Source organism: Bifidobacterium sp. LH_424, from assembly GCF_056356895.1.
Window position 1 is genome coordinate 1 of record NZ_JBKEVC010000010.1, and the last position, 106699, is coordinate 106699.

Genomic DNA, 106699 nt, shown 5'->3' on the forward strand with positions numbered 1-106699 from the left:
ATAAGTATTCCCAGGGAACCACGGTTCCTGAGACCCCCCATGAAGAACACGTGGTCGATAGGCCGGACGTGGAAGCCCCGCGAGGGGTGGAGCCGACCGGTACTAACGGGGAAGCGCGACACACTCAATCCCAACCCATGGTTGGGACGGCATCAACCTCTTCTGCGAATGCACGCGACACGGAGCAACCGTGACGTCACAACCCAAACGATCAACATGAAGCGTCCACCATCCGGTCCCCAAGCCACCAGCATCCAGGGAGGAACATCCCTGATAAGAGAAGATTTGCGGCGGTCATAGCCCAGGAGAGACGCCCGGTCCCATTCCGAACCCGGAAGCTAAGACCTGGCACGGCGATGGTACTGCACCCGAGAGAGTGTGGGAGAGTAGCACGCCGCCGCATCACACGATAAGGAAGGCCCTTGGTCGAGCAACAGCTCCCAAGGGCCCCCGCATATCTACAGACACGCGCCATCACCCCCTCAGCCCGCCCCCGGCGGACAGCTCCCCCTCACAAGGGGAGCCAAGGGAGGAACCACAACAACAGACACTGGACCCCCTCAGCCCGCTTTGCGGACAGCTCCCCCTCCAAGGGGGAGCCAAGCGACACAGGCGGGCGGAGGGAATGCATCACACCCGCCGGGGCTCGGGAACCGAACCTAGCGATCCAGGCGGAAGCCTTGGGCGGCGGCCTTGGGGAGGAGCGATTTGCCGCTCACGTCCTGCGTGCCGACCTTGGCGATCTGGTCGCTGAACGTGTCCACCGGGCGGTCCGTGTTGCGCAGGTCGTAGTATTCGTGCACCGTCGCATCGAAATCGTCGATACCGGACAGCACGGCGGCATCGGAACCAGCCGCCGAGTCATCGGCCGGATACGTGTTCTCGAAGAACTGCATCGCACGCGGCATGCGCGGCTTCAGCGCCGGTTCCTGATCCGGCTTGCCGATTGCGATCGCCAGCACCGGATACGTGTATTCCGGCAGATGGCACACGTCGATCAGTCCGGGGATATCGTTGAGCACGGAACCCAGAATCACGCAGCCGAGGCCCAGCGAGTACGCGGCGGTCTCCATCGCGTGCAGAGCGAGCACGGCGTCGTTCTGCGCCTGCGTGAAGCGGTAGCTGGAATCGAGCGTCCACGCGTCGCTGTGCGTGTCGACGCCTTTGCGCTCGGCGATCAGCGCGTTGCGATGCTCGTCGATGACGAACAGATAGAGCAGCGGCGCCTGCGCGATATACGGCTGATGTCCGAATTCGGCGAACTTCGCCTTGATCGCCGGATCGGAGATGCGGATCGCCGACCAGTCGTTGAGATACTGGCTGGAAGCGGCGTGCTGTGCGACCGTTTCCAGCGTGATACGGGTGTCGTCGTCGATCGCCTCGTCCTTGAAGGCGCGGATCGAGCGGCGGTTCAACAGGGTTTCGATAGTGCTGTTAGTAACCATGGTTCCTATTGTCATTCCACCGCTGGCCAAGTACAAGTACATGACGCCGTCAGTGCGTCAGCGTGCCCCCTCAGTCGGCCTGCGGCCGCCAGCTCCCCCTGAAGGGGGCGCGCTCTCCCCCACCCGGCTCCGCCGGGAGCCCCCTCGACAGAGGGGGCCCAAAACGACGACGCCCACTGTGGAGGAGTGCAAGACAGAGGAGTGCCGTCAGTGACGATGCAGCCGGTCGACGATCGCTTCGGAGCCGCGGTTCGAGATGTGGGAGACGAATGCGCCGAACGCGGCGGACAGTGCGGTGAACAGCAGCTGCATGAGGAATCCCTGCGGCGCGTCGGCGGCGAGGCCGCGGCGCACGTTGCGACGGGAGACGCCGCGATTCCAGATGATTTGGAACAGTTTGCCGCCGACGAGTCCCGCGACGGACGGCAACGCCCACTTCACGATTTTGTCGCCCAGGGAATCGGGATCGTTCAATCGGTGTTCGCGCATCGCATCGACCTTCTCATCGATGCGATGGAACGTGTCGATCATCCGATCGGTCGACGACGGCGCCGCATGCGCTCCGATACGCTTCTCTTCGCTCATATCACCCAGTCTAACGGTTCCGTCAGCCGCCCATCAATCGAACAACCCACGGCGATTCAGTGGAGTCGGGAGCGTTCACGGGCTACAGTGGGAGGCATGAACAATCATCAATCGGACGGCACTGTGGCCGTCGACGCGTCCCTCGGCGGCACCGGATACCTTGTTCTTCTGCGCCACGGGCAGACCGCGTGGAGCCAATCGGGGCAGCACACCGGACGTACCGACATCCCGCTGACCGAGGTCGGCAGGCAGCAGGCCGTGGACGCCGGCAAGCGTCTCGAGGCCGCGTTCCCCGGCGGATTCGACGAAGGCTGCGTATTCTCGAGCCCGCTCGTGCGTGCGCATGAGACCGCCGTGCTGGCTGGTTTCGAGCATCCCGGCACGCTGGACGGCATCGCCGAGTGGGATTACGGAAGCGCGGAAGGCCGCACGCGTCAGCAGATCAGCGAACTGGCCGGATTCCAGTGGGACGTGTGGCGTGACGGTCCGCGATCGTTGCCGGAGTCGATGCAGGGCGACTGGACGGAGACGCTGCCGGACGGGCGGCAGGTGCCGGTGCACGAGGGCCCGGGCGAGACCGTGGAGGAGGCGGCCGCGCGTGCGCGTGGTGCCATCGAAGCGGTGTTGCCGCTGCTCGAGTCGGGGCATAACGTGCTGTTCGTCGCGCACGCGCACATCCTGCGCATCCTCACGTCGCAGTGGCTGGGCGTCGAACCGCGGTTCGCGCGCCTGCTGCGGCTGGACACGGCGCACTACTGCGTGCTCAGCAAGTACAAGGGCGACAACGTCATCGAACGCTGGAACTGCTAGCGCTGTGTAGCGTCCCGTAGTCCCCTCAGTCCGCTTTGCGGACAGCTCCCCCTAAAAGGGGGAGCTGAAGGGGAAGGCGTCAGCACCGTCCCGTACTGGAACGGACCACGAGTTGGGCGGGCAATGTGCGGAACGGGTCGTCGGGCTTCCGTCCGTGGATGAGGTCGAGGGTCATGCGGGCGGCGATGTGCGCGGTTTCGACCGGATCCTGGCGAATCGTCGTCAATCCGATGTCGTCGGCGTAGAAGCTGTCGTCGTAGCCGATGACGGACACGTCGCCGGGAACGGCGAACCCGTTGCGTTCCAGCTGGAAGATGAGCGGCAGCGCGATGCCGTCCTCCTGGCAGGCGATGGCGGTGGGCATCGTCGGCAGGCTCATCAGTTGCGTGACCACGCTGCCGATCTCGTAATGGCCGTCGTCGTCGACCTGACACTCGATGGCGCGCGGTTCGACGCCTTCCTTGCGGCAGTAGTCCATGAACATGTCGAAGCGGCCGCGCACGGAGAAGCTCAGCGAGACGTCGCGGTTCGTCGTGATGTACGCGATGTCGCGGTGTCCGAGCGTGAGCAGGTGGCGTGCGGCGAGCGTCGCGCCCTGTGCGTCGTCGATGGTGACGGACGCGGCGAATCCGTGCTGTTCGGAGTCGGCGGAGTTGATGCCGATGATCGGCACGTCGATCGACGTGAGTTGCGCGGTCTCGGCGGCGTCGATGTCGAACGAGACGACGATGACCGCGTCGGCGTTGCGGCGCACCGGCAGCATTTCGAAGAACTCGCGCCGCTCCTCGATGCTGGAGATCTGGAAGATCGAGATGTCGTAGCCTTCCGCGTGGAGCACGTCGTTGAGGCCTTCGATCACGGAGGCGGTGAACCACATGCGGATGTGGCCGCTCATCAGCACGGCGATGCGCAGCGATCGGCCGGATTTCAGCGCGGCGGCGGAACGCGACAGGGAGAAGTTGAGTTCGTCGGCGAACTTGAGCACGCGTGCGCGCGTCTTCGCCGACACCAGGTCGGGCCGGGTGAACGATCGCGACACCGTCGAGATGGAGACGCCCGCCGCCTTGGCGACATCCTGGATGCTGCTGTTCATGCGAACCACCTTGTTAACGGAAACAATCGAAACGTATCCAGATTACACGCTGCACGGCATGTCACCCCGGCATATCGGCGCTCGCGCGTGGCATCTTCACGTGGCGTCTTCACCGGATTTTCCGCGCCGCCGGCGACCGCGCAGGCACCGCCGGTTGTGTTGCCGAGCCGCCGAGGCCGCCGTGCACTTTTCTGCAAACCGTCGTCCCGCGCGTGAGGCGTCTTCTATCGTCGATGGTGTACAGGTCATCGAAGACCTGCCATAGCGAAAGGAGCCTCCCATGATTCGCTCGACAAGGATGTGGGCTGTCAGATTGGTCGCGCTGTTCGCGGCCTGCACGTTCGCGCTCGGCGTCCTTCCGGCGTGCGCACAGGCCGAGGAGCCCGTCATCGAACCGGGGTACGTCATGATCGGCGGAATCGAGGTGGCGAAGGGGTTCGGCATCACCACCGAGGCGGAACTTGACGCCCTTGCCATGTCCTCGGTGCCGAAAACCTATACGATCGATCCCGAGACAGGGGAGGACGTGCGTCTGGATCTGGGCTTTGACGGCCCTGAAGGGCGTGTCAGCCCCGAGCAGGCGAAGGCGGTGATGGACGGGACCAAGACCCTCGACGAGGTGCTGGAGGAGTCCGAGGTCTCCCGCAATGCCGATGCCGCGGCCCCGGCTTCCGGCACGGCAGCTCCAGCCGTCCTGGATCGGAGCGGCGGCATCGCCACGTCGTTCAGCACCGCCGGCGCGTATTACGGCTCTCATCACGGTTCCCATTACGACGGTTACTGGCCGCAATCGAAGCGCTTCTATACAGGTGGCTGGTGGGCCAGCGTCGATTTCACCTACAAGGGAGCCCACAACAATACGCGCGTGAGAAGCCCTCATACGGGACTCGAATTTGGTTCAGGCGATCTTGTGGAGGTGACGGGCGTATACATGAGTTGATTTGGAGAATCGAGTGACGGGCCGAGTGACGGAGGCGAGGATGTCCGATCAGTATCAGGAGCAGAACGACCGGCGGCAGCAGAATCTGCGGTTGGGAGTACGCGTGGTGAGCGTGACGATGGCCCTCGCTCTGGGAATCGTCGCCGTGTGGATGACCGTATATCCCCCGAACGCGGCGCACGAATACGACGTCATTGCCGGAGTGAGGGTGTCGCGCGCGTTGCGGGTCAGGACGTTGCCCGAACTGCGGCAGCGTCTCTACCAACCGTACGTGGAGGAGACGGGAGCGGACCCCGCCGAGGGATGCGCCTCCTACGGGTGCCTCTATTCCGTCGACCCGTTGAGCCCGCAGGATGCGTTCCGCTATGGGGCCACACGTTGCCGGCCGTACTATCAATGGGCGTGCGCGACGGATCGGTACCATCAGGTGACGAGCGGTGCCGTCAGCTAGCAACCGTCAGCCGACAACCGTCAGCTAGCAACCGTCAGCCGACAACCGTCAGCTGACAACCGTCAGCCGACAGCCGTCCGCTAGCGGGTGCCCGCTATCCGATAGGGGACTCGCGCGTGCATCGTCCATGCGTCGCCGTCCGTGACAGTCAGCGCGCCATCCGCCTGCTCGATCAGCGTACGGTACCGGGCGAGCCCGGAACGCAGCCCTTCCGCGGACGGCCCGGAATGCTTGGGATGGTCGCAGAGCTCGATCGTGCAATCGGTCGGGGCGAACGCGATGAACATCGTATAGCCCTGCCGCGGGTCCGAGTGTTTGGCGATGTTGCCGAACAGTTCGCGCAGGAAATCGGCGATGAAGGCGCGCGCCGAGGCGGGCGGGAGTTTCGTGTCCCCGATGACGATGACTTCGCCGGAATGCCCGATCCGTTCCAGCTGCAGCCGTTGCCGTTCGATGGTTTCGGACAGTCCGCCGGCTGCCGGCGATGGCACTGGTGGTGCCGCCATCGCCGGTACCGCCGCCGGTGGTTTCGGCGTCTCCGGCGCGTGCGTGCGTCCGTCCAATGTGGCGATGGTCCGGCGCGTATGCCGCAGCGCGTCGATCGCGAGATTCCGTATGATCCTGTACCGTTCGGCGGATTCGTCGGTGGGGCCGTCCGTGGGTTCGCCCGCGTCGGCCAGCTGCCCGTCGATGAGCATGACGATGTCGTTGAGATCGTTCGTGACGTGGTCGTGCAGTTCGCGCGCGAGCCGCATGCCGCGCGCGAGTTCGTCGCGTCGACGGCGTTCCGCGACGGCACGGACGATGGCGTGCCCGCAATATCCGATGACGGCCGACACGGCGACGCAGGCCCCCAACGTGTAGGCGCTGCCGTACCCCATGATGCCGTATGGTTCGAGCCTTCCGTAGATGATCATCAGCGAGGAGAACGCGATGCCGCCCGCGCACCCGGATATCGGATCGAGGAACGTGAGCGAGGCGGTCGCGACGAACGCGAGAAGAAACACGGTGAGCGGCACGGGGAACGCCGTCACCGTCATGACGGCGACGATCGCCATGACGGCGTACCCGCCGTACCGCGGTCTGACGACGTTCCACGCGGAGGCCGCCGCCAACGCGCACAGCAGCGCGACGTTGCGCGGGAACCCGTATGGTCCCCACCCGGCGTCGGCCCCGCCGAATCCGCCGAACACGGCGAACACGTAGTGGGCGGTCTCTCCGGTCGCCGCGAGCCCCGCCGCCAGCGCCATCGCCGACAGCAGGGGATGGGGGCCGGCAACGCGCCGGGCCGTCCGGAAGAACCGGCGCAGAGGCTTTCCGTTGCGGGCCGCGTCGTTCGGTTCCGCATGCGATATCGTCATGGTTCCGTCCCCTCGCCTTGCCGCGATGTCACGCGATGTGGAGCGCACGGCAACGGTCCAGCGCCTCGAGCCACGTGCCGACGCCCAGTTTGCGTTTGATGTTGCGTCGGTGCGACGATACCGTGTTCGCCGTGATGCCCAGGCGCGTGCCGATCTGCCGGGTGGTCATCGCGCCGAGACTCAACGCGACGATGTCGCGTTCGATGGGACTCAGCGGGCGTTGCGTCCCATCCGCGCGCTCGCCGGCGGCGGTCCTGCCGTTCCGTGACGCTTCGCGATGCGTCTGGATCGCTTTGTGGTGCTCCTCGAGGATCCGTTCGATGGTGCCGAGCAGTCGCTGGCCGAACGCGGCCTTGTCCAGCAGCACCGTGATGCCGGCGTGCATGGCCTCGTTGCGATATGCCTCCAGCGCGTAGGAGGTCATGCCGATGATGACGGTGTCGGGCGAGCGTTTGAGGATCTCCGCGGCGACCTGCGGTCCGGTCACGCCGTTCAGGGCCATGTCGATGAGCAGGACGTCGGTCGCCGTTCCGTTCCGACACTCCTGGATCGCGTAGGCGGGCGAGGTGGACGTCCAGATGCTCACGCCGTAGGTGACGCCGCGGCTTTGCGATTCCAGCATCCGTCTGATGCAGTCCAGTGCGAGCGCGTCATTGTCCAATACCCCGATACGCACGGTGGCGGGATGGGCGGCGATGGGCGCGGCGGCCGCATCGGACGCCCGCGCATCATGATCATGGTCGACGGCGCACATGACACCCAGCGTAGTGTCCGGAACGTGGTGAGGGGCGGCTTTGCAGAAAACTGCAAGGCCGCCCCTCACCACATCATCGGAATCGGCGATGAACGTGTCTCGTCGATCGCGTCAGTCGAGGACCCAGACGCTGGCGTCCTGCGGGAGGCGGCCGTCGTCGGTGAGCGTCGTGGAGGCGAGGACGATCTGGCCGGCGGGCAGCGAGACCGGCTCCGCACCGAAGTTGGTGATGGAGGTGAGCGTACGGGCGTCGGTCGCCGGACGACGGTAGGCGATCACGTCGGACCCCATGTCCACCCAGTCGAAGGTGGACGTGTCGCCGGTGGCGGTGAGCAGCTCGGCGCGCAACGTGAGGAGCGTACGGTACAGGGCGAGCATCGACGTCTCGTCATGCTCCTCGGCGTCCGCCGCGAAATCCTTGAACCATGCGGGCTGCGGCAGGTGCGGGGCGGCGGCGGGCGTGCCGTCGGCCTTCTCGCTCGGCGAGAAGCCGAACGACGCCTCGTCGCCGGCCGTCCACGGCAGCGGCACGCGGCAGCCGTCGCGGCCCTTGTCGGTGGCCGCGCGGCGCGTGTTGAACGCGGTCGGGTCCTCGAGCTGGTCCCACGGGATGTCGGCGACCTCGAACAGGCCGAGCTCCTCGCCTTGGTAGACGTAGATGCCGCCGGGCAGGCCGAACTCCATGAGCGCGGCGGCGCGGGCGCGCCTCGTGCCGAGCACGCGGTCCTCGACATACGTGGAGCCGTCGCGCATCAGCCAGTCGTGCGCGAGCTGGTGGTACGGCGCGTTCGGAATCTGCGGCAGGCCGTAGCGGCTGGGGCTGCGCGGCACGTCGTGGTTGTTCATCACCCACGTGGTGGTCGAGCCGTGCGTGGCCGCGGCGGCGCCGAGACCGCCCTCGATGGCGGCGCGGAACTCGTCGGGCAGCCATGCGGCCTTCGCGAAGTCGAAGTTGAAGCACTGGCCGAGTTCGTCGGTGGAGGCGTACAGGTGCTGGTGCTCGGGCACGACCCACGCCTCGGCGACGGCGAAGCGCGGCGGATCGTAGCGGTCGAACACCTCGCGGCGCCACTCGCGGTAGATCTCGTGCACCTCATGGCGGTCCCACAGCGGGCTGGTGAAGTCGTGGCACAGCTGGTTCTGCACGTCGTTCGCGGCCATGTCCGCCAGCGGCTTGGAATCGAGGTCCTTGGCGAGGCCGTGGGCCACGTCGATGCGGAAGCCGTCGGTGCCGTGGTCGGCCCAGAAGCGCAGGGTCTTGATGAATTCGGCGTGGATGTCCGGGTTGTTCCAGTTGACGTCCGGCTGCTGCTTGGCGAACAGGTGGAGGTACCACTGGCCGTCGGGCACGCGCGTCCACGCGGGGCCGCCGAACATGGACTGCCAGTCGTTCGGCGGCAGTTCGCCGTGCTCGCCCCGGCCCTCGCGGAAGATGTAGCGGTCGCGCGCGGGGGAGCCGGGGGCGGCGGCGAGGGCCTCCTGGAAGAAGACGTGCTTGTCGGCGGTGTGGTTCGGGACGATGTCGACCATCACCTTGATGCCGGCCTTGTGGGCGGCGGCGACCATCGCGTCGAAGTCGTCCATCGTGCCGAGCCGCGGGTCGACGTTGCGGTAGTCGATGACGTCGTAGCCGCCGTCGGCGAGGTCGGACGGGTAGAACGGGCTCAGCCAGATCGCGTCCACGCCGAGTTTCTCGAGGTAGTCCATCTTCTCGGTGACGCCGGCGATGTCGCCGAGTCCGTCGCCGTTCACGTCCTTGAAGCTTCGTGGGTAGACCTGGTAGACGACTGCCTGCTTCCACCAGTCCTCATGCATGTTGTTCGCGGTCATGCGGTTCCTTTCCTACTTGACGGCGCGCGGTCGCGACACTGCCGACAACGCGGTTTGCAAACGATTGCATTACCGTATCGTACACCATAATTCATCGTAATTCACCTTCGTTCACGCCGTGTTCGCCTCCTCTCCGCCGAGTCGTGGTCTGGCGGGCATAGATTGCCCGATGACACCGTTGGCAGTACTCATTCGGCAGTACCTACGGAGGAAGAAGAGGAAATCATGGACATCAAGCACATCGCGAGGGCGGCCGTAGCGGCGCTGACCTCGGTCGCGGCGCTCGGCGCGCTCACCGTGCCCGCCGCGTTCGCGCAGGACGGCAAGCAGGTCGCGGATCTCGCGCAGCACGGCGGCGCGCAGCGCATTGCCGCCATCGGCTCCGCCAAGGCCAAGAACGTCATCCTGTTCATCGGCGACGGCATGGGCGACTCCGAGATCACCGCCGCCCGCGACTACCTGCATGGCGCGAACGGTTCGTTCGACGGCCTCGACAAGATCGGCCAGCCGGGCGCGCTCGGCGACACGAACGCCGGAACCGGCCAGTACACCACGTTCTCGCTCGGCTACAGCTCCGACAACGGCAAGTACCCGAAGGCCGGCGGCGTCAACGACAAGCCGGGCGTCATCACCCCGGTCACCGACTCCTCCGCCTCCGGCTCCAGCTGGGCCACCGGCACCAAGACCTACAACAACGCCGTCGACGTCGACATCTACGGCAACCCGCAGCTCAACCTGTTCGAGCTCGCCAAGGCCGCCGGCAAGACCACCGGCAACGTGACCACCGCCGAGATCCAGGACGCCACCCCGGCCGTGCTGGAATCCCACTCCACCGAGCGCTCCTGCTACGGCCCGCAGGGCAAGACCGACGGCAGCAGCAACAACGCCGCCAAGCAGTGCCGCGCCGAACAGCTCAAGGAGAACGGCGGCATCGGCTCCATCTCCGAGCAGCTGCTCGACACCCGCGCCGACGTGACCATCGGCGGCGGCGCCAAGTACTTCCGCCAGACCGCGCAGGCCGGCGAATACCAGGGCAAGACCCTGTGGGATCAGGCCAAGGCCCGCGGCTTCCAGACCGTCGAGAACAACGTCGACGACTTCGCCAAGCTCCAGTACAAGGAGAACCAGCCGATCCTCGCCCTGCTCGGCGACGGCAACCTGCCCACCGAGTTCCAGGCCACCCCGGCCCTCGACCAGAAGGCCACGATCGCCCGTGGCCCGCTCCAGTGCCGGGTGAACGACGGTTGGCTCGGCAACAAGACCGCTGACGGCAACTCCGCCTCCCTCGCCGACATGACCAACAAGGCCCTCGACGTGCTCAAGGCCAACCCGAAGACCAGCGAGAACGGCTTCTTCCTGCAGGTCGAAGGCGCGTCCATCGACAAGCAGGACCACGCCGCCAACGCCTGCGGCCAGATCGGCGAGACCGACGACCTCGACAAGGCCATCTCCGCCGCCATCAGCCAGGTCGACCTGTCCAACACGCTCATCATCGTGACCGCCGACCACGCGCACACCAGCCAGATCGTCAACGAGCCGCCGGCCTACGCGCTGAGCACGATCCTCAAGTCCCCGGTCGACGGCGCCCAGATCGTCATCTCCTACGGCACCGCCACCCAGGCCGATCCCGACGCGTCCGACCCCTCCAAGGGCTACAACGACGGCGGCATGGAGCACACCGGCACCCAGCTGCGCATCGCCGCCTCCGGCCCCGGCGCACAGCGCGTCATCGGCCTGACCGACCAGACCGACAACTTCTACACGATCGCCGGCGCGCTCGGCCTCGCCACCACGACCGAAGACCAGAAGGCCCTGTCCCAGAACGCCAGGGTGGACGTCGTCACCCGTGACGGCAAGTACTACGCCGACCTGACCGGCTTCAACGGCGACGCGGTCGCCGCCTACGAGCTGCGCGACGGCGCCACCAACCAGGTGATCGCCGCCTCCAACAACAGCACCCCGGTCTCCGGCGTGCGCATCGCCCCCGGCCAGACCACCGAGATCCCGCTGAACCTCACCGAAGGCAAGAGCTACCGCCTGACCGTCACCGGCCGCCAGTCCGGTGCCGTGGCCGCCCCCGAGTTCACCGCCCCCGCCGCCGGCGCCGCCAACAAGAGCGACGGCGACAACAGCGGGAACGCGGCCGCCGGCAACGGCGCCCTCATCGCGCAGGGCCAGGCCAAGCTCGACCGCGGTTCCGCCAACGGCTTCGGTCCGCTCGGCAAGACCGGCACCGCGATCGCCGGCGTGATTCTCCTCGCGCTCGTCCTGATCGCCGCCGCCCTCACCGTCAAGTTCGCGAAGGCCCGCCGCTGAAACGGATTGTCGCGACTGATCGGCTGAGTAAGTGAGTGGAGCCTTGGGGTACGTCCCCAAGGCTCCACTTGTTTTGTCGCGTGGAAACCCCCTCAGTCGGCCTACGGCCGCCAGCTCCCCCTGAAGGGGGCGCAGAGAATGGCCATGCGCTCACGCATGTCAGTTCGCCTTGCGCCCCCTTCAGGGGGAGCTGTCCGGCGAAGCCGGACTGAGGGGGTGTCCGCCACGAATCACCGCAGAATCGCGAAGGATTGCGGCGGGAGAGTCAGAGTGCCGCCGGCGATCGTCGGGTTGCCGAGCGCGAGTGCGATCGTGCGCTCGCCGTCATCGCGTGGAGGCACGTCGATCGTGACGGTGCCATGGCCGGGATTCATCGCGATGATCACGTCATCGATGATCACGTCGCCGCCGGAACATCCGCCGGAAACGTCGCGGCGCGCGCCGGCGGCGTCCGCCTCGCCGGCGTCGCGCGCGACGCGGCGGAAGGCGAACGCGCGGCCGCCGTCGCGGCCCGCGACCACCTCGAAACCGGCGTCCGCGCGCAATGCGGGACTCGCGTGACGGAACGCGAGCAGCGTGCGCAGCCAATGCCACAACGATTGCGGATCGGCCTGCGCCGCCGCGACGGTAGGCGCGTCCGGCGCGGGGTCGACGGGCAGATAGAGGTCGGGGGCCGCCGCGGTGACGTCGGGTCCGGAGACGACGGCGCCGGTCGCGGGATTGGGCGTCGCCGCGGAGAAGCCGAGATTCGGGCGGGAGGCGTCCCACTGCATCGGCGTGCGGCTGCCGGTGCGGATGTAGCCGCCCTCGTGCGTCGGCAGCGGGCGGTAGCGCATCGCGATCTCGTCGCCGTAGTAGACGAACGGGCAGCCGGGCATCGTCAGCAGCATGCCGTACGCGACCTTCAGTTCGCGCTCGGTGAGGCGTTGGCCGACGCGGATCGTGTCGTGATTGCAGGTGATGAGGTCGAACAGGCCGCCCGCGCGCTCGCAGTCGGCGAGCTGCGGCAGATACTGGTCGAGGAACGGTTTGATCGCCGCGCCGGAATCCGCGTTGAAATAACTGGCGTCGCCGTCGCGGACCAACGGGGTGTCGGTGTTGCGCAACAGCATGTTGTAGCCGTTCGGCCAGCCGCCCCAGCGCCAATCGAGATAGAAGTCCATGTCGAAGCCCGCCTGCATCGACTCGTAGGGGCGTCCCCACTCGGCGACGAACGCGGCCTCGGGGAATTCGGGGCGGATCTGCGCGAACATGTGCTGCCATGTGCGGATCGTGAACGGTTTGCCGTCGTCGTCGTGCTTGACGAGACTGTCGGACATGTCGACGCGGAAGCCGTCCGCGCCGCGGGAGAGCCAGAAGCGCATCACGTCGAGCATCGCGTCGCAGGTGGCGAGGGCGTCCGGGCCGAGCGCCGGCTTCTGCCACGGCTGCTTCGGGTGCGCGAACCCGTAGTTGAGCGCCGGCTGGCATTTGAAGAAGTTTAGAATGTACGTGCCGTCGCGTTCGGCCTCGCCGCCGACGAACGGCAGGCCGTCGCCGCCCGCGATCCAGCAGTCCGTCCAGATGTAGCGTTCGGACACGTCGTCGGCCGTGCCGGTGCCGTCCGTGACGACGCGGCTGGCCGGGTCGGGGAGGGCGGATGCCCGGAACCAGGCGTGCTCTTCGCTGGTGTGGCCGGGGACGAGGTCGAGCAGGACGTGCATGCCGCGCGCGTGCGCCTCCGCGAAGAGACGTTCGAGGTCCTCGTTCGTGCCGTAGCGCGGGGCGACCTTCGTGTAGTCGCGCACGTCGTAGCCGGCGTCCTTGAACGGCGAATCGTAGCAGGGGTTGATCCACAGCGCGTTGCAGCCGAGGTCGCGGATGTAGTCGAGTTTGGCGATGATGCCCGGGATGTCGCCGATGCCGTCGCCGTTCGTGTCGTTGAACGACTGCGGGTAGACCTCGTAGAAGACCGCGTCGGCGAGCCATGCGGGACGGGTGTGTCGTGTTGTCTCATCCATGAAAACTCCAATGTTCATGCGGTTTCTCGTCATTGACCAACGATTGCAATTCTAGCAGGGAAACGCGAAATGCGAACGTATGCAGAAATGGTGCTACACTGTGAGCCAACGATGTTCCGCAGCGTTGCAAATACAAGGCATCTCAACGCCCCAAAGCGGTGGTGTTAACGTATTCAGCGATAATGTCAATTCGGCATTGCAAACGTGGTCATCGTGAAGTTGGAGAGTCGACTGAACAGGAAAGGAACGATCGAAGATGATCAGTTGGAAGAAGAAGCTTGTCGGACTTGTCGCCGCGACCGCCATGCTGGCGCCGCTCGCCGCATGCGGTTCCGATTCGGGTGATTCCGCGCAGGGCGCCGACGGCGGCGCCGTCACGCTGAGCGTCTGGGCCCCGCAGGAGGACCAGGACGGCAATGACTCGTGGCTGAGCCAGGTCGAGAAGGGCTTCGAAAAGGCACACCCCGAGTACAAGATCACGTGGAAGAACGACGTCGTCTCCGAAGGCGACGCCTCCAAGCAGGTCCAGACCGATCCGTCCGCCGCGGCCGACGTCTACATGTTCGCCTCCGACCAGCTCGGCGCGCTCATCAAGCTGGGTGCGATCGGCGAGCTCGGCACCGACGCCGCCAAGCAGATCAAGAAGCAGGACGGCAGCCTCGAAGTCGATTCCGTCACCGGCTCCGACGGCAAGTACTACGGCGTGCCGTACACCGACAACACGTGGTTCCTGTACTACAACAAGGCGAAGTTCTCCGACGACGACGTCAAGAGCCTCGACACGATGCTCTCCAAGGGCGTCGTCGCCTTCCCGCTGGCCGACTCCTGGTACCTCGGCGGCTTCTACGACGGCCTGACGCTCTTCGGCGAGAAGGGCAACGACGAGAAGGCCGGCATGGTCTTCCCGAAGGATTCAGCCGACATCACCACGTATCTGGTGGACATGGCCGCCAACCCGAACTTCCACAACAGCGCCGACAACTCCGGCCTGTCCGAGATCCAGGCCGGCACCGCCGACGCGTTCTTCTCAGGCTCCTGGTCCGCCGCCGACATCAAGAAGGCCCTCGGCGACGACATGGGCGTCGCCCAGCTGCCGACCTTCACCGTCAACGGTGAGACCAAGCAGATGAAGTCCTTCGCCGCCACCAAGGCCGCCGCCTACAACCCGAACGCCAAGAACCCGAAGGCCGCCGCCCAGTTCGCCGCCTACCTCGGCTCCACCGAGGCGCAGAAGCTGCACTACACGACCCGCGGCATCATCCCGACCGACAAGTCCCTCGCCGCCCTGACCGCCGATGACGCGGTCGCCAAGGCCCAGTCCGACACGATGGCCAACACCGCCATCCTGCAGTCCGGTCTCGCCGGCATGAACGACTGGTGGACCCCGGCCGAGACCTTCGGCAAGGCCATCGTCAACAAGGAGGTCACGGCCGACAACGCCGCGGCCAAGACCGACGCCTGGGTCAAGTCCGTCGGATCCTACGCCAAGTGATTCCCGCGGGGTCGGGTCCTCCCTCCTTCGGGGCCCGGCCCCGTTCCCTCGTCGGCCGGCAGCGGCCGGCGACGATCGTCGAACATCAACCATCGATCGTCGAACATCAACCATCGATCATCGATCCACACGTAACAATTCCACACGTATCAATCATGTTGAGAGGCGGTAGGGTGCAATGACTTCGGCAACCCTTTCCCCGCGCGAGATGAAACGCCGTCGCAGGATGGGCGCGGACTACGTGGCACCGTCGCCGTATTCGGTGCGCAACGCGTTGACCCGCGGCGACGTGTTCACGAAACTGTCCGCCCTGGTCTTCGGGCTGGGTAATCTCGTGCGCAAGCAATTCGTCAAGGGCGTGCTGTTCCTCGCCCTGGAGATCGCGTTCATCGTGTTCATGGCCGTCAGCGGTGCCGGCTACCTGTCGAAGCTGCCCGGCCTGGGTAGCCAGAAGCAGGGCAAGACGCTCGTCGACGGCTTCTGGGTATACACCAAGGGCGACAATTCGGTGGTCATCCTCCTGTACGGCGTGTGCACCGTCGTGCTCATCGCCGCGTTCGCCGTCCTGTGGGCGGTGTCCGTGCGCAGCGCCTACCGGGCCGAATGCGAGGCCCGCGAGCACGGCCATGCGCCGACCTTCCGCGAGGACCTGCACGAGTTGACCGACGGCCGCGCGCACCAGCTGCTCATGTTCCTGCCGACGCTCGGCATCCTCGTGTTCACCGTCCTGCCGCTGATCTTCATGATCTCGATGGCGTTCACCAGCTACGACCACGACCATCTCGTCCTGTTCGACTGGGTGGGCTTCGAGAACTTCGGCAAGGTGTTCTCCAACAGCGGCGGCACCGTCAATGCGGGCCTGTTCGTGTCCGTGCTGATCTGGACGCTCGTGTGGGCGTTCTTCGCCACGTTCCTCAACTTCTTCCTCGGCCTGTTCTTCGCGATGGTCATCAACCGCAGGACCACCCGGTTCAAGGGGTTCTGGCGCGCCTGCTTCTCGATGTCCATCGCCGTGCCGCAGTTCGTCTCGCTGCTCGTGATGCGCACGATGCTCCAGCCGACCGGCGCCGTCAACCGCCTGCTCATGGAATGGGGGTGGATCGACTCCGCGCTGCCGTTCTTCACGAACGCCACGTGGGCGCGCGTCACCGTCATCATCATCAACCTGTGGGTCGGCATCCCGTACACGATCATGCAGATCACCGGCATCCTGCAGAACATCCCCGCCGACCTGTACGAGGCGGCGCGGCTCGACGGCGCGAACTGGTGGCAGATCTTCACGCAGATCACGATGCCGTACATCATCTTCGTGCTCACCCCGTACCTCATCACCACGTTCACCGGCAACGTGAACAACTTCAACGTGATCTACCTGCTGTCCGGCGGCGACCCGACGCCGATCGGCTCGTCCGCAGGCAAGACCGACCTGCTCATCACGTGGCTGTACAAGCTGACCGTCGACAAGGGCGACTACAACCTCGGCGCGGTCATCGGCATCATGACGTTCATCGTCCTCGCGGTGGTGTCGCTCGTCACCTACCGCAATTCGGGTTCCTACAAGAACGAGGAGGCGTTCCGATGAGCAAGCACAGCGACAAGTCCATCGTCACGGACAGTGCGGCCGGCGCCGCCGACGCGGTGAAGGCCGAATCGCACGGCCTCATGCACGATTCGCGCAAGCGCCGCATCCTCGGCGACGTGCTCGCGCACCTGTTCCTCGCCGTTATGGCGGTGATCTGGCTGATCCCGATTGTGTGGGTGTTCGCGGAAAGCTTCAACAAGAACACCGCGCCGTACACGAAGACGTTCTTCCCGACCGAGTTCTCGCTGGACAACTACATCGCGCTGTTCACCGACAAATCGGTGCTCGACTTCCCGAAGATGTTCGCGAACACGTTCATCGTCGCGTGCTTCACGTGCGTGATCTCGATCGCGTTCGTGCTGTCCGTCGCGTACTGCATGAGCCGTCTGCGTTTCCGCACGCGCCGCACGTTCATGAACGTGGTGCTCATCCTCGGCATGTTCCCCGGCATCATGGCCGTCTCCGCGATCTACTTCATCCTCAAGGCGATGGGCCTGACCGGCGGCGGCATGACGATTCTCGCGCTGATTCTCGTGTATTCGGCCGGCACCGGCGCAGGCTTCTACGTGATGAAGGGCTACATGGACACGATCCCCACCTCGCTCGACGAGGCGGCGCTGCTCGACGGCTGCACCCGGTTGCAGGTGTTCACGAAGATCATCATCCCGATCTGCAAGCCGATGATTGTCTACCAGGCCATCATCGGATTCCTCACCCCGTGGCTCGACTTCGTCATGGCGAAGGTGATCTGCCGCACGCAGTCGAACTACACGGTGGCGCTCGGACTGTGGCTCATGCTGCAGAAGGAGTACATCCAGAACTGGTACGCCCGCTTCGCCGCGGCCGCCGTCCTGATCTCCATCCCCATCGCCATCCTCTTCATCGTCATGCAGCGCTTCTACCAGGAGTCCATGGCGGGATCGGTAAAGGGCTGAGGCCACCAAGGAAGCCCAGTGGGCTTCCGACTGGCCTCAGCCTGAGTGAGGCGACAGCCGAACGAAGGCAGGATCGGGCCCGGCCGCAGGCCGGTCCGTTCTTGCGGGGCCGGAGGAGGGCCGTCACTTGCATATCATCGCGGCGCTCGCCGGCCTGTCCGGCGGGCGCCGCGTTCCATGAAAGGAGACTTCGATGGAGAAGCCCGTGCAGATTCCGGCCGTGGCCGCCGGCACACCCGCCGAGCCGGCCCTGCCGTGCCCCGATCTGCCGGTATACGCCGGCGGCGATTTGGGCGCGCGTCCGGACGCCGCAGGCACCACGTTCCGCGTGTGGGCGCCGACCGCGTCCGGCGTGACGCTGCGGTTGTTCCGCTACGGTTCGGACGCCGAGTCCGCCGTCGAGGAGCCCGCGGCGTCCATCGCCGGCGCCGCGGAATCCGCGGGCGACTGCGCCGGCCCGTTCGCCTCGCGCGACCTCGTCCCCGGCGCGGACGGCACGTGGGCGGCGCGCTGCGACGGCGTCGGCCACGGCGTCTACTACGACTATCTCGTCCGATTCCCCGACGGCACGACGCACCGCACCGCCGACCCGTGGGCGCGCGCGGCCGGCGTGAACGGCCGGCGCAGCATGGTCGTCGACCTCGCGCGCACCGACCCGGACGGCTGGGAGGCCGACCGTCGCCCGCACGTCGCCAGCCACGACCTTGTCATCTGGGAGACGCATGTCGGCGACTTCAGCGACGACATGCACAGCGGCGTCCCGTTCGAGCATCGCGGCACGTATCTCGCGTTCACCTACGACGACACGAGCGTCGACGGCGACGGCGAATTCCCCACATGCGTCGCCTACCTGAAGCATCTCGGCGTGACCGCCGTCCAGCTCATGCCGTTCTACGACTACGGTTCCATCGACGAATCCCTCGCGCACGACGATCCGCGCCACGGCTTCAACTGGGGCTATGATCCGCTCAACTACAACGTGCCTGAAGGCTCGTACAGCACCGACCCGTTCCACGGCGAGGTGCGCATCAGGGAGTGCAAGCGCATGATCCAGGCGCTGCACGCCGCCGGCATCAAGGTCATCATGGACGTGGTCTACAACCACATGTTCTCCACGGACAACTGGTTCGAGCGCATGATCCCCGGCTACTGCCTGCGCCGCCGCGCCGACGGCACGTTCGCGGACGGCTCCGCCTGCACGAACGACGTGGCCACCGAGCATCCGATGATGCGCCGCTACATCGTGGATTCGGTGACGTACTGGGCGCGCGAATACCATATCGACGGATTCCGCTTCGACCTGATGGGACTCATCGACGTCGACACGATGAACGCGATCCGCACCGCGCTCGACGAGCTGCCGGGCGGCGCGACGATCCTCATGCACGGCGAGCCGTGGTCGGCGCGCAGGACCGCGCTCGACCCGGCCGCCGGCGTCGTCCTCGCCGACAAACGCGGCCTGCCGTACCTGAGCCCGCGCATCGGCGCGTTCTGCGATACGACGCGCGACGCGGTGCGCGGCCACATCTTCTATCACAAGGAGCCCGGATACCTGTCCGGCGCGGCCGCCGACTACGCGGACGACATCCGCCATGCGGCGGACGCGTGGCGCGGCACGCCGCACGAGACCGCATCCGTCGCGCAGGTCATCCAATACGTCTCCGCGCACGACGACCTCACGTTGTGGGACAAACTGTGCGCCGCGATGCGCCGGCTCCCCACGGAAGCCGACTACGCGGCGGACGACGTTGACTCCGGCGGCCGGTGCGCGGACCTCATGGCCGCGAACCGGCTCGCCGCCGGCATCGTGTTCACCGCCGCCGGCGTGCCGTTCCTGCTGTCCGGCGAGGAGTTCGCGCGCACCAAGCGCGGCGACTCCGACTCCTACCGCAGTCCCGCCGCGCTCAACCGGCTCGACTGGCGTCGCGCCCGTCGCCTCCACGCATTGGTGGCCCATTACGCGGCGCTCATCCGGTTGCGTCGCGGCAACCCCGCGTACTTCGGCGGCGCGCGCACGATCGTGCCGCGCGACGACGAGACGGTGGTGTTCCGCGTCGGCGACGACTGTGTGGCCGTGAACCCGGTGGGGGAGACGCGCCTGCAGTCCACGGTGGCCCTGGAGACGTCCGCCCCGTACGACGAGGTCGCGAAGATCGCGCCCGACGACTGGCGGTGTCTCTATTGCGCCGCCGACGGGTTCGCGTCCGGTCCGGCAGCGGCATACGATTGGACTGTTCCGTCCGATGGCGCGTCCGGTTCCGATGCGTCGCCCGACGACGACGCGGCCGCCCTGCCGCTGCCGTCCGTGGAGGATCGCGCGATGCCGTTGCCCCCGTACAGCATCACCGTGTGGAGGAGGCGTCATGTCTGAGCCCATGCGCGAACGCCGCTATGACACGGTGTTCTTCGACCTGTACGGCACGTTGGTGGACATCCGTACCGACGAGGAGTCGCCGGCCGCGTGGGAGGCGTTGCGCGAGGTGTTGGAGGACCATTCCGGCGTGACGTTCCGTGACGCGGCCGCGCTCAAGGCCCGGTTCGATGCGCTGGCCGCGCCGGTGCTGGCCCGGGCGGCCGGCGTGCGCGGCGGGAACGCCGAACCCGACCTGCTGCCCGTCTATGCGGCGTTGGCGGCGGAGGATACCGTCGTCGACCCTGCCTCCAGGGATCCGCAGGCGGTCGCGATGGCCGACGTGGGCGACCTGGCCAACCTCGGGCCGATGGTGCTGCCTTGGGCCCTTCAGCTGGCGTGGACGTTCCGTCGTGCCAGCACCAGCCTGCTGCGTCTCTACCCGGGCGCCGAGGCCATGCTCACACGGCTGCGCGAGGCGGGCCTCACGGTGGTGCTCGTCAGCAACGCGCAATCGGGCTACACGCGGCCGGAACTGCGCGGGCTGGAACTGGAGTCGCTGTTCGACGGCATCGTCATCTCCAGCGAGGTGGGCGTGCGCAAGCCGTCGCCACGCATCTACCGCATCGCGCTGGATGGGGTCCTGGCCGACCCGGGCCGCACGGTGATGGTCGGCAACGACGAGCGGGCGGACATCCTCGGCGCGAAGGGCGCCGGCATCGACGGTGTCTACCTGCGCACCGCGATCTCCCCGCAGGATGATCCGCGGTCGAGCGCGTACGCCGTCCTCTCCCTGGACGGGCCCGACTACGCCGGTCTCATGAAGTACCTGGGCGTCTGAGCGCCCGTGGAATGTGCCGGCCGGGCGAGAATCCCGAACGCAACGGAGGAACGATGAACGACACCGAAATGGAACGACGGCGCAAGCAGGCCGCGGGCGGCAGACGCCGCAAAGGCCTGTCCGTATTCCGTCTCAAGACGATCGCCGCGGTGTTCATGGCGCTGTCCGTCGCCTCCACCACGCTCGCGCCGCTGCTGTTCGGCGCGCCCACGGCGGACAACATGACCGCTCTGACGGCCGCGGTCGTCTGCGAGGCCGCGTCCTGGTGCGCGGTGCCGATCTACGCGTGGCTGCTGTTCGACGGATGGCGGCACACGCATGACGTGAGGCGGTACGCGTTGCGCCTGTGCGCGGTCGCGGCGCTCGCCGAACCCGCCTACGACCGGTTGACGGCCGGTCGGTGGTTCGACCTGCGCGTGCAGAATCCCGTGTGGGGGCTGCTGGTCGCGCTCATCGTGCTGGTCGTGCTCGACCGTCTCCGCACGCGGTACGTGGGTGCGATGTGGCGGGCCGCGGCCGTGGCGGTGATCGTGGCCGGCGTGCTGTGGGATCTGCTGCTGCACGTCGGGGTGCGGCAGAGGGTCATGCCCGTGGGCGTGCTCACGCTTGCGTTCGTGCTGGTGTTCCGTTTCCTGTCGCCGCGCGAGAACACGATGATGTTCACCGCGGGCCTGCTGGGCGCGGTCATGTGCATCACGCCGGCCGTGGGCGTCGCCATCCTCCACTACCGCAACGGCGAACTCGGATACCGCGATCGCGATGGACATGCGTGGGTGAAGTGGGTGTTCGCCGTGCTGTACCCGCTGATGCTGTGGGCGGGGTGCCTGCTGTAGATGTGTGCCTGCTGGAGGTGCGGACTGGCGGGCGCCCGTGACGGTTCGGTTCAGCCGTGGTATGGGGCGTCGGTGCCGCGTAGGACGAGTTGTGCCTCGACCGTCTCGTGCGGGGCGTCGAGCGTCTTCCCCTGCATGAGGTCGAGCGCCTTTTTCGCCGCCTTGCGCCCCATCGCGTATGGGTCCTGACGCATCGTGGTGAGATTGAGCGTGTCCGCATACGGGCTGTCGTCGAAGCCGACGATCGAATAGTCGCGGGGTGTGCGGTGACCGTAGCGTTCCAGCTTGACCATGAGTGGAATCGCCATCATGTCCATCTGGCAGCAGATCGCGTCCGGGAACTCGTCGAGCGCCAGCAGGGCCGCCAGCGCGGAATCCACGAATTCGGGGCCGCGCGGCACGGTGAGCACCTGCCAGTCGATGTCGTGCCTGCCTTCCGCCTCCTCGCATGCGCGGACGAACCCGCGCGTGCGGGCGTCGATCGAGGCGTCCAGATTCTTCACCGCCTCCGAGCATGGGTAGACGATGCGGTGGTGCCCGAGACCGATGAGATGCTGCGTCGCCTTGCGCATGCCCTCCTCATCGTCGATACCGACCGACGCGTCGAGACCCTCGTCGGAAGGGGTGTTGATGCCGACGATCGGCACGTGGATGCGGCGGAGCTGTTCCACCTCGTGCGGGTCGATGGCGAACGAGGCGACGAACACGGCGTCCACGTTGCGGCGGATCGGCAGGTTGGTGAAGAACTCGCGCCGGTTCTCCGCCGTGTCGATGTGCTGGAACAGGGAGATGTCGTAGCCGGCCGGGTGCATCGCCGATTCGAGTCCGGCGAAGACCTCGGCGTTGAACCAGCTGGTGATCTCCTCGTTCATCAGCAGCGCCACGCGGTTCGTGCGGCCGGATTTGAGCGCGGTGGCGGAACGCGAGATGTTGAAGTCGAGCTGGTCGGCCACCGCGAGCACCTTGGCGCGGGTCTTCGCGGAGACAAGCTCGGGGCGCGTGAACGCGCGCGAAACGGTGGAGATGGACACCCCGGCCGCCTTGGCCACGTCGTGGATATCGGCCTTGCCCATGGTGTCCTCCTCCTCGTGCGTGCGTTGCCGTGTGGCGTTCCATCATACTGCGAACGTTGCCGTCGCCGTCCGTGTTTTCGAACTTGAGTGGGATGCGCTCAAGATTTTGTGGCGAATGTGGGAATAAAACTTGCGGAGTGGAAGTTGAGTGGTGTAGGCTCAAGTTTTGGAACGGCAAAGGGCCGGGCGGTCGGGCCGCACCGATCGCACCCGGAACCTGAGCGAAGAACGTAAGAACGAACACAAGAACAAAGGAGCACACATTATGGCACGTGCAGTTGGTATCGATCTGGGCACCACGAATTCCTGCATCGCCACCCTCGAAGGCGGCGAGCCCACGGTCATCGTCAACGCCGAAGGCGCGCGCACCACGCCGTCCGTGGTCGCGTTCTCCAAGTCCGGCGAGATCCTCGTCGGTGAGGTCGCCAAGCGCCAGGCCGTGACCAACGTCGACCGCACCATCTCCTCCGTCAAGCGTCACATGGGCACCGACTGGACCGTCGAGATCGACGGCAAGAAGTGGACCCCTCAGGAGATCTCCGCGCAGATCCTGATGAAGCTGAAGAGGGACGCCGAGGCCTACCTCGGCGAGCCCGTCACCGACGCCGTCATCACCTGCCCGGCGTACTTCAACGACGCCCAGCGCCAGGCCACCAAGGACGCCGGCAAGATCGCCGGCCTGAACGTCCTGCGCATCATCAACGAGCCGACCGCGGCCGCGCTGGCCTACGGTCTGGAGAAGGGCAAGGAGGACGAACGCATCCTGGTCTTCGACCTCGGCGGCGGCACCTTCGATGTCTCCCTGCTGGAGATCGGCAAGGACGAGGACGGCTTCTCCACCATCCAGGTGCAGGCCACCAACGGCGACAACCACCTCGGCGGCGACGATTGGGATCAGAAGATCATCGACTGGCTCGTCACCGAAGTCAAGAACAAGTACGGCATCGACCTGAGCAAGGACAAGATCGCCCTGCAGCGTCTGAAGGAAGCCGCGGAGCAGGCCAAGAAGGAGCTCTCCTCCTCGACCTCGACCTCCATCTCCATGCAGTACCTGGCCATGACGCCCGACGGCACCCCGGTCCACCTGGACGAGACCCTGACCCGTGCGCACTTCGAGGAAATGACCTCCGACCTGCTCGGCCGCTGCCGCACGCCGTTCAACAACGTGCTGCGCGACGCGAACATCTCCGTCGGCCAGATCGACCACGTGGTGCTCGTCGGTGGTTCCACCCGTATGCCGGCCGTCAAGGAGCTCGTCAAGGAGCTCACCGGCGGCAAGGAAGCGAACCAGTCCGTCAACCCGGATGAGGTCGTCGCCGTCGGCGCCGCCGTGCAGTCCGGCGTCATCAAGGGCGACCGCAAGGACGTCCTGCTCATCGACGTGACCCCGCTCTCCCTCGGCATCGAGACCAAGGGCGGCATCATGACCAAGCTCATCGACCGCAACACCGCCATCCCGACCAAGCGTTCCGAGGTGTTCTCCACCGCCGAGGACAACCAGCCGTCCGTGCTGATCCAGGTCTACCAGGGCGAGCGCGAGTTCGCGCGCGACAACAAGCCGCTGGGCACCTTCGAGCTGACCGGCATCGCGCCGGCTCCGCGTGGCGTCCCGCAGATCGAGGTCACCTTCGACATCGACGCCAACGGCATCGTGCACGTGTCCGCCAAGGACAAGGGCACCGGCAAGGAGCAGTCGATGACCATCACCGGCGGTTCCGGCCTGCCGAAGGACGAGATCGACCGCATGGTCAAGGAGGCCGAAGCCCACGAGGCCGAGGACAAGAAGCGCAAGGAGGACGCCGAGACCCGCAACCAGGCCGAGGCCTTCGCCTACCAGACCGAGAAGCTCGTCGCCGACAACAAGGACAAGCTCTCCGATGAGGTCGCCAACGAGGTCACCGAGAAGGTCAACGCCCTCAAGGAAGCCCTCAAGGGCGACGACATCGAGAAGGTCAAGACCGCTCAGACCGAGCTGATGACCTCCGCCCAGAAGATCGGCCAGGCCCTCTACGCCCAGCAGGGCGCGGCGGATGCCGCCGGTGCGGCCGGCGCTGCCGGTGCCGCCGGTGCCGCGGGCGCCGGTTCCGCCTCCAACGGCGGTGACGACGACGTGGTGGACGCCGAGGTCGTGGACGACGACGACAAGGACAACAAGTAAGGTCCCGTCCGATGGCTGAGTTCAACAAGGACGACTACCTGAACGACCTGCCCGACGCCGACGACGCGAAGAACGCCGCGTCGTCGGCCCCGGCCGACACCCCCGCCGACGCGGCCGCCGCCTCGACTCCTTCCGATAAGGGAACGGACGCGGCTAATGCCGCGGCCTCTTCTTCGGCTCCCTCTGACGAGGGAGCTGGCGCGGCGAACGCCGCGACTGAGGGAGAGACTCCGGCCGACGCCAAGGACGGCAAGGACTCCGACACCCTGACCCCGCTGGGCCAGGCCAAGAAGGAGGCCGCCGACTACCTCGAGGCCCTGCAGCGCGAGCGCGCGGAGTTCATCAACTACCGCAACCGCGCGAAGAAGGAGCAGGAGCGCTTCCGCGAGCACGGCATCATCGACGTGCTGACCGCGCTGCTGCCCGCCCTCGACGACATCGACCGCATCCGCGCCAACAGCGAGATGGACGATTCGTTCAAGGCCGTCGCCGCGAAGATCGACAAGGCGTTCGAGAAGTTCGGCGTCGAGAAGTTCGGCGAGGCCGGCGAGGAGTTCGACCCGACCAAGCATGACGCGATCCTGCACAAGCCGGACGATACGGCCGAGAAGGAGACCGTCGACACGGTCGTGGAGGCCGGCTACCGCATCGGCGACCGCGTGATCCGCGCCGCCCGAGTCGTCGTAGCCTCCCCGCACAACTGATCGCAGACGCTCTGCTCCTCTATGAGGGGGAGCGGGCGCGCGTAGCGCCTGATTCGATAATCGGCTTGCATGGATTCCTCGCTCCCGCTGGCGGGAGCTGGCAGCCGAAGGCTGACTGAGGGTGGTTCCCGGTTGGACAACCACCCTCAGTCTCGCTTCGCTCGACAGCTCCCGCCAGCGGGAGCGGGAATATCACCCCCTATACGGCGGGAATATCAAGCTCGTATACGGACTTCAATACGTACATACAAGACTTCAACACGAAAGGAGACATGAATGGCTGAGAACGAATGGCTGAGCAAAGACTTCTACAAAGTCCTTGGTGTCTCCAAGGACGCCTCCGATTCCGACATCACCAAGGCCTACCGCAAGCTGGCCCGCAAGTACCACCCCGACCTCAACAAGACGAAGGAGGCCGAAGAGAAGTTCAAGGACATCTCCGAAGCCTACGACGTGCTGAGCAACAAGGACTCGCGCCAGAAGTACGATGCGATCCGCCAGTTCGGCATGGGCGGCGCCCGCTTCGCCGGCGGTTCCGGCCAGGGCGGCTTCGACGCCTCCGGATTCTCCGACATCTTCGGTTCGATGTTCGGCGGTGGCGCGGGCATGGGCGGCAACGGCTCCCGCATCCACTTCTCCACGTCCGGCGGCGGCAATCCGAACCTCAACGACATCTTCTCGATGTTCGGCGGCGCTGCCGGCGCAGGCGCACATGGCGGCTCGCCCTACGGCGCGTATGGTGACGCCGGCGCGTACGGCGGCTACGAGGAGACCCCGCAGCCGAAGAAGGGCAAGGACCGCAACTCGAAGATCAGCCTGACCCTGCGCCAGGCCGCGAAGGGCGCGACTGTGTCCCTGTCCGTCGACGGTTCCAAGTTCAAGACGCACATCCCCGCCGGCGTGAAGGATGGGCAGAAGATCCGTCTGGCAGGCAAGGGCCATGCGGGCGTCAACGGCGGCAAGCACGGCGACCTGTACCTGCAGGTCAACGTGAAGCCCGACTCCAAGTTCACGATGCGCGGTCATGACCTCGTCATGGACCTGCCCGTGAGCGTCGCCGAAGCCGTCGCCGGCGCGAAGGTCGAGGCGAAGGACATCGACGGCGAGACCGTCACGTTCAAGGTGCCCGCCGGCTCGTCCAGCGGTGCCGAAGTGCGAATCTCCGGCAAGGGCGTGCAATCCGGCAACACCCCGGGCGACCTCGTCGGTCGTGTGATGATCCAGGTGCCCGCCAAGCCGGGTCTCGGTGTCAAGCACGCCGCCAAGGAGTTCGACAAGGCCGCCGGCGACTACATTCCGCGGTGAGCCCGTTGTCAGGAGGTGAATGATGGCGAGGATCGCCCGTGAGGTGCGCCAGTTGTATGCGATGTGCGCGGCGGCGATCGTGCTCGGCCGCGCCGATCTCGACGGTGCCGACGACGCCGGCTTCGACCTCGATCTGGCGGTGTTCACCGTCGGTCAGGCGGCGGAGATCGCCGACATCCACCCGCAGACCCTGCGCCAGTACGACCGCGTCGGTCTCGTCACGCCGCAGCGCACGGAAGGCGGTGCCCGCCGCTATTGTCTGCGCGACATCGACCGTCTCGTGCAGGCGCAGCGATTGAGCCAGTCGGAGGGCATCAACCTGTCCGGCATCACCCGCATCCTCACGTTGCAGGAGGAGAACCGCCAGCTGCGTCGTCAGGTCCGTCGATTGCAGTCGGCCGGTGAGGAGAGCGTGTTCGCGGCCGGCCGCGACGGCGACATCATCGAGATGCAGCGGTCCAACAGCGCACGCATGTGGCGTCGCGCGATCCGCACGCAGACGCGTGAACTGCCCGGTCGCCCGCATCGTCGCGTCGACGCCGACCCCGATTCCAAATCGATCGTGCTGTGGCGCTGAACGTGCCACGTCACGCGCGCGATCCGCACACAACGTAAATCCGCACACAACGTGACGGAACGCACCACAACGTAACGAAATGGCCCGATGGCCACGTCGGAAGACGTGCCATCGGGCCATGCTCATGTCACGGGAGTCGCGCGCGTCGCGTCACACGCGACTCCCACCGTGCGCCGCTCACCGCGCGCGGCGACGCGCGAAGGTGACGGCGATGCCGGCGACCGCCAGCGCGGCCGTCGCGATCGCGGCCACGGCGACGGACGCGCCGGACGCGGACAGCGCCGCGCCAGACCCGTTCGTGTCGTTCGTGCCGTTCGACCCGTTCACGGTGCCGCCGTTCGCGCCGGAGCCGGCGGAACCATTGCCGTTACCGGAACCATTACCGGATTCATCGCCCGTGCCCTCGTTGCCACCGTTGTCGCCGCTGTTGCCGCCGTCGCCGGCGGACTGCAGCCTGCCGTAGGCCTGTTCGAGCGCGGCCGCGGCGTCGTCGACCTGCTGTTGCGTCGCGTCATCGTCGCCGAGCACCGTCTCGGCCCGCTTGAGCGCGGCCGCGAACGGCTTCCAGCTGTCGGGCGTGTAGCTGCCTTCACGCAGTTCGCGCATCCGTGTGACCAGCGTGCGCAGGTCGGTTTTGTCGGCCGGCGTGGTCGGTTCGACCGACGGACGTTTGACGAGCGCCTTCGTCGCCTCGGTCAGCGCCTTCGCGGCGTCGTCGACCTGCTGCTGCGTGGCGGCGGCATCGTCGGCCACCTTCCGCGCGGCGTCCAGCGCGGCGGCGAACGGCTTCCAGCTGGCGGCCGTGTAGTCCGCCTCCCGCTTCGTCAGCGCCTCGGTGATCGCGGCGTCCAGTGCGGTCTTGTCGGCGGGCTTCGGCGTCGGCGTCTCTTTGGCCTTGCCGGCGATGGCGAGCCAGCTCAGGACCGGGTCGGCGCTCACCTTGGAGACCGTGAACGTGACGGTCTGCGCCGAGTCGAGCGTGAACTCGACCGGCAGCGTCTTCGAGTCGCCGGCTCCGGACATGTCCATGTTGCCGGAGGCGAGCTCCTTGCCGGACGCGTCACGCACGTACGCCTTCATGCTGCGCGACTGCCACCATTCGTGGAAGCCGGCCTCCAGCGTGTACGAGCCGGCCTCGAGCGGCAGGCGGTAGGTGATGTCCTTGCCGGATTCGGCGTACAGTCCGGTGCTGAACTTGTCGTTCGAGTCGGTGCCGCCCTTCACCTTCACGCCGTCGGCGTCGTAGCCCCACGACGTGCCGTCCGACGTGCGGTCGGCGGCGTCGTTGAGCAGGTCCGGCACGACGGCCTTCACCGCCGCGTATTCGGGTGATTGCGCGGTTCCGGAGTCGATGAAGTAGCGCACGTCGGCGGGCAGCGCCTCGAGCTCGGCGGTGAACGTCTTGCCCTCGGCGGTGACGCCGGAGACGGCGGCCTTCGTGTAGTCGTCGGCGTTGTTCACGGCGGCGGCCGACTCCTCGCTCCACGATTTGACCGTGACCGTGGCGCCGTTCACCGTCACCTGCTTCGGCAGCGCCTCGCCCTTGACGGTCGCGCCGACGAAGCCGTAGTCGGTGTTCTCGGCGACGGCGAGCCAGCTGATGACCGGCTTCTGGGAGCCGACCTTGCCGAGCGTATACGTGACGGTCTGGTCGGTGGGGACGGAGAATTCAACCGTGCCCGTGGCCGTCTGCGCGGAGGAACCGAGCTTGATGCTCGCGCCGGTGGCGAGCGTCGTGCCGTCGGCCGCCTTGACGGTCTGCGACATCTCGCGCGTCTGGTTCCACCATTCGCGCGCGCCCGCGGTCAGCTTGTACGTGCCGGCCTTGAGCGGCAGGTAGTAGGTCAGCGTGTCGCCGTCCTGGTACCAGCCGGTGTCGGTCTTGTCGCTGGCGGCGAGGTCGCCCGCGTAGCTCTTCGCCTTGAGGCCGGTCGCGTCGTAGCCCCACGTCGTGCCGTCGGAACGCTGGTCGAACTTGTCGTTCGACAGCGTGGCCGCCTGCTTCACCGCCGCGTATTCGGGCGCGTTCTCCGCGCCGTTCGAGTCGATGAAGTAGGTCACGTTGGCGGGGACCGCCTCGACCTGCGCGGTGAAGCGGTACTTCATGCCGTCGGCGAGGGCGGTCTTCGTGACGCCGGTGATCGTGGCCTTCGTGTAGTCGGCCGTGTTCTTGAGGATCTCCGCCGTGTCTTCGTCCCACGTGACGTCGACGGTCTCGCCCTTGACGGCGAGCTTCGCGGGCAGCGTGGAGGCGTCGGTCTTCGTCACGGCGTGGCCGGTGAAACCGAGGTCCTGCGTCTCGGCGGCGATGTTCTTGTCGACGAGCGCCTTGCGCGCGGCCTTGAGTCGCGCGGTCAACGCGGCCGCGCCCTCTGCGTCGAGCCCGTAGGCGGCCGGATCGGCGAGGGCAACGGTCGCGGCGTCGCGGCTTGCGGCGAACACGACCCAGCTGTCGGCGTTCCAGTCGGCGGCGTCGAGGTCGGCGTAGGAGTCGACGAGCGTCTTCAGCGCGGCGACGTCCACGCCGGCGGCGGTCGCGGCGTCCGCCTTGACCACGCCGACGGCGTCGATGTTGAACGCGTCGTCGGTGGCGGTCGTGAGCGCGACGGTGTGGCGGCCGTTGGCCAGGCCGCGCAGACGGAACGACGTGTGCAGGTTGCCGCCGCTCTGCGTCGCGGCGCCCTTCGCGACCGGCTTGCTGTCGACCGTGACGTCGAGCTTGGCCTTGCCGCCGTTGGAGCCGATCACGTCGAGGCCGGTGCCGTCGAACGTGTAGGTCATCGTCGCGCCCTTGCCGGTGCTGGTATCGGACGTACGCAGCCATTCGAACATGCCCTTGCCGATGAGATGATCCCACTTGCCGTCATACTGTAGGATCGGCGTCGAGGAATCGTCCCAGCTGGTCTGATGCATGCCGTCGATCACGTCCGTGTAGTACGGCGTGTAGCCGGGCAGCGTCGTCACCTTGAGATTGTCGAAGCGGACGAAATCGTAGCTGGAACCGAGCTGGACGCGGCCGTTGGACTGCGGCGAGGCGTCCTGGTAGGTGGCGACGTCCACGCCGTTGACGCCGACCGTGTAGGTGTCGCCGGCGACCTTGACGGACAGCCTGTTCCACACGTTCGACCCCTTGTGGAAGCCGACCTTTGCGTTCGAGGCGACGTTGCCGGAGGCGACCTCGGCGCCGTAGCGGCGCATCGACCACCGGCCGTCCGGGTAGAGCTTGATCTCGGCGGCGGACGTGCCGTTGCCGGAGTTGTTGCCGCCCATCTGGCGTGCGCCGAGCGTCGCGTAGCCGCCGTCCTCGAAGAGCACGTCGGCGCTCACCTCGTAGTTGGCCCAACGGTAGTCGCCGATCGTGGTCTGCGGGTCGCCGCCGTTCCATGCGCCGCCGTTGAACGAGCCCTGCGCCATGCCGGGGCCCACCTGCTGGCGCATCACATGGTTGCCGTCGTCGGTCCTGACCACTTCGAACGCGCCGTTGGTGTCGTTCGTGTAGCGCGGGGTGGCGCCGGTGTCGCCGCCGCGGGAGGCGAGGTAATCCTGCGTCACGTCCTTGCCGGTCTTCGGATCGTAGGAGACGACCGTCTTGCCCTGATACTCGAAGTCGTCGGCGTACAGCGTATCGTCGTCGGTCACGCCCTGGCGGTCGCCGGTGGCGTCCGTGTCGAGCACCGCGCGCTTGCCGTCCGTGTACTCCTCGGAGCGCGGCAGGCGGCTGATGCGCTCGCCGACTGTCGCGCCGCGGTCGAGCGTCGTGGCGGTGAGCATGCTCCACGGCTGCACGGTGACCGTGTACGTGCCGTTCGCGTCCGGCTGGATCTGTTCGCGCAGACGCACGTAGTTCGCGTCGTAGGCCTCGCCCTTGGCGGCGGCCGTCGTCTGCCACAGCTCCATCGTCTTGTCGTCGCCGAGCTTCATGTCCTTCGCGGTGATCCGGTAGGTCTTCGTGGTGGCGCTGTCGTTGACGATGACGGTGGAGAAGTCCTTCGCGTCCGGAGCGGCGAGCGTCATGTACGAGGAGGCGCCGCCGCGTGAGGTGTTGGAGCCCGTGCCGCGCCCCGGCGGATTGCCGTCCTTGAGGCCGCTGGCCGAGGCCTGCGGGATGCCGCGCCAGACGCCGTTCGCGTCTGGATCGTCCGCGTCGGTCTCGTAGCCCATCGTACTGAAGTCGGCGATCTGCTCGAGCACGGCGAGGCCGCCGTCGTAGTACGTCCAGCCGCTCCACGGGTCGCGCGCGCTCAGCAGCTCCTTCGAGGAGTACTGGAAGCCGTCGTAGAACGAGCCGATGGCCGGCTGGTAGACGTTCATCGTGCGGCGCGAATGGTCGAATCCGGCGACGATCCAGTTGCCCATCTCCAGCGCGGAGTTGATGCCGCCGATGCCGGTGCCCTTGCGGTCGCCCGCGTTCTCGCCGGACGCAGAGTCCACGGTGTTGTTGACGCGGTCCGCGGTGTTGGAGAAGGTGGCCTGCGCCTCGGAGTTCCAGATCTCCTTGTCGTAGTCGTCGGCGAGCGTCTTGAAGTTGTTCCCCTGGTCGCCGGTGGTGTAGTGGTAGCCGGAGATATCCACCGCGTCGCGCAGCGTCTTGTCGGCGAGCATGTCGTCGCCGAACGAGCCGGTGCTCACCTCGTCGGAGATGACGACGCGGATGCGGTGGAACAGGTTCTTCTCGGTCGCGTCCTTCCACGCGGGCACGTCGTTGCCGTCCAGGTCCTTGACCGTCCCCGCGCCGACGAAACCGGTCTCGTCGGCCTTGACGCGCTTCGAGAACTCCTTGGTCCAGTTGAGGTCCGGCGCGGTCTCGTTGATGTGCGGGTTCACCGAATCCACCATGTAGCCGTACTGGCGGTAGACGGCGAGGATCGTGTTCTTGTACCACGTGTACACGTCGTCGTTGCTCTTGACCCAGGCGGGGGAGCGCCAGCGCAGGATGCTCACGCGCACGTCCGGATTGACCTTCATCGCGTCGGCGGCCAGCTGGAAGCCGGGCTCCAGCGCCACGTTCGGGTAGGCGTCGGCCGAGCGCATCGTGGCCGGCTCCGGGCCGGTCGAGTTGTTGCGGTCGTTGCCCATCTCGATCTTGACGGTGTTCATCAGCGGATGGTCGCCGCCGAACAAGGTGGTGATGATCCGCCAGTAGGCCTCGGGGCTCTGCGCCTTGTAGTCCATCAGCAGCGAGCTGGTGGAGTTGGCGGACAGTACGCCGAAGCCCTTGAACGTCAGGCCGTTGCGGTTCTTCGCCGCCGCGGCGACGTCCGCGCCGTCCACGGTGACGTCGACCGGGTCGGTCGGCGACGCGGCGGTCGCGGCGGTGGCGGGTGCCGTGGCGACCGCGAACGTGCCCAGCATCGCGAGGGAGGCGAGCGCGGCGGTGACGCGGCGCAGGTTGCGGCCCGCGGCGTCGTGGGCCGGGGAAGTGGCGGTCTGGTAGGTCTGGCCGGTCTGGTCGGCTTTACCGGTCTGGTTGCGTTGCCATAGGTGCGTCCGCTTCGGCGCGCCCTTGTTCTCGTGCATGCGGTTCCTTCTTCTTGTTGCCGTTGCGGTGGGCGCGTTCGGGTGATTCGCCGGTCGTCGTGCCGTCGGTCCGGGTCTTCCATCCCGTTCCGTGGGTCGTCCGTTCCGTGGAGCCGTTCCATGGAGCTGTTCCGTGCGGGAGTCGCCTCGTCGCCGTGTCCGCTGTTCCCGTCATGCGGCACCCCATTGTGAGCGTTCCCATGACGTTTGCTGGATATTGTAACCCCTTCCATCGCCATCACGGGGTTTGCCGTCCTTTGCCGGCGTCGGTGTCTCGGCGGCATCGGGAATCGCGCAATCGATCGTCACGTCATCATCGCCGCGTGACCGTCGTCATCGCATCATCGCCGTCGCCATCGCGTCATCGCATCATCGCCGTCGCCATCGCGTCATCGCGTGACCGTCGTACCGTCGCACGGAATATCGCAATCGTCCACGGAAATCGCAATCACGTTGCGACCTGCGCGGACCGCGTCGCGCTCGCGCGCGCCGGGCCGCGTGTCGCGGCGGATCTGTCGCCGCGCTTTGGTGAGATGGACATGGAAACGCACCCGCCCAACCGTGATGGATGGAGGAACCATGCAGCTCAAAGCCGTGTTCTGGGATCTCGACGGCACGCTCATCGACTCGGAACCGCTGTGGCACGACGGCGAAATCGAACTCGCCGAGGCCAACGGAGGCCACTGGACGGAGGATCTCGGCTGGGAATGCTCCGGCACGCCCGTGCCCGACGTGGCCCGCAAGATGATCGAACACGGGTGCACGCTGAGCGTCGAGGAGATCGACGTGCAGCTCAAGGCCTACGTGTTCGAACACGAGAAGATGCACATGCCGTGGATCGACGGTGTGCTCGACACCCTGCGCTCGCTCAAGGAGGCCGGAATCCCGACCATGCTGGTGAGCACCTCGCCGCGCCCGATCGTCGAGAACGTGCTCGCCGCCGCGCCCGGCCTGTTCTCCGGCTACGTGTGCGGCGACGACGACGCCAAGCACAAGCCGTCGCCCGAACCGTACCTGCTCGCCGCCTCGCGCCTCGGCATCGCGCCCGAAGACATGGCCTCCTGCGCCGTGTTCGAGGACACGCCCGTCGGCCTCGCCGCCGGTGCCGCGTCCGGGGCGACCGTCATCGCGCAGACGTGCACGATCCGCACCGACACGTCGGACGGGCCGCAGTTCACGTCGATCGACGGGTATGCGGGCGTCGACGCGGAGGCGATCGACACGATCGTGCGCAAGCGCCTCGCCGCGCTCGCCGCCGAGGCGTGACGCGGCCGGAAGCGCGGTCTCTTAGTCATTTCTTATAGGGGCTGCTGGTATGGTGATTGGCGGTTGATTCGCGGCCGTCCGTCCGATTGCCGGCGGCCCCTTATCCGTCTGCGCGAGACCTCTCCGAGAGGCAGTCCGCATAAGACAAGAGAGCATAGGAAACACGGAAAATCCATGGGTTTTGTACATTTCATCATCGAACTGCTGAAGGATCCGCGCGCGGCCATCGCCAGCTGGATCGCGATGGGCGTCGCGCCCACGCTCGGCTTCATCTTCCTCATCGTCTTCATCGAGACCGGCGTTGTCTTCTTCCCGTTCCTGCCCGGTGACTCCCTGCTGTTCGCGGCCGGCGTGTTCGCCGCGCCCGACGCCGCCACCGGCCAGGTCGCGCTGCCGTTGCACTACCTGCTGCCCGTCGTGTGGTGCGCACCGATCATCGGCGACCAGTGCAACTACTTCATTGGCCACTTCTTCGGTCGCCGCATCATCGCCTCCGGCAAGGTCAAGGCCATGACGCCGGAGCGCATCGCGAAGACCGAGGCGATGATCGAGAAGTGGGGTCCGCTCGCCGTGTTCCTCGGCCGCTTCTTCCCGTTCATCCGCACGTTCATGCCGTTCATCTCCGGCATCTCCGGCATGCGCTGGCGCCGCTTCACGCCGTTCTCGGTGCTTGGCGGCTTCATCTGGTCGTCCCTGTTCACGCTGCTCGGCTACTTCTTCGGCAACATCCCCGCCGTGCAGAAGCACTTCGAGCTCGTGATTGTGCTGATTCTCGCCGTCTCGCTGATTCCGACGATCGTCGGCCTCGTCAAGGCGAAGTTCGGCAAGAAGAAGGGGGAGACCGCCGAGCCGGCTCCGCACCACGTGGCTGAGGCGGAGTGATCGCCGGGTGGTCGCTGTGCGATCGCGAGCGATCTTCAATTTCCCGGGCGTGTCGGGTTGCGAAATCCTGAACGCGGGATAATATTGGTCGAGTTGTCCTGCGGAGCAAGACAACAAACCAAGGGGCTGTAGCTCAGTTGGTAGAGCGCTTCGTTCGCATCGAAGAGGTCGTGGTTTCGATTACCATCAGCTCCACAAACCCTCCGGATTCCACCCCGGAGGGTTTTTCTTTTACTTGATTCCCGCCCGACCGCCGGGCTGGCAGCTGTCGGCTTCGCCGACCCAAGCCTGCGAACGGCCCACTGGACCGTTCGCTTTACGGCTTGGCCCCGGAGGGTTTTTCTTTTACTGATTCCCGCCCATGTGTCGGCCGGCCGTCGTCGGCTTCGCCGACCTGCGCCTAAGAACAGTCCACTGGACTGTTCTCCGGGCGGCGCAGCCCGCGGAGGGGTTTCCTTTTTGTAATCTTGACCGACTGTTCAGAAAGCCGAGCGCGGGTTTATGGTTGAGCGCGGTTTCTCGCTCGGGAGGGGTACATCTCTGCTGTCTCGAGCGCGTATCTGCGTTGCGAGGGGTATCAGACCCGGATTATTCCGAGTCCACACGCCGACATGGTGCCATCTGCACCGGCACAAACCGAGATATTCCCCCGGTCATGTACCCCTCATACGCCGGTTACGCTCGGAGAATGACGGGAAAGTACCCCTGCCAACCAAGAAAACGAAATCAGGCTATGGGCCAACATGTATGCCCGATGGTCTGCTCGTTTCCTCTCGTCCGGGAATAGTTGCGCTGAGACAAGGTCAGTACAACCATTCCCGGACGAGGCCGTTGTTTTCCGGGATTCTTTGCGCTGGCGTCATCTCAGTGCAAGGAATCCCGGACGATAGGGCGTATTCCCGGGATTTCTTGCGCCGGCCGTCCGCAACGTCGCCTGCCAACGGTCCGCCGGGCCGCTTGTCTCACGGATTCCACCTCGGAGGGTCTTCCCCCAAACGAGACGCCGCGCGCCACCGTAGGGGCCGTAAGGTAGTCTTGTTCCCCGGCGGAATCATGCGGAAATCATGCAATTGCGGAGGTGCATCATGCCTGGAATCGTTCTGATCGGCGCCCAGTGGGGCGACGAAGGCAAAGGCAAGGCCACGGATTTGATCGGCACGAAGGTCGATTACGTCGCGCGTTTCAACGGCGGCAACAACGCGGGTCACAGCGTCGTCGTCGGCGATGAGTCGTACGCGCTGCACCTTCTGCCCTCCGGCATCATCAACCCGCATCTCACCCCGGTGATCGGCAACGGCGTCGTCGTCGACCCGGAGGTCCTGTTCGAGGAGATCGACGGCCTCGAGGCCCGTGGCATCGACTGCTCCCACCTGCTCGTCTCCGAGGCGGCGCACATCATCGCGCCGTACCATCGCACGCTCGACAAGGTGACCGAACGCTTCCTCGGCAAGCACAAGATCGGCACCACCGGCCGCGGCATCGGCCCCGCCTACGCGGACAAGATCAACCGCGTCGGCATCCGCGTGCACGACCTGTTCAACGCCGACCACCTGCACGACAAGGTCGAGGCGAGCCTGCACCAGAAGAACCAGATCCTCGTCAAGCTGTACAACCGTCGCGCCATCGACGTGGACCAGACCACCGACGAGCTCCTGAAGCTCGGCGAGCGTCTCAAGCCGTACGTCGCCAACACGGGCCTCATCCTCAACAAGGCGCTCGACGAAGGCAAGACCGTCCTGTTCGAGGGCGCCCAGGCCACGATGCTCGACGTGGACCACGGCACCTACCCGTTCGTCACCTCCTCCAACCCGACCGCCGGCGGCGCCTGCACCGGCACCGGCGTCGGCCCCACGAAGATCACCCGCGTGATCGGCGTCTCCAAGGCGTACGTGACCCGCGTGGGCGAGGGCCCGTTCCCGACCGAGCTGTTCGACGAGTCCGGCGAATGGCTGCGCCAGCAGGGCCACGAGTTCGGCGTGACCACCGGCCGCCCGCGCCGCTGCGGCTGGTTCGACGCGGTCGTCAACCGTTACGCGAGCCAGGTGAACGGCCTGACCGACATCGTGCTCACGAAACTCGATGTGCTCACCGGCCTCAAGGAGATTCCGATCTGCGTCGCCTACGACGTGGACGGCGAACGCCACGACGACATGCCGACCGACCAGGCCGCCTTCGCCGCCGCGAAGCCGATCTACGAGACCATGCCCGGCTGGGACGAGGACATCTCCGGCTGCCACAGCTTCGACGAGCTGCCCGCCACCTGCCAGGCGTACGTGAAGCGTCTCGAGGAGCTGAGCAACTGCCGCATCTCCGCGATCGGCACCGGCCCGCAGCGCGACCACATCATCTCCGTCCACTCGCTCATCGACTGACGCCGGCCCGTCCGCCGAGCCGATATGGCCGTCACGACCGAACAGCCCGAATATTTCGCCGAGCCTGATCCGGCGACGCAGGAGATGACCGCCGCGCACGCCCGTTCGTACGCGGCGGGTGTGCCGCATCCGCAGGGCGCCGCCGCCGCGCCCGCCCCTCCCGCGATTCCGCTCGCCCCCGCCAAGCGCGTGCAGGCGCAGTTCAATCCGCTCGCCGACGGCATGATCTATCTCGTCGTGTTCGTCGGCGGCTGCGTGGGCACCGCCATGCGCTACGCTCTGTCGTTGCTGCTGCCCGCGCCCGCCGCCGCGCACGGTTTCTTCAGCGCGTTCCACACGGCCACGTTCCTCGCGAACATGATTGCGTGTCTCGTCTTCGCGTTCGTCTCCACCTACATGTCGCAAGCCGCGTGGATCCGCAAACGCGTGCGACAGCTCGCCTCGCGCGGCATCGGCATGGGCATGTGCGGCGGTTTCTCCACCCTGTCCGCGATGGTCATCGAGGAGCTCATCTCCATTCACGCCGATCAAATCGGCGGCTTCCTCTTCTATATGTTCGCCAGTTTCGCGGGCGGTCTCATCGTCGCCGCGACGGGCGTGCGTCTCGCGCTGGCGGCGTCCTCGCGCCGCTCCGCGCGCGTCGTCGCCGATGCGCTCGCCGCCGCTTCCGGCGCGGCGGGTCCTGCGCACGCCGCGCCGAAGCGTGACGTCGACGGCGTCGCGCTCGCCGACAAGCCGATCATGGTCGGCGATCCGGCGTCCGGTCCGGTCGAGATCAAGGCGTCCACGCCGCCGGAGGGTGATTATGGTCAGCCGTTGCCGCCTGCCGTGCCGCGTGTCGCGGCGTCGGCGGCGTCCGGTGTTTCCGATGATTCCGGTGTTTCGGGTGATTTCGTCGGCGGATCGGCGATTCCGTCGTTCGAGCCGGCGCCGGTCACCGATGAGATTCCGATGGTCGGCGATCCCGTCACCGGCGACGCGCATGGCGAGGAGCGTCGCGACGACGCCGCGCGTCACGCCGGACCGTCGCAGGACGGATTGTCGCATGGCGACGGACGGGAGGCGACGCGATGACGTTCCTGCTTGTCTGCCTGTGCGGCGGCGTCGGCGCGGTGACGCGTTTCATCGTGAACACGTCGGTGCAGCGCTGGTGGAGCCGCGCGTTCCCGCTGTCCACGTTCATCATCAACGTGATCGCCACGTTCTGCGCGGGCATCGCCGCCGGCGCCTACGCGTCCGCCACCGTCGACCATCACGCGTATCTGCTGTTCGTGACCGGATTCCTCGGCGGATTCTCGACGTTCTCCACCGCGATCAACGAGATGGTGTCGCTCGCGCGCGCCGGCCGCCACCGCATGGCCGCGTTCTACTGCGCGATGACGATTCTCGTGCCGATTCTGTGCGTCGCCGCTGGCTGGTGGCTCGCCTCCCTCGGCGCATGACGATATCCGACACCCTCTGAGGAGGAGACCCATCTTCTTCGCCTCCCTCTGACGAGGGAGGTGGCATCGCGTAGCGATGACGGAGGGAGAGATAGCTGGAACGTAACGTTCCCGGTATCTCTCCCCCACCCGGCTTCGCCGGGAGCCCCCTCGTCAGAGGGGGCCATCACGCGCCCCGATTCTGTAACGTGGGCGACATGTTGTAATGCCCGTGAAACCAAACGCGGCGCCGCGACATACTCGGGTAATATGCGGGCCTCACGGTAACTCGCGGGAAATCATGGCATAACGGTGAGCGCTGTTTGCCTCTCTAGGTTGTGAGACAAATCCAGAGAGGACATTCACATGACAGCCGTGAAGAACATCGAACGGCGTCGTCGAATGGGATTGTTGCGCTCGTCGCTTTGCGCGGCGGCATTGACCCTACTGATGGCGTTCTGTTTCACACCACCCAACCAAGCCCAGGCGGCCGAAGCCGTCCCCACATGCAACCCGTCCGCCACGAACGGATGCGTCAACGGCATCCTGCAGGACGCGTCCAAGAAGCCGATCGCCGGCGTCGAACTGAAGCTCACCGGCGCGGAAAGCGCCACGACCACGACCGACGCGAATGGCAACTGGGCGTTCAGCGTCGGCAAGGACGGCTCGTACACCGTCACGATGGACGAGTCCGTCGCCAAGGAGCACGGACTCAAGGCCGCGACCGCCACCGTCAAGGTCGAGAAGAACAGCTTCGACGCGGCCCGCCAGGTGGTCCGCTTCGACAAGCCCGCACCGGCCGGGAGCGGGTCGGGCGGTTCCGGTTCCGGCACCGCGTCCGGCAAATCCGGTTCGGGTTCGAGCGCGTCCGGCTCGACCTCCTCGACCGCGCCGGCCTCGTCCGACGCCGGCGGCGCGGGCTCGAACATCGGCGCACGATTCTGGCAGCAGCTCTACTCCGGTGTGATCTTCGGCCTCATGCTCGGCCTCATGTCCGTCGGCATGAATCTCGTCTACGGCACCACCGGACTGAGCTCCTTCTCACACGGCGAGCAGGTCACGCTCGGCGGCCTCATGGCGTTCGTCGGCACGCAGATCCTGCACTGGCCGCTCGTGCCCGCCGCGATCGTCGCGATCGCGATCGGCGGTCTCACCGGCTGGATTCAGAACGAGATCGTGTGGGCGCCGCTGCGCCGCAAGCACGTCGGCACCATGCAGCAGATGATCGTCACGATCGGCCTGTCGATGGCGCTGCAATACCTGTTCCAGTTCTTCTTCGGCGGCGACATCAAAGGCATCGTCAAATCCGTGCCGAACAGCTTCCAGGTCGGCCCGATCACCACCGATTCGCCGACGCTCATCTCCGCGGCCATCGCGATCGTCGCGATTGTCGGCGTGAGCCTGTTCCTCTACCGGACGCGACTCGGCCGCGCCACGCGCGCCGTCTCCGACAACGCCGCGCTCGCCGCCGCATCCGGCATCAACGTCGAACAGGTCGTGCGCATCGTGTGGATCATCTCCTGCGCGATGGCCGCGTTGTCCGGCGTACTGCTCGGCGTCTACCTGAACGGCATCTCGTGGAACACCGGCGCGACGCTGCTGCTCCTCATGTTCGCCGCCGTCACGCTCGGTGGCCTCGGCACCGCGAACGGCGCGCTCGTCGGCTCGCTGATCATCGGCATCGTCGCGGACATGAGCTCGCTCGTTATCCCCAACGACATGCGATACGCCAGCGCGCTGGCGATCCTCATCATCGTCCTGCTGGTGCGCCCGCAGGGCATCTTCGGCAAACAGCAAAGGGTGGGCTGAGACATGGACATCATGACCATCATCACCAACACGCTGGGCGAGCTCATCGCGCCCACCACGGCGGCGTACGCGCTCGCCGCCATCGGATTGAACATCCACTTCGGCATGACCGGACTGATGAACATGGGCCAGGCGGGCTTCATGCTGCTCGGCGCGTACGGTTTCGCGATCACGCAGTCGATGGGCGCGAACCTGTTCACCTCCGTGTGCGCCGCGATCCTGCTCGCCGTGATCTACGCACTGCTGCTCGGCATCCCGACGTTGAAGCTCGGGCCCGACTATCTCGCCATGGTCACGCTCGCCGCGGCCGAGATCATCCGCATCATCGGCCGTTCCACGGCGATGACGACGATCACCGGCGGCTCGGCCGGCATCTCGCCGCAGGACTTCACCACGAAGTTCGAGAACCTTTCGCCGCTGCCGAACGATTCGACCACGTTCCTGTTCTGGACGTATTCGAACAACATCGCGAACTCGTGGTGGCTGCGCATCGTCGCCTGGGTGCTCGTCGCGATCGCCGCCGTGCTGTGCTGGCGCTGGTTCCGCTCCCCGTGGGGCCGCGTGCTCAAGGGCATCCGCGAGGATGAGAACGCGATCCGCTCGCTCGGCAAGAACGTCACCGTCTACAAGATGCAGGCGCTCATCATCGGCGGCATCTTCGGCGCGCTCGGCGGCATCATCTTCGTCCTGCCGCGTTCCGTGCAGCCCGATTCGCTGGGACGCGCGGTCACGTTCTACGCGTGGACGATCCTGCTGCTCGGCGGCGCCGCCACGATCTTCGGGCCGATCATCGGCTCCTGCCTGCTGTGGGTGCTACTCACGTTCGTCAAGGAACTGATGCGCGGCGCGATCCCCGAAACCGTCATTTCCTCCAACCAGGTCGAATCGCTCGGATGGGTGATCGTCGGCGTCGCACTGATGTGCCTGGTGATCTTCAGACCGCAGGGTCTGCTGGGAGACCGAAAGGAGCTGGCCTTCAATGTCTGAGAACACAGCTGAACCACTCAGGAACAAGCCGTTCCACGACCTCGCCAAATGGGCCACCAAGGCCCCGGAAGGTGAGCATCTCATCTCCACCGCGTTCGGCGACAAGGTGAAGGAGGATCTCAAGTTCGTCAAGAACGAGCCCGGCGTGCACAAGCCCGATCCGATCCTCGTGGCCGACAACGTGACGCGCCGGTTCGGCGGCATGACCGCCGTCGACGTCAGGCACTTCGAGATCGAACGGCACGGCATCACCGCGCTGATCGGCCCGAACGGCGCCGGCAAGACCACGTTCTTCAACCTGATGACCGGCTTCGACGCCCCGAACACGGGCGCGTGGCGGTTCGACGGCAAGGATCTCGCGCACGTGCACCCCGAACAGGTGGCGCGCATGGGCATGGTCCGCACGTTCCAGCTGACCAAGGTGATGAGCCGCCTCACCGTGCTCGACAACATGCTGCTCGGCGCGCCCGTCCAGCCCGGCGAGGGCCTGTTCCGCGCGCTCGTGCCCGGCCTGTGGCGTCGCCAGGAGCAGGCGAACATCGAGAAGGCGGAGGCGCTGCTCGAACGCTTCCTGCTCATCAAGAAGAAGGACGATTTCGCCGGCTCGCTTTCCGGCGGCCAGAGGAAGCTGCTCGAAATGGCGCGTGCGCTGATGAGCGACCCGCAGCTCGTCATGCTCGACGAGCCGATGGCCGGCGTCAACCCGGCGTTGAAGCAGTCGCTGCTCGACCACATCCTGTCGCTGCGCGAGGAGGGCACCACCGTGCTGTTCGTCGAACATGACATCAACATGGTCCGCCACATCGCCGACTGGGTGACCGTCATGGCCGAAGGCAAGATCGTCGCCGAAGGCCAGCCGAAGAGCGTGATGAACGACCCCGCCGTCATCGACGCGTACCTCGGCGCCCACGCCAACATCGACCTCGGCGACGACTCGGTGATGGACCTCAAGGAAAGCGAGGAACACTGACATGACCGGTTCCGACACTATGCGCTCCCTTCAGGGGGAGCTGTCCGGTTCGGCCGGACTGGGCGGGTATCCCAACATCCTGCTCCCCCTTCAGGGGGAGCTGTCCGCGAAGCGGACTGAGGGGGTCAAGGAGGCCATACGATGACTGACACCGCAACACTGACCGCGCCCGCCGCGCCCACGACCGACACGCGCCCGCGCGCCGAAATCCACGTGGGCGAGCCGGAAGGCGAACCCCTCCTCGACGCCGTCGACCTCGTCGCCGGCTACATCCCCGGCGTGAACATCCTCAACGGCGCATCCCTCACCCTCCACGAAGGCGAGATCGTCGGCATCATCGGCCCGAACGGCGCCGGCAAATCCACGCTCCTCAAATCACTGTTCGGACTCGTCCACATCCACTCCGGGCACCTGATCCTGAAAGGTGAGGACATCACCAACCTGCGTGCCGACAAGCTCGTCTCCCTCGGCGTCGGCTTCGTACCGCAGACCGAAAACGTGTTCCCCTCGCTCACCATCGCGGAGAACATGCACATGGGCGCCTACCAGGCACCGAAGAAGTTCAACGAACGCTTCGACTACGTGTGCTCGATCTTCCCCAAGCTGGGGGAGCGCAAGGACCAGCTCGCCGGCTCCCTGTCCGGCGGCGAACGCCAGATGGTCGCCATGGCCCGCGCCCTGATGATGAACCCGTCCGTGCTGCTCCTCGACGAGCCCTCCGCCGGCCTGTCGCCGATGCTCCAGGACGAGACCTTCATCCGCGTGCGCCAGGTCAACAAGGCCGGCGTCTCCGTCATCATCGTCGAACAGAACGCGCGCCGCTGCCTGCAGATCTGCGACCGCGGCTACGTCCTCGACCAAGGCCGCAACGCCTACTCCGGCCGCGGCCGAGACCTCCTGGAAGACCCCAAAGTCATCTCCCTCTACCTAGGCAACCTCGAACAAGAAGTCGAAGAAGGAGGCCAGTGATGGTGTGTCTTCGGCGTTGCTCCTCGGTCGACGTGCCTTCGCACGCCTTCCCTCGGTGCGCCTTGAAGCCACACACATCACCGACCTTCTCGCAGAAGGCCAGTGACCTGTACCCCGGCTCTGCCTCCCTCTGACGTGGGAGGTGGCCGCTGAAGGCGGACGGAGGGAGAGACACCGAATCCCGGCCGCAAGCGCCCCCTCAGTCGGCCTCCGGCCGCCAGCTCCCCCTAAAGGGGGCGCAGGAACGCAGGGGCGGAATGCGCTCGGCGCATGCGATTTCCTTGCTCCCCCTGAAGGGGGAGCTGTCCCGCGAAGCGGGACTGAGGGGGTGCACCATCACAAGGCGACAATCACATCGCCCCGTCACACGTTCATATTCGCTTGAATAGAGAGGAAGCAATCATGAACAGCAAAAAGAGGATCCTAATCACCGCGACGGCTGTCGTCGCAGCCGCCGTCATGGCGCTCGCCGGCTGCGGCTCGGCCGGCTCGTCGTCCAGTGCCGGCGCATCCGGCTCATCCGGCAAGAAGGACGCGTTCGTGCTCGGCGGACTCTGGCCGGAAACCGGCTCGCTCGCGTACCTCGCACCGCCGGAACTCGCCGCCGAGAAACTCGCCGTCAGCGACATCAACGCGGCAGGCGGCGTGCTCGGCAAAGACGTGACCACCACCGACGCCGACACCTCCGACGCGGATCACGCGGACCAGAACACGTCCGCCGTGCAGTCCGTGATGTCGAAGAACCCGTCGTTCGTGATCGGCCCAGCCTCCAGCGCCGTCGTCAAGAACGTGTACAAGACCATCACCGAACAGAAAATCCCGATGCTCTCGATGGGCGCCACCAGCTCCGACTTCTCCGGACTGAGCCCGTACTTCTTCCGCACCGTCCCGCCGGACACCGTGCAGGGCACCGTGCTCGGCCAGGTCATCGCGCAGGACGGCGTGAAGAACCTCGCCATCGCGGTGTTCAACGACGAGTACGGCACCGGTCTGCGCGACACGGTCGTCAAGACCGTGAAGGACGCGGGCGTCAACATCGTCTACGGCGAGAAGGACGCGTTCGACCCGACCGAGACGAACTTCTCGTCCATCGCCACCGCAATCAAGGCGAGCAACCCGGACGCCGTCGCCGTGATCGCCTTCGGCCAGACCAAGCCGCTCGTCAAGGCGCTGAAGAGCGCCGGTGTCGACACGCACAAACTGTACTTCGTCGACGGCAACACGTCCGACTATTCGAAGGACCTCGACGCGGGGCTCCTCGAAGGTTCGAAGGGCACGATCCCGGGCGTGCAGGCGTCCGACGAGTTCCAGAAGAAGCTCGTCGGCGCGTACGGCAAGGACATCAGCACCTTCACCTACGGCGCCGAAACGTATGACGGCATCATCCTCGCCGCGCTCGCCGCGCAGAAGGGCGGCAGCGCCGACGGCGAGACCATCCAGAAGAACATGGCCGCCGTCTCCGGCGCGAACGGCGGCACCGTGTGCACGACCTACAAGGAGTGCCTCGCCGCGTTGAAGTCCGGCAAGAGCATCCACTATAAGGGCGTGACCGGCATCGGCCCGTTCAATTCGAGCAACGACCCGAGCTCCGCCAACATCGGCGTGTACAAGTTCGACGCGAAGAACGTGCCGAACTTCGACCACGCGCAGGAAGGCAAGGTCCCGACCAAGTGATTGGAATCGGCGCGGGGCCGGCCTCCCGGTGATCCGGTGAGGCCGGTCTGGTGCCGATCCGGCGAGGGCCCGTCGACGCGTTTGTCACGCATCGGCGGGCCCTCGGGTTGCCGTTCCTCCGGCTCTCGTGTCTCCGCGCCTTCGCCCGTCCGGAGCGGTTGCGTTCAGCCGCGGTTGTCGAACATCTGCAGCAGCATCTTGCTCGGCTCGAGCGCGTAGACCGTGTGCGGCAGGCGCGCGCTCAGATACACGATGCCGCCCGCCGTGAGCTCGACCTCGCGCTCACCGCCGCCGATGCGCAGCCGGCCTTCGAGCACCTGGATCGTCACGGGCATGGCCGCGGTGTGTTCGCTCAGCGCCTGGTCCTTGTCGAAAGCGAACAGCACGGCGCGCAGCCCGTCCTCGCGCAGCACCGTGCGCGACACGGTCGCCTCCTCCTGGATGTCGATCAGCGAGGCCAGATCGGCGACATAACCCAGATGCGATTCGGCGGTGATGGCGTGCCCTTCGGCGTCGCGGCGGCATGCGCCGTGCCCGTGTCCGTTGCCGCACCTGCACTGGTGGTGCCGTGCGGGTTGCCCGGTTTGCGTGGGCTGTGCGGGTCGCCCGGTTTGCGTGGGCTGTGCTGGCTGCGGCTGTGCGGGCTGCCCGGTCTCGTTGGTGGTCTGGGTGGTCTCATCTGCCATGATGCGCTCCCGTTCGTCGGCCCCGTTGGGCGTATGGATGTTTCGTCACCATCCATTATCAGGCATCAGGTCTTCCGGTCGCCTGTGCGGCGATCGCGATGCGTTGTGGGCCTCGGCGCGTCCAATCGCGGCGATGCCGATGGGAGCATTCGCTTGCGGCCTCCGCTGGCGATGTGCGGGAGCTGCCGATTCCTGTGCTTTCTCGGTTGAAAGGGGTACTTCCCCGTCGCTCTCCAAGCGTAACTGGCGTATGAGGGGTACTTGGACAGGGGGAATGCCGGTGCAGATGGCGTCATATCGGTGTGTGGCCTCGGAATGACTCGGGTCTGGTACCCCTCGCAACGCAGATACGCATTCGAGACAGCAGAGATGTACCCCTCTCAAGCGAGAAACCCTGAACTGGATGGTCGTCGGCGCCCGGCCTCCCACTCCCGCCGGCGGGAGCTGACAGGCCGAGCCAAAATTCCTATAGGCCGCCTGACTGAGGGCGGCCGGAAATGCAAAAGGACCGGAATCTTTCGATTCCGGTCTTGTCTGTGCCCCCGCAGGGATTCGAACCCTGGACACGCTGATTAAGAGTCAGCTGCTCTAACCAACTGAGCTACAGGGGCGTAGTTGGTTCCTTTCGGAGAGCCCCGAGTGAGAATTGGACTCACGACCTCTTCCTTACCAAGGAAGTGCTCTACCACTGAGCTATCGGGGCGTGGCGGATAGTGGATTCGAACCACTGAAGCACGAAGCGGCTGATTTACAGTCAGCTCCCTTTGACCGCTTGGGAAATCCGCCGATCCGTTCCCTCCGCGGCCAGGCCTTTCAGCCCGACCCCATAAAGGCAACCTGAACATAATGGCACGTCATCGCACATCGCGCAAGTCGGCACGTCGCGCGGGTCGCGCAGGTCGCGCGGGTCGCGCCGTACCGTCGCGGTCGCGGTCGCGGTCGCGGTCGCGGCACCCGTCATCATCGCATTCACGATGATGACGGCACGAGTTCACCTGCGCGTGGTCGAACACACATCCTGCGGAAACGCGCGCGGAGTACACCGGATACCGACAACGATGAGGTCCGACTCAAGGGACGAACGAACGAAGGAGCGATCATGCAGAACGACAACCATTACGACGCGTATCACTACAACACGTCGCATCTCGACGACAGCCAGTACGATGCCTACGTGTACGACGAATACGGCATCGAGCGCTGAGCTTCACCTATTCCTCGGCATCGTCCGAGGCCAGATCGTCACGGCCGGCCCGCACGTCGTCCACCCACATGACGAACGCCTCGGAAGGCGCGATGCCATGCTGCTCGTCGCAGACGATGGGATCATAGGCATAATGGGCACGGTAGCCGCCGGAGGCCGCGTTGTAGCGACCCCGGATCTGGGTTGGGCAGTCGTGGCCGTTCGCGAAGCACAGGTCGCGGAGCTTTCCCAAGTCGCCGGTGCCCAATTCCAGCACCTGCAATCTGATTGACTGGTCGTCGACCACATCCCGCAGGTATTGAATCGTTCCGTCCACGCGGAAGAACACGTTGAAGGCCGTCATACAGCCCTCGATGGATCCGTATATGTACACATCCTCCACGTTGACGTCGCCGACGGCCTCCAAGGCAAGCGCGACCAGACCCGCCTGGATGTCCATGAAATCGTCCTCGAATACGGCCATGCTGCCCTCCTTGCGGATACCAGCTACAGGTTACAGCAGCATGCCGAGAGCCCCGACGGCGCAGACAGGCCGGCTCGGTGACGGGCCTTCGCGGTGTGTGTGGGGCGTGGAATGCGCGTGAGTTCGCTGCGCCGAATCATCGGTACGTACCAGTCCGGCGACCGTAATCTACTGGAGCTCACTGACGGGGAACTGGAGCGATCCCTGCAGCTGACGGTGACCATCGACGGCAAGATCATGCCGACATTGACCGGATTGCTGCTGCTGGGCAAGGAGGAGTCGCTGAAACGTTTCATCCCGACCCATAGGGCGTTCCGTGAGGCGCGGGTGACTTCCACATGTGCTGGTGGTCGTTTCAGTAGAGGATCTATTGTGCTGGTCATTCGCCGATGATGCGGTCGATGAGGGCGTTGATGTGGATGCGCATGACGTCCATGACGTTCACCGGTAGGCTCGTGCCATCGAACGCCAATGGCAGTTCCGTGCAGCCCAGCACGATCGCCTCGGCATGCTCCCGTTCGGCCAGCCGAACGGCGATGTCTCGCAGCGCCTTCCGGGTCGCCGGTCTGACGATGCCGTATTCCAATTCCGTTTCGATTGCCTTGGCTATGTACCGCTTGTCCTCATCGTCCGGTGTGACGACGTCGATGCCATGCACTTGGAATGGGTGCTGGAAGAAATCGCCGTCCATGGTCGGACCGGTACCCATCAAGACGACTCGATCGTAATGCCGGTCAACCGCGTACTGGCAGGACGTGTCCAGCATGCTGACGATCGGGATGGGCGAGCGTCGCGTCACCTCGTCGAACACCACATGCGGCGTAATGCCCGTGAACGCGGCGAACTCGGCCCCCGCGACGGCGAGATTGGCGATTCCATGGGTCAGGTAGTCGGTGAGCCCGTCATAGTCTGCGCGTCTGCAGAAGCCCAGCACCTCGAACACGTCCAGACTTTCGATGCTCAGATGCGGGAACCGGTCTTGTCCCAAGCGTCTGCGCGCCCCGTCGGTGATCTCCTTGTAGTAGATGATCGTGGATTCCGGCCCGGTCCCGCCGATCAGTCCCAGCTTCCTCATGGCCGATTCCTTTCCGTGCCCCTGCGTTTCAGTGTGACTTGATGATTCCCGTACCGCCGGCCATGTAGTCGCACAGGACGACCGCGTGATTGACCAGCGGATTCTTGGCCGCATACAGGAGCGTGACGGTTTCATGGGTCATGACGACGTCGCGCAGGGACGCGACCGTCTCTACGTTGGCGTCCAGTTCCGCCCGGTACCGTTCGGAGAACTTCGCAAAGCGCGCCGGATCATGTCCGAACCATTTGCGCAGTCCGGGTGAGGGCGCGATGTCCTTTAGCCACAGGTCAAGGGCGGCGCGTTCCCGGCTCATGCCGCGCGGCCACAGCCGATCCACCAGAATCCTGCAGCCGTCATCGGGTTCCGGCTCGTCATAGATACGTTTCACCATGATGCCCACGCCCGCCATCATCGAACTGCAGGGCGGACAAGTCAATCGATGCGGGACATTCGAAAACCGAAGTCGGGCAGGATGGTGCCGATGGAGAACAGCGCCGCGCCGCCGCCGAGGCTGACGCGGCCGTCGCCGACCGTGGCGTGGATGACGCCGCCGCGCGCCGAGGCCTGATACGCGGTGAGCGTGGTCTTGTCGAGGCGTTTGCTCCAGTATGGCAGGATGTGGCAATGGCCGGAGCCACAGACCGGGTCCTCGGGGACGTTGAGCTTCGGTGCGAATGAGCGGGACACGCAGTCGAAGCCCGACCTCGCATCGCCGGCCGCCGTGACGTTGGCCAGCAGGCCGGGCAGGTCCTCAAGCAGCCCTTGGTCGGGATCGAGTCCGCGCACGGTCCGCTCGTCGGGCATCACGCACAGCAGGTCGCGGCCGAGCCACGCCTCAGCCGGACGGGCACCCAACGCCTGCTCCATCGCGTCGGTGACCGGTGTGGGTTTCAGGTCGAAGGCGGGGAAGTCCATCGTGAACACGTCGCCGGCGTGGTCGTCGCCATCACGCCCGCCGCCCCGCCGTCGGGTCACGGTCAGCACGCCGCTCATCGTGCGGAACCGCACCACGTCGGCGTCCGGTTCCACGAACCGCAGCACCACATACGCGGAGGCGAGCGTCGCGTGACCGCACAGGTCGATCTCGCCGCCCGGCGTGAACCAGCGCAGGTGCCATCCTTCCGGTTCGCGTACGACGAACGCGGTCTCGGAGAACAGGTTCTCCATCGCGATATCCGCCATCAGTTCGTCAGAGGGCCATGATTCCGGCAGGCACACCGCCGCCGGATTGCCCTTGAACACCCTGTCCGTGAACGCATCCACCACATACTGCCGCATAGCCATACTTGTCTCCCATTGCTTTCGTCGTCTACCGTCGTCGTCTACCGTCGGATGTCCGTCGCCATGAATCCCCCAACGGGGCAGGAATCCGCAAACCCGTCACACGAACACCAGCTGGACGAGCATCATATACGCGATGGTTCCTCCGGCGACGGACACCAGCATGCTGTGGCGCCACCGATGCAGCAGCACGATGACGAGGACCGTGATCGCCTCGGGCGCTCCATGGGATCCGGAGAGCGGCGACACGTCCTTGAGCGCGTACACCACCAGCAGACCGGTCATCGCATGCGGCAGAACCCTGCCGAGGTAGGTCACGGTTCTGGGTGGTCGGCGTGAATCGGGAAACAGCGTGAACGGCAGGAAGCGGGTGAGTATGGTGCCCAACGAGACCGCCGCTATGGTCACGACGGCTTGCCATGTGGTCATGGTCATCATCGTTCCTCCCTGTTCCGGGTGCCGTGCTCGTCGTCCGCGTCTTCCAATCTCGTACGCAATATCAGGAACGTCACCAGCATCAGCGCCATGGCCGGAATCATGAACCGGTCCGGGCCGAACAGCGCCAGACAAATCGCGGAGGCCGACAGCCCGACCAGCGCAGGCGCATGAGGCCGAGCCGAATCCACGAGATTCGCGACCGCCGGGTGTGGACGCGGGTCGCTGTCGTCGCTCTCCTTCCGGTTCCGGTCGTCATCCCACTGTTCGAGGAGAATCGACAGGAACAGGGCGGCGAGCACGAACTCGATGCCCTTGGTGTCGAACGGAAGCACGCCGCCGGCCAGCCAACCCAACGCTATTCCACCGAACCAGTAGGAGCGGCAGAGGACGGAGACGAACACCATGAACCATCCCCGGTCGACCGATGCCGGAATATGAACGCTGGAACCGATGGCGAATATCTCGTCAATCATCGTGAAGATCAGATACGGTTTTCTCCAGCCCAATCCACGAAATGTGTCCAGCATCGACAGACCGTAGAACAGATGACGCGCGTTGACCATGATCGCCAACAGGAACGCGGACCACGGATCGAACGCGGACAACAGCAGATTCACGGTGACGAACTCCATCGACCCGGCAAAGATGACGTAGCCCATGGCCAGCGGGTACACGATTGGGAATCCCTTGGCATGCATGAGTAGTCCGTAGGATCCGCCGAAGAACAGGAAGCCGGCGGCGATCGGCAGCGTGGGCGGCAACGCGGCCCGGAACGCCGTACGCAACAACGCCATATCGGGGGATCCTTTCCTTCATTGATGTTCCCGTGCATGTGTCGAACGATCCAACTGCGCTGGACGTGTCCGATGGCGGCCATCGTATGACGTGCATATACGATAAGTACAATCAAATCCGCTAATGGACATGTAAGCGATGCTTATGCAACGTCTATGATGAACGATTATGGACAACCGGTATCTCGCCCTGCGGCACATCGTCGAATACGGCAGCTTCTCCGCGGCCGCCGACGAGCTGCGATGCAGCCAGTCGGCCGTCAGCCAGATGATCGCATCGCTGGAGAAGGAACTCGACGTCACCCTGCTCAACCGGCAGCGCGGCGGATGCACGCTCACCGAGGAGGGACGCCAGCTCTACCCGCTCATCGAACGCTACGTGGAGGACGGTCTGCGCATCCGCGAACGGACCGACGAGATCCTCGGCCTCGACACCGGCGTGATCCGCATGGGCACCATCGCCAGCATCTCCGCCCACTGGCTGCCGGGGCTCATCAGCGGCTTCCAACAGCGTCACCCGAACGTGCGGTTCGTCCTGCACCAAGGCGACTACACCACCATCCAGGAATGGATCCACAACGGCACCATCGACTTCGGATTCATCAACCCCGCCGCCGCGCGCGACGTGCAGACCATCACCATCAAACGGGGCGCCATGCTCGCCGTCCTGCCGCAAGGTCATCCGCTCGCAGCACTTGACCGGGTGCCATTGGCCGCGCTCGCCAAGGAACCCATGATCCTGCTGGAGGAGGGGCATTATTCCGAGCCGTTGGAGGCGTTCGCGTCTATCGGGCTCAAGCCGAATGTGCGGTTGCGCATCCACGACGACTACTCGATCATGACCATGGTCGAGGCCGGATTGGGCTTCAGCATCCTCGCCGAACTCATCCTCCACCGCACCAGTGCCAACTACCGGATCGTCCTGCGTCCCACCGACCCGCCCGTGGACCGCACCATCGCCATCGCCTATGCCGACCGCGACAGGCTCCCCTTGGCGGCCATGCGATTCATCGAGCACCTGCGAAACAACATCGATGCATTGCCCTGAAGGGGTTGCCGGGTTGCCTCTGTTGCCCGGTTACGTGGGGTTGCTGGAAAACGAAAAACCCCAGAACCGCGTGGTTCCGGGGCGATGGCGGAGGATGCGAGACCCCAACCTTCACGCTGGCTCCGCCTTACTGCCGACTGGGTTTCGCGTTTCGACGGTTCCACGGACTCATCTTCGCGCCCATTCGACGCGAATTAACAGGACAATTTTGACTATTGTCGATTTTGTCAGAAACTGATAGAATGGCGGCAACATAAGGAGGAATCATGACGGCTGTACTTGAAATGCCGCGTGCCGGTGGGACGACGATTCCGCGCGGCAATCGCGCGCTCGTCGGTTCGGACGGTGACGTGGTGGAGTTGAGCGCCGAGGCGTATGAGGCGGCGTTGAACGCGGCGTTCGGTGCGATGGGACGTCGCCGCATGATTACGACGGGAGAGGCAGCGAAGTTGCTGAACTGCTCGGCGCGCACGGTGGCCCGCATCCTCGATTCCGGCAGGCTGCCGTTCACCCGCAATGGTGCCGCCGGTCGCCGCATGGTGGATGTGGTCGATGTGATGGACTATCAGAAGCGTGAGCGTGAGCGCATGGAACGGTCCCTGGCTTCGATGCGCCACGCGGCTGTGGAGATGGGGCTGTACGGCGACGATGATGCGGCCTACGTCGCCGATTTCGACTGACGAGCCGGGGACGAATCGTGACGAAACCCGTCGTATTGCTTGACGCCAATGTCTTTCCCGCGGTCTGGCTGCTCGACATCATGCTCACGCTGGACGAGGAACAGGTGATCGACGCCGTGTGGTCCGAGCGGATTCTAGAGGAGGCTCGCCGCGCGCTCATTGAAAGACGCAATCGTACGCCGGAACAGGCGGATCGTCTGCTCTCGTTCATCACGCCGATGAACCCTACCCATTGCGTCTACGGTTGGGAACATCTCGAAGCGACGCTTGAGCTGCCGGACCCGGATGACCGGCACGTGCTCGCCGCTGCCCTGTCCGCCGATGCCGATTACATCGTTACGTACAACCTCAAGGATTTCCCGCCGCTGAGTCTTGAACGGTACGCTGTGGAAGCCGTTCATCCGGACGAGTTCCTGAGCACGATGCTCACGCGCGACCACGATGGCATCGTGAATGCGATGAACGCCGTCGTGTCCAGTAAGGATAATCCGCCGCGTACCATGGCCGAGGAGCTGGCACATCTGCGTAGGCTACGCCTGGACAGATTCGCCGATGGCATGGAGCGGGTCGCTCGCTAAAGGGTGATGGGAATCGTGTGTCTTGCCCGGGAGCGGGCCTAGGGGTCTGAACCTAGGAAGTGGGTGTGGGTAAGGTTCCTAGGTTCGGGTGGAGGTTGGGTTCCATCAGGAGTCCACGATTCCGTCTCCGTCACTGTGTCCACGCCATGTTGGCACGAGCCGTCGCATCACTCATGGGATGACTGTGATGGGGTGAGGATGCGCCATGCGCCGCGTCTGTCCGAGCCGATGCGCTCATGGATCCGCCGGTGCCGGTGAGTACGTTGAGCGAATTCCGCATCATCTTCGGACATCGCAGAATGACCGAGCAGGAAGGAACCTCATACTCGCGGGACAACATGCGTCAGGCGATTCTCTCGTATCTGGCGGAGCGGAACAGCGCCAGCACATCCGAACTGGCCGACGCGGCGGGAGTATCGGCGAAAACCATCCGCGACTACCTGTCCGGTTTGATGGACGAGAACCTCGTCGAGGGCATCGGGTCCAAGTACAGTCCCAAGCGCCGGTACCGGCTGGTGGCTTCCGAGTAGAAGCCGGGGCTGCGTTGCGTACTCCGAACCCGAACCTGGGAAGTTACTTAGGAACCTAGGAAGTGGGGTGTGGGTAAGGTTCCTAGGTTCGGGTACGGGTGCGGGCCGATGGGGGATGCCTGTGGGATGCGGGGCTCTGGCTGCGCGTCTGTCCGAACCGGTTGTTGAACGAGCGCACCGTCTCGACGTGTCCGCCTTGGGCTGGACGCCGCAGCGCTTGGACCCCACTTCTCGGGGTCGTCGGCAATGAAAAAGGGTTTCCGGAAAACTCCGAAAACCCTGTTGGCGGAGGATACGAGATTCGAACTCGTGAGGCTGTTACACCAACACGCTTTCCAAGCGTGCGCCATAGACCACTAGGCGAATCCTCCATGTGTTTCCCTGAACTCCTGAACAAGCAAGCTCAGCACACAATTGAGAGAGAATAGCATGGGATTTGCGGATGTGTCCAATCTTGTGTGCCATCGGCGTGTCGCGAGCCGTCGTCGACGTTGACGACGGTGGTCTCGTTCGCCTCGTTCCGGGGCGTCGTGAGCCTTCTCCCCACTGACAATCATAGGGTGTGAAGGTTAACGGAATGTGGTGGTCGTCGACCGGGTGCTGACGATGCCGGAAACGTCGTGGCCGCCGTTCGTCGGGTGGTGAGAGAATACGTCCATGACCGAAGTGAAGACGACCGCGAACGCCGCGAAGACCGACAAAACCGTCGCGAAGACCACGAAGACCGCGAAGACCGCGAAGAAGGACCCCAGGACCATCGACAAGCTCGCCATGGTCATCACCACCTACAAGCGCCAGAACCTGCTCGCCACCCTGTTCGAGTCGATTCTCGCGCTCGAACAGGCGCCGTGGCGCGTCATCGTCGTCGACAACGAGCATTCCGACGAGACCAAGTCCATGGTCGAGGATTTCGCCGCCGACGTCACCGCGCAGTGGGGCAAGACCGTCGCCGACCGTTCCGGCAACCAGTCGCGCGTCGTCTACGCGCCGCAGACCGAGAATCTGGGCGGCGCGGGCGGCTTCTCCGCCGGCGTGAAGAAGGCGTACCAGCTCGGCGCGGAATGGTTCTGGGTGATGGACGACGACGTCGCCGTCCTGCCCGACGGCATCGCCAAGCTCGCCCCGTGGACCCGTCGCCACGAGGTCATCCAGGGCAGCCGCTTCGACTATGACGGCGGCCCGTTCTACTGGCAGTACGATTTCCGCATCGGTCTCGGCATCCCGAACCCGATCGCGCCGGCCGCGTTCGGCCGCGCCGGCTTCCGCACGATGAACACGCTGTGCTTCGAGGGCGGCCTGTTCAACCGTCGCGTCGTCAAGGAGATCGGCCTGCCCGATCCGCGCTTCTTCATCTATTGGGATGACACGATCTACGGCTACCGCGCGAGCAAGGTCACCGCGCCGATCGTCATCCCCGACGTCGTGCTGCGCCGTACGCGCGAAATCGGCAACTGGGACATCGCCGGCCTGCGTCAGCTCAACTCCACGTCCGACATGAACCGCTACCACATCATGCGCAACCGCGGCTACATGGCCCGCTACTTCATGGTGTACGGCGACTACCGTCCGTTCCTCTTCGGCCTCGGCACAATCGCCACCGCCGCGAAGGAGCTCATCCGCCTCGTCATGGTCGACCGCGAGCACTTGAAGACCGGCGTCGTCCAGATCGCGAAGGGCTGGTGGGATTCCCGCAAGCTCCTGCACGACAACGCGTGGCGTCCGATGCCGTGCCCGCTGCCCGACGTGCTCGACGACTGATTCGGGGCCGGTTCCGCCGACCGGTGCGCTGCGGATGCGTCTGCCGTTGTGTCTGCCGCGCGATTGGTGATGGCGCTTGAGTACGGTCTGCCAACAGGGGTTTATAGGGGGTATGCCCCCTATAAACCCCATTTTAATGGCTTGCGCTCTTGGGGTGTTAGGGGGGCATTGAAGGGGGTATAACACCCACGCGCAAGAAGCGGACGGAGTCATGTCGGTGCTGACGCCCGGAGGCGTGATGTTCCAGAGCTTGTCAGATCTATGCAGGTAGAAGTGGCGAGATCTGGAGCCCCCCGTGGTGGCTGACAATAGGGGGTATTTCTGCCTATAGGGGGATTGCATAGGGGGACAGCTGCGAAGAATCTTTACGGGGGTATGGTGTAAAGAAGAACGGAGTATTGGAGTTGGGCTACTAACCCTGCCCTCAAGACATGTCCGATTGATCTCAGCTGCCTCATTCGGCTCAGGTGGTGCAGGAGCTAGCGGCGTGAATGGTGCTCCGTGACACACAACGAACGTTCGGTGGCTCGACCACGTCCCCTGGGGCTCGGACGGAAGGCGCCGTGCCGCGTTGCCTGTTTGACTACTAAAAAATATGGGGGCATTTTAGGGGGCTATTCCCCCCTTACTGCCCGGGCGTCTTCGAATCGCATTACCCCCGTTTATACCCCCTATCGACAGAATGGAGGACCGCAGAACGGGGTGCCATGTCAGGCCTGTAATGTGCGCGACTCGGGTAATCCCGGAAACTCGCCGCTTTCGTGCTAGCGCCGTTATTGTCTGTGCCGCCCGTACGCGTGCACCGATTGCTGGTTAGGGGGTATGTATGGCTCCATACCCCTGTTCAGCTTCAGCGGATAGGCTGCATGCCCCCTTCCTGACCCCCTATTGGTTACGGCACCCCCGTAAATCACATAGGCGTATGGGGGGCAGCGCGCGGGCGCGTATGCCCGTTTGCCTCGTCACTCCTTCTGCGGCCTCGTTCTCTCCGCCTTGCGTTGTGCATGCTGCGCACGCTGTGCATGCCGCGCACGCTGCAGGCTGATTTGCCCACAGGGCATGAACCTGCGTGGAAACTCCGGAACGCGGAGACTTGGGGCTCTCGAACATGTATGGTTTGCCCCGCTTTGTGCGTGGTTGGGCACGTAACGTGCATGGTTGGAAGGGCAACGTGCATAAACGAGCATGCAACATGTAGGAGAATAACGCCAACCTGCAGTGTATGGTCCTGAAGGCATCCGCATCTACGATTATTTATGTCGCCGACTTCCGCGGAATTCCAAGGATCGTGGTCTTGCAGGCAGCCGGCGGGAAGACGTTCTTCAAGGTCGTGCCCTACAGGTTCAAGCCAATCGGCTACAGGTTCGTCCGGTTCTTCTACAGGTTTCCGCCTGGACTATGCAGGTACCTACCCGAACCATGCAGGAATGCGTCTGAAGCATACAAGTTCGGATACGGATACGCCCTGTATGGTCCTGTCCCCATGCGCCTGTACACACTTGGCCGGCCCCGGCCGGCCCGGGCCGGCCCGATGGCGTGCAGAACTGCCAAGCATGGGGCAAATCCTCACTCGGCGGCTCCCATGTACGGTTCCTCCCGAAAGTCATCTCCGGTTATCCACCGTCTCATACGTGCTCCTCCACCGCGGGCCGGCTGGATTTCAGCTCCGATCCATGACCGCCTACGCTTCATGCCATGAACGTTGCAACCACACCGACGACCCCGGGCATTGCGATGAGGCAATTGGCGCTGAACCGGCTTGACGAACTGCGCAAGGCCATGGACCTCGCGAACAGGCATGGTGTCGCATTCGAGTGCGGTCTGATTTCAGCCCTCCGGCTGCATGGCATCGAGCTGCCGCTGCTCCCGCGCGGCGCGCTTGACCTGGAGAAGCTGCACATCGTCGTGGACGACCCCGCGAAGCGGCGCATCTGGAATGGAGTGCAATGCCATCTGTTGACCAAGCCCGCGTGGCTGACCATTCCCCAAGAACACCGTCGCGAGTATTCGCCCGGCCAGATCATCGAGGGCGTGCAAGCGACGCATCCGCTGCTGGTCTGGGCTCAGATGGCGCGGATTCTCGACGAGGACGAGCTGACGGTGCTTGCCGACTCGATGATGCGCCGCAACCAATCCGACCCGCATTTCACCCCGGATGATTTCAATGCGCTGTTCGAAGTCCTGCCGCCGCGGTTCAAAGGCCGCGTGAAATGCCTAAACGCCATGCGCCGCATGCGCGAGAACACCGATTCCTCGATGGAGACCCGGCTTCGTCTCAGATTGGAGGCCGAGCCGCTGCCGGAGCTTCGCTCATTACAGGTCAACCACAAGGTGGCGATTAACGAAAACGGTGCCTTCGTATATCTGGATATGGCGTTGCCCGATCTGCGCATCGGCATCGAATACGCGGGACGTCATCACGCCGACCAGTGGAGCGACGACGTGTCCCGCCAGTCCGCGCTCACCGCGGTCGGTTGGGAGGTGCTGACCGCGCACAACAACACCTTGAAGGACGCCGAACAGTGGCGCGAGTTCCTGATCCGGCTGACCGCGTTGGTCCTGAGCCAGCGCCAATACCACCGCCGCCACCAACGATGAACGCCATGTGACCGTCCCGCCGCCGCCCGCCCTTCACGCGCCTATGGTGTCTTGCGTATCCGATAACCACAACCCACGCATAACCACAACCTACGCAATCACACCAACCCACACCAACCCCACATCAAAAAGGCCATTCCATGCTGTTCCAATCCGGCGCGCTGCTGCTCGCCATCATCGGCCCGTACGCGCTCAAGCATCTGCACGTGTTCGGCGACCGCGACTACAAGGTGACGCAGGGTCTCGTATTCAACCTGACCCTGCCGTGCGCGATCATCCTCTCGTTCGCCACGAACAAGCATGACATGCGCATGCTGTGGATCGTGCTGTTCGGCTTCTTCGCGTGCGCCGTCCCGCTGTTCGTCGTCTACGCGGGTTCGCGCGGCGACGAGCGCAACTACCGCGCGTTCCAGATGCTCAACGCGTCCGGCCTGAATCTGGGCGCGTTCTGCCTGCCTGTGGTGCAGACGTTCATGGGCGCGTCCGCGGGCCTGCCGGTCATCATGCTGGACATCGGCAACGCGACGGTCGCGACGGCCGGTTCGCTCACGATCACGCGCACGCTGCTGCACATGGACGACAATTTCAAGAGCCTGCCGCTGGTGCTGCGTCTGCGCAACATCGCGCGTGATTTCCTCGGTTCGATCAGTTTCGACATCTACATGCTGATGCTCGTGTTCATGTTCCTGCACATCACCATCCCGCAGCCGATCGTCACGTTGATCACGCCGTTCGCCAATGCGAACGCGTTCTGCGCGATGGCGATGATCGGCCTGATGATGGAGGTTCCGGACAATCGCAAGGATAAGATCGAGCTCGCGAAGGTGATTGCCTGGCGCGCGCTGTTCGGCGTGCTGATCGCGCTCGCCGCCTGGTTCCTGCTTCCGTTCGATATGCGTATCCGCGAGATCGTCGTCCTCGGCTCGTTCGCCCCGATCACGATCTTCTCGACGAAGTTCACCGATTCCCTGACCGGTAACGCGAAGCTCGCCGGTTTCTCCCTGACCGTCACCGCCGTCATCTCCCTGGTCGTGATGACCGCCCTCCACGCCGCCCTCCCGGGCGCGTGAGTGCGCGTGCGTGTGCGTGCGTGAGTGCGTGCGTGTGCGACGCGCGATCTGCGTCGCACCGTCGCGCATTCACGTACGTCACGGTGCGTGGCCGGCACCGTCGCTACTCCAGCAGCCAGTCGATGATGTTGGTCTGTTTGATGCCGGCGTGATTCCCGTTCCCGATGCGGTCCATGGTCAGCAGGGTCTTGGGATGGTTGTCGTCGATGATTCGGAGCGGGCGGAGTTCTCGGGCGAGCGTGGATTCGTCCATCACGCTTAGTGAAACCTGGTAATAGTGGTCGCCTTGAGAACCCGGCGTATAGAAGTCCACTTCGGTGGCGCCTACTTTGCCGATGTGGACGGTACGGTGGCGTCGGAGCAGCTCGAGGTAGATGATGTTCTCAATGCGGTGCCCGAGGTCGCCGCCGGTTTTGCCGAGGAACCAGAATCGGAAGCCGGGATCTCCCAGATAGTATTTTTCAAGGGTCTTCAGATAAGCTTTGCCTTTGATGTCGTATCTGTCGGCTCGGAACAGCAGATAGTTCTCGCGCAGGGCGGTGATGTACTCGTTCACCGTGGTGGGGGAGATGCCGCGATGGGTCTGTTTCATGGCATCGGCTATGCCTTTCACGGATGTGATGTTGCCGGCATTGTCCGCCAGGAACGAGGCGACTTCGTTGAAGGCGGCGGTGTTGATGCGCGGATGGCGTTGCGCGATGTCTTTGACGAGGATGGTGTTGAAGACACCTCCGAGGTAGTCCGCGATGTCCTGATCGGAGTCGAGGGTGGCCGCGTACGGCAGGCCGCCGTACAGCAGGTAGCGGCCGAAGGACTGTTCCGGCGTCTCGGTGACGGGTCGTACGCTGCGGTATTCCTTGAACGATAGGGGCAGCATGCGGAGTTCCACGTATCGTCCGGTGAGTCGTGTGGCCAGTTCGCTGGAGAGCAGGTCGGCGTTCGATCCGGTGAGGTAGAGGTCGACGTCGTCGCGCACATAGAGTCCGTCGGCGGCGCGTTCGAACTCCCGGACATGCTGGATTTCATCCAGGAACACGTAGTTCGTGACGCCTGGTGTCAGACGAGAGACGATGTAGTCGTAGAGGGGTTTGGCGTCGGTGGGGTAGTCCTCTTCCAGGCTTTCGAAGTTGATGGCGATGATGCGTTCCGGTGCCACGCCCTCGGCGATGAGATAGTCGCGGAATAGTTTGAGTACGGTGGATTTGCCGCAGCGGCGCAGACCCGTGACCACTTTGATGACGTCCTTGCCGCGCCATCGTTCCAACCAATCCGTGTACGTGGGGCGATCGATCATTACGCGTCCTCCTCATTCCTGTGCGGTCCCAACTCGCTTGCAGCCCGTTTGCAAGACTTCTGCAGTCGTGGCATGCCGCCAGAATCCACCGCTTCTATCAGTGATGTGGCAAGTATATGTCATTCCGTGAATTTCTATCAGTTTATGTGATAGAACTCTGTTACAGAGGAAGTTGTACTACCTATTCCGGCAAAACAAACAATTCGCCTCAGCTGGATGCCGATGTGCGCCCGTTATTTGCTCCGTGCGCTGTCGGGAGTCACGCCTCCCGTATCGGGCTTCGTCTTATCCGACTCGCCGGTTAGACTGAACCACGGTCGAAAACGTTGCGATTGCGCCGGTTCCCGCGTGTGGCGGCCGGCATGATGGTCGATGCGGCGAGAGCGCGTCAAGGAGTCTGGACATGGTGGGGAAGAATCGGTTTGGTGCATCGGGGCATGGTTCTGTGGAGTCGTGCGCGTCGCGTATGCCGCGTGTGTTGCGTGTGGCCGCGGCGCCTGTGGCGTCGGTGGTGTCTGTTGCGTTGTTGGGTGCGGTGTGCGTGGTTCCGGCCAGTGCGCTCGCCGACGTGGGTGCGGGTGCTGCGGGTACTGCGTCTGTTGCGCCCGTCGCGAGTGCCGCGTCCGGCGCGACCGCGTTCGCGGCGCGTCCGGTCGCCGGCGATACGGCCTCCGATGCGATGCCGGGTAATCCGGATGCCGATCTGCCGGACAGGGTGTCTTCCGATATCCCGGATGATGCGACGGTGGTGTCGGAGCAATATGCGGTGACTCCGGATGGCGGGTTGAAGGACATCGAGACGGGCGAGACGGTCACCGATCCGCGGATCGTGGGGACGGAGAGCCGGCAGCCGGATCCGTTGGCGAAGTCGGGAGGCGAGTCGTTCATCCCGGTGAGCGCGGCCGAGGTGAAGGCGAAGGTCGCGGCGAACGGCGGCGACGTGGAAGCGGATGCGGCGGATGCGTCTGGCGTCGCTTCCCGTTCCGTCGGTTCCGTGCGGCTGGCGTCTCTGCCGGGCAACGAGTATGGCGCGCATTGGGGTTCGTATAACGGGACTCCGGCGTTCTTCGACGCGAAGGACAATCTGTTCGTCCAGCAGGCGAAGGGCGTAATCGACGTGTCGACGTGGCAGGGGACGATCGACTGGCAGAAGGTGAAGGATGCGGGCGTGGGTGGCGCGATCATCCGTCTGAGCTATGGCTGGGACAACGGGTTCGACGCGCAGGCGTTGCGCAACATCAGCGAGTGCCGGCGTCTGGGGATCCCGTTCGGCGTGTACGTGTTCTCGTATGCGGAGAATGCGGGTGACGGCGCGTCGGAGGGCGCGGACGTGGTGAGCCTGCTGCGGAAGGCGGGTGTGAATCCGGGGGACTTGAGCTATCCGGTGTTCTATGACTTGGAGACGTGGACGTACACGGGGCACCGGAGCCCGTCGTCCCCGGGCGTGTACGAGGGGATCGTGGACGCCTGGTATGCGAAGCTTCAGGCGGCGGGCTATACGAATCTGAGCGTCTACTCGTACACGAGCTATCTGGACACGGCGTTGAACAGCGTGAGCATCCATGCGAGGACGCGTTGGGTGGCCCAGTACGGTTCGACGATGCAGTACGCCGCGTTCCCCACGAACGACCGCGGCTGGCAGTACACGAGCAGCGGTAAGATCATCGGCATCACCGGCAACGTCGACCTCAACGCCTTCGGCAATCAGGAGTATCAGGCCGGTTACGATATGCGCGCTCTTGAAAAGCTGTCGTTGCCGCAAGGTGAGTATTACGTAGACGCCGCGTCGAAATTGGATTCCTCGGCGCAGATCGAGAATGGTTCCACGGTTGCTGGTGCGGTCATACGGCTGCAATCCGGCACACAGGAGTCGATGAAATTCCAGTTCATCCCGCAATCCGACGGCTCATACGAAATCGTGAACGTCAAATCCGGTCTTGCGTTGGATGTGAAAGGCGGTACTGCGGTTAAGGGGGCTGTGGTACAGCAGTGGACGCGCAACAATACGCTTGCGCAACGTTGGTTGCTACGCGTGGCGGACGAAGGCGGCGTGTACATCCAGTCCGCATTGGGCAATTGGGTGCTGGATTTGGTCGGCGGCAATACGGCGGATGGCACGCAAGTGCAGCTGTATGCGCCGAACGACACGGAAGCGCAGCGATTCGTGATCGCCGATGCCGGTGTCGCAGCGCCGGATGGTTCAGCGCGTCTGTCCGCTTCCGGTCGGAGCGACTTATCGCTCGGTGTAGCTGATGGTTCATACGATGATGGCGCACAGCTCCAGGTGCAGTCGTGGTCCGGCGCGGATTCCCAGTTGTTCCGGTTCAACCGCGTAGGTAATGGCCTGGTCGAGATGCGTAGCGTGAATTCAAACAAGCTGGTAGAAGTCGCGACCGGCGCGATGGTGAATGGCGCGCGCATCCAGCAACGGCCGTCGGATGGTTCGCTGGCCCAGTGGTGGTCGTTGCGTGATGCGGGGAATGGCACCATCGCTCTGGTAAACGCGAAGTCGGGTCGTGTGATTGATGTGACGGGCGGCAATATCGCAGCGGGTACCGCTGTGCAGTTGTATGGCTGGAACGGCACTGCGGCGCAGTCGTGGAAAATTTCGCAAGTAGAATCGCAGCACGGTAGTATCTCCCGTCTAGCCGGTGAGACTCGTTACGAGACCGCTGATGTGATTGCTGCGACCGGCTTCAAACAGTCAGATTGGGTGGTGATTGCATCGGGAGAATCATTCCCGGATGCGTTATCCGCGTCAGCGTTGGCCGGCCGACTGAATGCGCCGGTGCTGTTGTCGCGTCCAGACGTGGTGAGCGATACTCTCGCGGCACGTATCAAGATGTTGGGCGCGAAGAAAGCCGTGTTGATTGGCAGCGAGGTGGTGTTGTCATCCAAGCTGGAAGACCAGATAAAGGTTCTGGTGGAAAATCATGTGGTGTACCGTTTCGGCGGGGCGACTCGTTACGAGACATCGCTGAGCATATTGCGTGATGCTCCGAAGGAGCTTGATTTTAAATGGCCGTCGGATACAGTGATTGTTGCCAGTGGTGAGAGTCCGTATGATGCTCTTTCCGCGTCGCCTATCGCGTATCGGACGAAGTCTCCGATTGTGCTGACGGGCACAGACGGGTTGGATACGGCTACCTTGAAGATTGTCCGCGAGACTGGTTTCGGCGCAGCATTGCTGGTTGGTGATGACACGGTGGTGCCGGCAACGGTGGAATCGCAATTGGGAACAATCACTAAGACGCGTCTTGCAGGTGATAATCGGTATGAGACATCAGCAGCAGTGATGGATTATGCGTTGGAGCACAAGCTCCTGAAGGCAGACGGTGTGGTGATGTCATCGGGTGAAAACTATCCTGACGCGCTTGCTGGGGCTGCGCTCGCAGGCAAGACTGGCAATGTACTGGCGTTGGCGAACAGTGCAGATACTTATACGGTACAGCTTGCCGCTGCCGCCCAATCTAGTGGCAACAGGGATACCGCGTACGTATTGGGCAGTACGACCGTGTTCAATGAGTACACGTTCTCTCGTGTCGCTGCAAAACTCGGCAAACATATCCAGTAATACGGTGATTCGTGTATCGCGGGTTAAGCTGCGCACATGATGGGGGCTCGGAATCCGTGTGAAACCGAGAGCTCATGCTTGGATTGTATCCTTATAAGGATACAATCCAAGCACTTCTTTTGTGTTGGGGTTAGTGGCGCTTCATATAGGCGAAGCGGTTGGCGTCGACGATGAACGTCTTGCGGTCGTTTTTGGCGATGACATCAAGAATGATGCCGGTGACGATGAGCAATAGCCCAACGATGACGAGCATGATGGCACCGATGAGCGTGGGGAAGTGGACGACCACGCCGGTGCTCACGAAGTCCGCGGTGACCCATCCGCACAGGATGATGCCGATGATGCCGATGATGAGGCCGAGTCCGCCGAAGAAGGGCAGCGGCTTGTACTCGCGGATCATGCGGAAGATGGTGCTTATCACCTTGATGCCGTCTCCCACCGTGTCCAGCTTGGACACGGAACCGGCCGGACGGTCCCGGTATTGGATGGGCATCTCGTACAAGCGCAGATTGTTGTTCAGGGAGTGGATGGTCATCTCGGTCTCGACCTCGAAGCCGCGCGAGAGCACGGGGTACGTCTTGACGAACGTGAAGTTGAACGCGCGGTAGCCGGTCATGATGTCGGTGACGTGCGCGCCGAACAGGTGGTTGATGGAGCCGCGCACCAGCCGGTTGCCGAAGTTGTGGAAGGGACGCTTGTTCTCCTGGAAGTACGTGGAGGAGAGGCGGTCGCCGATGACCATGTCGTACCCTTCGAGCACCTTGGCGACCATGTCGGGGGCCGCGTCCGCCGGGTAGGTGTCGTCGCCGTCGGCCATGACGTACACGTCCGCGTCGATGTCCTCGAACATGGCTCGGATCACGTTGCCCTTGCCCTGGCGGGGCTCTCTGCGTACGACCGCGCCCGCTTCGCGGGCGATTTCGGCCGTGCGGTCGGTGGAGTTGTTGTCGTACACGTACACGGTCGCGTCCGGCAGCGCCACCCTGAAATCACGCACCACCTTCCCGATCGTCACCTCCTCGTTAAAACAAGGAAGCAGCACAGCAACAGAAGAACCTACAGGCGCATCAGACATGTGCCTCACTATACGCGTCGACTCGTATGATGAAATGAATTGCGTATGGATATTGGGAGGAGATAGTGGTGCGTAGGGTAGTTGCGTTGGTACGGTCGTCGCGACGAGTGGTATGGCTGCCGGTGTTATTGGGATTGGTAATGGGCGTGGGTGGGTACTCCGCGACACGTGGAGCGGTCGCATTTGGAGATCCTGCATTGTACGTGCAGTGCTTCATGTACGTGGCGGTGTTCTGTATGTTGTTCCCACTGTTATTTGCCATGCAGGAGCGAGTGTACCTGCGTGGTGATGAGGATTTTGCTGGTGCGGAGATGGCCTCTGGTACCGGCGAAATAAGCAATTGCGAAGTACGGGTCAATGGGTTTTCCCGATTGCGCCGGGTTATACAGTTCGAGCACGTGCTGCATGCGCCGAACCTGTTGCGTGATGCATTGCGTATGTTTGTGTGTTGGTTGCCATACATCGTTCTGCTGTATCCGGGAATTCTATACTGGGATACAGGCGATCAGGTAGCGCAATTCTTCGGATTGTCGATATTTGGTCTTCAACCTGGAATTACTTGGGATCACCATCCTTTTCTTGACACATATTTCTATGGTTCGGTAATTTGGCTAGGTCATACGATTAGCGGTCATTACGAAGTTGGTGTATTCCTGCTATCGGTGTTACATGCATTCCTTGCATGCATTGCTGTGAGCGCGATGCTTGCATATCTGTGTGAGCGCGGATTGGCAGGCAAGGCATTGACGGTATCAGATAGAATTTTCTGTTTCTTTCCTGTATTCCCGATTATGTTTGCGTCTATTGTAAAAGACACCACTAATGTGATTGTATTGCTTGGCTGGCTGGTTATGTACATGCGTTTGATAGATTCAAAACTTGCGCGGATTGTGAGGTCAAGCTTCTTTGTGGGATTCATAGTAATGTCGCTGTTGGTGGCACTTACTAAAAAAGTTGGCTTGTATTTAGTTGTTGTGGCAATACTGTTGCTTATTGTTGGCAGGTATAAAGCCCGTTTTAAAGCAATTTGCGTGGCGATGGCGGTCGGCTGTTTCTTGTTTGTGAGTGTTTTCCTACCGAAAGTACTGTTCCCGCAATTGAACATCGTGCCTGGAGAACGTCAGGCCGCCATTGTCGTCCCCATCCAAATGGTCGCTCGTGTCGCTCACGCCAATCCTTCTGACGTGACCGATGCGGAGAAACGTGCATTGAATGCGTATCTTCCAATGACTTGGGATGAGATGGGGCAGAAGTACGTGCCATTCACGGCGGATCCGGTAACTGGTAATGAGATTACTACTGGTGGCAGTGCTGTTGATTTCGTCAAGGCATGGCTCTCAATTGGGCTAAAACACCCACGCGCGTATGCGCAAGCGTTCATTAGCGTCGAATCTGGTTGGCTTGCATTCAACGGTGCGCCAGCGAACAACGTGGAGCCGCAGGCTCCTTATCCAGAGATTGCATTGCAATATCAGCCGTTGACTGCAAACGCATTGAATGATTCCACATTTGGCCAGCTTGTACCCAACGACAAGCCCAGCAAGGGACAGGCTGCAGTGAAAAGTCTAATGCGCGTTCTATAGGATACTCCGGTCATCAACGTGTTCATGTATCTCACCGTGTGGACGCTGATTGTACCAGCGTATCTGCTGTACGCACTGATACGGCGTCGTCCCAATCGCAATGACGTCATCCGGTTCATCCCGTACTGGATTGTTACGGCGTTCCTATTCCTCTGCCCCGTGACTGTCCAATTGCAGAATGATCATTCATCACCAACCCGTTATGCGTTCCCGATGCTGGTGATGGGCGTCACCATGATCGGTGTGAATCTGCTAGGAACGAACACCGTTACAGAAGATGGGCAAATCCAACAGAACCATTAGGCTGAATAGTTATGAGTATGAAGACGTCGGTTGCTACGTGGGTATGGAAGTCGAAGAACAGATTGCGAAGGGCGGTGACGCATGCTGGCCGCAGGGCGGCATGCCGTTCCCGTATCATTGCGTCATTGACGTCTTATCCGCCTCGTATCGGCGGTGTGCATGTGGCGATTCAGTCATTGTTGGCCCAGCGCGTGTTGCCGGACATGATTGTGCTGTGGTTGTGCGAACAGGATTTCCCGAACAAGGAGCGCGATCTTCCACAGTCACTGCTGGACATGCGTGCCCATGATGTAGTGATTCGATGGGTTCCGGAGAATCTGAAACCGCACAAGAAGTATTTCTGGGCGCTGCAAGAATACCACGACGACATCGTGATTCTATTTGACGATGATTTGGTGTATCCGAACACGTGCATCGCTGATCTGATGGTGATGCATGAGCGGTTCCCGCAGGCGATTGCAGCGACACGTACGCATCTGATGATGTTCAACGAAGATGGTTCGTTGAAGCCATACAATCAATGGATGTATGAGGCGCCAGCTCATCACCCGCAGTTGGTAGGGAAACCGTCGCTGCGCCTATTCGCGACCACCGGTTTTGGCACGTTGTTCCCGCCGAACATTATGCCGCAGGCGACGTTCGATGAGGAGGCGATTCGTCGTTGCGCGTTGAATGCCGATGATATTTGGCTGAAAGTTATGGAGGTTGCCGGACGGATTCCTGTGGTGTCCGCCACGACGAATCAGCTGATTGATTTGATGCCGGTGGGCGAAGCAATGGAACAGTGCCGGTTTACGTATGTGCCGGATACGCAAGACGTCGCGTTGTGCCACGACAATGCGGAGAGTGGCGGCAATGATGTGATTCTTGCGGATACGCTCGCCGACCCGAAGGTGCGGCAATTGCTGGATGGTGATTTCGCGAAGTTGGTCTGGGATGACGAGCTGGAGCGGGCCATCGGCGAATGACGAGCAAGACACTCATGGCTCGCCACATACAGGATTCTGGCTCTATGGCTCGTCCGCAGCGTATGGCGTCCATCGGCCTTCTGCGTGTGCTCGGCATCATCGCAGTGGTCGCCACGCATGCGTTCGCGTTGATACCGACACGCAGGCTCCTGTTGTTCATGTGGCAGGTGCCGTTGTTCTTCCTGCTGAGTGGATACTTCTTCCGTTTCGACCGCGCGTTCGACAAGGATACTGCGGCGAGGGCGCGCACGTTGCTGGTTCCGTATGCCTCATGGATGGTGGTGGTTGTGCTCAACTACGGCTATCAGAAGACCCATCAGGTGCCGGTGACGTGGGATTACCTGTTCTCGCTGGTGAAAGGCGGGCATTACATCGGTGCGCCGTTCTCGGCGTTCTGGTTCTTCACCGCGTTGTTCTTCGTGAGGCTGTATGTGCGTTCGCTCGCGTCCGTCAGACCGTGGCTGTTGGGCGCTGGCGCGGCCGTGGCGCTTGTGTTGAGCGTGACGGTTCCTGAACGATTGGGCGATATCTGATGGGCCGCGGGAGTAGCCGTGCCGATGCTCGTGTTTTTGGCGGCGGGTATCGCCGTCCGATGAGTCAGTACGTGGATTGACACCACGTGAGATGCTGTTTGGATGAAAGCTCTGGCCGGTGCAGTGATGTTCGTCGTCGGTATTGCCTGCTATGTGGCTTGGCCGGCTCCGATGGGCATCAAGTACGCGGATTTCGGTACGCTGGTCGTCGGCATCATCAGATCATGCCTGTTATGCGGTGGCCTGGTGCTATTGTTCTCTACGTTCACGTTCCGATTCACAGTAGTTTCCACGTTGGCGCAAGCAGGTATTCCGGCATTATTCATTCATCCCAGACTGATTCTATGGCTCGAGGATTACATTGATTCCGGCGTGATGCGGTTCATTCTCGTCGTGGTGGCGTCGTCCCTAATCAGGTTGCTGATTAATCGTTCTGCCAAGGTGAGAACGATATTGGGCTGATACATGGAGAGTGTTTTCGTCTCCGAAACCAGTACCGTGCAGCACCGACACGAGAAACAGCGGTACCACGCACATCAGTTGCAGAATGTACCGGGTCGGTTCGCCACCCGTGGCTGAGACGGGCACCATCAGCAGATAGGCGAAGCTCATGTTGAGTGGCATCATCGTAACGAGACGCCGGAACTTGCCTTTGCCAGGGCGCAGCACCTCATAGAGCAGGAAGAACGGGATGATGGACGCCCACAGCGCCTTCGTGAACAGAAGGTTGAACACCGGCACAGATTGAGCGGCGTCGTATACGTCACGTACCGTGCTGCCGGCCATCGACTTCACCGGCCATTGCGGCACGAAGTCTAGAATCAGTTTATTGAACCATTCTGAATCGGTGAGTACCACCATATATGAGGGTGTGCCATCGTAGTTGCGGAAATCAAACCATCCTTGAATCAGACCGAGATAGGCTTCAAGATTCCCCACGGGGTATTCTGCGGCCTTTCTTACCCAGAGCTTCAGAAAATCCCCCATCAGGTCGGGATTCTTCAAACTTCGGAGTTTGACGGGATCCGCACTGTAGGACGTATAGACCTCAGGAATCTTGTCATAGTCCACGGAGAGGAAGTCGGAGACGAGCTTTCGGTCTGCCGCGGACATATTGTCGCCACCGTATTTCACGTCATGGGCGACCATCTGAATCGCGTAGGGAATCGCCTCCTGCTTGCCACCCGGTTGCGCATGGACTGCGGGCAAAGCCACTTTAGGCACGAAGACCAGCATGATTGCAGCAAGAAGCACACCCAGCGCCGCTACCACAATCTTGGTGCGTTTCGCCAGGCCCAATGCACACAGGAAGATGAGTGACGGGACGATGATGTACACGCATGGTTTCTTCGTCAGACAAGACAACAGTCCTGTGGTGAACAAGCCCGCGTAAAGCATCGTAGGAACGACCGACTTCCTGCGTCGAATCACTTCGACGAACAGCAGACAGAACGGCGTGAAGAACAATGCGGACAGGGTGTCTTTCACCAGCGAGGAGAACAGTATCGGGAATGCGGGAAAGAGCGAGTACAGCATGAGCTCCAGCGTGCAGACGACCTTGCTGGCTCCAAGTCTCGCGCAATACATGACGGTCAACGCAAGTATCAACGGCATGAGCAGCTGCTGGAACAGTACCAGTATGTAAAGCCCCATGATTGGGTTGCCGAACAGGTGCTGGCCGAAATCGGCCATGCCGCCGTAGAGCATCGTCACCAAGAACGGATGATGGTCGGTGAACACATTGGCGCCGTAATGCTCCAACAGCTGCCCGGAATCGTCTGCCCAGTACACGCCGGGGAAGAGCATCACCATATAAGGCAGCCAGCATACGAGGATGACGGCCCATAGCTTCAGCAACGTACAGGGGCACCATGAATAATTCACCAGTCTGGTGATTGCTGGGCTGGGAGTGTGCTTGTCCTGTCCGGCAATGAGCGTCCCGGTCTGGACACGTTCGCGCAACAGATCCAGACCGATGAACGCCATGACGAAGAGGATGATGAACATCGCCATGCGTAACCATACGGATACATGATTCAGATAGAGACGCCCATCTGCGTTGACGATGGCATCGCACAGGCCGAATAGTACTCCCAGAACAATCGGCACGGCGATTCTGCCCTGCCGCAGGTGCTGATGCATCGCGATTCCTCTCCTTATGTATCGGCGTATGCCGATGTCTCAGTCGAGCTGCTTGACCTCCATCGAGCTCTTGTTGAGAAGCGCGTAACCATTGTTGCCGGGGATGCGCAGGGCGAAATCGCAGGAGCGGCTTTCGTCCGTGTAGGCAAGCTGTTGGTTCGACTTGATGTTGCTCGGATCGGGCAGGGAGCGTAGCTGCGCGGTGAGACGGTAGTCGCCATTGCAGATTGCGTCGAGCGGCAGCTCGAACGTCACGGTCTGGCGTCCGCGCTTCTTCTGGCGCAGGTCGGCGGCCGTGTCGTAGATGATGCCGCCACGCTTCATGTCGAGCAGGGTGAGTGTCAGGTAGAACTCCACGTCCTCATTGAACTCATAGTCCACGTGGAAACGGAAAGGTTCCTTGGTCTTCACCAGCTGGGAGTCCGCGGCGCGCACGTTCAGCACAGGCACACGCTCGCTCAGACCGGCCGGGTACTCGGCTTCGGCCGCGGCGGCGGCACGGGCCTTCTGCTCGGCCTCCTGCACCTTGAGATTCTCCAGTGTGTACTGGTCGGCCACGTCATCTTTGTTGCCGGAGACGACGATTTCGCCGTCCTTGATCAGGATGGCCTTGTCACAGTAGCGCTTCACTGCCTCCATCGAGTGCGTGACCAAGATGATGGTCTTGGTGGGGTCCTTCTTCATCTGCGCGAAGAAGTTATCACACTTGCGCTGGAACGCCTCGTCGCCGACGGCGAGCACCTCGTCGAGCACGAGGATGTCGCCCTGCGCCTTGATGGCCACGGAGAAGGCGAGACGCACCTGCATGCCGGAGGAGTAGTTCTTGAGTTTCTGGTCCATGAACTCCTCAAGCTCGGCGAACTCGACGATGTCGTCGTACATCGAGTCGATCTCTTCACGAGTGAAGCCGAGCAGCGCACCGTTCAGGTACACGTTTTCGCGGCCGGTGAGCTCTGGGTTGAATCCTACGCCCAACTCGATGAACGGCACGAGTTTGCCCTTCACCGTCACGCTGCCCTTTTCGGGCACATAGATCTGGGAGATGATCTTCAGCAGCGTGGACTTGCCGGAACCGTTGCGGCCCACGATGCCGAAGAAATCGCCCTGATGAACCTCGAAACTGATGTCCTTGAGCACATGTTGTTCCGTGTAGCCCTTGATGCCTTTCGTCCAGTTGAGGAACGCCATCTTGAGGCCCGTGGCCTGTTCAGTGGGCAGGCGGAAATACTTCGCGACATGGTCGACCTTGAGGACGACGGGACGGTCGTCGACTGCGTTCCCGGCCATGGCGTCAACGTCCTTTTCGGTTTCGATCGTAGTTTCAGTCATCAGAGCACCTCCGCGAACTTGGCGCTGTACTTACGGAAGATATGGATGCCCAGCCACAGCACCACCACGGACAACACGTACGGAATCAGACACAGCAGCGGGTTCCCGACCACGGTCCAGATGGTCGGCACGTATTCGGGTGAGAGCAGGTTGTGACGGATGTCCATAATCGCCTGCGTGGTCGGCATGAACATCATCAGGTCGGCGGCCCAGCTGAATTCCGGGTTCTTCTGGACCATGGACAGCGGGTAGATGATAGGCGTCGCGTAGAACAGCGCCTGCAGGATGACATCCCAGATATGACCGATGTCGCGGAAGTACACGTACAGGGATCCGAGCAGAAGGGCGACGCCAAGCGAAATCGCATACAACTGGATGATGCTCGGAATAACAGTCAGCACACGCCACGTGTAGTGCGCGTGGGCGAAGAAGCCGAACAGAATGACCACGCCCAGATTGATGGCCAGGGAAATCATCGAGCCCATCGTGGTGGCCGCCACGATGATGTAGTTCGGGAAGTGGATCTTGCGCAGCAGGTCGCCGCGATCCACAATCGAACGCATGCCCATGCTCGTGGATTCGGTGAAGAACTGCCACAGGCAGGTGCCGCACAGCAGCGAGATCGGGAAGGTGGGCGTGCCGTCCGTGAACTTGAGGAACTTCACGAACACGATGTACATGACGGCGAACAGCATCAGTGGCTGGAGCACCGACCACAGCACGCCAAGGTATGATCCCTGGTAGCGGAGCTTGAAGTTGGTCTTCACCAGCTCCTTGAACACGACCAGCGCGTAATGATACCTCTCCTCGAGGCGTTTGATCACGTCTTTCACAAGCGTCCTATCCTACTCATGCGAGACAACAAGGCTGCCGCCATCGGTGTCTCTGCCCAGCGTTCCCACATATTCTAGTGGGAGGTGGGTATGTGAGGAGGACCACGGACGCCGACGACGACGCATTACTTTCCGTGGAACAAACGCTTGGCTATGGATAATGGCTTGATGGTCGCGTTGCCCACACGATATGATACCGAACGATAGATTTCGCGCACGTGCTGTTCGAGATCATGAATCTGACGGTTCTGGGTTTCGATAGTGTGATCACGGTCGGCGATGCGCTTCTCCAGCACCTTTACCCAGTCGCGGGTTTCGCACAGCTGCCGCCACAGGTCTCCGACATGCCAATCACCGTCCAATGCGGTGAGGATCAGCTGGGAGCGGGTCTGCCGCACGAGTTCCACGAAACGGTAGTCGCGCTCCTCGAAGTAATAGTCCTTGTCATCTGGCAGTGCCTCCAACAGCGGATAGGAGGCGTCCATCATCATGACCGCCGTTGGGCGTTCCAGTGATTGCACGTTCCACAGAATGAAGTGGGATACCCAGTTCTCATAGCTGCGCTTGGTGAGCGTGTAATTATCCGTGGCCTTCAGATAGTCCCCGATTGTCGTGACCGCGTTGAGCGCGTTCTGCCAGCTCTTCCTTCGTGTCGCCTCCAGTGATGTGGCGTTGTGCGTGCGATGGTGGAACAGCACCACGTCCGTGCAGTAGATAGAGGAGGCGATCGCCAGCGCAACGAACGTGAAAAACGCGTCGTTCGTCGTACGTAACGCTTGGAAGCGCAGACTGCGTTCGTGAATGAAATCGGCGCGGAACAGCTTGTCCCACGGCCATCCGATGAAGCTCTGGAACGTGGTGCCCGCGTAATCCGCGTTATGCAGCACCCGTTCCATCGGCACATCCTTGATGGTGTAGTCGATGAGCGCCTCCTCATGGGTCTCGGCGTCATGGCTGTTCGACCGGGCGACGACGATATCCACGCCGGTGCGTTCCGCGATGCCGGTCATCGTCTCCAGCGCATTCGACTCGATGAAGTCGTCGGCATCGAGGAAGTATAAGTACTTGCCGGTGGCGTGATTCATGCCGTTGTTACGGGCTACGCCGGCGTACTGGTTGGACTGGGTGAGCAGAGTGACGCGAGTGTCCTGTTCGGCGATTGACGCCACGATCTCGCGGGTACGGTCGGTCGAACCGTCGTCGACGACGATGACTTCGATGTCCTTTACGGTCTGCTGCGTGACGCTCGTCACACACGCGGCGACATACTCCTGCGCGTTGTACGCGGGGATAATGACCGAAACGAGAGGGGTTGATGATACTGCTTCCATGCCGGCTCCGCTTCTTCGAAAGGACAAAATATGCCGATAGTATACCCCCGTCTGCGGTCATCACTTCGAAGGTTCCCTCTATATTAGGTATGGATTTGCTGGAGAAGACGCGTGAGGCGGCGTCTCGCCGCAAGATTGGTGCGGTCTAGGGAGGAACGGTTATGCCCAATAAACCTGGTGCAAGGAATGTATCCATTGAGCTGTTGCGCATCATTGCGATGTTCCTGATTCTGGCATGCCACTTCATCATCCATTTCGATTGGGATCATCATCAGTTGCGGATTGCGCTTCAGCAAGAACCCGGCTGGTGGTCGGCATTGCGATTCCTGATTGTGCAATACGGTCAGGTGGGCGTATCTATTTTCTTCATCATTTCTGGATACTTCCTAGTAGAGAAATCATTCAAATGGAACCGTCTGCTGAAGACCTGGTTGCAGATGTTCTGCTACTCCATCGCTTTCCTCGTCATCGTACTGGTGATGGGCGCGTTCAGACACTATCCTACGGCTGTGGAGCCAGTGATGCACGGGCCGGATTTGTATAAATCCATATACGCCAGCATATTCCCGTTCCTCTATGACAGCTACTGGTTCATCGGAGCCTATCTGCTGATGCTGCTGGTCGCGCCGTATCTTAATACGTTGTTTGCGACACTGCCGAGACGTTCCATGGAGGCGTTGATTGTGTTGATGGGATTCTACAGCATCCAGATTCTCATCTTTGGCCGGACAACGAACTGGAACAATCTGGTCTACGCCATGCTGGGGTATTTGATTGGCGGTTGGCTGCGCAAGTACTATCGGGATTTCTCGGACCGTTTTAAGGCATTTCCCATGCTGGGTATTATCGTATTGCTGACCGTACTGATGGCAGCTTTCAACCATTACATATCAGGACCTTCGTGGCTGGTCGATTTCATGGGATGGAAGTATCAGATTCATGACGGTATCGTGCTGTTTCCTATCATCATCGGTACCTTGGTATTCGTCATGGTCAGCAGAATTGATATGAATCGGTCTCCGGCGATGGTGCAGAAAGCCATCTGCACTATCGCTCCCACCACGTTCGGCATCTACCTTATCCACGAGAACTGGTTCGGGTTCCGAATCGTTTGGGACTTGGTGTCTCATTACGCAGTGAAGCCGTCAGGAATCATTGCTCAAGGCATCGCGCAATTAGGAATCATCGTGATGGTTTTCATTTTGCTCAGTGCATTCGCGTGGATATTTGACATGCTCATCGTTCATCCGCTTACTCGAATGGTTGTGGAATGACAATGTGTCCCCCCGCATCATCATGCGGAGGGACACCATTCATTACCGGTCTTCTGCTGTCTCCGAGCAGACAATGCCAATAAGTAGCGGAGCAAGGTACGTGGCGAAGAGCATATACCTTGATATATAGGCAGTACTCGATGCGTATAGTGAAACGATGCTCAGCAGGAATGGCACCGATTGGAGCATAAATACACCGGTGTTTTTCCGACGAAGCGCTATGTATATAGCAAACATGGGGAGAATCCACGTCCAGAAAGCGGTATATGTGGTGATGTTGATTACCGGAATCTGGCTGAAGTAGTCATACCAGCGTCCCATAGTGTCATTCATTGGATCATTTGGATTGCTGGTAATGAAATGACCGGTCGTATCAGAATTGGTGATGGTTTGATAAAAAACGGTTATTTGATTGCCGGTTGTGCGGTACGGATACGTAGGATGCCCGCTCGGGGATTTGCTGATTGCGAACCAGCCTGATTCCAGCGCCGCGAAGGCATCAATATAGGACTTGGGATGCTTGAGCCCCTGCGCAAGCCATACTTTGAGGTAATCGTTTCTCAATGAGGCGTCACCCAGCTTATACATGGAGGCCTTGTCGGTGAGGAATGGCTCGTAGTTCTCCGCCATGTCGTTGTAAGTGAATATATTGAAATGAGAAATTACTCTCTTCTCATTTTCGGTGGCTTCTCCCGGATGGTCTTTGCCCCAACGCGCTGTCATCTGCAAGGGAATGATGTAATACTGTTCGCTGTCCGTGGGAACGACATTCAGCATCGGGTACACATACTTGGGCAAAAGTGACGACATGGAGAAGAACATCACGAATGCCGTCACGATGGCGGCAAGTCTCTTCCAAATGCTTGCTTTGACCAATACCAAGGCAAGCAGGGACAAAAACACCAGTGCGGGTCCGGTTTTCCTAGTGAGGCAAACAAGGATGGTGAAAATAAGGAATACTAAAGAAAACCGTATTTTCATTATGCAGGAGAGCTTTGTTCTAACCATTTCCGCATACATAATAGCCCAAGGGAGCAGGAATAGTGCGTGGAATGAGTCCTTGAGAACTGTAGAGAAGTAGAAGGGAAAAACAGGGAATAGGGCAATGAAAAGCGTAAAGAAACAAACAATGGCGAATGGTGCCTTCAAATTTACTTTGATATAAGCAATCAAGCAGGAAAAGGCAATTGACATGCCGATGCTCTGCAGTATCACCAACACGAATGTGCCCAATTTATAAGAGCCGGTAAGCGTGATGCTTGCTTTGATAAATTGTGCAAAAATAATGGCTTCGAGAAATGGATGATGGTCATATATTTGTCCAGGGTCCTGCCCGAATGCGGCATAGCCGAGACCTTGGGCAATCTGGTCACCGGCATCCCACTCGATAACACCAGGGCGTAAAATTATGAGATAAGGCAACCATGCGATAAAGATGAATGCGGCTATTGTTGCTAATGAGACTGGGGAGAATGAGAAATCTATCTTCCCCAACTTCCTTTGCGGCAAGGCACCTTTGTTTCGACAATATGATAATAACTTTTCTGCTAAAGCAAAAAGAATGTACGTCAGTACTGTAAAAAGAACACATTGAATCCACATCAATGCTGACGTGACTGGGAAACTCGCGGTGGCTGCTGATGCGTTGCCAAACCCAATCAGAACCCCCGTGATTAAGCTGATTACCAATAACGGTTTATTGAGTAAACGCCGATTACGAACCGCTGCCTCTTCTTTCAATTCGCCACTCTCCTGACTATTTGTGTATTTGCACAAAGGTTTATCCGTGTTTGAAGTGTATCTGCTTTGTTGGTTCGCATGCAACTCCGGCAGGGAAAGGGCCATACCGCCTCCTATCATGGCAGTATGATTGAAAACGTCGTGAATCCTTCTGTTGCTGTGCTGCTTCCTTGTTTTAACGAGGAGGTGACGATCGGGAAGGTGGTGCGTGATTTCAGGGTGGCGCTGCCGGACGCGACCGTGTACGTGTACGACAACAACTCCACCGACCGCACGGCCGAAATCGCCCGGGAGGCGGGCGCGGTCGTGCGTAGGGAGCCGCGCCAGGGCAAGGGCAACGTGATCCGCGCCATGTTCGAGGACATCGACGCGGATGTGTACGTCATGGCCGACGGCGACGACACCTACCCGGCGGACGCGGCCCCCGACATGGTCGCCAAGGTGCTCGAGGGATACGACATGGTCATCGGCGACCGCCTCTCCTCCACGTACTTCCAGGAGAACAAGCGTCCCTTCCACAACTTCGGCAACCGGCTGGTGCGCGGCTCCATCAACCACCTGTTCGGCGCGCACGTCACCGACATCATGACCGGCTACCGCGCGTTCAACTTCACGTTCGTCAAGACGTACCCCGTGCTCTCGCGCGGCTTCGAGGTCGAGACCGAGATGACCATCCACTCCCTGAACAACAATCTGCGCTTGTACGAGATGCCCATCCAATACCGGGACCGTCCGGCCGGTTCCGTGTCCAAGCTGGACACGGTGGGAGACGGCATCAAGGTGATAAGCACCATCTTCCGCATGATCCGCGAGTACAAGCCGCTGCCCTTCTTCGGCGGACTCGGCCTCATCATCGGCATCATCCTGTGCGGATGGGTCACCGCGGACTTCGTGAGCACCGGCGTGGTCGTCCACTTCCCCACGCTCATCGGTGCCATCATGCTCGTCATCGTCGGGCTATTGCTCATCGTCACCGGCATCATCCTCGACGTCACCGCCAAAAACGACAGGAAAAACTACATAATAGACACCAACACAATCAGCTACATAAAAAGACACTAAACTATATCGGGGAAGCGTCTTTCCCAGTAAAGTGCCGTACAATCGGCATGACTGTAGTCCGAGAGTTAACCAGGGGAGGAGCGTCACATGGCTGCAACAGTGAGCGTGAGCATCTCCCCTGCGGTGTTGGATTGGGTACTGAGCATCGGCTCCGCCAACCAGCTTACCGATTCTCAGCGGCAGTCCATCCAGCAGTGGAAAAGCGGAGAGCATTGTCCAAGCATCAAAGACATCAATGATGTCAGCAGGAAGCTGCATGTTCCTTTCAGCTATTTCTTCCTCGCAGAACCCATTAATGATACGCCGGCCGTATTCGAGCATCGCACCATCGGCAACGAGCCGTTGCAGACTCCGTCACGGGAGCTTGTGGACACCGTCGCCGACATGTCCAGAATCCAGGACTGGGCGCGCCAAGACCAAATCGATAACGGCGGCGAACCGTTGCCTTTCGTCAACTCCATGACTGTCAAGTCTGGTGTGACGCAGATAGCTAAGGCCATTCGAAACACACTGGGGATTGAGAAGACCTGGTATGAGAGGCAGGAAGCATCAGGCGCCATCAAGGCGTTCGTTTTTCTCCGTGAACGTGCCGCGCAGGCGCAGATCATCGTCATGATGAACGGCATAGTCGGGGACAACACTCATAGGAAGCTCAATCCCGAAGAATTCCGGGCATTCGCACTTGTTGATGAATACGCGCCACTCATATTCATCAATCGCGCTGATGAGCCTGCGGCAGCCCGGCTGTTTTCCTTGGTGCACGAATTCGCTCATCTGTGGTTGGGACAGGATGAGCTGTTCAACGACAGCTCCACACCCCGTGCCACGGGTGGGGTGGAACAGGCGTGCAATGCTGTCGCCGGGGAAATACTGATGCCCAACAAGGAGTTCACAGCGGTTTGGAACCAAGCCGGATATGACTCATTATCCGTCGAACAACGAATCGAAGAGACTCGCAAGGTGTTCCCTGTATCTTGGACTGGCATCGCCCTGCGCGCTTTCAACGATGGTTTCATCGGTCAGAAGGATTATGACAGCATCGCCGATTCTGCGCGTCGCTGGACTGAGCGGAACTCCATCGCGGGAGGTACCGCAGGCGGAGACTATTACAACACCAAACTCAGCCGGTTTGACAAACGTCTGTTGGATCATCTCACGGCCTCTGTCGCAGAAGGGCGCACTTCCTATACAGAGGCTTATAGACTCACAGGCACTAATCGGCAGACTTTTCCTGAGTTGCTGAAGAGGGCCGGACTATGAGTGCAATCAATGAATCCGAGCAGTTGGAATTGATTCCTTCTGTCCAGCCGAAGTATCTGATTGACACCAACTGTCTCATCACACCCTATAACAGCTATTATGCTCCGGTTTTCACATTGTCGCAGGCTTTTTGGAGCCGGTTGAAGGAGTTGACGGAGAAAGGGATCGTCGGCGTGCTGGATAAAGTGCGTGACGAGACCTATGGTGGACATGGTTCCGACCAGCTGGACGACTGGCTGGACGGAATCGAAGGATATGTCATCGACTCCGATAGGGATGCCGGTATCGTTGACGGATTCCAGCAGGTCATACGCACTATCGGCAATTCCTCCAACGGGTATCAGCGTCAGGCTATTCGTGACTGGGATGGTGCCGCGATTGCGGATCCTTGGTTAATCGGAGCGGCCATCCGATTCCAGTCGACGATTATCACGTTCGAAAAATCGCAGAATATGAATGATCGTCCTTGGAAGCATCTCAAGATTCCTACCGTTGCAAAAATGCTGAATGTGCAATGTGTGGATCTATTCACATTCATGGGCAGCGTCAGCGGCTTCTAACTCGCGTTCGCCCCACGTGCGTACAATGTGGCCTATGTGCCGATTCTTCCAACTTGAACAGGACGCGTGTGAGTTTCTGGACTCGCTCAGTCCGCGACAGCGCAAGCTCGTGACGGCGGCGGTCAACTACCATTCGCTCATCCAGCCGGGGCGCACCCTGCACTACCGGATCTACATGGGTGAGAAGTGGCAGTACCCCCGCCTCACCGACACCTCCACCCTCAACGGCTCCTGCACGGAGACCGACGGGCGCCAGCCCATCGGCGAATTCGACGCCGTTTCCACCGTGAACGCGCGATCCGAATTCTCCCCGCACTACTTCGCCGGGGACGAGCAGCTGCTTGACCACAACATCCGCTATATCCTGCTCACGCCGGACGATGCCACGGACGAGGACGTCTGGGAGCATGCGCCCAATGGGAGCCGCAAAGTCAAACTGTACAACGAGCTCGAGTACCGTTGGCCGGTCGCTTTCGATCATGTCCGCGAACTGCAGCGTTCCGAGCGCGAGCGTAAGAGCCGCGGTTCGGTCGTTGAGTACCAGCCGTTCACCATCGACGTGGCCAACTCCAACGAACGCAACCATCACCCGTGGGTTGAAGTTCAGCCTGGCCCGCGTGTGCCCGGAGCACGTAAGGCCGTCATCGTCGCCATGCACTGGCTGCAGGCCGGTGGCGCTGAGCGCTGGGGCATGGAGACCATCCAGCTTGCCAAGGAAGCCGGATTCCTGCCGATCGTCCTGACCGACTCCGACGGCCACCAGCCGTGGATCACCGACCCCATCTGCGAGGGGGCGCTCGTGATTCCGCTCACCATGCCGCTCCAGTACCGCGTCGGCGATGCGCCGATCCTGCGCGCACTGTTCGAGCAGTTCGACATCCGCGGCATCATGATCCACCACTGCCAGTGGATGTACGACAACGCCTGGTGGGTGAAACAGTACTTCCCGGACGTGAAGATCGTCGACTCCCTGCACATCGTCGAATACATGTTCCGTGGCGGATTCCCGCGTGAATCCGTGGCCCATGACGAGTGGATCGACCTGCATCACGTGATCTCCCCCCAGCTGGAGCATTGGATGGAGGACGTCCACCATATCCCCGCGTCCAAGGTCATCGACGCTCCGCTCGTCGGTCTCACCGCCGACTCCAAGCACGTGCAGTACAGCGAGCGTAAGGACCCGAAGGCCCTCAACGTGGCGTTCATCGGCCGCATGACCCGCCAGAAGCGTCCCGATGCGTTCATCCTCGTCGCCAAGGCGATGAAGCAGGCCGCTCCCGGCAAGTTCCACTTCATCATGCACGGCAGTGGCGATATGGACACGTTCACCGACGGTCTCATCGCACGCTACGGGCTGGATGATGTGATCGAGCGTCGCCCGATGAGCATCCCCGTCTCTCGCACCTACGAGGACGCGGACGTGCTGCTCGTCTCCTCTGTGAACGAGGGCATCACCTTGACCACCATCGAGGCGATCAGCGCCGGCGTTCCCGTGCTGTCCGCCAACGTCGGATCCCAAGAGACGCTTGTGCCGCCTCAGGGCCTGCTGCGCCGCATGACCTCGTCGTTCATCCACGATGCGAAGCGTTCGCTTGAGCATCTGGATTCCAACGAGACCGATCGTCGCAAGCTGTGGGAGGTCGAGAAGCATCGTCTTGAAACCTTCTCGCACAAGCAGACCGCGAACAGCCTGTTCCGCCAGATTCTCAACGAATGGAGCAAGTAGCCATCATGCCATCCGCAAATAAGACGGTCGCCGCGATCGTCGTCACCTACAACCGTCTTGAGAAACTCAAGAACGTGCTTGCCTCGCTGGAAGCGCAGACGCGACTGCCCGAGCAGCTCGTCATCGTCAACAACGCCTCCACCGACGATACCGCCGCCTATCTGGCTGAATACGAGCGTGACTTCCCCCTGAAGGACAAGGTGAAGATCACCATCGTCACCTTGCCGGAGAACGCCGGCGGTGCCGGCGGCTTCTCCGCCGGCATGCGCAAAGGCTATGAACTCGGTGCCGATTTCGTCTGGATCTTCGACGACGATGGCTACCCGCAGCCCACTGCCTTGGAGAAGCTGCTCGAAGGCTACGGTAACGCGGTCAAGGCGCTTGGCCCGGACGTGCCCTACGTGTGCTCGATGGTCAAGTTCATCGACGGTTCCATCTCCGAGATGAACAACCCGGTCCCCACTTGGGATTGGGGCCGCCTGCAGGCCAAGGGCTACGACAACCTGGTCATGGTCACCTCGTGCTCGTTCGTCTCCGTACTCGTCCCGCGCTGGGTGATGGAGGCCTTCGGCCTGCCGTACAAGGAGTACTTCATCTGGTTCGATGACGCCGAATACACGCTGCGCATCACCAAGTCGTGCCCCGGTGTCGAAGTGACCGACAGCGTCGTGCTGCACGATATGGGTGTGAACCAGGGCGTCAACTACTCCATGGTGAACGACAAGAACGTGTGGAAGTTCTCCTACGGCGCCCGCAACGAGGGCTCCTACCGTCTGCACCATCGCAACGTGTGGCAGTACCTGTACTTCTGCATCATGGTCCACAATGCCATGCGTCGCGGCAACGTGGCGTTGCCGCTGCGCCGTAAGATCTATGGCCAGCTGCTCAAAGCCATCAAGTTCAACCCGAAGGTCGACTTCCCGCAGCAGCCGGAAGCGTGATTTTGCCTTCAGGTGGTACCCCCTCAGTCCGGCTTCGCCGGACAGCTCCCCCTTCCAGGGGGAGCAGAGGACACGGGCATGCGCTGTGTGCATGGCAATTTCCGTGCGCCCCCCCTAGGGGAGCAGACTACCCCTCAGTCGGCTTCGCCGACAGCTCCCCTGACAAGGGGAGCCGAGAGAGAACTGGGGCCGCTCACTACTGTGAGCGGACCTCCGTTTTTCTACTGTTCCGCGGTGTGGAAGATTCGCTCCCAGGTCCTCATCGAGGCTAGGCCGTAGTCGCGGTAGGTCTGGGAGAGGCGTTCCCAGTCGTGGGCGAGATGGCGGGCCAATCCTAGGCACTTGCGCATGTTGCGGCGGTAGAGGCGGCTGTCGCGGCGGAACCAGGCTACCGAATCGCCGTCGGCGGAGGTGACCATCGCGGAACGGACGCCGAGGAACGACGGCCAGATCGAGAACCGGGCCGGAATCGCCACCTGCGGCGCCTCGTCCTTCGCACCGTCCGCGCGGGAACGGGAACGCAGGGCGGCGAGCACCGCCTTCATGCCGCGTTTCGTCACTTCGCGCGCGCCGGCCGGCGCCCACGCGCGATCGGCGTGATCGTCCGGTTCCGGCAGATCCAGCGGACTGGAGTACGTGACGCTGTCCGTGAAGCCCTTGCGCGCCTCGCGCACTTCGGCGATCTTCGTCGGCAGCGACTCCACCAGATACTCCGGGCCCTTCAACAGGTCCGCGAGGGCCAGCTGGCTCAGCTCCATGCCCGAATAGAGCATGCGCAATCCCAGATTCGCCTCCTCGTAGAGCATGCGGAACGCGGCCGCACGGCCCGCGTTCGGATAATGCAGCAGCGCGCAGACCCACCGGTTGCGTACCTGGAAGTACTCCTCCCAGCCGCGGGCCGGATCCTTGTCATGCCAGCCCATATGCCATACGGCCACGCCCGGCAGGCTCACCGTCGGGAATCCATGCCGTTTCGCGCGCAGACCATACTCGATGTCGTCGAACTTGATGAACACGGGCAATCCCAAACCGACCGCACGCATCGTCTCGACCGGAATCAGGCAGAACCACCATCCGTTGAAATCAGAGAAGCGCACGGCGTGCATCGACGGACTGTCCGCCAACGGCTCCGAACGGAAATCATGGTTGAACTCGGCGCCGCGCGACGGCTCCATCCACTGCGCACGCGCGTCATACCGCTCGCCCTGCACGTGCAGCACCGTGCGATGGTCGATATGGAACATGCCGCCGCCCACCAGCACCGGACGCACCGTGTAGTCCGCGAACTGCACCGCACGCAGAATCGACTCCGGCTCGCTGATCGCATCATCGTCGAGCAGCAGCGTGTAGTCGCTCACGCCCGCCTTCACCGTCTCGTACATGCCGCGCGAGAAACCGCCGGAACCACCCAGATTGCCTTGACGGATATACGTGAGCTGACCGCCCAGATCGTCCGCCGTCTCGGCGAAACCGGGCTGGTCGCGTACCAGATCCGTGCCCTGATCGGTGCAATACACGGTGTCCAGACGATCACGCAACTCACGTTCGCCGGCGATCGCGCGCAACTGGTCCAGACAGTAGGAGGGACGATTGAACGTCGTGATCGCGACGGACACCGTACCCGGCTCGCGCGTGCGACGCACGCGAGCCGGGACCTGCCAGACCGCGTCGCCGACCGTCAGCGACGCGTCGGCGTCCGCGCGCGCGTCGAACCAGTAGAAGCCGCCGTCCAGCATGCCTTTGAGCGACAGTTCCGCGACGAGACGTTCCGGGCCGCCGTCACCATGCTTCGTGTCGATCGTGAACGTCTCCACCGGCGCGGCGAGGCCGCGCGCCGTGGAGCGGAACAGCGTGACCGTGCCCTTGCCCGTCGCCCACGCGGCGAACCGCACGCTCCTCACGCGTGTCCAGTACCGCCAATAGCCGGCCGGGAACGCGTTGAAATACGTGCACAGCGACAGGTGCGTGCCCGCCGCCAACGTGATCGTGTTGCGCGAGTCGACGGCGAACCCGTGCGGCTCCTCGACCGCCGCGCGGCGACTGGCCGCGATGAGCCGGGACAGTTCGGAACGGGTCATGCCGTTCGGATCCGCGCTGTACAGGTTGTCGCGTTCGTCGAACACGCTCGGGTCGAAATGAGCGGGATGCCAGTTCACCGCGTAGAGCGGCATCGTCTGGCCGGCGTTGCGCATCGGGTAGACGACGCGGTTCACCGTCTCCCAGCGCGTGGCCGGTTCCGGGGAGGGCGTCGTGGGCGATGCCGTGATCGGCGACGTCGGTGTCGTGTCTGGTGCGCCGCTGGGCGTATCCTCAAAAGCCGTGTCTCCGGCTGCAGCCTGTGCCTGTACCATACCAGTCAGTATACAAACGCAGGTCGGCGCGAACGGGGCCGGCGGCGGGTGCCTGAATCGGATCGGCAGACGACGACATACGGGATCGGCATATGGAATCGGTAGACGGACGGAGGATCAGCTTGTTGAGTGAGACTATCCGGGGAACGCGCGCCACGGTGCGCGCCCGCGTGCGCGCCGTCGTGCGCGCGACGCTCGCGGCGACGGTCGGACTGGCCATGATGGTGACGGGCGGATGCGGGATCGGCGGTTCCTCCGGTACGGGTGATTCCGCCGGCACCGGCTCCTCGGCCGCGGTCTCCGGGGTGAGCGTCAGCCTGCCGAACTACTACATGCCGGGCATGGTACTGCAACGCGGGAAGCCGATCCACATCCGCGGAACGCTGGAGAAGAGCGGCACGGGGTCGAACGGTTCTGGGACGAACGGCTCGGGGACCGGCGCGAAATCGGGGGACGACGCCGAACGCGTGCAGCTCACCGTGCGGTTCGTGCACGGCGACCAGAAGATCGAATCATCGCAGCAGGTGGCCGTCGGCACGACCTTCGACATCGCCGTGAAGAACGTGCCCACGCGCAAGGACGCGTACACGCTCGCGTTCCTGATCGGCGGGCAGGTGGCGCGCACCGTGCGCGACGTGTATGTGGGCGACGTGTTCGTGGCCGCCGGACAGTCGAACATGGAGCTCAACCACGTCGACTACTACGGGACGAAGGACCTCGTCGCGGGGAACATCGCCGGAGTCTTCGCCGAAAGCGACCTGCCGAAGACCGTGAACGACGAGGGCATCCACTTCCTCGCCGTCGAACGCAAGCTCGGCGGCTCGTCGCTGCCGCTGCGCTCGGTCACCGCGCACAAGTGGGCGTCCGCGACCGGGAGCAACAGCGACTATCTCGGCTACCTGCCGCAGCTGTTCGCGGCGCGTCTGCGCAAGGCCCACCCGAACGTGCCCGTCGGCATCATCCAGATTGCGTGGGGCGGCACCGGCATCGCACGCCACATGAAAGGCGGCGACATCTACGCGAACCACGTCAAGCCGCTCGCCGGATACCGCGTCGCCGGCGTGCTCTGGTACCAAGGCGAGGACGACGCCGCCACGCAGGCCACGGCGCTGCGCTACGAAAGCGACTTCGCCGCGCTCATCAACCAATACCGCAGCGTGTTCGGCGAAGAGGACCTGCCGTTCCTGTACGTGCAGCTCGCGCGCTACAGCGGCGGCAACCAGTACACGCCCATCGTGCGGCAGGCGCAGTTCGACGTGCTCGGCAGCGCGGCGCTCGGCACGACCGACAATCTCGCGATGACCGTTTCGATGGACACGGACAAAGGTACGTCGAAGGTGATCCACCCGCTCGGCAAGGACATTCTGGCCGAGCGCATGGCGACGCAGTGGTTCGCGATGGCGGAGGACGGGAGCGGCAACACCGGGAACGGGGTCGCGTCGTCCGGGCCGATCGCGCAGAGCGCGAAGGCCGTGAACGGCGACGCCTCCACCGTCGCCGTGTCGTTCGCCGCGAACACGGCGATCGGGCTGCGCGCGATGAAACCGGACTACACGCTGAAGGCGACCGCGACGGAACCCGCCACGGTGACCGCGACGCCGCTGCAGGGCTTCGAAGTGGCCGGTTCGGACGGCGCGTTCCACGCGGCCGACGCCACCGTGCAGGGCAATCAGGTCATCGTCCACTCCGACGACGTGGACACCGTCACGCAGGTGCGCTACCTGTGGGGGCTCGCCCCCAACAGCGCCAGCATGCTCTACGATTCGGCCAAACTGCCCGCAAGCCCGTTCGTGGTGAGCGTGGGGTAAGTTGCGTGGGGTAGCCGCGGGAGGTTGGAAGGCTGAACAGCGCTGGAAGGGCTGGAGGCCGAACAGTGCTGGAAGGCGAAGCGCTGGAGGCTGGAGCCCGGAGGCGAACGTGTACGGTTTCGGGGCGAACGTGTATGGCTCGGCGGCGAACCTGCATGGTTCAGCCCCGAACCTGTAGTATTCCGGGGCGAACGTGTAGGTCATGGGCCGCAACGTGCACGGTGTAGTGTTGAAGAAGGCGGTTTCCGGGTCGGAGCCGCTTTCGCAGAAGCTTGGAATTCCACCAAAACCGGTGGCGCGTGTTCGGGCGGATCAGCGGTTCTTCAAGACCTGCCCGTGCAGGTTCGTGTCTGAATCCTACAGGTTGGTCTCCGGAACCTACAGGTTCGGGGCTGAACCATACACATTCGGTTTCGAACCATGCAGGTTCGGGCGGAATTCATGCAGGTCGCCTGTTACACGATTGTCGGCCTACACTTCGGCGGGAGCATGGCCCGTTACTTCACGTCGAAGAAGGGGGTGCCGGCCAGGTAGTTCTTGCCGGCGGTCATGTCGTATTGGACGAGACGGTACTCCTTGAGGAGCTCGCGCTGCTGCTTGGAGAGGTTCCTGCGCTTGATCGTGTCGCCGTTCTTGTCGAGGTAGGTAGTGGACGTGTCGTCGGTGAAGCCGCCGGCGCCGAGCACCAGACGCTCCATGGCGGGCAGGTCGTCGCGCACCGAGGAGAGGAACGCGAGGTACGGGGAGACCTTCGCGCCCATGTGCTCGCTGGCCAGGGCCATGAAGTAGTTCGGCGACGTGTAGCTCGTCGAGGCCTTGTCCGGGTCGAGCTTCACACCGGAGCCGGCATCGCCGGACGCCTGGTTCGACCAGATGAAATAGTCGGTCTCGTGCAGGGTGAGGTCGTTGTGCCGGTCCGCGGCGGCCGTCGTATAGTCGCTGGGCAGGTGGTCGCCGTAGAAGATCACGGTGACCGGCTTGTCCATCGAGTCAAGCTGGTTCAGGAAGTCGGCGGTCGCCTGGTCGGTGATGTTCACGCCCTTCATGTACGTGTTCACCGCGTAGCGTTCGTCGTCGCCCATGTTCTCGGAGACGTTCGCCCAGTCGAACTGGTTGTCGTTGTACCAGCCGCTGTGCGGGGAGTGGTTCTGCATCGTGACCAGCTGCAGGAACTGCGGGTGCCGCTCCTTGTTGATCTGGTCAATCACGTTCTGGTAGGAGGCCGCGTCGCTCACGTACGGGTTGTTGTCGACCGTGTCCTGATGGGCGATCGCCGGCTTGCTGTCCAGCGTGTAGAAGTGGTCGAAGCCGAACTTCTTGTAGTTGCCGTCGCGCAGGTACATGTTCTTGTAGTACGGGTGGAACGCGGTGGAACCGGTCTTGCCGTAGCGCGCGTTCCAGATCTGGTTGAACGAGTACGGGCTCTTCTGGTGGGGGACGAGCTCCTGGTACATGGACTGCATCGAATCGTCGAACAGCGCGAGGTCCAGGCCGGTCAGCGTCTGGTATTCGATGTTCGCCGTGCCGCCGCCGTAGCCGGGGGAGAGCATGAGGCCGGACGTGGTCGAATCCTTGACGGCGCGGATATTCGGCATCGGATCCTCGAGCACGCTGACGCCGGGCACGCGTGTCGGGTCGGAGAACGTCTCCGAGAGGATCATCACCACCGTGCTGTCGGTGAGCCGGTTCTTGCGCGACTTGTTCGTGCTCTGCGCCTGCTTGGCGTACTTCTGCGCCAGCTCCTCCATCGTCTTCTGGCTGTAGCCTTCCGGCTTGTCCATGATCTTCGGGTGCGTGAGGCGCAGGAAGTTGATGGTCGGGCCGTTCGCCTGGGCGTCGCCGGCCGCGTTCCACAGCTGCGGGGAATCGCCCCAGCTCTTCGCCCACTCATAGCCCCACGCGCCGGGGATGCTCAGCGTCCACGTGAACGAGCACAGCAGCGCGATGCTCGTGCCTGCGGCGACGAGACGTGTGACGTTGCCCGCGATGGTCTTCGCGTTGCGGAACGGGCGACGCCAATGGAACGGGATCACGCAGCGTCGGCCGTCGACGAACTGGAGAATCAGGCAGATTACGGTCAGCCAGACGAGCATCGTGATCGTGCCGTTGACCAGTGGCCGGCTGCCCGCCGGGATGAACGAGGCGATTTCGCCGCCGTTGCCGCTGGACAGGAAGCTCAGGTCGGACGGCAGGATCGGCTCGTTGCGCAGGTCCATCTTGATGCTGTTCGCCACCGCGTACACGCTCATCGTGATGCCGAACACGGCCGTCGCCACCCAGAAGCGGTTCAGCACGAACACGATCACCAGGTAGATCATGCCGAGCGCGCAGAAATTGAGCAGCCAGTTGAGCTTGCTGGTGTCGTCTGCGCCGTTTCCTGACAGCCACATCTGCGCGACGAATCGGGTGAGCTGGCCGTTCACGCTGTTGAGGGCCTTCGTGGTCTCGTCGACCGCGTTCGGATCGTCGTACGAGGGTTCCGTGTACATGCCCCACTGGATGAAGATCGTGGCCGCGGCGGTCATCAGCGCCGTGACCAGCAGGTACAGCGTGTACGGGCACTTCGGGCGCTTGAGCCAGATTTCGCGGGTTTTGGCGCGGATGGCGCGGCACCGGGGGGTGTTCCACAGGGTGCGTAGTTTCGCGGTCAGGGTGCGCAGGACGGGGAGTGCTTTGGCGCGGATGGCGGTGAGTGCGGAGTGGGTCGCGCGGGTCGCGGTTCGGGCGGCTTGGGCGGCGACGCGGGTTGCGGTTCGGGCGGCGGTTCGGGCGATGGGCCGTATTGCGGTGGCAGCCGTCGCGAACGCCGTGGCGATTCGCTTGGGGAGCGTTGTGACGAACGTTGTGATGAATGCCGAGTCGCGCATCGACGTGCGGAGTGTGGCGATCGCCGCGACGAGCATCGAGACGCAGTGCAGGACGAAGGCCTTGGCCTTGCGTGCGGCGGCGGCCATGGTGCGGCGCGCGGAGCCGATCAGCGGCTTCGACTGGTCGGCCAGCTGCCGCGCGTATTCGGGCACGTGGTTGGCGGCCGAGGCGATGTCGGCGGCGACGCGGGCCTCGGTGGATGCGACGTTGGTCTTGGCGGCGGCGACGTGGGCTTCGACGCTGGCTTCGGCCGAGGCGACACGGGCCTCGACCGAAGCGATACCGGCCTCGACCGAGGCGACATGAGCTTCGAAACGGTCGATGGGTGATTCCGCGTCGGTGGCGGAATCCGGAGCGGATTGCGGAGAGTACACGGAATCGGCCTTGGAATCCGCCGCGTCTTCGGTGCCCGAACCCGCGGCCGGACCAACGCCCGAACCCGCGCTCGCCCCGGCCGAAGACGACGGCTCGTCGAGGGAAAGGCCCATCGGCATGATGTCGTCGATCCCGTCGATGTCGACAAGCCTCGCCGCGTCGAGAATGCCTGATCCGCGTTCGGACGCGTCCGTGGGCACATGCTCTGCGGACGCGTATTCCGTGGACGCATGCTCCGTTGATTCATCCTGCGGCTTGCCCACTTGTCCCCACCTGTCCACTGCGATAACGTACCGGCACATTGTAGCCGCAGGTTCAGGACGAATTCACCCCTTGTTCACCGCAATCCGCCATAGGACGAGACGGGAGGGAGCAAGGCGGAATGGGAGGAGGCAAGGCGAGACGGAAGGAGGCAAGGCGGAGCGGCGCGGGCCGCCCGCCCCGCTCCCCGTCAGTCCCTCCGGAACAGATCGCGCGTGTACACCTTCTCGCTCACGTCGGCGAGATCCGCATTCCAACGGTTGGAGATGATCACATCCGCATCGCGCTTGAACGCGGCCAGATCATGCGTGACCGGGCTGCCGAAGAAATCGGGCTTGTCGAGCGTCGGCTCGTACACGACCACATCCACGCCCTTCGCCTTGATGCGCTTCATCACACCCTGGACGGCGGACTGGCGGAAGTTGTCCGAACCGGACTTCATCGTGAGCCGGTACACGCCCACCACCGGGCGCTCCTTGCCGGCGGCGCGGGCCTTGTCGACGAGCTGCAGGATCTCGTCGGCCACGAAATCCTTGCGCGTGGTGTTCGACTCGACGATCGCCTCGATCAGGTTCTGCGGCACCTTGTCGTAGTTGGCGAGCAGCTGCTTCGTGTCCTTCGGCAGGCAGTAGCCGCCGTATCCGAAGCTCGGGTTGTTGTAGTCGTCGCGGATGCGCGGGTCGTAGCAGACGCCCTTGATGATCTCGCGCGTGTCCAGTCCGCGGCTCTCCGCATACGTGTCCAGCTCGTTGAAGTAGGCGACGCGCAGCGCGAGATACGTGTTCGCGAACAGTTTGATCGCCTCCGCCTCCGTGGTGCCGACCACGAGCTCCGGGATGCCGGTCGTGCCGTCCGGGTTCGTGCGATCCCGCTCGGCCGGGTCGGCGCCGGCGGCGAGCAGCGCCACGAACGTACGTGCCGCCTCGACCGCTTCCGGGTCGTCCTGCGGAGCGCCGGCCACGATGCGGCTCGGATGCAGGTTGTCGTACAGGGCGTGGCCTTCGCGCAGGAACTCGGGGGAGAAGAGGATACGGCGGTCGTCGAAGCGCTCGCGGATCTGCTGCGTGTAGCCCACCGGGATCGTGGACTTGATGACGATCCACGCGGTCTTGTCGTACGTGCGGATCGCCTTGATCGCCGCCTCCACGCTGGACGTGTCGAAATAGTTCTTCTGCGGGTCGTAGTTCGTGGGCGTGGCGACGATCGCGTAATCCGCGCCCGTGTACGCCTGCTCCGGGTCGAGCGTCGCTTGGAAGTCCAGCGGCCGTTCGCCGGACTTGTCGGCGTCGAGGAACGCGGTGATCTCCTTGTCCACGATCGGGCTTTTGCCGGCGTTGAGCAGTTCCACCTTCTCCGGCACGATGTCCAACGCGTGCACCTCGTTGTGCTGCGACAGCAGCAACGCCACCGACAGGCCCACATACCCGGTACCGGCAACCGCAATCTTCATATCCGCGCGCTTTCTATGAGGCTTCCGTGTTTCGCTGGGCACCAGCTTAGTCGAAAGCGCCCCTCCCTCCAACGGAGACGACGTACATGGCTCGTGCAGTGTATGGTTCAGGCGGCAACGTGCATGGTTCGCGGGCGAACCTGCATGATTTATGGGCGAACCTGCATGATTTCGGGTCGAACGTGTAGTTCTGGAGCGGCAACGTGCATGGTGTGGTGCTGAAGACCGCCGCTTCCGAGCGTTTCGGCTCCTGAGAAAAGCCCGGAATTCCAACAAAATGTCTACCGCGCCCCGGCATGATTCGGCGTCTCTTCAGCCCCTACCCATACACGTTCGTTCGTAATCTCTACACGTTCGCCCGTAATTCCTGCACGTTGGCCCTAGAGCCATGCAGATTCGCCCCCGAACCATACACATTGCCCGCCGAACCATACACATCCGTGGCGTCGAGCAGCGTCGAACGTGCCCATTGAGGCATAACATCCGTCGCATCCGTTGGGCGCATCCGTCGGCGCATACGCCCGACGCGCCCCGCTCAGTGCCCCTGCAACCGGTATTTTTCCTCCGTGGCCTGCTTGTCCGGCAGCCACCAGCTTTCGTGGTCGCGGTACCACGCGATCGTCTCGTCGAGGCCCGCGGCGAAATCGGTGTGGCGCGGCCGCCATCCGAGTTCGCGCGTGATCTTCGAGGCGTCGATCGCATAGCGCTTGTCGCCGCCCGGCCGGTCGTTCACATGGTCGAACGCGTCGGAGGGCAATCCCATGCGCGAAAGGATCATGCGCAGCACGTCGATGTTGCTCATTTCGCCGTCCGCGCCCACCAGGTACGTCTCGCCGATGCGTCCGCGCGTGAGAATCGCCCAGATCGCGCTGCAATGGTCCTCCACGCTGATCCAGTCGCGCACCGCCGCGCCCGTCCCGTACAGTTTCGGCCGGATGCCGGCGAGAATGTTCGTCACCTGCCGCGGGATGAATTTCTCCACATGCTGGTACGGCCCGTAGTTGTTGCTGCAGTTGCTGATCGTCGCCCGCACCCCGTACGTGCGGTGCCATGCGCGCACGAGATGGTCGCTCGCCGCCTTCGACGCCGAATACGGGCTGGACGGCTTGTACGGGCTCGTTTCGGTGAATTTGCGCGGTTCGTCGAGCGCGAGGTCGCCGTACACTTCGTCGGTGCTGATGTGGTGGTAGCGCAGTCCGTGCCGTCGCGCCGCTTCGAGCAGCACGTACGTCCCGTCGATGTTGGTGCGCAGGAACGGCGTCGCGTCGAGAATCGAGTTGTCGTTGTGCGATTCAGCGGCGAAGTGGACGATCGCGTCGATCGGTGCCGTTGCGGAGATCGCTCCGGTTGTGCCCGTTGCGCCGGTCGCGGCGTCGGCGGCGTGCATCGCGCCGTCGTGCTCCGGCGCCCCCGTCAGCAGCGATTCGACCAGTCCGGCGTCGCAGATGTCGCCGTGCACGAACGTGAGCCGGTCCGCGGGCACGCCGTCGAGGCTTTCGCGTTTGCCCGCGTAGGTGAGTTTGTCGAGCACGGTGATGCGCACGTCCGGCTGTTCGCGCGCCACCCAGTGCACGAAGTTCGCGCCGATGAATCCGGCTCCGCCCGTCACGAGGATGTGGCGGGGGGCGAACGTCGTTGCGGATGGTCCCTGATTCCCGTAATCGCTCATGCCCATCATCGTATCGGCGCATATGCACGACGGATTTCGGCGGGGTGGATTCCCGTCACCGTTGCAAGGCGCTCAAATCCACGGTGAACGGCAGCGAAGCAGGTAGTTGTTCGGGGACGATGAACATGGTCATATACAGCGGAAGATAGGTGATTGGCCCATCCTGCTGCATTGCCCTTGCAGAGCACCCGGGCGTGGTCGATATGCCATTCCGTGACTGCCAGCACGTTGTTCCGTTGGCGCCTGTCGTACCGCCCTTTGCTGATGCGTGTAACGTTTTTCTTGGTCGTAGTGGTCAGTTTGTAACGTTTTTCTCTTGTCGGAGTAGTGGAATTGTAACGTTTTGCGGAACCCAATAGTGCGGGCTGAGTCGTGCCTGTGGGTCGTGCCGCGCGTGGCAGGCGCGAATGGACCGTGCGGAGTCGCTCAGTATGGCATGGCCGGTAGGATGGGATGCGACAAAACGCACATGGACGGTGAAAGGTTTGAAGCCATGGTGGATAATACGCTGGAGAACAAGTACCCGGATCTGGTGATCGTGGGCGCGGGCCTGTTCGGCCTGACGGTCGCGCAGCAGGCGGTGGAGCACACGGGCGCGCGCGTGCACATCATCGACGTGCGTGACCACATCGGCGGCAACGCGTACTCGTACTTCGACGAGGAGACGGGCGCGGAGATCCACAAGTACGGCGCCCACCTGTTCCACACCTCCAACAAGCGCGTGTGGGATTACGTGAACCGTTTCACCGAGTTCACCGACTACGTGCACCGCGTGTACGCGACGCATGACGGCGTTGTCTACCCGCTGCCGATCAACCTGGGTACGATCAACCAGTTCTTCGGCAAGGCGTACACGCCGGCCGAGGCCCGCGCGGTCATCGAGGAGCAGGCCGGCGAGCTGGCCGGCACCGATCCGCAGAACCTCAACGACAAGGGCATCCAGCTGATCGGCCGCCCGCTGTACGAGGCGTTCATCAAGAACTATACGGGCAAGCAGTGGCAGACCGATCCGAGCGAGCTGCCCGCCTCGATCATCAAGCGTCTGCCGGTGCGCTTCAACTACGACAACCGCTACTTCAAGGACACGTGGGAGGGCCTGCCGAAGGACGGCTACACGAAGTGGATGGAGCGCATGATCGACGATCCGCGCATCACCGTGGAGCTGGGCGTCGACTTCTTCGACGAGTCGCAGCCGTACAACAAGAAGGCGCTGCAGGAGGCGGGCGTGCCGGTCGTGTACACGGGCCCGATCGACCGCTACTTCGACTACGAGCTGGGCGACCTCAAGTGGCGCACCGTGGACTTCAAGGAGGTCCGCTACGACGAGGGCGACCACTTCGGCTGCCCGGTCATGAACTTCTCCGACGCGGACGTGCCGTACACCCGCGCCATCGAGTTCAAGAACTTCAACCCGGAGCGTCGCGAGCAGCAGAACCCGGACAAGACCGTGGTCTGGGAGGAGTACTCCCGCTTCGCCGAGCGCGGTGATGAGCCGTACTACCCGATCAACACGGACGCTGACAAGAAGCTGTACGCCGAGTATGAGGCGAAGGCGAAGGCCGAGCCGAAGACCGTGTTCGGCGGCCGTCTCGGCACGTACAAGTACTACGACATGCACAACGTGATCGACACCGCCCTCACCGCCTACGACGAGCAGGTCGCCCCCCTCCTCGCCGACCTCGCCAAGTAGTCCCGTCGCGACTGGCGACTGGCCCCCTCTGCCGGCAATGTGCCATCAGAGGGGGCCATTGTTTTCAGCGCGATGGACTGGTCGCGTGGGGGATGGTGAGTGGGGTGAACATCAAAGCGGAGTCCGTGATGTGGCGGAATCCGTAGCGTTTGTAGAATGCGGCGGCGTGGTCGGTGGCCGGTTCCACCGCGAGCGCCCGTGCGCCGATGATGTCCGCGGCGCCCAGCGCGCGGAGTACGGCGTCCCTGAGCAGTTGGCTGCCGACGTGCATGGTCTGGAAACGTATGTCCACGCCGAGCATGCCCAGCAGGATGACGGGAATCGGGTCGGGTGTGTTGCGTCGCAGCCATCCCGGCGCGTCCGCATGTTCCATGCTGAACGCGCTCAGCGTGTAGAAGCCGGCCAAGGTGCCGGTTGCGGGTGCGTCGTTCGCGAATGTTCCGTAGGCGACGGCCGTTCCCTGCTTGCGGGCGGTGCCGAGGTGTCGTTCCAGCCAGTCGTCGACCACGGGTAGTCCGCAATGGAAATCGTCGATTGCGTCGTCCGGGGTGAGTTTGCGGGGTGCGCTGAACGTGGTCACTTCCAGATTGGCTCGCTTTCCAGCAGATTGACGAGCGCGGACGGCATGGGTGCGTCGAGCGCAGATGCGAACGATTCCCATGATTCGTGATTCAGCCGCATGATATGCGCTTCGCGGATATCCCGGTCCGCGGCGGACAGAAGATTGGACAACGCCCATTGCGACGTGCTTAGTCCCTTGGATTCGGCGGCTTCGTCCAGTCGGGCGCGCTGCTCCTGGCTCAGCCGCATCTCGAAGCGGCTGTCCTTGCCCTGCGTTGCTGTAGCCATACCCCCAGTGTACGGCGCATGTACGGACATGTGCATTGCGAATGGCGGTCCTTTGTCTCCTTCCTTGCCCCTTGGTGAGGTTTGGTGCCTCCATTGCGTCGAGGGGCAGGTTTGCTTGTCCCTCGATAAGGGAACCGTGTGATTTCGCGTCGAGGGGCGAGATTCGCGGTCGGGGAGTGCGGTGGTTGTTTCTGGAATCGTTGGAAAATAAGGGTTTTGATGATTTGTGATGATTGGGGTGATGGGGGATTGCTGCCCCTCGGTGAGGATACGGACTGATTCCGCATCGAGGGGCAAGTTTTCTCGTCCCTCGGCGGGATTTCGGGCTTGTGTTGCGTTGGGGGACAAGGAAGGGTTGTATTTGGCCCCCCTCTGTTGGGACATCGCCGTGAAGCAAACGCCGGAGGTGTTTGTAGGCGATGTGCTCGCCGACAGGCGAGCTGAGATGAGGTCAGCCGAAGGCTGTCCGTGATTGCGATCGGGCTGGCCGCGAAGCGGACTGGGGGAGAGTGGGGGAGCGGCCGCAGGCCGCGGGGGTATCGCATCGGCCGAAGGCCGATTCCGTGTTGTATGCGGGCTCGAATCTTATCTTATCTGTGCTCGATAAGATACGATTCGATAAGATAAGACCGGCTGGCAAAGTTGCCAAAGGTGAATCTCTCAAATCTTTCTCGCACTGGATTATCTCAGTAAGGCGTAATTCTGCATATTTTTTGCATAATGGGCCCTAACTTGACATTCGTGTGTGCAGAAGGGGAAGTAACTGCAACGGCATGCATCGTGAGTGAACTTTGCTTTTCCTTGCTTCGCTATTTTTAGTATACTAAAAATAAGGAGGTGGTGCGGTCGTGGATTATATTGTACGTGAGAAGCTGATGTCTGCGCTGGAGAGTCACCGGAATACGCCTGAAGTCAAGGTGCTCACCGGGGTTCGTCGCTGTGGCAAGAGCACGCTGCTGAATCGGTATGCGCAATCATTGCTGGATCAGGGGCTGCAGGAGCGCAACATCTACCATCGTCGCTTCGACTCCTTCGATACGCCCATCGGGTACTCCGCCACGGACCTGTACGACGATCTCCGCCGTGCGTTCGATGCCGCCGGGCCAGGCCCGTTCGTCGTGCTGCTTGACGAGATCCAGGACGTGCCTGGTTGGGAGCAGGTTGTGCGGCGGCTGCACACGCGCGCCGACACGGACGTCTATATCACGGGATCGAACGCGAGACTGCTGTCTGGCGAACTTGCCACATACCTGACCGGACGATACGTCGAAATCCCCGTGTATCCGCTGTCCTACGACGAATACGCGACGCATATGGCGAAACGGCGGCCCGGCGCGAGCGAGGACCGGCTGTTCGCCGACTACATGATGTTCGGCGGCATGCCGGGCCTCTACGCGACCGGCGCCGTCGAACCGGACCGGGCACGGGCGGGCGAGGTGCTCGACGCCGTCTACGAGTCCGTGGTGGTCAAGGACGTGGCACGACGTTACGGCATCCGTGATCTCGCGACGTTGGAGAAGCTGAGCCGGTACCTGTTCGCGACATCCGGCAACATGTTCTCCACCAACAATGTGGTGAACACGCTCAACAGCGCCGGACTCAAGGTGACATATGCCACAATCGACAACCAGATCGACGCGTTGGAGAAGGCGTTCATCGTGTACGGGTGCGAGCAGTCGCGCATCCGCGGACGGCAGCTGCTGCGACCACAACGCAAGTACTATCCCGTCGACAACGGGTTCCGCAACCTCGCCAACGGTTTCAATGGGGCGGATCGCGGCGCGCAGCTCGAAGGCATCGTCTACATGGAGTTGCGCAGACGTGGCTGGAACGTGTCCGTCGGGGTGCTGCCGGGCGGCGAGATCGACTTCGTGGCGCGGCATGGCGCGGATCGGCAGTACATCCAGGTCACGTTGAACATGACGGAGGAGCAGACGCGTGAACGCGAGCTGGCACCGTTGCGCAAGCTCGACGACGCATTTCCGCGGATCGTGCTTACCCTCGACCGGTTCAGCGAAGGCGTCACCGAAGAGGGAATCCGCATTCTCAATGCGATGGACTGGTTGCGCGGGTGAGTCGGTTGCGTGGGTTGGTTGCTGGTTGCGTGTTGGCCCTCGATGAAGATGTGACGTGATTTCGCGTCGAGGGACGAGTTTTGTTGTCCCTCGACGGGATTGCGGGTGTGGAGTGCGTCGAGGGGCGAGTTTCGCGGTCGGGGAGTGTGGTGGTTGTTTCCGGAATCGTTGGAAAATAAGGGTTTTGATGATTTGTGATGATTGGGGTGGTGGGGGATTGCTGCCCCTCGGTGAGGATACGGGCTGATTTCGCGTCGAGGGGCGAGTTTTCTTGCCCCTCGGCGGGATTTCGGGCTTGTGTTGCATCGAGGGGCGAGCTGATATGAGGTCAGCCGAAGGCTGTCCGTGATTGCGGTCGGGCTGGGCGCGAAGCGGACTGGGGGAGAGTGGGGGAGGGCCGTAGGCCGCGGGGTATGGCATCGGCCGAAGGCCGATTCTGTGTTGTATGCGGCCTGCGGCCGCTGTCTCTCCCCCAGTCCGCTTCGCGGACAGCCCCCTCGACTGAGGGGGCCTACCCCCTCAGTCCGGCAGGGCCGGACAGCTCCCCCTAAAAGGGGGAGCAAATGAGACTGCATGCGCCGTAGGCGCATTCCGTTGTGTTCTGCGCCCCCCTTTAGGGGGAGCTGGCGGCCGTAGGCCGGCTGAGGGGGTTCACCCGCCTCCACTCCCGCCCCCGAAACCGCACGGTAATAATCGGTGCGAAGTTGACCCTTTTCTTTGAAACAAACAGGCGGTAAACTCGCGGGCTATGTCTGACGAGAAGAGCGCAAGCAGCAGTATGGGCGCGACCGGCACGGCCGGCGCGCCGGGTAGTAGTAACACCGCCCCCACCGGCACCGCCCCCACCACCCTCGAATCCGTCGAATCCCTCGACGCTTCCAACGAGATGGACCGTGGCCTGAACAACCGGCACGTCCAGTTCATCGCGATCGGCGGCACGATCGGCACGGGTCTGTTCCTCGGCTCCGGCAAGTCCATCGCCCTGACCGGCCCTTCCATCGTCTTCGTGTACATCGGCGTCGGCCTGGTCATGTTCATGCTGATGCGTGCGATCGGCGAGATGATGTACCGCGATCCGAGCCAGCATACGTTCATCAATTTCATCACCCGCTATCTGGGCAATGGCTGGGGCAAGTTCGCCGGGTGGTCGTATTGGATCGTGCTGGTGTTGATCGGCATGACGGAGATCACGGCGGTCTCCACGTATTTCATCACGTTCTTCAACACGTTCGACATCGATCTGACGCCATGGAAATGGCTGATCGAGCTTGTCTTCCTCGTCATCCTGTCCACCATCAACCTGATCGCCGTGAAGGCGTTCGGCGAGGCGGAGTTCTGGTTCTCGATGATCAAGATCACGCTGATTTGCGCGATGATCGCCACCGCCGTGGTCATGGTGGTCATCGGCTATCACTATGACGCGGTCCGCATTCCGGGCCATGACGGCGTCTCGCCCGCGGGCAGCGCGAGCCTAGCCAACCTCATCGCCAACTTCCAGATCGCCCCGAATGGCTGGCTGGCGTTCCTGATGAGCTTCCAGATGGTGTTCTTCGCGTATGAGGCGATCGAGTTCGTGGGCGTCACGGTCTCGGAGACGCAGAATCCGCGCAAGGTGCTGCCGAAGGCGATCAACGAGATCATCATGCGTATTCTGATTTTCTATGTGGGCGCGCTGGTGGCGATCATGTGCATCGTGCCGTGGACGTCGTTCACGCCGAATAAGGATGGTTCGTTCGCGTCCCCGTTCATCATGGTGTTCCAGTATGCGGGTCTGAATTGGGCGTCCGCGTTGGTGTTCTTCGTGGTGATCACGGCTGCGTCGTCGTCGTTGAATTCGCTGCTGTATTCGGCGGGCAGGCACCTCTACCAGTTGGCGAGCGAGTCGGATTCTCCGGCGTTCTCGAAGATCGGCAGGGTGTCGAAGCGTCATGTGCCGGCGCGTGCGATCCTGATTTCGGCGGGCTGCGTGCTCATGTCGCCTGTCATCAACGCGTTCCCGCAGGTGCATAGCGCGTTCGTCCTGTTTTCGTCCGCCTCGAGTGCGGTGATCATCTTCATCTATATTCTGACGATGGTCGCGCATCAGCGGTATCGCCGTTCCGCGGACTTCATCGCGGATGGTTTCGTGATGCCCGCGTACAAGTTCACGAATACGTTCGCGATTGTATTCTTCGTGTTCATTTACGTGACGTTGTTCCTTGCGTCGGACACGATCGGTTCGGCGGTCGCTGGCGTCGTGTGGTTGGTCGTGTTCGGCGGGTATTGCCTGCTGCATGACCGCTTCCAGAATCGCGATCTGAAGGCCGCGTTGCGGCGTTGACGCCCGTCACGCCGCCGTTTGCGCGGTGTGCGTGAGTGGGAGTGAGTGAAGCCCGCCCGGTGGTTCCCACCGTGGCGGGCTTCCCTGTTTCCGGCGTGGGTGCGCATGTCGCGTGTGTCACGTGTAAGCGGTGACGCGCCCGGGAAAGCGGTTGATTCTGTGTGGGATTCCGCACTATGACACGCCGTCCATTCCCGTATGATGCGGGGGGGGGGTGTTCGATTTCGGCGGAAATCGTTGGAATGATGGGGATTGCGGCGGATTGTCCATTATTCGACATGATGTCTATAATGGTCGGGTTTCGCAGACTCGTGTCATAAAGTTGTACTAAAACCGGTATTTAGAAGGCCGGAAGGACGATTGAGGTAGTGTGTGGTCGCCGTTCCGGCTGTTTGATACAGAAGAGGAACAAGGAAGGTGCACGACATGTTGCACATACAACAGACCCCGGAATCCGGTGAGGGTTCCGCTGCGAAGAAGGGGCGCGGCCTGGTGGGTCGTGTCGTAGCTGCAGCGGTCTCCGTCGTGATGCTGGGTTCGATGAGCTTCGCGCCGGGCCTCGCGCTCGCCGATTCGGCGCAGACCACCACCCAGAACAACACCACCGTCGTCGCAGGAGACACTGCGGCGGCCGATGCCGCCGCCGCGCAGAACGGCGCTCAGGCGACGACTGATACTGATACGCAGACGAAGCTGGGCAAGAAGGCCCAGGCCGCGCAGGACGCGATCAACGCGCTGCCGGATGCCTCCGCGCAGGATTTCGCAGTCACCAGTGACAACGTGGGCACCCTGAACCAGCAGCTCGACGACGTGACCACCAAGGTCAACGCCGTCCCGACCGCTCAGGCCCAGCAGCTCGACACCACCCGCGCCGACGTCCTGATTCAAAAGGTCGACAAATACAGCCACGACTGGGCCATCGACGCGGCCAAGATGGTTGCGGAAAACGATCCGTCCCCGACCAAGCTGCCGAAGAACGTGACTTGGGATGATGTGCGCGCGTACATTGATGAGAACTTCACTGGTTCCAAAGTGTTCGCCAACGCCGTGTATGACACGATTTATGCGTCGGGACAGGATTACACCAACAGCGCCCTGTACGGCGGTGCTCGGCTGCGTACGGCTGCTGACGTAATCAAGTATTTCGGTGCTCCGGATTCGCGTGCCGCACAAATTACGATAACGGAACCGCTTGAGGATAATGCCGTGTTGAACGGCATTTTATTGTTGGTTTATACCTCAACTCTATACGTTGAGAATGTTGGTACTCATAAGAGTCTTTCATTTATCGAGGATGCGTATAAAGAAACGCCCCGACCTTTCCCTTCGGATAAGGATATGGGGCCGGCTGTGATTGTCAAGTCTATTGGTATCACGGTTTTACCGAAGAATCCATATAAACTTAACTTGACCAGAACAGTGGGTGCGAACCTTCATAATTTCCAGACAACAGCGTACAATGATCTCATTGTTCCTATTTTGCGTGAGCGTAATACGCCTGTGTCAATTTCAATTGATACTACTTTGTCTGGCCGTGTTGCCTCTGTTGATTTGACTACGGTAAATTCAGCAAAAAGTACTTCGGATGATATTCATCCTACCGCGGTTAATGGGTATTTCAACGGACAAACTTCTAATGCTATTGCAACGAGCGGTAATAAAGTTGTAATGACCATTCCTGCTAATGGCAAAGATGGTGAGTACGAAGAGCAAATCATCTTTGACGATTTGTATAATTATTATGCCAACGCTGCTTTCCAACATAATTCCGTTGACTATTATTACCGTGCCAATGTTGCATACCTCAATACGGTGAAGATGAAGAGCGAATCCACTGTGCTTTCCGATTTGTCCTTCCAGAAGATCGATGAGGAGACCAAGCAGCCGCTTGCTGGTGCCGAATTCAAGATTTACAAGGACGGCAAGATTGCCAAGCAGGCTCAGATTGGTGCCGATGGCAAAGTTGTGACCAATGCTAAGGGCGAGATTAAGTGGCAGGACACTGGCACTTATACTTCTGACGCGAACGGCAAGGTCACTGTCCCATACCTTGAACAGGGTACGTACTATGTCGAGGAGACTAAGGCCCCGGCTGGTTATAAGCCTTCCGGCAAGACGATTGAAATCGAAGTCAAGGCCGCTGACAATGCGGTGACTGCTGCCTCCGCTAATGATGGTGAGGGAAAGACCGCCGAGGTATTTGGCGAGAAGAATACTGCAGTTGCTGATAACTTTAAGGATGCTACTAATTGGCTTGCTGCTACGGGCAATATGCGTCTCACTTCCAAGAAGGAATCCGTCACCGCGGGCGGCAATGGCGTGTTCATCAAGAATGGCGGTAACTCTGTTGTTCTGAATGATGTCTCCACTGCTGATGAGAAGACCCAACTGATTAGTGAAACTCCTCAGTATGTCGTGACTACGCCGAAGACCTCTAAGGGCGGTTTGACGTTTGACACCCTTGCAGAGGCTCAGCAGTACATCAACGACCTGATTGATAATGGTCAGCTTGATGCCAGCAATGCGGTTATTACCGTTAATACTGGCAAGCGCGTCTACTACAGCCCGAATGTCAACGGAACTCAGGCGGTCCCGAACCCGAAGCTGCCGGTGCACATCAGGCCTGGTGTGGGCAAGACGCTTGAAGGCTCTGCCACGAGCGACGAGACCAAGAAGTTCACGTTCCATCTCTCCGACGACAGCGGCAAGGTGCTCGACACCGCCACCGTCGAGATGAAGAAGGGCGACAAGAACCCGGTCTCCGCCACGGCCCTCTTCAAGACGCTCTCGTATGACTCGAGCGACATGAAGGATGCCAACGGCAACCCGGTCGACAGCAAGACCTTCACTTACTGGATCACCGAGCAGCCGAACGAGGCCGATCACGACGTCACCTACAACCCGGAGGGCGTCTCCTACAAGATGACGGTCGACGTATCCACGCTGAACGGCACCGAAGGCAAGGGCTATGGCTACAAGGCCAACGTGACGGTCATCAAGTACACCGACAACCAGACCGAGACTGGCACCACGGTGTACGAGCACGAGTTCACGAGCGTCGGTACCAACGGCACCAGCACGGATGCGCAGGGCAACGTCACGTATCAGCCGAAGCCCGGTGAGATTCCGGCCGCGACCTTCGCGTTCGGCAACGTGCTCAAGCCCGCGTTCGAGTTCACGAAGACCAACGGTGACAACCACTCGCAGCACCTTCAAGGTGCGGAGTTCCAGCTGTACCGTTGCAACGCGCCCTCTGGTCGCTCCTGCACGGTCGATCTGGTCGACTGGCAGAACGGTTCGAACGTCGGTGCCGATAAGGCATGGTCGGTGTTCGATACGCAGACCAGTGGTCAGGACGGCAAGGTGAAGTTCTCCGGCCTCTCCGACGGCGAATACCGCCTCGTCGAGACCAAGGCTCCGGCCGCCTTCACCCTTCCGACCGGCCAGTGGAAGATTACCGTCAAGGACGGCACGGTCTCCAGTCCGGAGGCCATCGCCGACAAGAACGGTAACGAGCCTGCCGGCTTCGGTACCCCCACGGATGGTAGCGGCATCGAGTTGTACAACTACCCGCACATGACGGTTCCTTCCACCGGTGGCCGTGGATTGGTTATGTTCGCCACGTTGGGCGGCGCGCTGCTGCTCGCTGGCGTAACGGTTGTGACCATTGATTCGAGGAGGAGGGCACAACTTCAGTAAGCAGTAGTTTTCGGGAGGCCGCGCCCCAAGCGCGGCGCGGCCTCCTATAATCCGTAATCACATTCAATAGAAGAAGGAAAGAATCATGTTCAACCTGAAGAAGAGCGGCATCGCAGCCGTGGCCGTCACCGCGGTCGCCGCCATGCTCGGCTCCTTCGGCCTCGCCGCCCCGGCCCTGGCCGCGGACACGCCGACCATCGGCACCGACAAGGTCAATGGCACCATCACCGTCAGCAACGTGGAGGTCGGCGCGACCGTCACCGCGTACAAGATGATTAACGTCAACTACACGAACGCGGGCACCAAGGATGCGCCGTCCTACGTGCCGACCACCCCGCAGTACACGTGGACCGATGCAGTCGCCGGCTGGGTCAAGGGCCAGTACAGGCAGTACATCGGTGACAACCACGAAGTGACCAAGGCATACACCAGCCTCACCTCGGATCCGACCAACGACGAGAACAGCGGCGCTCCGGATAAGGAGACCGGCAAGACTTCCGAGATCGCGAAGTTCTACGATGAGTTCTCCGCCGCCTTCACCGAGGGTGCCGCCGCTGAGAATCTGCCGGTTGCCGCTACCGCTAATGCTGAGGGTACTGCTGGCACTGACACGACCGTGACGCTGGACGTGCCGGTCGGTGGCTACCTCGTGCGCATCGAGAACAACGGCAACGCCAACGGCACCGTCGGTGACTGGTCCTACCGTCCGGTTGCTGTGGATGTGAACTTCAAGGCGAACACTGATTCCACGAAGTGGGAGATCAATTCCGCGACCGTCGTCGCCAAACGCAGCCGCGCCGGCCTTGACAAGTCCGTCAACGAGAAGACCAATGACGGCCACAACAACGGCAAGAACGAGTCCAACCAGGGCTCCGACACCGTCGCCGTCGGCGACACCGTCCGCTTCGACCTGCGCTCCGATGTGCCGGTCTTCCCGACCGACGCCATCGACAAGACCTACGTGCTGGCCGATAAGATGGACGACGCTCTGACTCCGAACTACGACAACAACGGTGATCACATCTTCAAGGTCTATGGATACAAGGGCACCGAGAAGTTCCCGGACGATAAGAGCGTCGACGAGAACGCGGATAACCTGCTCAAGGAAGGCGTCAACTACACGCTGACCAAGAACACCACCGATCTCGACGCCGACAACAATGCCGCTACTTGGCGTCTTGATTTCAACTACGACACCATCCGCCAGTACAACTACATCCACGTTGTGTACACCGCCACGGTGAACGAGAAGGCCGTCGTCGGCGAGCCGATCTACAACAACGCGAAGCTCCAGTACTCGAACAACCCGTACGAGCACAATTCGCACCGCACCGTCCCGGATGAGGTCAAGCTGTACACCTTCGGTATCAAGGTGCTCAAGCAGTTCTACGACGACAAGGGTGTGCTCCTCACCGATAAGCTGCCGCAGGGTGCCGAGTTCGCCGTCTACAAGAACGGTGCAGACAAGGCCCTGTCCTTCGTCAAGGTCGCCAATGGTGAGTACCGCGCCGCCAAGGCCGGTGAAGCCGGTGTGACTTCCCTGCCGGTCGACGCCGAGGGCCACCTCAAGGTTTCCGGCATCAACAAGGGCAAGTACCAGCTCGAAGAGACCCAGGCCCCGGTCGGCTACATCAAGCTCTCCGGCAAGATCGATGTCGAGATTATCCCGGTGACGGACGGCAACAAGGATTACACCGGTGCCGTCGAGGGCAAGACGGGTGAGCTCGGCTTCGTCTCCACGACCATCAACAACACCAAGGGCTGGCTGCCGAAGACCGGTAGCGCTGGCATGGTCGTGATGACCGTGGCCGGTGTGCTGCTCGTCGCGGCCGGCGTCACCGTGCTCGCCCGCAAGCGTCGCGCCTGAGTGAGTAGGTGAAATAAGGTCTCTCCCCCAGTCAGCCTTCGGCTGACAGCCCCTTCGTCAGAGGGGGCCCAGGGGAGAGGCCTTTTTCGTTAGGTGGGTGAAGCTGGCCCCCTCTGACGAGGGGGCTCCCGGCGGAGCCGGGTGGGGGAGAGATAGCTGGGACGTTACGTTTCGCTGTGGCGTCGCCTTCCAGCTATCTCTCCCCCAGTCGCCTACGGCGACAGCCCCCTCGTCTGAACTGCGCCCCGATTGCTGGACGTGGTTTATTAAGGGTACCTGATCAGGCTGTGGGGGACATGTTCCGGAATTCCTCCGGGGTGTGTCCCCCGAGTCGTTTCTGGCGTCGTTTGGTGTTCCAGTGGACGATGTACGCGTCCAGCCCGG

Annotated in this window: 78 protein-coding genes, 5 tRNA genes, 2 rRNA genes and 1 pseudogene; 52 read left to right on the forward strand and 34 right to left on the reverse strand. The window is 62.6% G+C overall.

The annotated features are described in order from the left end of the window. Positions 1 to 126 (forward strand): 23S ribosomal RNA (locus AC1AYP_RS08395); the annotation flags it as partial. Between the two features lie 160 nt (positions 127 to 286). Further along, positions 287 to 403 (forward strand): 5S ribosomal RNA (gene rrf, locus AC1AYP_RS08400). 256 nt (positions 404 to 659) lie between these two features. Here rrf and AC1AYP_RS08405 read toward each other — a convergent pair. Then, positions 660 to 1445 (reverse strand): nitroreductase family protein, encoded by a 786-nt coding sequence (locus AC1AYP_RS08405; protein ID WP_476503151.1) that lies wholly within the window; start codon positions 1443 to 1445, stop codon positions 660 to 662. Between the two features lie 207 nt (positions 1446 to 1652). Then, positions 1653 to 2030 (reverse strand): DUF4235 domain-containing protein, encoded by a 378-nt coding sequence (locus AC1AYP_RS08410; protein ID WP_476503152.1) that lies wholly within the window; start codon positions 2028 to 2030, stop codon positions 1653 to 1655. Positions 2031 to 2126: 96 nt separating this feature from the next. Here AC1AYP_RS08410 and AC1AYP_RS08415 point away from each other — a divergent pair, with 96 nt between their 5' ends. Then, positions 2127 to 2840, forward strand: coding sequence for a histidine phosphatase family protein (locus tag AC1AYP_RS08415; RefSeq protein WP_476503153.1), 714 nt, complete (start codon positions 2127 to 2129; stop codon positions 2838 to 2840). A 79-nt stretch (positions 2841 to 2919) separates the two neighbouring features. Here AC1AYP_RS08415 and AC1AYP_RS08420 read toward each other — a convergent pair whose 3' ends face one another. Continuing rightward, the gene (locus tag AC1AYP_RS08420) at positions 2920 to 3933 is read right to left on the reverse strand and encodes a LacI family DNA-binding transcriptional regulator (protein ID WP_476503154.1); all 1014 of its coding nucleotides are present in this window, start codon (positions 3931 to 3933) and stop codon (positions 2920 to 2922) included. A gap of 280 nt (positions 3934 to 4213) precedes the next feature. On the opposite strand from AC1AYP_RS08420, the gene AC1AYP_RS08425 reads away from it, so the two are divergent. Continuing rightward, positions 4214 to 4873, forward strand: a complete 660-nt coding sequence (locus AC1AYP_RS08425; RefSeq protein ID WP_476503155.1) for a hypothetical protein — start codon at positions 4214 to 4216, stop codon at positions 4871 to 4873. 40 nt (positions 4874 to 4913) lie between these two features. After that, on the forward strand, positions 4914 to 5324 hold the full coding sequence (locus AC1AYP_RS08430; protein ID WP_476503156.1) for a hypothetical protein: 411 nt from the start codon (positions 4914 to 4916) through the stop codon (positions 5322 to 5324). An 80-nt stretch (positions 5325 to 5404) separates the two neighbouring features. Here AC1AYP_RS08430 and AC1AYP_RS08435 read toward each other — a convergent pair whose 3' ends face one another. The 3 genes from AC1AYP_RS08435 to AC1AYP_RS08445 form a co-directional block, all read right to left on the reverse strand. Next, on the reverse strand, positions 5405 to 6685 hold the full coding sequence (locus tag AC1AYP_RS08435; protein ID WP_476503157.1) for a sensor histidine kinase: 1281 nt from the start codon (positions 6683 to 6685) through the stop codon (positions 5405 to 5407). A 28-nt stretch (positions 6686 to 6713) separates the two neighbouring features. Further along, the gene (locus AC1AYP_RS08440; RefSeq protein WP_476503158.1) at positions 6714 to 7439 is read right to left on the reverse strand and encodes a response regulator; all 726 of its coding nucleotides are present in this window, start codon (positions 7437 to 7439) and stop codon (positions 6714 to 6716) included. Positions 7440 to 7550: 111 nt separating this feature from the next. Next, a complete protein-coding gene (locus tag AC1AYP_RS08445) occupies positions 7551 to 9269 on the reverse strand; it encodes a glycoside hydrolase family 13 protein (protein WP_476503159.1) in 1719 nt (572 codons plus the stop codon). A 225-nt stretch (positions 9270 to 9494) separates the two neighbouring features. Here AC1AYP_RS08445 and phoA point away from each other — a divergent pair, with 225 nt between their 5' ends. Continuing rightward, complete coding sequence (gene phoA, locus AC1AYP_RS08450) at positions 9495 to 11585, forward strand: alkaline phosphatase (RefSeq protein WP_476547515.1); 2091 nt, start codon at positions 9495 to 9497, stop codon at positions 11583 to 11585. Between the two features lie 230 nt (positions 11586 to 11815). Here the strand turns inward: phoA and AC1AYP_RS08455 are convergent, their stop codons facing one another. After that, positions 11816 to 13585, reverse strand: coding sequence for an alpha-amylase family glycosyl hydrolase (locus AC1AYP_RS08455; protein ID WP_476547517.1), 1770 nt, complete (start codon positions 13583 to 13585; stop codon positions 11816 to 11818). A gap of 256 nt (positions 13586 to 13841) precedes the next feature. On the opposite strand from AC1AYP_RS08455, the gene AC1AYP_RS08460 reads away from it, so the two are divergent. The 6 genes from AC1AYP_RS08460 to AC1AYP_RS08485 all read left to right on the forward strand — a co-directional run bounded on the left by AC1AYP_RS08460 (position 13842) and on the right by AC1AYP_RS08485 (position 21618). After that, complete coding sequence (locus tag AC1AYP_RS08460) at positions 13842 to 15077, forward strand: extracellular solute-binding protein (protein WP_476512504.1); 1236 nt, start codon at positions 13842 to 13844, stop codon at positions 15075 to 15077. A gap of 208 nt (positions 15078 to 15285) precedes the next feature. Continuing rightward, a complete protein-coding gene (locus AC1AYP_RS08465; RefSeq protein ID WP_476547581.1) occupies positions 15286 to 16659 on the forward strand; it encodes a carbohydrate ABC transporter permease in 1374 nt (457 codons plus the stop codon). Positions 16660 to 16739: 80 nt separating this feature from the next. Continuing rightward, a complete protein-coding gene (locus AC1AYP_RS08470; protein ID WP_476533021.1) occupies positions 16740 to 17594 on the forward strand; it encodes a sugar ABC transporter permease in 855 nt (284 codons plus the stop codon). Between the two features lie 193 nt (positions 17595 to 17787). After that, positions 17788 to 19965 (forward strand): type I pullulanase, encoded by a 2178-nt coding sequence (gene pulA, locus AC1AYP_RS08475; RefSeq protein WP_476547519.1) that lies wholly within the window; start codon positions 17788 to 17790, stop codon positions 19963 to 19965. Next, positions 19958 to 20785 carry an HAD family hydrolase gene (locus AC1AYP_RS08480; RefSeq protein ID WP_476547521.1) on the forward strand — a complete coding sequence of 276 codons (828 nt, stop codon included), beginning with the start codon at positions 19958 to 19960 and terminating at the stop codon, positions 20783 to 20785. The genes pulA and AC1AYP_RS08480 overlap by 8 nt, the downstream gene beginning before the upstream one ends. A 53-nt stretch (positions 20786 to 20838) precedes the next feature. Continuing rightward, positions 20839 to 21618 (forward strand): TraX family protein, encoded by a 780-nt coding sequence (locus AC1AYP_RS08485; protein WP_476547523.1) that lies wholly within the window; start codon positions 20839 to 20841, stop codon positions 21616 to 21618. 50 nt (positions 21619 to 21668) lie between these two features. Here the strand turns inward: AC1AYP_RS08485 and AC1AYP_RS08490 are convergent, their stop codons facing one another. Further along, positions 21669 to 22691 carry a LacI family DNA-binding transcriptional regulator gene (locus tag AC1AYP_RS08490; protein WP_476547525.1) on the reverse strand — a complete coding sequence of 341 codons (1023 nt, stop codon included), beginning with the start codon at positions 22689 to 22691 and terminating at the stop codon, positions 21669 to 21671. 265 nt (positions 22692 to 22956) lie between these two features. On the opposite strand from AC1AYP_RS08490, the gene dnaK reads away from it, so the two are divergent. The 4 genes from dnaK to AC1AYP_RS08510 all read left to right on the forward strand — a co-directional run bounded on the left by dnaK (position 22957) and on the right by AC1AYP_RS08510 (position 27435). Beyond that, a complete protein-coding gene (dnaK, locus tag AC1AYP_RS08495; RefSeq protein WP_476547527.1) occupies positions 22957 to 24849 on the forward strand; it encodes a molecular chaperone DnaK in 1893 nt (630 codons plus the stop codon). Positions 24850 to 24860: 11 nt separating this feature from the next. Next, positions 24861 to 25553 carry a nucleotide exchange factor GrpE gene (gene grpE / locus AC1AYP_RS08500; RefSeq protein ID WP_476547529.1) on the forward strand — a complete coding sequence of 231 codons (693 nt, stop codon included), beginning with the start codon at positions 24861 to 24863 and terminating at the stop codon, positions 25551 to 25553. Positions 25554 to 25829: 276 nt separating this feature from the next. Beyond that, on the forward strand, positions 25830 to 26858 hold the full coding sequence (locus AC1AYP_RS08505; RefSeq protein WP_476547531.1) for a DnaJ C-terminal domain-containing protein: 1029 nt from the start codon (positions 25830 to 25832) through the stop codon (positions 26856 to 26858). 22 nt (positions 26859 to 26880) lie between these two features. Then, entirely contained in the window at positions 26881 to 27435 is a 555-nt protein-coding gene (locus AC1AYP_RS08510; protein ID WP_476503195.1) for a heat shock protein transcriptional repressor HspR, read from the forward strand. 177 nt (positions 27436 to 27612) lie between these two features. Here the strand turns inward: AC1AYP_RS08510 and AC1AYP_RS08515 are convergent, their stop codons facing one another. Next, positions 27613 to 32952 (reverse strand): 3-keto-alpha-glucoside-1,2-lyase-like domain-containing protein, encoded by a 5340-nt coding sequence (locus AC1AYP_RS08515; protein WP_476503169.1) that lies wholly within the window; start codon positions 32950 to 32952, stop codon positions 27613 to 27615. Positions 32953 to 33531: 579 nt separating this feature from the next. Between AC1AYP_RS08515 and AC1AYP_RS08520 the strand changes: the two genes are divergently transcribed. The 11 genes from AC1AYP_RS08520 to AC1AYP_RS08570 all read left to right on the forward strand — a co-directional run bounded on the left by AC1AYP_RS08520 (position 33532) and on the right by AC1AYP_RS08570 (position 45302). Then, entirely contained in the window at positions 33532 to 34218 is a 687-nt protein-coding gene (locus AC1AYP_RS08520; RefSeq protein ID WP_476503170.1) for an HAD family hydrolase, read from the forward strand. A 174-nt stretch (positions 34219 to 34392) separates the two neighbouring features. Further along, complete coding sequence (locus AC1AYP_RS08525) at positions 34393 to 35100, forward strand: DedA family protein (RefSeq protein WP_476533011.1); 708 nt, start codon at positions 34393 to 34395, stop codon at positions 35098 to 35100. A 122-nt stretch (positions 35101 to 35222) separates the two neighbouring features. Continuing rightward, positions 35223 to 35295, forward strand: a tRNA-Ala gene (locus AC1AYP_RS08530). Positions 35296 to 36185: 890 nt separating this feature from the next. Continuing rightward, the gene (locus tag AC1AYP_RS08535) at positions 36186 to 37472 is read left to right on the forward strand and encodes an adenylosuccinate synthase (RefSeq protein WP_476533010.1); all 1287 of its coding nucleotides are present in this window, start codon (positions 36186 to 36188) and stop codon (positions 37470 to 37472) included. Between the two features lie 24 nt (positions 37473 to 37496). Further along, positions 37497 to 38546, forward strand: coding sequence for a fluoride efflux transporter FluC (locus AC1AYP_RS08540; RefSeq protein WP_476503173.1), 1050 nt, complete (start codon positions 37497 to 37499; stop codon positions 38544 to 38546). Further along, entirely contained in the window at positions 38543 to 38914 is a 372-nt protein-coding gene (locus AC1AYP_RS08545; protein ID WP_476503174.1) for a fluoride efflux transporter FluC, read from the forward strand. The genes AC1AYP_RS08540 and AC1AYP_RS08545 overlap by 4 nt, the downstream gene beginning before the upstream one ends. A gap of 345 nt (positions 38915 to 39259) precedes the next feature. After that, complete coding sequence (locus AC1AYP_RS08550) at positions 39260 to 40702, forward strand: ABC transporter permease subunit (RefSeq protein WP_476503175.1); 1443 nt, start codon at positions 39260 to 39262, stop codon at positions 40700 to 40702. Positions 40703 to 40705: 3 nt separating this feature from the next. Beyond that, positions 40706 to 41689, forward strand: coding sequence for a branched-chain amino acid ABC transporter permease (locus AC1AYP_RS08555; protein ID WP_476503176.1), 984 nt, complete (start codon positions 40706 to 40708; stop codon positions 41687 to 41689). Beyond that, positions 41682 to 42659 carry an ABC transporter ATP-binding protein gene (locus tag AC1AYP_RS08560; RefSeq protein WP_476503177.1) on the forward strand — a complete coding sequence of 326 codons (978 nt, stop codon included), beginning with the start codon at positions 41682 to 41684 and terminating at the stop codon, positions 42657 to 42659. Before AC1AYP_RS08555 ends, AC1AYP_RS08560 begins: the two co-directional genes overlap by 8 nt. Positions 42660 to 42800: 141 nt before the next feature. Next, positions 42801 to 43628, forward strand: a complete 828-nt coding sequence (locus AC1AYP_RS08565) for an ABC transporter ATP-binding protein (RefSeq protein WP_476547533.1) — start codon at positions 42801 to 42803, stop codon at positions 43626 to 43628. A gap of 402 nt (positions 43629 to 44030) precedes the next feature. Then, on the forward strand, positions 44031 to 45302 hold the full coding sequence (locus tag AC1AYP_RS08570; RefSeq protein WP_476503179.1) for an ABC transporter substrate-binding protein: 1272 nt from the start codon (positions 44031 to 44033) through the stop codon (positions 45300 to 45302). Between the two features lie 164 nt (positions 45303 to 45466). On the opposite strand, the gene AC1AYP_RS08575 is transcribed toward AC1AYP_RS08570, so the two are convergent. From AC1AYP_RS08575 to AC1AYP_RS08595, 5 genes are all read right to left on the reverse strand, one after another. After that, complete coding sequence (locus AC1AYP_RS08575) at positions 45467 to 45988, reverse strand: cupin domain-containing protein (RefSeq protein ID WP_476503180.1); 522 nt, start codon at positions 45986 to 45988, stop codon at positions 45467 to 45469. A gap of 537 nt (positions 45989 to 46525) precedes the next feature. Further along, positions 46526 to 46599: transfer RNA gene (locus AC1AYP_RS08580), tRNA-Lys, on the reverse strand. 20 nt (positions 46600 to 46619) lie between these two features. Beyond that, positions 46620 to 46691 (reverse strand) — tRNA-Thr (locus AC1AYP_RS08585). A gap of 1 nt (position 46692) precedes the next feature. Then, a tRNA-Tyr gene (locus AC1AYP_RS08590) sits at positions 46693 to 46774 on the reverse strand. A 425-nt stretch (positions 46775 to 47199) separates the two neighbouring features. Beyond that, entirely contained in the window at positions 47200 to 47655 is a 456-nt protein-coding gene (locus AC1AYP_RS08595; protein ID WP_476503181.1) for a hypothetical protein, read from the reverse strand. 117 nt (positions 47656 to 47772) lie between these two features. On the opposite strand from AC1AYP_RS08595, the gene AC1AYP_RS08600 reads away from it, so the two are divergent. After that, positions 47773 to 48048, forward strand: coding sequence for a hypothetical protein (locus AC1AYP_RS08600; RefSeq protein ID WP_476503182.1), 276 nt, complete (start codon positions 47773 to 47775; stop codon positions 48046 to 48048). Here AC1AYP_RS08600 and AC1AYP_RS08605 read toward each other — a convergent pair. From AC1AYP_RS08605 to AC1AYP_RS08625, 5 genes are all read right to left on the reverse strand, one after another. After that, complete coding sequence (locus AC1AYP_RS08605) at positions 48035 to 48730, reverse strand: aspartate/glutamate racemase family protein (RefSeq protein ID WP_476503183.1); 696 nt, start codon at positions 48728 to 48730, stop codon at positions 48035 to 48037. The genes AC1AYP_RS08600 and AC1AYP_RS08605 overlap by 14 nt on opposite strands. Positions 48731 to 48758: 28 nt before the next feature. Continuing rightward, positions 48759 to 49139 carry a DUF488 domain-containing protein gene (locus AC1AYP_RS08610; protein WP_476503196.1) on the reverse strand — a complete coding sequence of 127 codons (381 nt, stop codon included), beginning with the start codon at positions 49137 to 49139 and terminating at the stop codon, positions 48759 to 48761. 23 nt (positions 49140 to 49162) lie between these two features. Beyond that, positions 49163 to 50014, reverse strand: coding sequence for a PhzF family phenazine biosynthesis protein (locus tag AC1AYP_RS08615; RefSeq protein WP_476503184.1), 852 nt, complete (start codon positions 50012 to 50014; stop codon positions 49163 to 49165). A gap of 96 nt (positions 50015 to 50110) precedes the next feature. Then, positions 50111 to 50446 (reverse strand): branched-chain amino acid transporter permease, encoded by a 336-nt coding sequence (locus AC1AYP_RS08620; RefSeq protein ID WP_476503197.1) that lies wholly within the window; start codon positions 50444 to 50446, stop codon positions 50111 to 50113. Further along, positions 50446 to 51243 carry an AzlC family ABC transporter permease gene (locus tag AC1AYP_RS08625; protein ID WP_476547535.1) on the reverse strand — a complete coding sequence of 266 codons (798 nt, stop codon included), beginning with the start codon at positions 51241 to 51243 and terminating at the stop codon, positions 50446 to 50448. Before AC1AYP_RS08625 ends, AC1AYP_RS08620 begins: the two co-directional genes overlap by 1 nt. Before the next feature lie 169 nt (positions 51244 to 51412). Between AC1AYP_RS08625 and AC1AYP_RS08630 the strand changes: the two genes are divergently transcribed. The 4 genes from AC1AYP_RS08630 to AC1AYP_RS08645 all read left to right on the forward strand — a co-directional run bounded on the left by AC1AYP_RS08630 (position 51413) and on the right by AC1AYP_RS08645 (position 54079). Further along, on the forward strand, positions 51413 to 52291 hold the full coding sequence (locus tag AC1AYP_RS08630) for a LysR family transcriptional regulator (RefSeq protein WP_476503186.1): 879 nt from the start codon (positions 51413 to 51415) through the stop codon (positions 52289 to 52291). A 266-nt stretch (positions 52292 to 52557) separates the two neighbouring features. Next, entirely contained in the window at positions 52558 to 52971 is a 414-nt protein-coding gene (locus tag AC1AYP_RS08635; protein ID WP_476503187.1) for a helix-turn-helix domain-containing protein, read from the forward strand. Positions 52972 to 52988: 17 nt separating this feature from the next. Continuing rightward, positions 52989 to 53549 (forward strand): PIN domain-containing protein, encoded by a 561-nt coding sequence (locus tag AC1AYP_RS08640; RefSeq protein WP_476503188.1) that lies wholly within the window; start codon positions 52989 to 52991, stop codon positions 53547 to 53549. 254 nt (positions 53550 to 53803) lie between these two features. After that, complete coding sequence (locus tag AC1AYP_RS08645) at positions 53804 to 54079, forward strand: FaeA/PapI family transcriptional regulator (RefSeq protein WP_476503189.1); 276 nt, start codon at positions 53804 to 53806, stop codon at positions 54077 to 54079. Positions 54080 to 54362: 283 nt separating this feature from the next. Here AC1AYP_RS08645 and AC1AYP_RS08650 read toward each other — a convergent pair. Continuing rightward, positions 54363 to 54450 (reverse strand) — tRNA-Ser (locus AC1AYP_RS08650). A gap of 400 nt (positions 54451 to 54850) precedes the next feature. On the opposite strand from AC1AYP_RS08650, the gene AC1AYP_RS08655 reads away from it, so the two are divergent. From AC1AYP_RS08655 to AC1AYP_RS08665, 3 genes are all read left to right on the forward strand, one after another. Continuing rightward, positions 54851 to 55837, forward strand: a complete 987-nt coding sequence (locus AC1AYP_RS08655; protein WP_476503198.1) for a glycosyltransferase family 2 protein — start codon at positions 54851 to 54853, stop codon at positions 55835 to 55837. 1695 nt (positions 55838 to 57532) lie between these two features. Continuing rightward, positions 57533 to 58435, forward strand: coding sequence for a DUF559 domain-containing protein (locus AC1AYP_RS08660; RefSeq protein WP_476503190.1), 903 nt, complete (start codon positions 57533 to 57535; stop codon positions 58433 to 58435). Positions 58436 to 58575: 140 nt separating this feature from the next. Then, positions 58576 to 59505, forward strand: coding sequence for an AEC family transporter (locus AC1AYP_RS08665; protein ID WP_476503191.1), 930 nt, complete (start codon positions 58576 to 58578; stop codon positions 59503 to 59505). 103 nt (positions 59506 to 59608) lie between these two features. Here AC1AYP_RS08665 and AC1AYP_RS08670 read toward each other — a convergent pair whose 3' ends face one another. Then, a complete protein-coding gene (locus AC1AYP_RS08670) occupies positions 59609 to 60799 on the reverse strand; it encodes an ATP-binding protein (protein ID WP_476503192.1) in 1191 nt (396 codons plus the stop codon). Positions 60800 to 61202: 403 nt separating this feature from the next. Between AC1AYP_RS08670 and AC1AYP_RS08675 the strand changes: the two genes are divergently transcribed. Beyond that, complete coding sequence (locus AC1AYP_RS08675; RefSeq protein WP_476547537.1) at positions 61203 to 64373, forward strand: cell wall-binding repeat-containing protein; 3171 nt, start codon at positions 61203 to 61205, stop codon at positions 64371 to 64373. A 130-nt stretch (positions 64374 to 64503) separates the two neighbouring features. On the opposite strand, the gene AC1AYP_RS08680 is transcribed toward AC1AYP_RS08675, so the two are convergent. Next, positions 64504 to 65448: a glycosyltransferase family 2 protein gene (locus AC1AYP_RS08680; protein WP_476547539.1), complete on the reverse strand. Its 945-nt coding sequence runs from the start codon at positions 65446 to 65448 to the stop codon at positions 64504 to 64506. A 236-nt stretch (positions 65449 to 65684) separates the two neighbouring features. On the opposite strand from AC1AYP_RS08680, the gene AC1AYP_RS08685 reads away from it, so the two are divergent. The 4 genes from AC1AYP_RS08685 (at position 65685) to AC1AYP_RS08700 (ending at position 68835) form a co-directional block, all read left to right on the forward strand. Continuing rightward, positions 65685 to 67031, forward strand: coding sequence for a DUF6020 family protein (locus AC1AYP_RS08685; protein ID WP_476547541.1), 1347 nt, complete (start codon positions 65685 to 65687; stop codon positions 67029 to 67031). 24 nt (positions 67032 to 67055) lie between these two features. Then, the gene (locus AC1AYP_RS08690; RefSeq protein ID WP_476547543.1) at positions 67056 to 67334 is read left to right on the forward strand and encodes a hypothetical protein; all 279 of its coding nucleotides are present in this window, start codon (positions 67056 to 67058) and stop codon (positions 67332 to 67334) included. Between the two features lie 11 nt (positions 67335 to 67345). Further along, positions 67346 to 68302 carry a glycosyltransferase family A protein gene (locus tag AC1AYP_RS08695; protein ID WP_476547544.1) on the forward strand — a complete coding sequence of 319 codons (957 nt, stop codon included), beginning with the start codon at positions 67346 to 67348 and terminating at the stop codon, positions 68300 to 68302. 62 nt (positions 68303 to 68364) lie between these two features. Continuing rightward, entirely contained in the window at positions 68365 to 68835 is a 471-nt protein-coding gene (locus tag AC1AYP_RS08700) for an acyltransferase family protein (protein WP_476547545.1), read from the forward strand. Positions 68836 to 69243: 408 nt separating this feature from the next. Here AC1AYP_RS08700 and AC1AYP_RS08705 read toward each other — a convergent pair whose 3' ends face one another. From AC1AYP_RS08705 to AC1AYP_RS08720, 4 genes are all read right to left on the reverse strand, one after another. Next, positions 69244 to 70977 (reverse strand): DUF6020 family protein, encoded by a 1734-nt coding sequence (locus AC1AYP_RS08705; protein ID WP_476547547.1) that lies wholly within the window; start codon positions 70975 to 70977, stop codon positions 69244 to 69246. Positions 70978 to 71016: 39 nt separating this feature from the next. After that, entirely contained in the window at positions 71017 to 72306 is a 1290-nt protein-coding gene (locus AC1AYP_RS08710) for an ABC transporter ATP-binding protein (protein WP_476547548.1), read from the reverse strand. Then, positions 72306 to 73139, reverse strand: a complete 834-nt coding sequence (locus AC1AYP_RS08715; RefSeq protein ID WP_476547550.1) for an ABC transporter permease — start codon at positions 73137 to 73139, stop codon at positions 72306 to 72308. Before AC1AYP_RS08715 ends, AC1AYP_RS08710 begins: the two co-directional genes overlap by 1 nt. 125 nt (positions 73140 to 73264) lie before the next feature. Then, positions 73265 to 74470 (reverse strand): glycosyltransferase family 2 protein, encoded by a 1206-nt coding sequence (locus AC1AYP_RS08720; RefSeq protein WP_476547552.1) that lies wholly within the window; start codon positions 74468 to 74470, stop codon positions 73265 to 73267. A 161-nt stretch (positions 74471 to 74631) separates the two neighbouring features. On the opposite strand from AC1AYP_RS08720, the gene AC1AYP_RS08725 reads away from it, so the two are divergent. Further along, positions 74632 to 75744 (forward strand): acyltransferase family protein, encoded by a 1113-nt coding sequence (locus AC1AYP_RS08725; protein ID WP_476547554.1) that lies wholly within the window; start codon positions 74632 to 74634, stop codon positions 75742 to 75744. A 42-nt stretch (positions 75745 to 75786) separates the two neighbouring features. Here AC1AYP_RS08725 and AC1AYP_RS08730 read toward each other — a convergent pair whose 3' ends face one another. Beyond that, on the reverse strand, positions 75787 to 77589 hold the full coding sequence (locus tag AC1AYP_RS08730) for a DUF6020 family protein (RefSeq protein WP_476547555.1): 1803 nt from the start codon (positions 77587 to 77589) through the stop codon (positions 75787 to 75789). Positions 77590 to 77610: 21 nt separating this feature from the next. Between AC1AYP_RS08730 and AC1AYP_RS08735 the strand changes: the two genes are divergently transcribed. From AC1AYP_RS08735 to AC1AYP_RS08755, 5 genes are all read left to right on the forward strand, one after another. Continuing rightward, the gene (locus AC1AYP_RS08735; protein ID WP_476547557.1) at positions 77611 to 78546 is read left to right on the forward strand and encodes a glycosyltransferase family 2 protein; all 936 of its coding nucleotides are present in this window, start codon (positions 77611 to 77613) and stop codon (positions 78544 to 78546) included. Between the two features lie 87 nt (positions 78547 to 78633). Beyond that, positions 78634 to 79806, forward strand: a complete 1173-nt coding sequence (locus AC1AYP_RS08740; RefSeq protein WP_476547559.1) for an ImmA/IrrE family metallo-endopeptidase — start codon at positions 78634 to 78636, stop codon at positions 79804 to 79806. Next, positions 79803 to 80366: a DUF4411 family protein gene (locus AC1AYP_RS08745; protein WP_476547561.1), complete on the forward strand. Its 564-nt coding sequence runs from the start codon at positions 79803 to 79805 to the stop codon at positions 80364 to 80366. Before AC1AYP_RS08740 ends, AC1AYP_RS08745 begins: the two co-directional genes overlap by 4 nt. A gap of 109 nt (positions 80367 to 80475) precedes the next feature. Continuing rightward, entirely contained in the window at positions 80476 to 82092 is a 1617-nt protein-coding gene (locus tag AC1AYP_RS08750) for a glycosyltransferase (protein ID WP_476547562.1), read from the forward strand. Positions 82093 to 82097: 5 nt separating this feature from the next. Continuing rightward, positions 82098 to 83033 (forward strand): glycosyltransferase family 2 protein, encoded by a 936-nt coding sequence (locus tag AC1AYP_RS08755; RefSeq protein ID WP_476547563.1) that lies wholly within the window; start codon positions 82098 to 82100, stop codon positions 83031 to 83033. A gap of 221 nt (positions 83034 to 83254) precedes the next feature. Here the strand turns inward: AC1AYP_RS08755 and AC1AYP_RS08760 are convergent, their stop codons facing one another. Further along, positions 83255 to 85384, reverse strand: coding sequence for a glycosyltransferase (locus tag AC1AYP_RS08760; protein WP_476547565.1), 2130 nt, complete (start codon positions 85382 to 85384; stop codon positions 83255 to 83257). 125 nt (positions 85385 to 85509) lie between these two features. On the opposite strand from AC1AYP_RS08760, the gene AC1AYP_RS08765 reads away from it, so the two are divergent. Beyond that, positions 85510 to 87192: a sialate O-acetylesterase gene (locus AC1AYP_RS08765; RefSeq protein WP_476503319.1), complete on the forward strand. Its 1683-nt coding sequence runs from the start codon at positions 85510 to 85512 to the stop codon at positions 87190 to 87192. A gap of 497 nt (positions 87193 to 87689) precedes the next feature. Here AC1AYP_RS08765 and AC1AYP_RS08770 read toward each other — a convergent pair. The 3 genes and pseudogenes from AC1AYP_RS08770 to rfbB form a co-directional block, all read right to left on the reverse strand. Continuing rightward, positions 87690 to 89771: pseudogene (locus AC1AYP_RS08770) on the reverse strand (LTA synthase family protein); the annotation flags it as partial. Positions 89772 to 90886: 1115 nt separating this feature from the next. Beyond that, entirely contained in the window at positions 90887 to 92146 is a 1260-nt protein-coding gene (locus tag AC1AYP_RS08775) for a nucleotide sugar dehydrogenase (protein WP_476547567.1), read from the reverse strand. Between the two features lie 535 nt (positions 92147 to 92681). Continuing rightward, positions 92682 to 93815 carry a dTDP-glucose 4,6-dehydratase gene (rfbB, locus tag AC1AYP_RS08780; protein WP_476547568.1) on the reverse strand — a complete coding sequence of 378 codons (1134 nt, stop codon included), beginning with the start codon at positions 93813 to 93815 and terminating at the stop codon, positions 92682 to 92684. 493 nt (positions 93816 to 94308) lie between these two features. Here rfbB and glf point away from each other — a divergent pair, with 493 nt between their 5' ends. Further along, positions 94309 to 95505, forward strand: coding sequence for a UDP-galactopyranose mutase (gene glf, locus AC1AYP_RS08785; protein WP_476547570.1), 1197 nt, complete (start codon positions 94309 to 94311; stop codon positions 95503 to 95505). Between the two features lie 64 nt (positions 95506 to 95569). Here the strand turns inward: glf and AC1AYP_RS08790 are convergent, their stop codons facing one another. After that, positions 95570 to 96085, reverse strand: coding sequence for a GNAT family N-acetyltransferase (locus AC1AYP_RS08790; protein WP_476547571.1), 516 nt, complete (start codon positions 96083 to 96085; stop codon positions 95570 to 95572). After that, positions 96082 to 96354 carry a type II toxin-antitoxin system TacA family antitoxin gene (locus tag AC1AYP_RS08795; RefSeq protein WP_476547573.1) on the reverse strand — a complete coding sequence of 91 codons (273 nt, stop codon included), beginning with the start codon at positions 96352 to 96354 and terminating at the stop codon, positions 96082 to 96084. Before AC1AYP_RS08795 ends, AC1AYP_RS08790 begins: the two co-directional genes overlap by 4 nt. Before the next feature lie 848 nt (positions 96355 to 97202). Between AC1AYP_RS08795 and AC1AYP_RS08800 the strand changes: the two genes are divergently transcribed. From AC1AYP_RS08800 to AC1AYP_RS08815, 4 genes are all read left to right on the forward strand, one after another. Continuing rightward, positions 97203 to 98429, forward strand: a complete 1227-nt coding sequence (locus AC1AYP_RS08800; RefSeq protein WP_476547574.1) for an ATP-binding protein — start codon at positions 97203 to 97205, stop codon at positions 98427 to 98429. Positions 98430 to 99177: 748 nt separating this feature from the next. After that, positions 99178 to 100749: an amino acid permease gene (locus AC1AYP_RS08805; protein ID WP_476547576.1), complete on the forward strand. Its 1572-nt coding sequence runs from the start codon at positions 99178 to 99180 to the stop codon at positions 100747 to 100749. Between the two features lie 426 nt (positions 100750 to 101175). Next, positions 101176 to 104448 carry a SpaA isopeptide-forming pilin-related protein gene (locus AC1AYP_RS08810; RefSeq protein WP_476547577.1) on the forward strand — a complete coding sequence of 1091 codons (3273 nt, stop codon included), beginning with the start codon at positions 101176 to 101178 and terminating at the stop codon, positions 104446 to 104448. An 85-nt stretch (positions 104449 to 104533) separates the two neighbouring features. Continuing rightward, the gene (locus tag AC1AYP_RS08815; RefSeq protein ID WP_476547579.1) at positions 104534 to 106315 is read left to right on the forward strand and encodes an isopeptide-forming domain-containing fimbrial protein; all 1782 of its coding nucleotides are present in this window, start codon (positions 104534 to 104536) and stop codon (positions 106313 to 106315) included. A gap of 280 nt (positions 106316 to 106595) precedes the next feature. On the opposite strand, the gene AC1AYP_RS08820 is transcribed toward AC1AYP_RS08815, so the two are convergent. Further along, on the reverse strand, positions 106596 to 106699 hold a 104-nt coding region (locus AC1AYP_RS08820), incomplete at its 5' end, for an IS3 family transposase (RefSeq protein WP_476547207.1).

Bases quoted from the DNA above. Each gene is read 5' to 3' on its own strand.
- AC1AYP_RS08775 (WP_476547567.1), bottom strand. From the start codon at position 92,146: ATGAAGATTGCGGTTGCCGGTACCGGGTATGTGGGCCTGTCGGTGGCG.
- AC1AYP_RS08425 (WP_476503155.1), top strand. From the start codon at position 4,214: ATGATTCGCTCGACAAGGATGTGGGCTGTCAGATTGGTCGCGCTGTTC.
- AC1AYP_RS08745 (WP_476547561.1), top strand. From the start codon at position 79,803: ATGAGTGCAATCAATGAATCCGAGCAGTTGGAATTGATTCCTTCTGTC.
- AC1AYP_RS08615 (WP_476503184.1), bottom strand. From the start codon at position 50,014: ATGGCTATGCGGCAGTATGTGGTGGATGCGTTCACGGACAGGGTGTTC.
- AC1AYP_RS08520 (WP_476503170.1), top strand. From the start codon at position 33,532: ATGCAGCTCAAAGCCGTGTTCTGGGATCTCGACGGCACGCTCATCGAC.
- AC1AYP_RS08515 (WP_476503169.1), bottom strand. From the start codon at position 32,952: ATGCACGAGAACAAGGGCGCGCCGAAGCGGACGCACCTATGGCAACGC.
- AC1AYP_RS08510 (WP_476503195.1), top strand. From the start codon at position 26,881: ATGGCGAGGATCGCCCGTGAGGTGCGCCAGTTGTATGCGATGTGCGCG.
- AC1AYP_RS08575 (WP_476503180.1), bottom strand. From the start codon at position 45,988: ATGGCAGATGAGACCACCCAGACCACCAACGAGACCGGGCAGCCCGCA.
- AC1AYP_RS08540 (WP_476503173.1), top strand. From the start codon at position 37,497: ATGGCCGTCACGACCGAACAGCCCGAATATTTCGCCGAGCCTGATCCG.
- AC1AYP_RS08525 (WP_476533011.1), top strand. From the start codon at position 34,393: ATGGGTTTTGTACATTTCATCATCGAACTGCTGAAGGATCCGCGCGCG.
- AC1AYP_RS08485 (WP_476547523.1), top strand. From the start codon at position 20,839: ATGAACGACACCGAAATGGAACGACGGCGCAAGCAGGCCGCGGGCGGC.
- AC1AYP_RS08570 (WP_476503179.1), top strand. From the start codon at position 44,031: ATGAACAGCAAAAAGAGGATCCTAATCACCGCGACGGCTGTCGTCGCA.
- AC1AYP_RS08735 (WP_476547557.1), top strand. From the start codon at position 77,611: ATGATTGAAAACGTCGTGAATCCTTCTGTTGCTGTGCTGCTTCCTTGT.
- AC1AYP_RS08710 (WP_476547548.1), bottom strand. From the start codon at position 72,306: ATGACTGAAACTACGATCGAAACCGAAAAGGACGTTGACGCCATGGCC.
- AC1AYP_RS08670 (WP_476503192.1), bottom strand. From the start codon at position 60,799: ATGATCGATCGCCCCACGTACACGGATTGGTTGGAACGATGGCGCGGC.
- AC1AYP_RS08445 (WP_476503159.1), bottom strand. From the start codon at position 9,269: ATGACCGCGAACAACATGCATGAGGACTGGTGGAAGCAGGCAGTCGTC.
- AC1AYP_RS08755 (WP_476547563.1), top strand. From the start codon at position 82,098: ATGCCATCCGCAAATAAGACGGTCGCCGCGATCGTCGTCACCTACAAC.
- AC1AYP_RS08465 (WP_476547581.1), top strand. From the start codon at position 15,286: ATGAAACGCCGTCGCAGGATGGGCGCGGACTACGTGGCACCGTCGCCG.
- AC1AYP_RS08460 (WP_476512504.1), top strand. From the start codon at position 13,842: ATGATCAGTTGGAAGAAGAAGCTTGTCGGACTTGTCGCCGCGACCGCC.
- AC1AYP_RS08535 (WP_476533010.1), top strand. From the start codon at position 36,186: ATGCCTGGAATCGTTCTGATCGGCGCCCAGTGGGGCGACGAAGGCAAA.
- pulA (WP_476547519.1), top strand. From the start codon at position 17,788: ATGGAGAAGCCCGTGCAGATTCCGGCCGTGGCCGCCGGCACACCCGCC.
- AC1AYP_RS08625 (WP_476547535.1), bottom strand. From the start codon at position 51,243: ATGGCGTTGTTGCGTACGGCGTTCCGGGCCGCGTTGCCGCCCACGCTG.
- AC1AYP_RS08805 (WP_476547576.1), top strand. From the start codon at position 99,178: ATGTCTGACGAGAAGAGCGCAAGCAGCAGTATGGGCGCGACCGGCACG.
- AC1AYP_RS08680 (WP_476547539.1), bottom strand. From the start codon at position 65,448: ATGTCTGATGCGCCTGTAGGTTCTTCTGTTGCTGTGCTGCTTCCTTGT.
- AC1AYP_RS08685 (WP_476547541.1), top strand. From the start codon at position 65,685: ATGTTGTTCCCACTGTTATTTGCCATGCAGGAGCGAGTGTACCTGCGT.
- AC1AYP_RS08700 (WP_476547545.1), top strand. From the start codon at position 68,365: ATGGCGTCCATCGGCCTTCTGCGTGTGCTCGGCATCATCGCAGTGGTC.
- AC1AYP_RS08440 (WP_476503158.1), bottom strand. From the start codon at position 7,439: ATGTGCGCCGTCGACCATGATCATGATGCGCGGGCGTCCGATGCGGCC.
- AC1AYP_RS08690 (WP_476547543.1), top strand. From the start codon at position 67,056: ATGTATCTCACCGTGTGGACGCTGATTGTACCAGCGTATCTGCTGTAC.
- AC1AYP_RS08410 (WP_476503152.1), bottom strand. From the start codon at position 2,030: ATGAGCGAAGAGAAGCGTATCGGAGCGCATGCGGCGCCGTCGTCGACC.
- AC1AYP_RS08730 (WP_476547555.1), bottom strand. From the start codon at position 77,589: ATGGCCCTTTCCCTGCCGGAGTTGCATGCGAACCAACAAAGCAGATAC.
- AC1AYP_RS08635 (WP_476503187.1), top strand. From the start codon at position 52,558: ATGACGGCTGTACTTGAAATGCCGCGTGCCGGTGGGACGACGATTCCG.
- AC1AYP_RS08455 (WP_476547517.1), bottom strand. From the start codon at position 13,585: ATGGATGAGACAACACGACACACCCGTCCCGCATGGCTCGCCGACGCG.
- AC1AYP_RS08705 (WP_476547547.1), bottom strand. From the start codon at position 70,977: ATGCATCAGCACCTGCGGCAGGGCAGAATCGCCGTGCCGATTGTTCTG.
- AC1AYP_RS08655 (WP_476503198.1), top strand. From the start codon at position 54,851: ATGGTCATCACCACCTACAAGCGCCAGAACCTGCTCGCCACCCTGTTC.
- AC1AYP_RS08430 (WP_476503156.1), top strand. From the start codon at position 4,914: ATGTCCGATCAGTATCAGGAGCAGAACGACCGGCGGCAGCAGAATCTG.
- AC1AYP_RS08810 (WP_476547577.1), top strand. From the start codon at position 101,176: ATGTTGCACATACAACAGACCCCGGAATCCGGTGAGGGTTCCGCTGCG.
- AC1AYP_RS08505 (WP_476547531.1), top strand. From the start codon at position 25,830: ATGGCTGAGAACGAATGGCTGAGCAAAGACTTCTACAAAGTCCTTGGT.
- AC1AYP_RS08415 (WP_476503153.1), top strand. From the start codon at position 2,127: ATGAACAATCATCAATCGGACGGCACTGTGGCCGTCGACGCGTCCCTC.
- AC1AYP_RS08555 (WP_476503176.1), top strand. From the start codon at position 40,706: ATGGACATCATGACCATCATCACCAACACGCTGGGCGAGCTCATCGCG.
- AC1AYP_RS08605 (WP_476503183.1), bottom strand. From the start codon at position 48,730: ATGAGGAAGCTGGGACTGATCGGCGGGACCGGGCCGGAATCCACGATC.
- AC1AYP_RS08420 (WP_476503154.1), bottom strand. From the start codon at position 3,933: ATGAACAGCAGCATCCAGGATGTCGCCAAGGCGGCGGGCGTCTCCATC.
- dnaK (WP_476547527.1), top strand. From the start codon at position 22,957: ATGGCACGTGCAGTTGGTATCGATCTGGGCACCACGAATTCCTGCATC.
- AC1AYP_RS08545 (WP_476503174.1), top strand. From the start codon at position 38,543: ATGACGTTCCTGCTTGTCTGCCTGTGCGGCGGCGTCGGCGCGGTGACG.
- AC1AYP_RS08480 (WP_476547521.1), top strand. From the start codon at position 19,958: ATGTCTGAGCCCATGCGCGAACGCCGCTATGACACGGTGTTCTTCGAC.
- AC1AYP_RS08695 (WP_476547544.1), top strand. From the start codon at position 67,346: ATGAGTATGAAGACGTCGGTTGCTACGTGGGTATGGAAGTCGAAGAAC.
- AC1AYP_RS08490 (WP_476547525.1), bottom strand. From the start codon at position 22,691: ATGGGCAAGGCCGATATCCACGACGTGGCCAAGGCGGCCGGGGTGTCC.
- AC1AYP_RS08720 (WP_476547552.1), bottom strand. From the start codon at position 74,470: ATGGAAGCAGTATCATCAACCCCTCTCGTTTCGGTCATTATCCCCGCG.
- AC1AYP_RS08565 (WP_476547533.1), top strand. From the start codon at position 42,801: ATGACTGACACCGCAACACTGACCGCGCCCGCCGCGCCCACGACCGAC.
- AC1AYP_RS08630 (WP_476503186.1), top strand. From the start codon at position 51,413: ATGGACAACCGGTATCTCGCCCTGCGGCACATCGTCGAATACGGCAGC.
- AC1AYP_RS08620 (WP_476503197.1), bottom strand. From the start codon at position 50,446: ATGACCATGACCACATGGCAAGCCGTCGTGACCATAGCGGCGGTCTCG.
- AC1AYP_RS08470 (WP_476533021.1), top strand. From the start codon at position 16,740: ATGCACGATTCGCGCAAGCGCCGCATCCTCGGCGACGTGCTCGCGCAC.
- AC1AYP_RS08815 (WP_476547579.1), top strand. From the start codon at position 104,534: ATGTTCAACCTGAAGAAGAGCGGCATCGCAGCCGTGGCCGTCACCGCG.
- AC1AYP_RS08405 (WP_476503151.1), bottom strand. From the start codon at position 1,445: ATGGTTACTAACAGCACTATCGAAACCCTGTTGAACCGCCGCTCGATC.
- AC1AYP_RS08660 (WP_476503190.1), top strand. From the start codon at position 57,533: ATGAACGTTGCAACCACACCGACGACCCCGGGCATTGCGATGAGGCAA.
- AC1AYP_RS08740 (WP_476547559.1), top strand. From the start codon at position 78,634: ATGGCTGCAACAGTGAGCGTGAGCATCTCCCCTGCGGTGTTGGATTGG.
- AC1AYP_RS08610 (WP_476503196.1), bottom strand. From the start codon at position 49,139: ATGGCGGGCGTGGGCATCATGGTGAAACGTATCTATGACGAGCCGGAA.
- AC1AYP_RS08725 (WP_476547554.1), top strand. From the start codon at position 74,632: ATGCCCAATAAACCTGGTGCAAGGAATGTATCCATTGAGCTGTTGCGC.
- AC1AYP_RS08550 (WP_476503175.1), top strand. From the start codon at position 39,260: ATGACAGCCGTGAAGAACATCGAACGGCGTCGTCGAATGGGATTGTTG.
- AC1AYP_RS08435 (WP_476503157.1), bottom strand. From the start codon at position 6,685: ATGACGATATCGCATGCGGAACCGAACGACGCGGCCCGCAACGGAAAG.
- grpE (WP_476547529.1), top strand. From the start codon at position 24,861: ATGGCTGAGTTCAACAAGGACGACTACCTGAACGACCTGCCCGACGCC.
- phoA (WP_476547515.1), top strand. From the start codon at position 9,495: ATGGACATCAAGCACATCGCGAGGGCGGCCGTAGCGGCGCTGACCTCG.
- AC1AYP_RS08665 (WP_476503191.1), top strand. From the start codon at position 58,576: ATGCTGTTCCAATCCGGCGCGCTGCTGCTCGCCATCATCGGCCCGTAC.
- AC1AYP_RS08595 (WP_476503181.1), bottom strand. From the start codon at position 47,655: ATGGCCGTATTCGAGGACGATTTCATGGACATCCAGGCGGGTCTGGTC.
- AC1AYP_RS08675 (WP_476547537.1), top strand. From the start codon at position 61,203: ATGGTGGGGAAGAATCGGTTTGGTGCATCGGGGCATGGTTCTGTGGAG.
- rfbB (WP_476547568.1), bottom strand. From the start codon at position 93,815: ATGAGCGATTACGGGAATCAGGGACCATCCGCAACGACGTTCGCCCCC.
- glf (WP_476547570.1), top strand. From the start codon at position 94,309: ATGGTGGATAATACGCTGGAGAACAAGTACCCGGATCTGGTGATCGTG.
- AC1AYP_RS08760 (WP_476547565.1), bottom strand. From the start codon at position 85,384: ATGGTACAGGCACAGGCTGCAGCCGGAGACACGGCTTTTGAGGATACG.
- AC1AYP_RS08560 (WP_476503177.1), top strand. From the start codon at position 41,682: ATGTCTGAGAACACAGCTGAACCACTCAGGAACAAGCCGTTCCACGAC.
- AC1AYP_RS08795 (WP_476547573.1), bottom strand. From the start codon at position 96,354: ATGGCTACAGCAACGCAGGGCAAGGACAGCCGCTTCGAGATGCGGCTG.